The organism is Terrimonas ginsenosidimutans (genome assembly GCF_022012415.1).
Lineage (GTDB): Bacteria > Bacteroidota > Bacteroidia > Chitinophagales > Chitinophagaceae > Terrimonas_A > Terrimonas_A ginsenosidimutans.
In genome coordinates this window covers 173,014-276,269 of record NZ_JAKLTR010000010.1, presented here as the reverse complement: position 1 = coordinate 276,269, position 103,256 = coordinate 173,014, and the positions used below count along the sequence as shown (strand labels likewise).

General features: G+C 46.0%; 66 protein-coding genes (1 of these 66 running past the window's edge). 43 read left to right on the top strand and 23 right to left on the bottom strand.

The features are described 5' to 3' along the window. Window positions 1–472: 472 nt before the first annotated feature. The 5 genes from LZZ85_RS16590 to LZZ85_RS16570 all read left to right on the top strand — a co-directional run bounded on the left by LZZ85_RS16590 (window position 473) and on the right by LZZ85_RS16570 (window position 13,450). Window positions 473–5,893 carry a hypothetical protein gene (locus LZZ85_RS16590; protein WP_237874414.1) on the top strand — a complete coding sequence of 1,807 codons (5,421 nt, stop codon included), beginning with the start codon at window positions 473–475 and terminating at the stop codon, window positions 5,891–5,893. A 182-nt stretch (window positions 5,894–6,075) separates the two neighbouring features. Continuing rightward, window positions 6,076–10,332, top strand: a complete 4,257-nt coding sequence (locus LZZ85_RS16585; protein WP_237874412.1) for a hypothetical protein — start codon at window positions 6,076–6,078, stop codon at window positions 10,330–10,332. Window positions 10,333–10,515: 183 nt separating this feature from the next. Next, the gene (locus tag LZZ85_RS16580; protein ID WP_237874410.1) at window positions 10,516–11,706 is read left to right on the top strand and encodes a Gfo/Idh/MocA family protein; all 1,191 of its coding nucleotides are present in this window, start codon (window positions 10,516–10,518) and stop codon (window positions 11,704–11,706) included. Between the two features lies 1 nt (window position 11,707). Next, the gene (locus LZZ85_RS16575; protein ID WP_237874408.1) at window positions 11,708–13,069 is read left to right on the top strand and encodes a 3-keto-disaccharide hydrolase; all 1,362 of its coding nucleotides are present in this window, start codon (window positions 11,708–11,710) and stop codon (window positions 13,067–13,069) included. A gap of 3 nt (window positions 13,070–13,072) precedes the next feature. After that, complete coding sequence (locus tag LZZ85_RS16570; protein WP_237874406.1) at window positions 13,073–13,450, top strand: hypothetical protein; 378 nt, start codon at window positions 13,073–13,075, stop codon at window positions 13,448–13,450. Between the two features lie 138 nt (window positions 13,451–13,588). Here the strand turns inward: LZZ85_RS16570 and LZZ85_RS16565 are convergent, their stop codons facing one another. Continuing rightward, complete coding sequence (locus tag LZZ85_RS16565; protein ID WP_237874404.1) at window positions 13,589–14,908, bottom strand: Gfo/Idh/MocA family protein; 1,320 nt, start codon at window positions 14,906–14,908, stop codon at window positions 13,589–13,591. A 219-nt stretch (window positions 14,909–15,127) separates the two neighbouring features. Between LZZ85_RS16565 and LZZ85_RS16560 the strand changes: the two genes are divergently transcribed. Beyond that, window positions 15,128–16,351 (top strand): MFS transporter, encoded by a 1,224-nt coding sequence (locus LZZ85_RS16560; RefSeq protein WP_237874402.1) that lies wholly within the window; start codon window positions 15,128–15,130, stop codon window positions 16,349–16,351. A 100-nt stretch (window positions 16,352–16,451) separates the two neighbouring features. On the opposite strand, the gene LZZ85_RS16555 is transcribed toward LZZ85_RS16560, so the two are convergent. After that, window positions 16,452–18,176 (bottom strand): M14 family zinc carboxypeptidase, encoded by a 1,725-nt coding sequence (locus tag LZZ85_RS16555; protein WP_237874400.1) that lies wholly within the window; start codon window positions 18,174–18,176, stop codon window positions 16,452–16,454. Window positions 18,177–18,355: 179 nt separating this feature from the next. Then, on the bottom strand, window positions 18,356–18,610 hold the full coding sequence (gene rpsT / locus LZZ85_RS16550) for a 30S ribosomal protein S20 (RefSeq protein ID WP_237874398.1): 255 nt from the start codon (window positions 18,608–18,610) through the stop codon (window positions 18,356–18,358). 438 nt (window positions 18,611–19,048) lie between these two features. On the opposite strand from rpsT, the gene LZZ85_RS16545 reads away from it, so the two are divergent. Both LZZ85_RS16545 and odhB read left to right on the top strand, forming a co-directional pair. Next, window positions 19,049–21,799 carry a 2-oxoglutarate dehydrogenase E1 component gene (locus LZZ85_RS16545; protein WP_237874396.1) on the top strand — a complete coding sequence of 917 codons (2,751 nt, stop codon included), beginning with the start codon at window positions 19,049–19,051 and terminating at the stop codon, window positions 21,797–21,799. Window positions 21,800–21,928: 129 nt separating this feature from the next. Next, complete coding sequence (gene odhB, locus LZZ85_RS16540) at window positions 21,929–23,164, top strand: 2-oxoglutarate dehydrogenase complex dihydrolipoyllysine-residue succinyltransferase (RefSeq protein WP_237874394.1); 1,236 nt, start codon at window positions 21,929–21,931, stop codon at window positions 23,162–23,164. A gap of 113 nt (window positions 23,165–23,277) precedes the next feature. Here odhB and LZZ85_RS16535 read toward each other — a convergent pair whose 3' ends face one another. From LZZ85_RS16535 to LZZ85_RS16520, 4 genes are all read right to left on the bottom strand, one after another. Beyond that, on the bottom strand, window positions 23,278–23,907 hold the full coding sequence (locus tag LZZ85_RS16535) for a response regulator (protein ID WP_237874392.1): 630 nt from the start codon (window positions 23,905–23,907) through the stop codon (window positions 23,278–23,280). Window positions 23,908–24,028: 121 nt separating this feature from the next. Then, window positions 24,029–26,980 (bottom strand): sensor histidine kinase, encoded by a 2,952-nt coding sequence (locus LZZ85_RS16530; protein WP_237874390.1) that lies wholly within the window; start codon window positions 26,978–26,980, stop codon window positions 24,029–24,031. Window positions 26,981–27,092: 112 nt separating this feature from the next. After that, a complete protein-coding gene (locus tag LZZ85_RS16525) occupies window positions 27,093–27,719 on the bottom strand; it encodes a response regulator transcription factor (RefSeq protein WP_237874383.1) in 627 nt (208 codons plus the stop codon). 81 nt (window positions 27,720–27,800) lie between these two features. Beyond that, on the bottom strand, window positions 27,801–30,884 hold the full coding sequence (locus LZZ85_RS16520) for a sensor histidine kinase (protein WP_237874381.1): 3,084 nt from the start codon (window positions 30,882–30,884) through the stop codon (window positions 27,801–27,803). A gap of 112 nt (window positions 30,885–30,996) precedes the next feature. On the opposite strand from LZZ85_RS16520, the gene LZZ85_RS16515 reads away from it, so the two are divergent. Continuing rightward, window positions 30,997–32,154 (top strand): RsmB/NOP family class I SAM-dependent RNA methyltransferase, encoded by a 1,158-nt coding sequence (locus LZZ85_RS16515; RefSeq protein ID WP_237874378.1) that lies wholly within the window; start codon window positions 30,997–30,999, stop codon window positions 32,152–32,154. A 6-nt stretch (window positions 32,155–32,160) separates the two neighbouring features. On the opposite strand, the gene LZZ85_RS16510 is transcribed toward LZZ85_RS16515, so the two are convergent. Then, window positions 32,161–32,934, bottom strand: coding sequence for a hypothetical protein (locus LZZ85_RS16510; protein WP_237874376.1), 774 nt, complete (start codon window positions 32,932–32,934; stop codon window positions 32,161–32,163). Window positions 32,935–33,234: 300 nt separating this feature from the next. Beyond that, complete coding sequence (mnmA, locus tag LZZ85_RS16505) at window positions 33,235–34,341, bottom strand: tRNA 2-thiouridine(34) synthase MnmA (protein WP_237874374.1); 1,107 nt, start codon at window positions 34,339–34,341, stop codon at window positions 33,235–33,237. Window positions 34,342–34,635: 294 nt separating this feature from the next. Here mnmA and LZZ85_RS16500 point away from each other — a divergent pair, with 294 nt between their 5' ends. From LZZ85_RS16500 to LZZ85_RS16475, 6 genes are all read left to right on the top strand, one after another. Beyond that, window positions 34,636–37,206, top strand: coding sequence for a M14 metallopeptidase family protein (locus LZZ85_RS16500; RefSeq protein ID WP_237874365.1), 2,571 nt, complete (start codon window positions 34,636–34,638; stop codon window positions 37,204–37,206). Window positions 37,207–37,708: 502 nt separating this feature from the next. Beyond that, window positions 37,709–38,137: a single-stranded DNA-binding protein gene (locus LZZ85_RS16495; RefSeq protein ID WP_237874363.1), complete on the top strand. Its 429-nt coding sequence runs from the start codon at window positions 37,709–37,711 to the stop codon at window positions 38,135–38,137. A gap of 266 nt (window positions 38,138–38,403) precedes the next feature. Next, on the top strand, window positions 38,404–39,483 hold the full coding sequence (locus LZZ85_RS16490) for an Ldh family oxidoreductase (protein ID WP_237874361.1): 1,080 nt from the start codon (window positions 38,404–38,406) through the stop codon (window positions 39,481–39,483). Between the two features lie 412 nt (window positions 39,484–39,895). Further along, a complete protein-coding gene (locus LZZ85_RS16485) occupies window positions 39,896–40,726 on the top strand; it encodes a hypothetical protein (RefSeq protein WP_237874359.1) in 831 nt (276 codons plus the stop codon). Window positions 40,727–41,123: 397 nt separating this feature from the next. Further along, window positions 41,124–42,446, top strand: a complete 1,323-nt coding sequence (locus LZZ85_RS16480) for an aspartate kinase (protein WP_237874356.1) — start codon at window positions 41,124–41,126, stop codon at window positions 42,444–42,446. A 57-nt stretch (window positions 42,447–42,503) separates the two neighbouring features. Next, window positions 42,504–43,826, top strand: a complete 1,323-nt coding sequence (locus LZZ85_RS16475; protein ID WP_237874354.1) for a carboxypeptidase-like regulatory domain-containing protein — start codon at window positions 42,504–42,506, stop codon at window positions 43,824–43,826. A 470-nt stretch (window positions 43,827–44,296) separates the two neighbouring features. Here LZZ85_RS16475 and LZZ85_RS16470 read toward each other — a convergent pair whose 3' ends face one another. The 6 genes from LZZ85_RS16470 to LZZ85_RS16445 all read right to left on the bottom strand — a co-directional run bounded on the left by LZZ85_RS16470 (window position 44,297) and on the right by LZZ85_RS16445 (window position 49,340). After that, window positions 44,297–45,088 (bottom strand): glycoside hydrolase family 16 protein, encoded by a 792-nt coding sequence (locus LZZ85_RS16470; RefSeq protein ID WP_237874353.1) that lies wholly within the window; start codon window positions 45,086–45,088, stop codon window positions 44,297–44,299. Between the two features lie 185 nt (window positions 45,089–45,273). Beyond that, a complete protein-coding gene (locus tag LZZ85_RS16465; protein WP_237874351.1) occupies window positions 45,274–46,692 on the bottom strand; it encodes a Glu/Leu/Phe/Val family dehydrogenase in 1,419 nt (472 codons plus the stop codon). 154 nt (window positions 46,693–46,846) lie between these two features. Further along, window positions 46,847–47,062: a CcmD family protein gene (locus tag LZZ85_RS16460; protein ID WP_237874349.1), complete on the bottom strand. Its 216-nt coding sequence runs from the start codon at window positions 47,060–47,062 to the stop codon at window positions 46,847–46,849. Next, entirely contained in the window at window positions 47,059–47,772 is a 714-nt protein-coding gene (locus LZZ85_RS16455; RefSeq protein WP_237874347.1) for a cytochrome c biogenesis protein, read from the bottom strand. The genes LZZ85_RS16460 and LZZ85_RS16455 overlap by 4 nt, the downstream gene beginning before the upstream one ends. A gap of 184 nt (window positions 47,773–47,956) precedes the next feature. Continuing rightward, window positions 47,957–48,613, bottom strand: a complete 657-nt coding sequence (locus LZZ85_RS16450; protein ID WP_237874345.1) for a heme exporter protein CcmB — start codon at window positions 48,611–48,613, stop codon at window positions 47,957–47,959. Between the two features lie 163 nt (window positions 48,614–48,776). Next, complete coding sequence (locus tag LZZ85_RS16445) at window positions 48,777–49,340, bottom strand: thymidine kinase (RefSeq protein ID WP_237874336.1); 564 nt, start codon at window positions 49,338–49,340, stop codon at window positions 48,777–48,779. 168 nt (window positions 49,341–49,508) lie between these two features. Here LZZ85_RS16445 and LZZ85_RS16440 point away from each other — a divergent pair, with 168 nt between their 5' ends. Further along, entirely contained in the window at window positions 49,509–50,315 is an 807-nt protein-coding gene (locus LZZ85_RS16440; RefSeq protein WP_237874334.1) for a DUF8457 domain-containing protein, read from the top strand. Here LZZ85_RS16440 and LZZ85_RS16435 read toward each other — a convergent pair. After that, window positions 50,288–51,544, bottom strand: a complete 1,257-nt coding sequence (locus LZZ85_RS16435) for a 3-deoxy-D-manno-octulosonic acid transferase (RefSeq protein WP_237874332.1) — start codon at window positions 51,542–51,544, stop codon at window positions 50,288–50,290. The two genes, LZZ85_RS16440 and LZZ85_RS16435, sit on opposite strands and share 28 nt — an antisense overlap. A 299-nt stretch (window positions 51,545–51,843) precedes the next feature. Here LZZ85_RS16435 and LZZ85_RS16430 point away from each other — a divergent pair, with 299 nt between their 5' ends. The 9 genes from LZZ85_RS16430 to LZZ85_RS16390 all read left to right on the top strand — a co-directional run bounded on the left by LZZ85_RS16430 (window position 51,844) and on the right by LZZ85_RS16390 (window position 64,722). Further along, window positions 51,844–52,992, top strand: a complete 1,149-nt coding sequence (locus tag LZZ85_RS16430; protein ID WP_237874329.1) for a DegT/DnrJ/EryC1/StrS family aminotransferase — start codon at window positions 51,844–51,846, stop codon at window positions 52,990–52,992. Between the two features lie 29 nt (window positions 52,993–53,021). Further along, complete coding sequence (locus LZZ85_RS16425) at window positions 53,022–54,365, top strand: UDP-glucose dehydrogenase family protein (protein ID WP_237874328.1); 1,344 nt, start codon at window positions 53,022–53,024, stop codon at window positions 54,363–54,365. Window positions 54,366–54,378: 13 nt separating this feature from the next. Continuing rightward, on the top strand, window positions 54,379–55,359 hold the full coding sequence (locus tag LZZ85_RS16420; RefSeq protein WP_237874326.1) for a UDP-glucuronic acid decarboxylase family protein: 981 nt from the start codon (window positions 54,379–54,381) through the stop codon (window positions 55,357–55,359). A gap of 132 nt (window positions 55,360–55,491) precedes the next feature. Next, complete coding sequence (locus LZZ85_RS16415) at window positions 55,492–56,781, top strand: nucleotide sugar dehydrogenase (RefSeq protein WP_237874319.1); 1,290 nt, start codon at window positions 55,492–55,494, stop codon at window positions 56,779–56,781. A 3-nt stretch (window positions 56,782–56,784) separates the two neighbouring features. After that, window positions 56,785–57,339 carry a dTDP-4-dehydrorhamnose 3,5-epimerase gene (gene rfbC / locus LZZ85_RS16410; protein ID WP_237874311.1) on the top strand — a complete coding sequence of 185 codons (555 nt, stop codon included), beginning with the start codon at window positions 56,785–56,787 and terminating at the stop codon, window positions 57,337–57,339. 5 nt (window positions 57,340–57,344) lie between these two features. Beyond that, on the top strand, window positions 57,345–58,208 hold the full coding sequence (gene rfbD / locus LZZ85_RS16405; protein ID WP_237874309.1) for a dTDP-4-dehydrorhamnose reductase: 864 nt from the start codon (window positions 57,345–57,347) through the stop codon (window positions 58,206–58,208). Window positions 58,209–58,306: 98 nt separating this feature from the next. Beyond that, window positions 58,307–61,933: a DUF4450 domain-containing protein gene (locus tag LZZ85_RS16400; RefSeq protein WP_237874302.1), complete on the top strand. Its 3,627-nt coding sequence runs from the start codon at window positions 58,307–58,309 to the stop codon at window positions 61,931–61,933. 102 nt (window positions 61,934–62,035) lie between these two features. After that, window positions 62,036–63,946 carry a rhamnogalacturonan lyase gene (locus tag LZZ85_RS16395; protein ID WP_237874300.1) on the top strand — a complete coding sequence of 637 codons (1,911 nt, stop codon included), beginning with the start codon at window positions 62,036–62,038 and terminating at the stop codon, window positions 63,944–63,946. Next, window positions 63,943–64,722, top strand: a complete 780-nt coding sequence (locus tag LZZ85_RS16390; RefSeq protein ID WP_237874298.1) for a rhamnogalacturonan acetylesterase — start codon at window positions 63,943–63,945, stop codon at window positions 64,720–64,722. Before LZZ85_RS16395 ends, LZZ85_RS16390 begins: the two co-directional genes overlap by 4 nt. A 44-nt stretch (window positions 64,723–64,766) precedes the next feature. Here the strand turns inward: LZZ85_RS16390 and LZZ85_RS16385 are convergent, their stop codons facing one another. Further along, complete coding sequence (locus LZZ85_RS16385; protein ID WP_237874296.1) at window positions 64,767–65,639, bottom strand: AraC family transcriptional regulator; 873 nt, start codon at window positions 65,637–65,639, stop codon at window positions 64,767–64,769. Between the two features lie 94 nt (window positions 65,640–65,733). On the opposite strand from LZZ85_RS16385, the gene LZZ85_RS16380 reads away from it, so the two are divergent. From LZZ85_RS16380 to uxuA, 18 genes are all read left to right on the top strand, one after another. Then, complete coding sequence (locus LZZ85_RS16380; RefSeq protein WP_237874294.1) at window positions 65,734–66,492, top strand: phytanoyl-CoA dioxygenase family protein; 759 nt, start codon at window positions 65,734–65,736, stop codon at window positions 66,490–66,492. A gap of 113 nt (window positions 66,493–66,605) precedes the next feature. Further along, on the top strand, window positions 66,606–67,679 hold the full coding sequence (locus tag LZZ85_RS16375) for a LacI family DNA-binding transcriptional regulator (protein ID WP_237874286.1): 1,074 nt from the start codon (window positions 66,606–66,608) through the stop codon (window positions 67,677–67,679). A 58-nt stretch (window positions 67,680–67,737) separates the two neighbouring features. Beyond that, a complete protein-coding gene (locus LZZ85_RS16370; protein ID WP_237874284.1) occupies window positions 67,738–69,648 on the top strand; it encodes an ulvan lysase-like protein in 1,911 nt (636 codons plus the stop codon). A 92-nt stretch (window positions 69,649–69,740) separates the two neighbouring features. Then, window positions 69,741–70,673 carry a sugar phosphate isomerase/epimerase family protein gene (locus tag LZZ85_RS16365; RefSeq protein ID WP_237874282.1) on the top strand — a complete coding sequence of 311 codons (933 nt, stop codon included), beginning with the start codon at window positions 69,741–69,743 and terminating at the stop codon, window positions 70,671–70,673. Between the two features lie 7 nt (window positions 70,674–70,680). Continuing rightward, window positions 70,681–72,210, top strand: coding sequence for a glycoside hydrolase family 28 protein (locus tag LZZ85_RS16360; protein WP_237874280.1), 1,530 nt, complete (start codon window positions 70,681–70,683; stop codon window positions 72,208–72,210). Between the two features lie 9 nt (window positions 72,211–72,219). After that, a complete protein-coding gene (locus tag LZZ85_RS16355) occupies window positions 72,220–73,932 on the top strand; it encodes a glycoside hydrolase family 88/105 protein (RefSeq protein ID WP_237874272.1) in 1,713 nt (570 codons plus the stop codon). A 13-nt stretch (window positions 73,933–73,945) separates the two neighbouring features. After that, window positions 73,946–76,813, top strand: a complete 2,868-nt coding sequence (locus LZZ85_RS16350) for a CARDB domain-containing protein (protein ID WP_237874270.1) — start codon at window positions 73,946–73,948, stop codon at window positions 76,811–76,813. 300 nt (window positions 76,814–77,113) lie between these two features. Then, the gene (locus LZZ85_RS16345; RefSeq protein WP_237874268.1) at window positions 77,114–79,663 is read left to right on the top strand and encodes a glycoside hydrolase family 20 zincin-like fold domain-containing protein; all 2,550 of its coding nucleotides are present in this window, start codon (window positions 77,114–77,116) and stop codon (window positions 79,661–79,663) included. Next, entirely contained in the window at window positions 79,650–80,903 is a 1,254-nt protein-coding gene (locus LZZ85_RS16340; protein ID WP_237874255.1) for a glycoside hydrolase family 88 protein, read from the top strand. The genes LZZ85_RS16345 and LZZ85_RS16340 overlap by 14 nt, the downstream gene beginning before the upstream one ends. A gap of 59 nt (window positions 80,904–80,962) precedes the next feature. Next, the gene (locus tag LZZ85_RS16335; protein ID WP_237874248.1) at window positions 80,963–83,800 is read left to right on the top strand and encodes a TonB-dependent receptor; all 2,838 of its coding nucleotides are present in this window, start codon (window positions 80,963–80,965) and stop codon (window positions 83,798–83,800) included. A 193-nt stretch (window positions 83,801–83,993) separates the two neighbouring features. After that, window positions 83,994–84,788, top strand: coding sequence for a glucosamine-6-phosphate deaminase (locus LZZ85_RS16330; RefSeq protein ID WP_237874227.1), 795 nt, complete (start codon window positions 83,994–83,996; stop codon window positions 84,786–84,788). Window positions 84,789–84,802: 14 nt separating this feature from the next. Next, window positions 84,803–85,702 (top strand): phytanoyl-CoA dioxygenase family protein, encoded by a 900-nt coding sequence (locus LZZ85_RS16325; protein ID WP_237874225.1) that lies wholly within the window; start codon window positions 84,803–84,805, stop codon window positions 85,700–85,702. Window positions 85,703–85,787: 85 nt separating this feature from the next. Further along, window positions 85,788–86,603: a sugar phosphate isomerase/epimerase family protein gene (locus tag LZZ85_RS16320; RefSeq protein WP_237874223.1), complete on the top strand. Its 816-nt coding sequence runs from the start codon at window positions 85,788–85,790 to the stop codon at window positions 86,601–86,603. A 169-nt stretch (window positions 86,604–86,772) separates the two neighbouring features. After that, on the top strand, window positions 86,773–87,582 hold the full coding sequence (gene murQ / locus LZZ85_RS16315; protein ID WP_237874214.1) for an N-acetylmuramic acid 6-phosphate etherase: 810 nt from the start codon (window positions 86,773–86,775) through the stop codon (window positions 87,580–87,582). A gap of 8 nt (window positions 87,583–87,590) precedes the next feature. Beyond that, window positions 87,591–88,850, top strand: a complete 1,260-nt coding sequence (locus LZZ85_RS16310; RefSeq protein ID WP_237874202.1) for a sugar MFS transporter — start codon at window positions 87,591–87,593, stop codon at window positions 88,848–88,850. Window positions 88,851–88,855: 5 nt separating this feature from the next. After that, on the top strand, window positions 88,856–90,163 hold the full coding sequence (locus LZZ85_RS16305) for an MFS transporter (RefSeq protein WP_237874201.1): 1,308 nt from the start codon (window positions 88,856–88,858) through the stop codon (window positions 90,161–90,163). Between the two features lie 92 nt (window positions 90,164–90,255). Beyond that, on the top strand, window positions 90,256–92,649 hold the full coding sequence (locus tag LZZ85_RS16300; RefSeq protein WP_237874199.1) for a glycoside hydrolase family 3 N-terminal domain-containing protein: 2,394 nt from the start codon (window positions 90,256–90,258) through the stop codon (window positions 92,647–92,649). 195 nt (window positions 92,650–92,844) lie between these two features. Then, window positions 92,845–94,020: a mannonate dehydratase gene (gene uxuA, locus LZZ85_RS16295; protein ID WP_237874189.1), complete on the top strand. Its 1,176-nt coding sequence runs from the start codon at window positions 92,845–92,847 to the stop codon at window positions 94,018–94,020. Window positions 94,021–94,573: 553 nt separating this feature from the next. Here uxuA and LZZ85_RS16290 read toward each other — a convergent pair. The 6 genes from LZZ85_RS16290 to LZZ85_RS16265 all read right to left on the bottom strand — a co-directional run. Further along, a complete protein-coding gene (locus LZZ85_RS16290; RefSeq protein WP_237874175.1) occupies window positions 94,574–95,320 on the bottom strand; it encodes a LytR/AlgR family response regulator transcription factor in 747 nt (248 codons plus the stop codon). Window positions 95,321–95,466: 146 nt separating this feature from the next. Beyond that, window positions 95,467–96,798: a T9SS type A sorting domain-containing protein gene (locus LZZ85_RS16285; protein ID WP_237874155.1), complete on the bottom strand. Its 1,332-nt coding sequence runs from the start codon at window positions 96,796–96,798 to the stop codon at window positions 95,467–95,469. Window positions 96,799–96,807: 9 nt separating this feature from the next. Further along, on the bottom strand, window positions 96,808–97,809 hold the full coding sequence (locus tag LZZ85_RS16280) for a hypothetical protein (protein ID WP_237874153.1): 1,002 nt from the start codon (window positions 97,807–97,809) through the stop codon (window positions 96,808–96,810). 250 nt (window positions 97,810–98,059) lie between these two features. Further along, the gene (locus LZZ85_RS16275; protein ID WP_237874151.1) at window positions 98,060–99,478 is read right to left on the bottom strand and encodes an efflux transporter outer membrane subunit; all 1,419 of its coding nucleotides are present in this window, start codon (window positions 99,476–99,478) and stop codon (window positions 98,060–98,062) included. Between the two features lie 241 nt (window positions 99,479–99,719). Continuing rightward, the gene (locus LZZ85_RS16270) at window positions 99,720–102,881 is read right to left on the bottom strand and encodes an efflux RND transporter permease subunit (RefSeq protein WP_237874149.1); all 3,162 of its coding nucleotides are present in this window, start codon (window positions 102,879–102,881) and stop codon (window positions 99,720–99,722) included. Window positions 102,882–103,022: 141 nt separating this feature from the next. Further along, window positions 103,023–103,256: the 3' portion of an efflux RND transporter periplasmic adaptor subunit gene (locus LZZ85_RS16265; protein WP_237874148.1), read on the bottom strand. 969 nt of this gene lie beyond the right edge of the window; 234 of the gene's 1,203 nt are visible here — the last part of the coding sequence; its start codon lies off the right edge, out of view; its stop codon occupies window positions 103,023–103,025.

Genomic DNA, 103,256 nt, shown 5'->3' with positions numbered 1-103,256 from the left:
AGGTGGCTCTGGAGGATCGCAAAGTGCGCAAAGGCTCCGCAAAGGGCGCAAAGAATGCCCGATGAGCTTTGCGCACTTCGCGGAGCCTTTGCGGCCCTGGCGATACTACTGCGACCCGGAACAACTATACTGTACCATCCCCCAATAACATTTCCCGCCCGCTCAAAAACTTTGAACCCTGTTTTCTATCACGCGCTAATATGCCTTCTTTCATAAGTAACAGGATTCAATACCACATTTGTGTGATGCACTAACCTCCCATTTGTCCAATTGGACGACCTTAATGAAATACTCATAGTCTGGTGCAGTGGCTAATACCCCTTTTGTAGAATACAGCACCCACGCACCCATTCACTCAATTCCATCACACATCAGCTAATTTGCTTTTTCCAACCTTGCTGCATGCAAGTACCTTCCTAGTACAAGCCACCTGTCTCTCTGTTATTCACCTTATCACTATTAAACCTTCGACATGAAGCAGGATAACTTGCATGCCATACTGGCCTCTATCATCGGCCATCTCCACACAGACTTCTCCAAAAACGAAAATCAGTTAACGCAGCTTACCGACCTTCTTGGATCCACATTAATGGAGGAGGAAATAGCAGCGCCAACCAACCAGGAATTCTCCTTTGAATCTGCGGATACGTTTTTCAGTCAGAATCGGGCAGGAAAGCAATTGGAGAAGATAGACGAAACTGTAAAACGGATTCTTTCCACTAAAGCCGAAGCACGTGACCTTCGCGTATTCGTACGCGATACGCCGGTAAGAACAACACAATTGCCCGGTAGTAAGCCTGCCTGGGCTGCCGGCGCGAAAGTAGTGGAGACTGTAGGCCCCATCCTTAACCCCGATGGACGGAGGATCTGGCTCGATTTTTACCGCATCGAAAAACTGATCGCGCTGTATATCCAGGGACAAACATTACCCGCATTGCTTTTCAATGCATCCTTCTCTTCCCGTGTTATCAAACCCGCAAACCCGGAGCTTACCAAACAGTACACCATCGTTCCCGGAAGTATCTGGATACAGGCGAAACTCCTTACAAACAGCGCTCCTGCAGACAGATACTGTGGCTTGCGTGTCAAGTCGGGAACGATCACGTTAGACGCCGTTCCGACGCTGACCAACGGAAAACTTACGATCGCTGCAACCAATAACATTCAATGTAAGATCGATCTAGAGCCTGCGGCTGCACAGTCATACAGCCCGGCAAGCGATCATGGTGCGGATGCCCGTAAATCATCCCTGAGCCTTCCGGCACACTGGCATTTCACGGCAAATGGAACAACACGCGCCATTACCGCTATCGATCCTATCGAATGGAATGTATACGGTCAGGAAGCTGTCAGCAGCTGGGATGGAAAACAGACTATTGCATATAATTCCGAGTTGAATCGTGTATTAATTCCACTCAAAACAACTATTGCATCGTTTGAAGTAAAAGAGTGTCTCTCGCCTTTTCAGCAATTGTCCGGCGTGGCGCCATTAACGAAATCATGGTGGGGATTACCGGCGGCGCAAATGGATATTGCCAATCCTCTTGAAGCGGAGGGTGGTGGTGCAATGATCTTTCAGACAGCAAAAGGACTTAGTTGTATTCACCAGGGGCAGGAAGGAAATGAATCGGCCCTGCTGGCTCCGATGTTCATCCTTGAACAGGGGCGGATCGGTTTTACTGACCAGTTAAGCAACACTTCCGGTGCTTCACAGGAGTTGAATATGTGGAAGGATGAGCTGAACCCACACGGCACAAGTATCAAACTTACTTACCTGGCCAGCGCAAACCTGATGTATAACAGTCTTGCGCAAGGCGACGAGATATATGTAGCGAGGGTTGATGCAGATATACGGACTGATCGCCCGGTCAAAGTAAATGGCGAACCTGTCGAAGTAAGAACGAAGAACAGTATGCTGATGCTTGCTGCAAATGCAACGAGAAATGTGATCGGCCTGTTCGATGATAATATTATCTGGGATCATACATTACCTGGAACCAAAACGCCGGTGATCAAACCCATTGGGCTCGCGCTGGAAAATGCATTGTTCACCGTATCTCCCGTTAATGGCTGTATGCTTGTTGGCGAATGTGATAAGGAATGGAAGAAGATCATTAAAAGCCAGCTATTGCTAACATTTGGAATGTTCAGCTACCTGCCAACATTACCTGATCCATATGCAGCCAATCTCGGTCTGCTTCGGGCGCAATTCGAAAGGCTAAAACCTGCAAGAGGGGTGACTGCCGAAAGAAGAATGTGGCTGTGGCTGATCTGCCAGGTTAGTGCAGCTCCGGTCGACCGTAACAAAGACGATGTCAAAGTTGCCTTCCATTTCGGTAACATGCCGGGAGATACAAGTCTGCAGGTCACCACTGATGCAACGGCTGCGGCAGGCAGCGATGCCACTGCAGCAACAGGTGCCACCGCAGCAACAGGCGCGCCTGTTTTAAAGGATGCCGGCGTGATCAAGACCTCACTTGCGTCCCGTATGCTTCACCCGGATGCTGTGATCGCAATGAAAAAGGCCGCATTCAAAAGCGGTGAAATGGATGAGAGCGCCATGACGACAAGAATGATGGTCGTCAACAAGATCCCTGATTATGGAAAAGCATGGGATGATAAAGTAGGGCAACTGGAGAATGATGCATTCGCTCTTCTCGATGTAAGCAGCAATGCAAACCAGATGGGTGTCAGCTTCCAGTATTTTCCTTTAGGAAGGATGGTGATGGAGAGAACTGCAACAGTAGCGGTGGCAGCGGCCGCATCAAATACGGCGTTCCCTTTTATTGTGAAGGATATGGCGGTGCATGCGCCGGGATCTTCTGTGAGGGCATTTACAGTTCCGCAGATCGCCTGGGAACCGGTATTCAATCTTACCCCACCTGTGAAGCCGATGGACCCGCAGGTATTCTTTAACTACTATCCGAATGATGGCGGCCCTACAAGGATCTTCAATACAAACGTGCAGCCGGTTCCGCTTGCGCCCATCCCGGTGGTGGAGCATTTGCTGGAATCATTCAAGGATCCCAAAACGCAAACTTTATCCTTCTTCACACTTCCGTTCGGATTGAAAGCAATTGCGATCATGACAAAGGGTGGAAAGGAAACCATCAAACCCGAATTTGAAAAGAATGCGCCAACCTTCAAGAACAATATGGCCGGTGGCATTCAGATCAAAGCCAGGGCGGGAAACTTTGGTAAAGAGTTCCCCAGCGAACCAAGTCAGAACGATAGCCCGATGTTTGGAGGGTATACGCTGCAGCTGAACAACATTCTTGATATGAACGGAACACCTAATGGAACTTCCACTTTAGGTGATAGCGTATCTACCATCTTTAATAAAAACTTTTGGGCAGACCCGTTTGCATTCAACATACAAAAAGGGGTACCTGTGACTCGGATCGATTGGAGCGGTTACGGTTCAAACCTGTTCAGCAACTGGCTTAGTCCGAATGCAGTGATCGCGCAGACAAGCCAGGCGAAATTTGATGTGGTGAATGGACGTACGGGGCATGAAGTGATCCAGGTTCGCAGTATACTTTATCCATGGGGCATTCGCGTGGTGCGAACGATCACCCTGTTCCGGACGAGCAGCAACTATGTGTATCGCGTTGATAGCGGATGGCAACCGGAAAGCGAAGGACTGTTTGATTTCCGTTATAAATACCTGAAGATAGATGGAACAGAATCGCCCGTGCAAAAGCCTTACACCATTCACCCGGGCGTTGTGCGCGGACTGTATAATATCCAAAACATCCGGGAAGATGATAGTGTGGCCGATTTCAAGGCATATAACAACATTGCAAAGAATACAAATATTGTAGTGGATGGACAGGAGATCCATTATACCGGTAATGCATTTCAGCAGGAAGTACTTTGCAGGCCGGTTTGGTTTGATGCGGATGTAGAAATAGAGAATGTTGTGCAGGGGCATCACGCATTGCTTGACCGGGAAAATATAAAAACAGGAAGGGTCGCTTGCAAGAAGATCCTTGGATATGTTCAGCTGGCCCCTTCAGGTGTGCCGATCACTCCGCACCAGTTCATCAATTTGTTGAACGATCAGGGTGGAGCAATTGGTGGTGATATCAATTGCCAGGTATCTCTTCATGCCACCAATCAGCAGATGCGGATCAATCGTTTTGATATCAATGCCTCCGTTGATAAGAATGGACAACCTGCATTTGTTGCGGCGATACGCGGTAATGTATTGTTACCTCAGGATGGATCATGGAGTATGGTGCAGCATGAAGTGGGTTCAGGTGAAGTAACTCCGCTGGACGAAAGTGTTACACTGCCTGTGATCCGCGAAGGGGAATGGGTTGCGGAGAAAGTAGTGAAAGCAGCAGATGCGGTAAAGGCGTTGGTTAGGATCGCCAATCCGCTGGATATTGTCCGCAATACCGTGGCGGAAACGATCAACTTCGGTCTTCTGCAGAATACAGGAACGCAGAAAGCATTGTTCCTTACACCCGCATTTGCCAATAACGTGCACACACTGATGAGCAAAACGCCTCCTCTTTTCGCGGATGCATACAGGTTGATGACAGGCAATGGGATCTTCCCGAACATCGGTGATGCGATCAGCAGTTTTGGTAAAACGGTTCCATTGCTGAAAGGTGTTGATAAGCTGGGTAATGCGGTCGACATGTTCAAAACAAATGATCTGTTGGATGGCGGCAGGAAAGTACTCGAGTTGTTGGAGGTCAAAGCAACGAAAACCTTGGATACGGTCGTGAGCCAGGGTATGAAATTACTGCAGACCGGAGCGGGTGAACTTGTTGATAAAGCACTGAAGTTTGATGTACCTGATTTTAATATACCGCTGGTTGATATTGATGTACTGAAGATATACATAGAATATAAAGCGAAGACAGCGCAATCAGGTTCATCTCCGGCAAACTCCAAGCTGAGTTTTGATATCGATTCTGCGATGGATGTAGTGGATGATGCGACCAAAACATGGAAGAGCCGTTTGAACGACCTGGCCATGGTTGTTGATCTGGGCAGCATGACTGGCCTGATGAAGATCAAAGGCAATTTTGATGCGAAGAAAGGCAAGGAGACCGGGTATGAAGGTCAGCCAAATGGTTCGGACGATGGAGGTATGCCTTACCCTGAGATCGAATTTCATAAAGACCTCGAACCGGTGATCAAGATCCTCGAAATACTGGCCAGCATTTCTACCGGCGACTATAAGGATGTAATGCAGAAAGGTCTTAAGATCGCCATGAGTAATGCCGGTGAGATCTGGGAGTATAAGTTTGAGGCCACTAAAGAGATCCCGCTTGTTCGTTTCCCGCCAACAAAAACACTGTATGACTCTCCAACAACACCGCTGAAGCTGGAAGCTTCCATGGCATTGGGCGTTTACTTCAATGCAGCGTTGAAAGTAACCACGGATCTTAATCAATTGCTTCCTACTGCGGGTGCATTTATCCAGTTCCATGGCGCACTCAGTGTGATGTGTGTTTCACTTGCAGCTGCGACCATCTATGCAAAAGGCGCCGTTGATCTTCGTATCGGGGCTAACACGCAGGTCGGCCCAACGCTTGATATGAAATTCGGCTTTGGAGCTGAGATCGTTGTTGGATTGCCAGTGATAGGTGGCGTCAACCTGCAGTATATGATCAGTGTGGAAATGCATATTGATTCAGGCACCATCAGGATCGCTGCGGCCATGATGTTCCGCGGACATGCCGAAATACTCGGAGGGCTGGTCGGGATCACGATCACGATCGAAGCCAAGGGAACGATCGAAAGAAGCAATATGCTGCCCGGTACGCCAACTTATTGTGAAGCCAAACTGACCTTCGCGCTTGATATCACCGTTGCATGGGTCATTGACCTGAGCTTTGAAGAATCGTGGAGTGAGAAGAGGAGGATTGCATAGTCCGCGACAGGACTTGAGTAAGAGTATCGCGAAGTTAGCAAAGGACCGCAGAGGACGCAAAGGATGCTTTAGTGAGCTTAGCGATTCTTAGCGCTCTTTGCGATACTTCTACGCAAATCATTCCCGGTATAGTCTCCACCTTTCGAAACCATTAAACTCTTAAACCTTTAAACTTTTCTCTCATGGAAGCAAACCGCCGGTACACAACAATGGTTTTTCCGCAATATTTTGATGGCAATGCTATTAAGGTTCATATCGCTTTAATACCAAGAAATCGTGATCCGTTCAATCCATTGGATACTTATGCCGGTGCGCCGGCAAATAACCTGACGGGTTTTGCGGATCTTGTTCCGCAGTTCAAAGCATATGTGGTGAACTCGCTTGAGGACTTTCCGGTAGCCAATACCAATGCACCGCTGCGCAAGCCAAAGGAAGCAACATTACAGGGGCTTACCTCTGCTCCGAATAAGAAAGCGTTGCTGACGGCGTTGCGGGATCAATCCGGGTTGAAGATCACCAAAACGCATGTGCAGGATAAAGCCGGTGATTCATTGCCGATGGAGAGGTCAGTAAAGAAATATTTACCGGAGTCTTATCGCACCTCATTCAATTTCACCAGCCCGAAACATCCGAATGCAAAAACGGATGACAGCTATCATTGCGCGATGCGTAACCCGCCTCCCGCTACGCCTTTTACGCCATCTTCCGATGATATCAGCTGGGGTAAGGTATATGCTTATATTCTTCGTCAGCCATTGCTGGCAAGGGCAACCGGCCTGGTGTATGAAGCCACAATACCTGTTACAGATCCTGCCTGGTTTGTCAAAGGGGGATACATTTTTGTAAGCGTTGAAAATGCGGATTATGCGCCGGTTCAAGCGCATTCTCTTTTGCATGCAAACGGACCGCTGATCAAACAATATGCAGCAAGAATACCTAAGCTGAAGCAGGGGCAGGCAAGAACATTATTCGCTCCCGTACTCTTCCCGGTATTGGCAAAAGCAGATCCCAATGATCCGGTGGAGCCGATCCCCTATGGGAACTGGGATAAGATCTTTGCTGAAAGCAATGAATACAATGACGGATTCGCCAAGATCGTTCACGCAAATCAACCTATCAGTAAGAATATACTGGCGGAGCAGTTTGATGGAACACATCCGGTACATGATGCAGGCATCCGGCTTGGATGGGATGATGAACAATTGCTGGTCTGGTTCATCCGTCAGCTTCGTGGGGATGAAACCAATTTCAATGCGCCGCTGCCCGATGGAAAAGACCGTATCGATGCACTGTTTGGCGTAGCGGGATACCGGGTGGATGTAAAAGAAGCAGATGTACCCAATGCTGATTGGGAGAGTTTGAATACAGTCATTACCAATGCTGAATATAAGATAGGAACGGCTTCAGTTGGAAATGCCATTGGCCAGTCGCTGGAACTTCCATTCCAGGTATTCCCGTCAAGAGTGGATAGTGACACGAACGAAAGTTTCTGGTTGCCGATGTATTATGGTAACTGGATAGGTAAGAGTATCGTGATGAAAGATACCGATGCTATTGAGATCAACTATCTTCACCAGAGCAAGGACAATGCGGTAAGTCCTGTGCAACTGTTCAACCCGGGGCCATCAAAGATCCCGCTGCATTATGGCAAGATGTACGATTTCCGCGTGCGTCTTTGTGATATCAGCAATGGCGGACCAACGGTAGGGCACGATCCTTTGTATCAAAGTGCTTCTCCTAACGCCTCGGTACATTTTAAGCGGTATATCGCTCCGGCAAATCTGCGCATTATCAATATTGAATCTGCTTTTGAGAGCAATGCCAATACGACAAAGCATATCGAATTCTTTAATGAGAAAATAGAGAATGGCAAAGAAGTGTATGACGCCAATCCGAGGTTGGTGATCAAACGGCCTACGCTTGGTTATCCTGCGGTTGTTTTTACCAATAAATATCAACTGGCTGGCCAGGATCCTGTTCAGTTGCTGAAAACTCTTCCTGTAAAGAAATTGCCTGATGGCGAACTGGAAGCACAGCAGCTGGAGCCGGCACTTGATGATCCTGATGTAAGAAGAGTGGAAGTAGTGGTTGAAGTGGAAACGCTTCGCCTGGACAACCTGATGAGTGCTTCAGGCCGCGAGAACTATGCGTTGCTTTACAGTACGACCCGGGAGTTCCCTGCCGCATTTGATGAAGAACTGGATCTCCAGGTTCGTTTCCGCGATTTTCCTGTATTGAACCTTAGCAACAGTGGTGATCCGCTGAATAGTAACAGCAATCCTTTCAATGACCCGGATCTCAACAAAACAGAAATAGATGCAATGAGTGAGATCATTCTGCCAACGGCAAGAAAGATCCGGATCACTTTACGCGCTGTTTGCGAAGGAGATGATCAGTACTACAAATTCATTAATGAAGGAAATCATGATCTGGATACTCGTTATGGTAAAACGACACAGTTCTTCTTCTATAAAGAATCAGGCGCAGAGAATGAACTGCTGCAACCGAAAGCAAATGTGCCAATGGTACAGGCGTTGTACCTGCAACCTGATCCTGCATTCATCCGCAGGAACCTGATCCCTGCAACATTATTCAGAAGAGAATCATCAATACCAAATCAGCCCGACATTGTACAGCGATTAGCCAAGCAGCTTGGAATGGAAAGCAAAGGCCTGACGATCGTAGGAAAGAAAGGAGAACGCGTTGTGTTCGGATGCAGCAGCCGTATCAGGCACAGCCTTGCGCCGGATAATTCTTCTATCACCTTCTCGTCCAAAGCTGAGCTCGACGGACATTGGCTCGGGTGTATCGTGTACAAAATGAATCGTGACTGGAGTTGGGATGCGATGCAGATCACCAGCTTCCGGATCGGCAGAGATAAAAAGTTCAGGAAAGATGACGAAATTGAACACCAGGATATTGTAGGGGAGATAGAGATCAATCACTCCGTATCGTTTGAAGCATTACAACCGGATGAGTTTGGATTGATCAACCGGGATCATACAACGATCGTATTCATTGATGCAATAGAACCGAAGACAGCATTAAAACGGGCGAACGGATTACCACGTTTCCCGGATGAGATGCAGGTGAATTATACTATCACGCCGCGGTTCAAAGCTGATCACGGAGAAGGAACAACGATTGAACAGCCTGCTCAGCTTGATCTGCCAACCACCATTCGGCCTTCCCAGGTGCCTAAGCTCGCCAGTGCGGGTATCGCCTTTTCTCCTTATCAACGCAATGCCCGGTACAGTGCAACGGAAGCCAGGAAGAAATTCCTCTGGCTTGAATTTGAAGAGCCGGTTGAAGATCCCAATGATACGATCTTCGCAAGAGTGCTGGCTTATGCACCGGACCAGTTATTAAGCAATAACAACCCGGAACTGTTCATTGCGCCGCAGGAACCTGCATTGCCGATAGATCCGGAATATATGCGGGTGATCACCCCGTTGCAAAGTGATGAGAAGGCCGGTTTGAATGCGATGCAGCCATTGATCAAAGCAACAGACAGTAACAGGCATTATATCTTGCCGCTGCCTCCGGGTCTTCACGCGGAGAGTGATGAGATGTTTGGGTTCTTCACGTACGAATTCCGGATCGGCCACAATCACTGGACTGACAGGAATGAAAATCTCTGGAGCACCGCACAGGGAAGATTTGGAAGAGCACTGCGCGTAACGGGAATACAACATCCTGCGCCAACCTTGTTGTGTACACTTAACCGGGATAATAAACGTCTTTACGTGAATGCTCCCTATGCAAAAGCCGTAGCAAATGGAAGAAATGTTACTTCCGCTCCGCCAAGAACGCAACTATGGGCATTGTTGTATGCGCAGGTGAAACAGGCTGACGGGAAGGAATTCAGGAATATTCTATTGGGGGAAAAGCCGCTCGACTGGCGAAGACGTGTTTTTGAAACTGCTGAAGTGACAGAGTTGAACACCACGCTGTTCCGTGAGATGAGAAGAGACCGGTCACAGTTCCTGTTCAAGAAAGAGATCGTTGAAATAGGAAAGGTGAAGGTCGATAAAGCGATCATCAAAGCGATCAGAAAAGATATGCCGGTTGTCGGCACTTGCGTTTGGGAGAATAAGGAAATTGAAGAGATGCTGGATCTGTACGGGTTGCCGGAAGAATCTCCGTTAAGCGTAGTGGTGGTGGAATTGTTTGGCAATATCAGAAGTTTCAGAGAGCATATCACCAATTTGCAGGATGCCGGCGTTAGAGACAATGTGATCGCAACGGCGAGAAGCAGCTCTGTAAAAGATGAAAAGGAGCAGGAAGTATTTGCCAGAATGGTGCATACAACCGGTGAGAACAGGGAAGATGTAGCCGCCACGGTGCAGATACGGCCGTTGAGCAGCGGGCTGGGGCATTACAGGATCTTGCGGACCTCACCGCTGACGGAAGTGCCGTTCGTGTGCTGCCCATGCTGATAAATTCAGTTTTTGTAAGAGTATCGCAAAGGGCGCAAAAGAGATCGCAGAGAACGCAAAGACCATCTTTGCGCCCTCTGCGTGTCCCTTGCGTCCTTTGCGATACTCCCTCACCTTTCGAAAATTTGGTTAGCCTAAAAGACCACGAAACCGTACATTTGAGAAACTCCGTTTTGCTCAAATATGAAAAGAAGGGATTTTCTCCTGAATACCAGTTTGTTAACCGGCGGTTTGCTGCTCAACGCCAGTTGGAAAAGAGCTTCCGGACCGATCCGTGTAGGCATCATTGGCTGTGGAGATCGTGGTAAAGGCATCGCATCTGTTCTTGGTGAATTCAAAGATCAATTCACTATTGCTGCGCTCTGCGACGTCCTTGATTTTCGCCTGGATGCCGCAAAAAAAGTAGCTGCGGCTTCTGCTGCTGCTATCTATAAAGACTACCGTAAACTTCTTGACGATAAATCCATCCAGGCTGTAGTCATCGCTACTTCCCTGGATATGCATTATCCAGTTGCCAAAGATGCGCTGCTGGCCGGCAAGCATATTTATCTCGAGAAGGCAATGACATTCTCCATTGAGGAAGCCCTGGACCTTGTAAAGCTCAGTCAGAAACTTTCTTCACAAACATTGATGGTCGGTCATCAGTACCGCTATACGCCACTTTATTTCAAGGTGAAGCAGATGATCGGGAGCGGTTATCTTGGAGCCGTTACACAGATCGATTGCCGCTGGGACAGGAACTGGAACTGGAGAAGACCTGTGCCGGCAGGATATTCCGACGAGCAGATCAACTGGCGGATGTATAAACGCAGATCCGGTGGGCTGACAGCGGAATTGCTTTCCCATCAGATGGATTTTATCAACTGGGCTTTTGACACGCACCCTGATGAGATACTTGGAACCGGGGGAATTGATTTTTATAAAGATGGAAGAGAAACATATGATAATGTGCAGGCCATTCTCCGTTATAGCAGGAAGGGAATGATCGGCAACTTCGGTGCAACCTGTGGGAACGCAAAAGAAGGATACATCTTCAAGATCAAAGGCACGCGCGGAATGGTCTCTCTATTGCCGCATGAAGGCATCTTCTATCCCGAAGCCGAAACACGAAAACAGTTGCAGACAGTAGATGGCGTTACGGGAGCTTCTCCCATAGAGTGGAATAACGACGGCGGAACATCTATCATGAAGGAAAAGATGAAAGACGGAACATGGTATGCGCTGAAGGAATTTCATGAATGCATTACACAGGGGAAGATCCCTGTGTCAAATGTGAAGACCGGAGCCACTACCGCCATTTGCGTACACCTGGCAAACAAAGCCATGTATTCTCATACTATTCAAAATTGGAAAACAGCTTATAACCTGGTTTAAGATGAAGAAAAGCACTATCACAGCGTTCGCATTGTTAAGTCTCGCGGTTTCTGTAAATGCTCAAAAAGGCTGGACAAACCTTTTTGATGGTAAGTCTCTCAACGGCTGGAAAAAGGTTGCCGGAGACGCGGAATACAAAATTGAAGAGAATGCAATTGTCGGTATCACCGTTCCCAATACGCCCAATACTTTCCTGATCACGGATAAAGAGTATGGCGATTTTGTACTGGAGCTTGAAGTAAAGATCATGGATACAACATCGAACTCAGGCATACAGTTCCGCAGTCAGTATGATGCCGCGGGAAATAAAGGAAAAGGCAAAGTCTTCGGTTATCAATATGAGTTGGATCCTTCTTCCCGTAAGTGGACGGCTGGTGTGTATGATGAAAGCAGGAGGGACTGGTTGTATCCGCTGATGCTGAATCCTTCCGCGCAGGATCTTTTGAAGACCGGCGTTTACAATAAGGTAAGAGTTGAATGTATCGGCAATAAAATCAAGACATGGATCAACGATAAGCCGGCAGCTTATGTGGTGGATAGTGTGGATGCGAAAGGGATCATCGCATTACAGGTGCATAGTATAGGTAAACCGGAAATGGCCGGAAAGAAAATATTCTGGAAAAATATCCGGATAAAGACCAGCGACCTGAAACCCGCTTCATTTCCTTCAAACATTTATACAGTGAATACAATTCCGAATACACTAACTGAAGAAGAAAAGAAAGCCGGGTGGAAGCTGCTGTTTGATGGTGTAAGTAACAAAGGATGGAAAGGAGCTTACAAACCCGGGTTCCCGCAGAATGGCTGGGAGATCAGGGATGGTGAATTGCGTGTACTGGCGTCAACCGGTGCGGAATCAACCAATGGCGGTGATATTGTAACGGAAGAACAATTCAGCGCATTTGATCTCTCTTTTGATTTTAAATTAACGGCCGGTGCGAATAGCGGCGTCAAATATTTTGTTACGCTTTCAGAGAACAACCAGGGTTCTGCCATCGGACTGGAGTATCAGTTACTGGACGACACACTTCATCCGGATGCGAAGCTTGGCCGCGATGGCAACCGTACGCTTGCTTCCCTGTATGACCTGATCAAAGCGGATAAGCAAAAACGATTTATCAAACAACCGGGAGAATGGAATTCAGGAAGGGTTATCGTTCATCCGGACAATAGGGTAGAACATTACCTGAACGGAATAAAAGTGCTGGAGTATCAGAGAGGATCACAGGCTTACCGCGACCTGGTTGCGTTAAGTAAATACAAAGTGTGGCCGGCTTTTGGAGAGGCAAAGCAAGGCTATATCCTGTTGCAGGATCACGGAAATGCGGTAAGCTTCCGCAGCATTAAAATCAGAAAGCTATAGCAGATGCAGAAAGAGATATGGATATACGTATGCGGCGTGCACAGCCTGCTGTTTGCGGTATTCCATATGGGGTTCTGGAGATTGTTCAAATGGAGAACGGAGCTGCGCAAGTTGAGTGAGGTGAACCGGGGTATTATGCAGGTATTGAATCTTCGGCTGGTATTTGTGTTTTTGCTGTTTGCTTTTCTGTGTTTCTTTTACCCGAGAGACCTTTATACAACCGGGCTTGGGAGGGCTTTACTGGCGGGCATTTCTTTGTTCTGGCTGGGCAGACTGGTGGAGCAGTTTATTTTCTTTCCTAAAGGAAATGCATATGCGCATTTGCTTACCGTCTTGTTTTTCCTGGGGTTTATGCTTTTTCTTTTACCGGTGGTTGCGTAGTAAGTAAGTATCGCAGAGTTCGCTAAGGGATCGCAAAGAACGCAAAGACCTTAAAGCCCTTTGCAATCCCTTGGCGCCCTTTGCAATCCCCTTGCGCACTCTGCGATCCCTTAGCGCACTCTGCGATACTTTTTACACTTATACGATCGGTGCCCAGCCTTTTTGATACTCCCGTTTCCACATAGCACTCGCTTCTTTATCGTTCAGGATATGCCCATCCTGCGGGTTGCACTTCAGTGTTCTTCCTGTGCGTTGTGCAATGTTTGCAAGGTGGCAAAGCAGGTTGCTCTTATGCCCCTCATCAATAGGGGAAGTGAGTTTTGCTTCGCCCCGGATACTGTTTACGAAATTATTAAAGTGATAGAAATCGAGATTGCCGCTTGCGCTTACTGCGTTGGTAGCATCATTCTTTGTATCGCTTTTTACTTCTTTAACAAGTTTATTATTATAGTCGAAGATCTTATAATCGTCATTCCCTCCGTTGACCAAAGTTCCTTTATCGCCATAGATAGCGAAACCTCTTCCGGCGCCTTCTACAGGAAATATGTTACAGCTGCGGCTTTCCCAGGTGATTGATTTCTGGTCACCGAATTCAAATGTGGCAACCTGTGTATCCGGGGTTTCCCAATCATCTTTGAATGCATATCGTCCACCGGCGGAGGTTACTTTTGTTGGATAATCAACACCAAGGAACCAGCGGCAGCAATCTATTTCGTGTGTTCCATTGTTGCAGGTTTCGGATGTTCCCCAATGCCAGAACCAGTGCCAGTTATAGTGAACGAGATTGTCTTTGTAATCACGGCGCGGTGCGGGACCCTGCCAGAGATCGAAGTCGAGCGTTGAAGGAACCGGCACTTTCTTACCAATCCCGATAGATTTCCGGTTATTCGCGTACCATCCTTTTCCAAAATAGGCATTGCCAATGATTCCTTCCTGTCTTACCAGTCGTACGGCTTCAGTGAGGTTTGGAAATGAACGGCGCTGGTTACCCATTTCGATCAGTTGCTTTGGATATTTTTTCATTGCCTGGATGAGCAGTTCTCCTTCATAGGCATTATGGCTGCATGGTTTTTCCACGTATACGTGTTTACCATGTGTAACGCCAAGGATGGCAGCGGGAGCATGCCAGTGATCGGGAGCTGCCACTACGAGCGCATCAAAGTCTTTCTGCTCTACCAGTTTCCTGATATCCTTTACTATGGCCGGTTTTTTTGATTTTCCGGCAAAAGGCTTCAATCCATTGGCGATAGCCTTTTCTTCCACATCACAGAGATAGGCGATCTCTACGTTTGGAAGCGAAGCGAAACATTCAGCCAGATAGGAGCCGCGGCTGTTAACGCCCATTACGGCCAGTACAACTTTGTTTGATGGAGCATTTTTTCCAAATACAGGAAAATTCAGGATGGTTACTCCTGCAGTGGCAAGTGAAGTGTTGCGGATGAAATCCCTGCGGCGCATAGATCGTTAGGTTTTGTTTTAAAGACAAGAGGTGAACGAGGGGGGAGGGGAGGTTTCACATAGGGTTCAAAGGTTCCTTAATATTTGGTATTGCCACTGGTGACAATAGTTTCAGATTTAAGTCGCCCGCACTTCTGGAACCCATGGAACCTTTGAAACCTCCAAAACTTTTCAACTTCCCACACCCCCTCCCCCTAAAGATAGGTATATTGCGCATTCATGACCCGTAAAGAACTGATCATACTTTTGTTGTTGGCAGGCCTCAATTTTACCCATTTCCTGGATTTTATGGTGATGATGCCGCTGAATAACTATCTCACTCCGTATTTTAATATTTCACCGAGGCAATTCAGCTTTATGGTGAGTGCGTATTCGATCAGTGCGGCGGTATCTGGTTTTGCGACGGCGTTTATCGTGGATAGTTATGACAGGAAGAAGATCCTGCTTTATTCTTATGCAGGCTTTATCGCCGGGACTATTGCCTGCGGACTGGCCACCTCTTATCCGTTGTTGCTGGCCGCGAGGATCGTGGCGGGATTGTTTGGCGGCATTATCGGAGCGCAGGTGCTGGCGATCATCGCGGATATTTTCCCCTATGAAAGAAGAGGTAAGGCAATGGCGTCTGTTTCTATTTCATTTGCAATTGCATCGATATTAGGTGTTCCGTTTTCTTTGTACTTGGCCAACCTGTTTCATGAGGACTGGCATGTACCATTTCTTTTTGTTGCCGGAATAGGACTGGTGCTGATCCCATTCGTGATCCGTTTTGTGCCGGCAATGAGAGGCCATCTTGATAGCGGGCTTACACGGACGCCCCCATTGGTTTTACTGGGAAAGGTGATCCGGACCAACCGGCAGATCTCAGCACTCATCTTTTCTTGCCTGTTGATGATCGGGCATTTCCTGATCATCCCTTTTATCACTCCGTATATGGAGTTCAATAAAGGCTATTCGAAAAATGTGATCCCCACCATTTATCTCGTGGGAGGAGGTGCATCCCTGATCGCTGCGTTGTTATTAGGGCGACTGTCTGATAAGAAGGGGAAGCTGCCTATTTATTCATGGTCGGTGTTCCTTTCTCTGTTCATGGTGTTGTTGCTTACAAAAATGCCGGTGATGCCCTTTTCACTGGTGCTGACGGTCTTCGCCTTCTGGTTTGTATTTGCTACAGGAAGAGCATTAACTGCACAGGCAATGATCAGTGAAGTGGTTCCTCCTGAACAGCGGGGAAGCTTTATGAGTTTTAATGGATGCGTACAGCAGATCGGTACCGGGCTGGCATCTTTACTCGCTGGTTTTATTGTATACGATGATCCATCCGGAAAGATCTACCGGTATGAGTGGCTTGGGTATATCAGCATTTTCGTGCTGGTGATCACGATCGTGATGGCGAGGTTGATCTTTCGCAAAATGGATGAGGGTAAAGTAAAAAGTCAAAATTAAAAAGTAAAAAACAGTTTCGTTTATCAGGGATCAACACCTGTATAAGGGGAATATTTTTTACTTTTTAATTTTGACTTTTTACTTCCTCTCACCATTCAGTCTATCTCAATCGGTATACCGGATATCTCAGGTAAGCGGGTTCAAACCAGGGAGAGCGTTGAAAGATAAAGTCAAGTTGTGCACGGCTGCTTTTTGACAGGGTGGAATCAGTAGCTTTCTGCTGTTCCAGTTGTTGTTTTAATGAGGGGTTTTTCTTCAGATAGTCGGCGGCAATTTCTTCAAATGCATAGGCGGAGTATCCTTCTTTCTGGCCGAGTATCCCATCAAAATAGTTCCAGGTGAAATAAGAGTCTTCAGCCTGCGGCTCCAGTACTTCCATAATAAAGCGGTTTCCTTCCTGGTTAAGAGGAATGAGCCAGTCGCCTTTTCTGAAGTTTACTTTTTCTGTAAATGAAGTTGTTTTTACTTCGGAGTTCACATGGTGCATTTCATAAGGCCGTGGTGAGGTTTTGTAGGATGCGATCTTGTACACGTCCACTTCAATGGAGGTATCCTGTTTTAACTGTTGCATATTGATCTTGTTCAGTTGCAGCAGATCAATCACTTTCCACCAGCCTTGCGGAATTATATAGGCTGAAGGCTTATTGATGGATTCCTTTGGTGTGTAATGATGCATGATCCTGATCGTTTTTTCAAACGGTGCATTGCGGTCATAATATAACCTTGGCAGACCAGAGATCTCGCTGGGTTTACGGCCGGCTGTATAGCCTTTGAACAGGTAGTCTTTGGTGATATTGCGATCGAGCGACCAGCTTACGGGCAATGTGGTCATCGTCTTGGTACGCTGCTTCGCTTCATCGCGGAGTTTTTTTATGGTAGCGCTGTGTTCGGAAATAAAGCTGATAAATGATTGCATCAATGCGTGGGAAGCTTTCACACGTTGATCATACGGTTTAAGCATATGGCTTTCCGGCATGAATGAAAATGTATTCCAAAGAGCGGCATAGCCGGTGCCATAGCGCGGACTGTCCCAGAAGGCTGACCATCCATTTTCAGGAGTATCTCCGAATGCGTTCACATAGGGGATGAGATCGATCCCTTTTGCTTTCATTTTTGAGAAGATGCCTGGTTCGAATTCGTTGAACATGAAATTACCCATTGCACCGCCAAGTTTGTCGTGTTGTGACGCCAGCAAGGTCATCACGTGCTGATAATCGGCGCCATTGCTTACATGGTTATCGACAAATACATCGGGGTCAAGAAGGCGGAAGATAGAGGCGAATGCTCTCGCATCTCTCGAGTCGCATTTGATAAAGTCGCGGTTAAGATCCAGGTTCTGGGAGTTTCCGCGAAAGCCGAATTCTTCAGGACCATCCTGGTCGACACGATAATTGGCACTGCGATTCAATGCGCCGCCGATATTGTAGATAGGAATGATAGCCAGGACTACATTATCGGGCAATTTATAATTGTTGGTCACGATGTCTTTTGCGAGCAGCATACAGGCATCGATGCCGTCGGGTTCGCCGGGATGAATTCCGTTATTAATGAGAAAAATGCGTTTGTTGCTTTTGCGGATATTGACCAGGTTATGATCACCGCTATTGGAAATGAAGATCAGGTGAAGAGGTAAACCGGCGTCGGTGACTCCCATAGGAACCATTTTCACTTTTGGTGAAGCGGCATCCAGTTTCTGCCACCAATCGATGGCTTCGTGATAGGTTGGGGTTTGTGTGCCATTTGATCTTTCAAATCGCGTGATGAGAGGTTGAGCGAAACAAACAGAAGTGCTGATCAGCGCAATAGCCAGGAGAAGTCTTCGCATGTGTGAGTTTTAGGTTGCGATAAAAGTAAGGAAAACTCACTTTAGATCGATTGGCGCAGAATAGTATCGCAGAGTGCGTAAAGAATACGAGGGGGAATTTTCGATCGACTACCAACAACTAAAAAAGCACCTCCCGGTCTGGAAGGTGCTTTCAATAATATTGAAAAGTTGTGCGCTAATTACTTAGCTACAGCAGCGATTTTCTTAGCCAGTTTGCTCTTCAGGTTGGCTGCTTTTTTCTTGTGGATAACACCACGTTTAGCCAATTTGTCGATCATGCTGGAAACATTAGGCAATTGAGCTGCCGCCTCGCCTTCTTTCGCTGCTTTCAGATCACGGATGGCATTACGGGTAGTTTTGCCATAATATTTGTTTCTCTCGCGGCGTTTTGTTGCCTGGCGCACATCTTTTTTCGTTGCCTTATGATTAGCCATTTCGTATCAATTTTAAGGACGGCAAAGGTAGGGCTGATATGCTTAACCACCAAATTAAAAACGGGGAAAGTGGCGAAAATATTGGATTCCCGGGATCCGGGCGATGGCCGAATGACCGATCGCCGTGGGCCGGATATTATTTTGAAACTTTGAAACGTCTAATAATAAGGCAATTATCTTTTTTTATCCAACTGACACCGGCTCAAACTAAACCATTGTCGATCAGAAACAGCCCATTCGGCTATCGGCCATTCGCCCATTCGGCCAACGGCCATCCGCTACCCGGCCAACGAAAAAGAGCGAAGACTACTTCAATTCCAGAGAAAATACCCAGCTTTTTGATTTTTAACGCGTTTCTTACCTAAAAACACCTACTTAATTCAGAGTTTTTAGGCGATATTTGTGTCCCAAAATTGCCGTCTAAAATATCCACATTTCATGAAAGATTTTTCCTATATCACGAATTCTCATCCTGAATACATCGAAAATCTGTACCGCGACTTTTCAAAAGATCCAGGCAGTGTTGATCCTGACCTGAAAAAGTTCTTTGAAGGGTTTGACTTTGCGATGGGGCAGGGGAATGGACAGTCGAATGGCTCTGCGGTTTCTACAGTTTCTGCGACAGCAGGTACTGGGAGCGACTGGAAAAAGGAGCTCGGTGCGTATCGTATGATCCTTGGTTACCGGAACAAAGGTCACCTGATCGCGAAAACCAATCCTATCCGCGAGAGAAAAGATCGTAACGCTAACCTGACGCTTGAATTCTTCGGATTGAGTGAAGAGGATATGGATAAAACTTTCCAGGTCGGCGAACGAATTGGTTTGGGGGCTACTACCCTCAAAAACATCCTCGCTCATCTGAAAAAGACTTATGCCGAACACCTTGGCATCGAGTTCAAATATATCAGCAACCAGGAAAAAGTAAACTGGCTGGCGAATGAAATGGAAAAGAACTTCGCTAATCCATTATCACTCGATAAAAAGAAACGCATCCTGGAGAAATTGAACCAGGGTGTGATGTTTGAAAAATTCCTTCACACAAAATATGTAGGGCAAAAGAGATTCTCGCTGGAAGGTGGTGAAACTACCATCGCGGCACTCGATGCCATTATTAACACCGCAGCCGACCATGATGTGCAGGAAGTGGTGATTGGAATGGCTCACCGTGGACGTCTCAACATCCTCGCTAACATCATGGGTAAAACCTATGAGCAGATCTTCAGCGAATTTGAAGGCACTGCAAAAGTTGACCAGACAATGGGTAGCGGTGACGTTAAATATCACATGGGTTTTGGGAGCGAACTGAAGACTCCTGCAGGCAAAGGCATTTATCTGAAACTGATGCCGAACCCTTCTCACCTTGAAGCAGTTGATCCTGTTGTGGTGGGCTTTGCACGTGCAAAAGCGGATGTGCTTTATGGTTCTGATTTTGACAAGATCCTTCCGATCCTGATCCATGGTGATGCGTCGATCGCTGGTCAGGGTATCGTATATGAAGTAACGCAAATGAGCAATCTCGAAGGTTATTATACCGGAGGTACGATGCACTTTGTGATCAATAACCAGATCGGGTTTACTACCAACTTCGATGATGCGCGTAGTTCCGACTATTGTACGTCTCTCGCGGCAGCGATCCAGGCTCCTGTATTCCACGTGAACGGCGATGATCCGGAAGCGGTGGTCAAATGCGTGGAGATCGCAACACGTTATCGCCAGGAGTTCAATTCTGACGTATTCATTGATATGGTGTGCTATCGCCGCCATGGTCATAATGAAGGTGATGACCCGAAATTTACACAACCGCAGTTATACGGACTGATCGATAAGCATCCAAATCCGCGGGAAGTGTACATCAAATATTTGCTGGAGAATGGTGAAGCTGATGCGCAGGAACTGGCAAAAGAAATGGAGAAGAAATTCTGGGCAGACCTGCAGGAACGCCTGGATGAAGTGAAGCAAAACCCGCTTCCATACAATCTTCAGAATCCTGATAAATGGTGGAACAGCCTTCGCAAATCAACCGATGAAGATTTCGACCAGTCTCCCTCTACCGCTATCTCAGAGGAGGATTTCAAAAAACTGTTCGATGGCCTGATGCAATGGCCGGCTGAGTTCAAGCCGCTCCGCAAGATCGAAAAGATCCTGCAGGATAAGATCAAGCTATTTGATGCGGAAAAGAAAACAGACTGGGCTACGGCTGAGTTGATGGCTTACGGCAGCCTTGTCCTCGAAGGTAAGGATGTACGGATGAGCGGACAGGATGTAAAACGCGGTACCTTCTCTCATCGCCATGCTGTGTTGATGGATGAAGTGTCGGACAAGCCTTATAACCGTGTGAACGGCATTCCCGATGTTACCGGGAAATTCAAAATATACAACTCGTTATTGAGTGAATATGGTGTGCTTGGCTTTGAGTATGGATATGCACTGGCTAACCCGAATGCACTTGTACTGTGGGAAGCACAGTTTGGTGATTTCGTAAATGGCGCGCAGACGATGATCGATCAGTTCATTTCTTCCGGAGAACAGAAATGGAACCGGATGAATGGGGTAACGATGTTATTACCACACGGCTATGAAGGTCAGGGACCTGAGCATAGCAGTGCACGCCTGGAAAGATTCCTTCAATCATGCGCCGAGTTGAATATGGTGGTGACCAATATTACCACCTCGGCAAACTTCTTCCATGCGCTGCGTCGTCAGCTGGCATGGCCATTCAGAAAGCCGCTGATCAACTTTGCCCCGAAAGCCAATCTTCGTCACCCGGGAACTTATTCTCCGGTGGAAGAGTTCACCAGCGGAGGTTTCCGTGAAGTGATCGATGACACATTTGCTGATACCGGTAAAGTGAAGAAAGTATTGTTCTGCTCAGGTAAAGTATATTATGATCTTGCAGAACGCCAGCAGAAAGAAGACCGCAAAGACATTGCGATCATTCGCCTGGAGCAGCTCTATCCATTACCGTTTAAGCAACTGGAGGCCCTTAATGCGAAATACAGTAAGGCGACATGGTTCTGGGTTCAGGAAGAGCCATTGAATATGGGAGCTGCGGCGTTCCTGAAGATGAACCTTACAACGATCAACTATGGTGTGATCAGCAGACAGCCATCAGCTGCAACCGCAACAGGGTATGCAAAAGTGCATAAGCAGGAGCAGGAGGAGATCGTGGAAACAGCGTTTACGATCTAAGTAAAAAGTCAAAATTAAAAAGTAAAAAATAGAGTTTAAAAGTCAAAAGCTTAAAAAAGGATAACGTGGCAACACGCCAGCTGTTTTTTTTAATTTTTACTTTTGAATTTTTAATTAATAAGCGATTTTATGATTGAAATTAAAGTACCGACAGTTGGAGAATCAATCAGTGAGGTGACCTTGCTGAAATGGAATAAGAAAGATGGTGACTATGTGGAGAGAGACGAAGTGATCGCTGAATTAGAAAGTGAAAAAGCCACTTTTGAAGTAAACGCTGAGAAAGCTGGTGTTTTGAAAACTTCTGCGCAGGAAGGCGATACCATCAAGATCGGTGATGTGATGGCGACTATTGATGAAACAGCTGCCAAGCCAGAGGGTAAAGCGCCTGCTGCTGATAAAGCGCCGGAGCCAAAGAAAGAAGCGGCACCTGCTGAAAAGCCAGCGTCTTCTGCGCCTGTTACTTCTACTCCAAATGATATCAAAGCTACACCGGTCGCTTCTGCAATCATTGCTGATAAAAAAGTAGATCCTAAATCTGTTACACCAAGCGGTTATCAAGGTAAGATCACCAAAGATGATGTACTTGCCGCGCTGTCTAACCCCGGGAAGAAAGCATTTGCGGGCGCTGAACTTTTCAGCCGTAATGTTCGTGCCGAGAAAATGAGCAATCTCCGCAAAACCATCAGCCGCCGCCTGGTTGAAGCGAAGAATACAACAGCGATGCTGACCACTTTCAATGAAGTGGACATGACTGCGATCATGGAGATCCGTTCTAAATACAAAGACAAGTTCAAAGAAGCGCATGGTGTTGGCCTGGGCTTTATGAGCTTCTTTGCAAAAGCATGTTCTATTGCGCTTTCAGAATGGCCTACCGTCAATGCCTATATCGATGGCGATCAGTTATTATTCCATGACTATGCAGATATCAGCATAGCGGTGAGTACACCGAGAGGTCTCACTGTTCCGGTGATCCGCAATGTGGAAAGCCTGAGCATGGCGGATATCGAGAAGAAAGTGATCGAACTGGCGGGTAAGGCTCGCGACAGCAAGCTGACCACCGAAGACCTGACCGGTGGTACATTCACTATTACAAACGGTGGCGTATTCGGCTCTTTGATGAGCACACCGATCATTAATATTCCTCAAAGCGCGATCCTTGGTATGCACAAGATCCAGGAACGCCCGATGGCGATCAACGGACAGGTAGTCGTTAGGCCAATGATGTACCTGGCATTGAGCTATGACCACCGCATTATCGATGGCCGTGAGTCTGTAAGCTTCCTTGTTCGTGTGAAAGAATTACTGGAAAACCCTCAGCAGTTGCTGATAGGAAAAGATCCGGTGAAGAGTTTGCTGGAACTTTAGTGAGAAGTAAAAAGTCAAAATTAAAAAGTAAAAAAATTACCCTGACAGGAAAAAGATTTCCATTGTCAGGGTAATTTTTTTACTTTTTAATTTTGACTTTTTACTTCTCTCCCTCAGACTATCCTTTCGCTTAACGCTTTTGCGATGGCTTCTTTGCCACAGTTGACATGAAGTTTGGGATAGATATTCTTCAGGTGTGAGCGGACTGTTTCGAATGAAATGTTCAGTTCACCGGCAATTACTTTCGCGCTGAATCCTTTACTTAAGAGTTGCAATACTTCAAGTTCTCTTGTAGAAAGCTGGTATTTGTTTTCTGTTTTTGATTGTTGAAAGCTGTTCAATACTCTTCTGGCGATTGACGGGCTCATTGGCGCACCTCCATCAACCACTTCTCTGATAGCTTCGAATAGTTTATCGGGGGGAGTTTTCTTCAGAAGATATCCATTTGCTCCTGCGCAAAGGCATTGAAAAAGCTTTTCATCGTCTTCGAAAACAGTATACATGATCACGGCTGTTTCGGGTCTGGCTTCCTTTACCATTCCCACGCCTTTGATACCGTTTTCGCCGGGCATGTCTATATCCATTAGCGCTACATCAGGTTGAAGGGCAAGTGTGACGGATGTAGCTTCGCGGCAATTGGGATAGTCGCCAACCACATCATACTCTGGCATACTCCTTAATAAGTAAGTAAGGGAATTGCGGAGTCGCTCATTGTCTTCGAAGATAATTATTCTAATGGCCATGGTAGCGAAATTAAAGGTAGAAATGCTGTGTTCAAATCCCTCAATTGAGGTATTACTGTGCCAGCCGGGTTTTAGCAAGGTTGGACGCTGTTGCTGAATCGGTTTTTCTCAACCGGCGCTGTTACGCTTTTACAGGCATACTTACTACAATGATCGTACCCATCCCGGGAGCGGACTTTACCTGGATGTAGCCATTCCACCGGTTTACGCGTGCGCGCAGGTTCTTCAACCCATTGCGGTGTGTGTCAGCATTTACATCAAAGCCTTTACCATCATCTCTGACGGACATAATGAGGTTGCCTTTTTCTATCTGAACATTGATCCAGACATTTTTGGCTTCTGCGTGTTTGAAAATGTTATTCAGGGTCTCTTTGAATACCAGGTAAAAATCACGGCGTTGCTCCATGCTTAATTTTCGCTGTGCAAGGTCTGAATCAAGATCGAATTCATACCGGACATTTCCAGCATCAAAAAGTTCCGCAGCATAACGGCGCATCCGGGCGGCTGTCTCATCCAGTCCATCATTACTGGTATTGACACTCCATATGATATCATCAAGGGCCTGGGAAGAGCTGTTTACTTCTTCTGTGATCCTGTCGAGAAATTCACGGGCCTGTGCCGGTTCATCCAGGTTCCTTCTTCCCAAAGAGGAAAGGATATTGATATTGGTCAGGGTTGACCCTATATCATCATGCAGGTCACTCGCAATGCGGTTACGCACCTGTTGCAAACGGATCACCTGGCGAAGCCTGTAGCGGTACAGTGCATACAACAGCCCTGCGAGCGACAACACACAAAGCGTGAGGAACCACCAGCTCCGATACCATGGAGAAAGGATCCGGAAAGACACAGCTGCAATATTGCTGGTGATGCTTCCTCCGGCGTAAAGTGCTTTTACCTGGAAGACGAACTGCCCGGGCGGAAGATCTTTCAGGGCAAGCGTTGTATTGGTAAAAGGCTGGCTCCATGCAGTATCTCCTTTACGAAGCAAACGGTACACATACTTTACCATCGATTCGCTTTTCAGGTAAGGGCTGGAAAATTCAAACGAAATATCATTCTGATGAGGCATCAGTACGAATGATCTGCCACTCATGAGATCATGCAGGTCAATGATGCTGTCGTTCAGTTGCATCCGTGTGATCATCGTCTGCGAGCTATTCACCGAAAGAAGATTTGCATCAGCAGGGAGCATCAGCAAGCCATTCAATCCTCCTGCCCAGATATTCCCAAACCCGTCTTCTGCGAGAGAATACACTTCATTGTAGTATCCTAGTTGCGCCGCAAGATTATTGATGACATAATTGTCTTTGATCCGCTGAATAATATCAACGCTGGCAATGTTCCCGGCAAAGATCTTACCCTCCTTACTTTCCAGTATAGAAGTATACAGATCAGAGGAAAGGCCTTTCTGCCTTGTAATATGCTGCAATACTTTTAAACGGTTGTTTTCCATAATGACCAGGAAAATACCTTTATCACGTGTTGCCAGCCACATGGTTCCGTTTTTGCCGGCAGACATGGCGGATACGTTCCTGGAAATTGATGTATCCGTGCAAACAAGTGATAGACCCTTATCTACCCTGTATGCCCTTAAGCCGGCATTCAGCTCTGAAGTCCAAAGTAATTTATCTGTATGATCATAATACATCTGTTCCACCAAATAACTGATGCCATTCAGTACACTGCCGTTTTCAACATTGGATAAAAAGATACCACCGGTATTCAACGGAAAAAGAAAGGTCTGCTCATCTATTGCTACAGCGCCGCGTTTGAAAGTAAGATCCGCGGGTAATTTCAGCGCTGTTTTTTTTGACTGATAACGTCCATTGATCTTTTGGGTCTGTACCAGTGAGCGGGTTGAGTATGCATAAAGGTATTTATCTGTGGAGAATACGCTTGTTGCTTCGGGTAATGTATCTACGAGTGTGATCTTCGGATTTGCATGTTCGTTTGCCTGAAAGATATTGCTGGTGCTGATACCAAGCACATCGCCATTGAATGACCAAACTTTGTTGATAGTACTGGACTGTAATCCATCATTCGAAATATATTTCACGATCCGCGGGTCAGGGATCTTTACCAGGCCATTTTCGGTGCCCAGCCAGAGATTATGTTCGGCATCTTCAAAAAAGCAGTTGACCCTGTCAAAGCTGAACCCATTGGGAAAATGAAATTGCGTTACATTGAATAAGGTGTCTATCCTGAACAGTCCGCCAAAAGCTGTACCGGCCCAGAGATTGGAGTAGGGATCAGCATACAGGCTGATAACGATCTTGCTATCGATCCCGGATCGGGCCAGGGGGGCGGGCATTGTTTCGAATTCAAGAATGCCATCCAGCAGTTTTTGCCTCGACGCTTTTTTCAGACCGGCAGGGGTTGCCATCCAGAGATTTCCACGGTGATCCTCCTGAACATCATAGACAATATTACTTATGGGAAATTTCTTTCTGATATGGTATTTTGAATCGAACAGTATAAATGGCGATCCCGGTCCGTTTGATGCAATGAGGAGATCGTCGTCGATGTTTTCAATATCATAATAGAAGTTCGCATTACTTCCCCCTGACACAGGGGTTTTTACAAAATGATCGTGTTTGAAACGATAAATTCCATTATTACTGGACACCAGTAATGCATTGTCTGTTGTGCGGTGAAAGCTAAAGAATCTGGCGACCGGTGTTTGAGGAAGAACCGGCATTGCCCGCAGTACATTTTTATCCAGGACAAGTATTCCATGTGTACTGGAAAGTATCGCTACGCGGCCGTCTTCAAGTTCGGCGAAATCATTTACTCCGCCTATATACTTCTCTCCAAAGCGTGTATAGTTCCTGAATTTATTCCCATCATAAATACAAAAACCAAACTTCGTTCCGACAAACAGCAGTTTGTTACGTGTCTGATAAACTACCCTGATATACCCGGAAACATTTTCGCTCCCGGCATCGTACAGGTTTTCATTTAAACGATACGTGGTATGGAGCAGGCGTTGAGAATACGTATCTGCAGGCAGGAAATGAAGTATTAGCTGCAGGAAGACGGCCAGTAAAATATTTCGCCTTTTCTGTAACACTGGTCAGATCTGGTTAGTGTGTGATCGGAAAAGGTCAATTTACTGAAATGAGCCCAAAGATTAAAATAAAATGAGCACCGGAGGGTGGCGGGATAGCCCATAGACGGCGGTTTCAAACGATGCGCTCGCTGAGCGCTTTGGCTATAGCTTCTTTACCGCAATTGACGTGAAGTTTCTGGTAAATGTTCTTAAGATGAGACCGGATGGTGTCAAATGCAAGTTGCATTTCTGATGCGATGAGTTTGATACTATACCCTTTGATCAGCCATTGCAATACTTCGATCTCGCGGGGCGATAGTTTATATTTGGTACTGTCAGGTTTAACCTGGAATGTTCCTAATACTTTTTTTGCAATGGTTGGTGACATTGGCGCACCGCCTTCCACCACATCATGTATTGCTTCAAATAGCTTTGAGGGGGGCGTTTTTTTCAGCAGGTATCCATTTGCACCTGCGCAAAGACATTTGAAGAGTTTTTCTTCTTCTTCAAAAACAGTATACATGATCACCGCTGTTTCAGGGCGGGCTTCTTTGATCAGTGATACTCCATCAATACCGGTCTTGCCCGGCATATCAATATCCATCAGGACCACATCCGGCTCATACGTTCTTGCGATGGAAGCTGCGTCGTTGCAATTGTTGAAATCGCCGGCAACGTTATAGCCATTCATCTTAAGTAGATAGGCCAGCGATTCGCGTAAGCGGTCGTTATCTTCAAAAAGGATGATCTTGGGCGACATAATCTGCATTTTGGTTAATGATGGCTTGCTGTAATAAAATTAAACGTTTTAAAGAGCGCATTAATCACTCATTTGTGTGGTTTACACTAATGGCATTGAGATATTGGTGATGGTCCCTTTTCCCGGTTGCGTGTTGATGGTGAAACTGCCGCTCCATTTTTCTGTTCTTGCCTGCATGTTCTTTAATCCATTTCTGCTGGTCTCTATTGTTTTGTCAAAACCGCAGCCATTATCCGAGATATACATATTAAGCCTGTTCTTTTCTATCCAGATCCTGATATCCACTTTCGATGCGCGGGCATGTTTATATGTATTATTGATCAGCTCTTTAAATAACAGAAAGAAATCCCTTCGCTGTTCCATGTTCAATTTCCGGTGGGCAAATCTGTCATCAAATTCAAGAGAGAAGTGATCGATATTTGTTTCGAATACCTCAGCCACGTAGCGACGCATCCTGGCCACCATTTGCTCCATGGTATCGTTATTGGAATTAATGCTCCATACGATATCATCGAGCGCCTGACCGGAGGTGGTTACTTCTTCGGAGATCCTGTTGAGGAAAAGGGATGTTTCCGATTTTGGATCAATACCTGTTTTACTTAATTCAGACAAGATATTAATATGCGTCAATGCCGAGCCAATATCATCATGAAGATCCGATGCGATGCGGTTGCGCACTTTCTGTAAGCGGATCAGTTGGCTGATCCTGTTCCGGTAAAGGCCATATAAAGAAGCTGCAATGCAAAGCCCACAGAGGCTGATGAACCACACCGTTTGCCAGAATGGAGGTTTGATGATGATCTCCAGTGAAGTGATCTGTGATGGTTCCGTTGAAAGATCCCGGCTTGCTTTTACCCTGAACCGATACTTCCCCGCGGGGAGATGGGTGTATGCTGCATAATTGCGTGTGCCGGCGTCGATCCAGTCTTTATCAAATCCAACCAGTTGATAGGAGTAATGCAAGCGGCCCGCAGACAACACATCGGGTGCGGCAAATGTGAAGGAAAGGGAGTTTTGTTTGTAGGGGAGTTTCAGTGTTTTCTTATAGATGATCAATGTATCAGTGTGCAGTGTTTCTCCTTCTGCCTGCACATCGGTGATGATCACGTTGGCGGGTCTACCACCGGTAGAGAGTCCGGCAGGATGAAAGCGGGTGAGTCCTGCGATCCCTCCGAAGAAAAGTGTTCCGTCAGGAGAACGGTGATGTGCACCTGTATTGAATTCGTTGCTTTGCAACCCATCTTCCATGGAAAAGAAATACATATCTGATCTACGGACTTCTTCAGGCGGATCTGCAAGGCGAAGCCGGCAAAGGCCTTTGTTGGTGCTTAACCAGATCCCGCCGTCCTGATCGGGTAGTATCCCGTAGATCGTATTGTTGCGAAGCCCCTGGCTTTCCGTAATGGCGGTCACCTTTCCATCCGTAAGCCTGAATGCGAGAAGACCATTTCCAAATGTCCCGATCCATAATGTCTTTGGGGTAAGGTACATTGAGCGGACGAGGACCGATCCGTCAAATATGCTGTCGATCGGGGAAGGCAGTGCGATCAGCTTTCGCCGGGCGATGTCCAATTGCTGAATGCCTGATCGTTCAAACGCAATAAAGAGTTTATGATCCGGGGTGATCGCCAGCGCCCTTACATTGTTTTCGGCGAGGGATGGCGAAGAATGTTCGTCTAAATGAAGTAATAGCCCTTTGGTTTTACTGACCAGTGAGATCCCATTATTTCGCGTAGCAACCCAGATATTTCCTGAAGGGTCCAGTATCATATTCCAGATAGTTTGGCCCGGTAAAAAGCGCCTGATCACTTTTTTACTGCGCGCATCGATCAGGTCCAACCCGTTCTCCTGCGTTCCGACCCAGATATCACCATCCTGATCAGTGAGCAATGATCCTATTTTCCTGTAATTGCCGACGGGTGTTGTTTGTTTTCCTAAAAAGGTCAAGCCACTTACCGAAGTGCCGACCCAGATATTATTCTCACGATCTGTTGTGATAGCTCTTACCTGTTCGATGGAAATATGATCGGGCAGGTTGTTCCGCGAGAATGTTTCAAAGTTGTCAAGCCGTTTATCGTAATAACTTACGCCGCCTCCATCTGTTCCGATCCACAGTCCGCCATGCTGATCTTCCGCCATGCAGAGTACGTCCAGATACCCGATAGAGAAAGGATTTTTCCTGTCAGGCAGCAGATGATGTATGATCTGATGGCGCTGATCCAGAACGTACAGACCATCAGTGAATGTTCCGATCCAAAGCAAGCCGTTCTGATCAGCATGTATCGTTTCCACCACCAGGTCATTCTTCAGCAAATGATTGCCTGTTTGAGTGAATTGCCTGAAGCTGGTATCGTCAGGTTCTTTATAAAAAACGCTTTTGCCGAAAGAGCCGATCCAGATACGGCCTTCCGCATCTTCTGTAATAGAGCTTGGTGAAATATGCTGCTCACTGTCGGATAAAAAGTTCTCCCGGATCTTTAATTCAGGAGACAACAATACTGCACCGCTGCCGGTCAACACCCAGTAACACTTCTTGCTGTCTTTGAATACTTTTTTAATGCCATTGCTGGTCAATCCCGGATGGGTTCCTGTTGAAAGTTTATGCAGCTGATCTTTGGTGTGATCGTAGATCCACAATCCGTCGCGGATGGTTCCGATGACTAAGAATGATGAGTCCTGCAGTATGCAGCTCACGGGAGGGATCGTTTCATTTTTGATCTTGGAAAAAGGGGAGATGGATTGTGTGAGCAGGTCCATTTTCTGCAGGCGTCCTCCCCGTGTTATCAGCCACAGTGAGTGTGCATCACCTTTAGCGATCTTACCGAGCTGATTGTTTGCCGGAGTTGTAATATCATCGAAGTTTAGTGGAAACTTGATGAAGGAATGTCCATCGTACCGGTTCAACCCATCCTGCGTTGCCAGCCAGGTAAAGCCGGTTTTATCGATCATAATATCCACAACGCTGCTTTGAGATAAGCCCTGGTCAATGCTGATATTACGGAAGGAAAAGGGTTTGACCTGCGCAAGAACTGCAAAGGATAAAACGCACAGGATCGTTGTGAGCAAGGATAGGCGCATGGTAGTTGTAAGATAGGGAATTTTCGTGTGGGCCGGAGAGCCCGGACCATGGACCACCGACAGCAGATGGTGAATGAGGCCAGGCATTTTACGATCTGTGATGCATATGCTTTGTCTGGGCTTTATTCAGCATCTGCAGCGGTGATGGCCTGCTGCCTATAGTTCGTCGTCCATTCTCCTTGCGTATCTTGCACATCACATGAAGCATTATTCACATTTAAATACGGCAGCATTGATATTGACGCAATACAAAGGAGCGCAGCCGTTTGGATTGTTTATAAAGGATTTTTTCAAGGCGGATAAAAAATACGGGTCGAAGGACAGGAAGAGGATCTCTTCATTGTGTTACAGTTATTTCAGGCTGGGGAAGATCGGGGAGGAGCTTCAGCTGCAGGAGCGGATCCTGCTGGGATTATTTCTTAGTGCCGGAGAGCCCGATCGATTGCTGGGCCTGGAAAAGCCTGAGTGGAATGCAAATGTCTCATTGAGCATTGGGGAGAAACTGGCGCTGACAGGGCATGTTTTTGAGCCGGGGCAATTGTTTCCCGGGATCACGGAGGTTTCGCCACTGGTGGACCGGCATCCGTTCGTGTTATCCCATTTTATACAACCTGATCTTTTTCTGCGATTAAGGCCGGGAAGAGAGGAGCGGGTGAAAGCGGGGCTCGCAGACGCGGGTATTTCGTTTGAAGTGATCAGTAACGACTGTCTTGCGCTTCCCAATGCGTCGAAGCTGGACGATGTAGTGAGTATCAATCACGATGCGGTGATACAGGATAACAGCTCTCAGCGCGTGATAGAATTACTCGATAGTGTACCAGGGTTTGTTCCGAAAAGTGTTTGGGACTGTTGTGCTGCAAGCGGAGGTAAGTCGTTGCTTATCTATGACCGCTATCCTGGAGTACAGCTGACTGTTTCTGATGTGAGAGAGAATATTCTGGCAAATCTGAATAAACGTTTTCGCGAAGCGGGGATCACACAGTACAAAGGTTTTGTAGCCGATCTTAGCAAGCCTGTTAAGCCAAATGGATCATTTGATCTGCTTGTGACGGATGTTCCGTGTACAGGAAGCGGTACCTGGGGGCGAACGCCGGAGCAGCTTGTATTTTTCAGCGAGGGGAAAATAGAAGAGTATGCAAGCCGTCAGCGGCAGATCATTCTCAATACCTGGAAGCATCTTAAACCCGGCGGATACTTTTTGTATATCACCTGTTCGGTTTACAAAAAAGAGAATGAGGATGCCGTTGCTTTCGCAACACAGAATACGGCGCTTAAGCTGGTCCGTTCATCATTGTTCCAGGGATATGAGCGTCGTGCTGACACGCTCTTTGCTGCATTATTCCATTATGAAAAATAGTATTGATCAGTTGTGATCGACCATCCACATGGTGATGCCGAAGCCAGTATAAGACGGCGTTGCGGTGGTATTGGTCTCGTATTCCCAGAGGATCAGCTGACGGTATACAAGGCCGATGTTCTTTGCGTATTTTTCAACAAATCTTACTTTATTGGCATAGTCGCGCGGGTACAAAACGGGGTCGCCTTTGAACTCATCGATCTGTTCAACGGTCCATACATTCTCATAGGTCTGGCCGCCGATCACCGTCGAAGGTTCGAACAGGTCATAAGTATAATCCCAGGTTCCCATTGAATTGTCGATGCTCAGGTTGTACCCAAAAGCTTCGAATGGATTATTGGGGAGATAGGCATTTCCTTTCCAGGTGAATCCTTCGCGCATTGGTTCGCGGAGTTTGATAAAGCGGAGGTTATTTTCAACCACTTCAACCTGGTTTGTCAGCGGTGTGATAAAATAGGAACCGGAGGCAGTCCACGGACCCGTGCCGGCGGCGTTATTGATCAACCGGTAGATCCTGTAGGAAGGGCGTCCCTGGTTATCTGTAATGGCAGCGTCCACGACGTGCTTTACCTGGTAGCTATGTGTTTCGAGGGAGGTATTGAACGCGGGATTCGGAACCAGAGAGTCTACCCTGTAAGTGATGTATTTCCCAACCTGGAGTGGCAGATATTCGGCCACCGGCTCTGTGGCGATCCATTCCTCTTTTTCTTCCGAGCAGGAGATCAGGCCCAGTGTCAGAACAGAAAATATCAGGAAAAAGCGGGTAGAAAATGTTCTCATAAGAATGCAGGGATATGATTAAGGCCTATCACACAGTTAGTTAGCTGCGAACACTTTAACGTTTGAATGGAGAAAATATTGCTTTGTCTGGCTTAGGGCCCCGCAGATTCCGCAGTTGATATTCTACAGAAAGGAGCTGATCTGTGCTTAATGGAAGGAATGGCCGTTACCTCTATGGGATCTCCACGCCAATTCGCTGAAAGATCTATCCAGGCAGTAGCTGCCATCGCGAAGGTTCCCGAGGCTGTCTGAAAGCCAAATCAACCCGGCGGATGATAACCTGGTAATCGCTTCACACATCTATACAATGGCAAAACCTCTCTGGATGATCCCGCCACCGATCACGTCATCGCCTTCGTAGAACACAGCGCTTTGCCCGGGAGCGATCCCTTTTGCGTTCTCATAAAAACGGACTTTCATGCCGCCGTTCTCCGGGTAGATATTTGAAAGGCTGCCTTTGTCTTTATAGCGGATCTTGGTAATAGCTTCCATGCCGGGGGTAACTGTGTCGTACTTCATCATGTTCAGCTTTCCGACGACCATTTCATTTTGCTCCAGGTCTGCTTCATCACCCAGTGTAACGGTATTGGTATCCGGATTGATGCTGGTCACGAATACGGGTTTCCCCAGTGCAATGTCCAGGCCTTTGCGTTGCCCGATCGTGTAGAATGGATAGCCTTTATGCTTGCCAAGGATGCGGCCGGTCTTGTCCACGAAATTTCCTCCGATAACACGTTCTTCCAGGCCTTCCACTTTTCTTTTCAGGAACCCGCGATAATCATTATCCGGTACAAAACAGATCTCATAACTCTCGCTTTTTTTGGCCAGTTCGGGATAACCGTAACTAAGCGCCATTTCGCGGATCTCTGTTTTGCGGTAAGGAGCAAGAGGCAGCAGTGTGCGGCTCAGCAGGTCCTGCTGTAAACCCCACAATACATAGCTCTGATCCTTGGTATCATCAATGGCTTTGCTGATGAAATGACGGCCATTTTCATGCTGTTTGATCTTTGCATAGTGACCTGTAGCGATGAATTCGCAGTCAAGCGCATCCGCGCGTTTCATCAAAGCCCGCCATTTGATATGCGTATTGCAGAGCACACAGGGATTTGGGGTCCGCCCTGCAAGGTATTCATCCACAAAATTCTCCACCACAAACCCGCCGAATTCTTCGCGGATATCCAATATATAGTGGGCAAAACCGTGCTCAACGGCGGCTTGCCGCGCATCATTAAAACTGTCTACATTACAACAGCCTGTTTCCTTCTTACTTCCTCCACTGGCTGCATAATCCCAGGTCTTCATGGTGATCCCCACCACTTCATACCCTTCATCATTCAGCATGAGTGCAGCTACGGTACTATCGATACCGCCACTCATGGCTACCAGCACTTTTCCTTTACGGCTCATAATACAAAAATTGCAAGAGGCAAAGGTATGAAGAAAATCGTTGACCGTTGTCCGTTAACCGTTGCCTGATGTGAAACGTTTATTTCCTGATATTGATTATTAGTGAATTACGATTGAGCTTGGATGCATCAATCTTAGCCCTGCCGAAAGAACACCCCGAAAGCTATTTAGTTCAATTGTTTGTGTACCAACAGTGAACGGACAACGGTGAACGGACAACGGTCAACGATCAACGATCCCGCGCTTTTTTCAAATTCTTGCTTATCTTCCCTTTTTATACTTAACTAACTGTATATGAAGAAACTTGCTCTGATTATTGCCTTAATGGGGCTGGGCGCATGTGTTATGGCTCAGGACCTGAAGTATTATTTGCCGGACAGTGTGTCTTACAACCCGGCGATTCCCAAACCCAAAGACATTGTTTATCACGAAGTGGGTGAGTATCACATCACGCATGACCGCCTGGTGAATTATATGAAGGCGGTAGCTACGGCAGCGCCGGACAGGATCAAGCTGGAGCTGATGGGACTTACTTATGAGAAAAGACCACAGGTATTGCTCGTCATTACCTCTCCCAAAAACCACCAGCGGCTGGAAGAGATCCGTCAGCAACATGTGCAGCTGACAGATCCTGCGCGGTCAGGTTCACTGAATATTGAGAATATGCCGATAGTTGTCTGGATCGGTCATTCCATCCACGGAAACGAACAAAGCGGAACCAATGCCTCGCTTGTTACCGCTTACTATCTTGCGGCTGCACAAGGCCGGCAGATAGATGAACTGCTTGAAAATACAGTTATTCTTTTTGACCCCTCCTTCAACCCGGATGGAATGCAACGCTTCTCCGGATGGGTGAACCAGCATCGCAGCAAAAACCTTGTCAGCGATCCGAATGACCGCGAGTTTAATGAAGTATGGCCGGGCGGACGGTTTAATCATTACTGGTTTGATCTGAACCGCGACTGGCTGCCGGCCATTCATGTGGAAAGTCAGAACAGGCTGGAGTGGTTTCATAAATGGAAACCGAACATTCTTACCGATCACCATGAGCAGGGAAGCAATGCAACATTCTTTTTCCAGCCGGGTGTTCCATCGAGGGTAAACCCGATCACGCCGGATAAGAACCAGGAGCTGACAGGCAAACTGGGTAAATATCACGCAGCATTCCTCGATCGTATCGGTTCATTGTATTTCACGAAAGAGAACTATGACGATTTCTATTATGGAAAGGGATCAACCTATCCTGATGTGAACGGAGCAATAGGCATCCTGTTTGAACAGGCTTCTTCGAGAGGGCATCTGCAGCAGACATCGAATGGATTGCTGAGCTTCCCATTCACGATCCGCAATCAGTTTGTAACGGCGCTGTCAACACTCGAAGGCGCAAAAGCGTTACGCAAAGAATTCCTGCAGTGGCAAAGAGATTTTTACAGATCAGCTATGACAGAATCTGCAGGCGTAGCGGTGAAGGGGTATGTGTTCGGAGACGAACAGGATAAAGCAAAGACCTTTCATTTTGCGGAGATGCTTCGCCGTCATCAGATAGAAGTATTGTCGGTGAAGAATAAGTTTTCGGCGGAAGGCAGTGAGTTCAAGCCGGGCAGCTCGTATGTAGTGCCGACCAATCAGCCTCAGTACAGGCTGATCCGTGCGATCTTTGAGAAAACATTTACGTACAAAGACAGCCTGTTCTATGATATCACGTCCTGGACCATGCCGCTGGCCTTTGGTCTTCCTTCTGCAGAGCTGAGTGCAGCGCAGTATGGACCGGCTGCGGGCGATAAGATCACCGATCTGCCGAAGCAGGTTGGGGAATTAACCGGCAAAAGCGAATATGCATACCTGTTCACCTGGGATGAATTATATGCTCCACGCGCATTGTATGAATTGCAGCAGGCGGGTGTGACGGTAAAAGTTGCCACAAATAAATTCGAGATCCCCGTGAGCGGTTCCAATGTATCGTTTGATTATGGAACGATCATGATCCCTGTAAAGCAGCAAAGGCTGGGAAGCGCGCAGCTGGCAGAGGTATTGAAGGGAGTGGCTGACCGCAACTATATCAGGATATGGGCCGTCAACAGTGGTAATGTGAACAGCGGCAGTGACCTGGGCAGCAGCAAATTTGCGCCGGTTGCTGAGCCGCGTGTGGCGATGCTTGCCGGGGCTGGTGTAAATGCAACAGATGCGGGTGAAGTATGGCATTTGCTTGACCAGCGGATGAACATTCCGGCAACACACCTTGAGCCGTCGGCGTTCAATCGCGTTGAAGTAGATAAGTACAACACGTTGATCATGGTGGGCGGTTCGTATAATGAATTGAACAAGGAGAAACTGAAAAGCTGGGTGCAGGCCGGTGGTGTACTGATACTGACAGAAGAGGCTGTTCAATGGGCGGCACAGAATGGCATCAGCAATGTTTCATTCAAAAAAACAAAGGCACCGGTGGATAGTTCTCAGAAAGCAGTGTATGTAGACCGCGAACAGGTGGATGGCGCACAGCGTATGAGCGGAGCCATCTTTGGTGCGGAAGCTGATCTTACACACCCGCTGGCGTATGGGTACAACCAGAAAACGGTAAGCCTGTTCAAAGCGAATCGGGTGTTTATGGAGAAAAGCAAGAATCCTTATGCAACACCTTTCTTCTATGGAGCCAAGCCAATGCAAAGTGGTTGGGTTAGCAGGGAGAATCTCGATGCCGTAAAGAACTCAGCCGCGGTAGTGGTGAATACAGTCGGCGGAGGAAGAGTGATCAGTATTGCCGATAACCCGAATTTCCGTGCATTTTGGCTGGGCGGCAGTAAGCTGTTCATGAATGCGATCTTCTTTGGAAGAGTGATTGATGCGGCGAGTGGGAGAGGGGAGTAGGAAGCGTTGATCGTTGATCGTTGACCGTTGATCGTTGACCGTTGACCGTTGACCGTTGACCGTTGACCGTTGACCGTTGACCGATGTCCGTTGACCGATGTCCGATGGCCGTTGGCCGATGGCCGATGGCCGAGCTCCGCGGTATGATACAGGCTAATAGAAAAGAGGCTTTCTGATTCAGAAAGCCTCTTTTCTATTATGGTTTATATCGGCCATCGGCCATCGATCATCGGCCATCGGTTAACGGTCAACGGTCAACGGACAACGGACAACGGTCAACCGACAACGGTCAGACTGCCATCAGAAAAAAACGCCGGAATAATGTTTTTTGCTCATGGGATAGCCTCGTAAAGGTTGGATATTGCATTCAGTAGCGGCAACTGTTAAAAGTTATTCACAAAGCCTGTTTTGCATCGGGCAAACCAAGTTAGTGTGGCACTGCGGGTGGAGAATAATGCTAACTTGCCGCTACATATTATTACGAAAATTAAAACAGAGCACTATGATTAAAATGCAAGTTATTGGTAACCTCGGCAAGGATTGCGTGGTTAACACCGTGAATGGGAAGAACGTGATCAACTTTACAGTAGCACATACCGAAAAATATAAAGATAGTCAAGGCGTTAACCAGGAGAGAACAATCTGGGTGGATTGTGCGTACTGGACAGATCGTACAGCGCTTGCGCCTTATCTGACAAAGGGCAAGCAGGTTTTTGCGGAAGGCCAACCGGAGGTAAGATCATTTACCCGCCAGGATGGTACGGCAGGCGCTTCGCTCTCCATGCGTGTTCGTGATATCCAACTGCTTGGAGGAAGAAGCGAAAATACTGTTGGTGGCGGCAGTTCTTATGGTAACGGAGCCTCTGCCGGAAATACTGCGGCGGCAAGCGTTTCGAGCGAAGCGGATCAGATTGATGATCTGCCGTTTTGAGATCGTTGTCCGTTGACCGTTGTCCGTTGTCCGGAATTCGAGTGAGGTGGAATAAAATTGGATCTTCGGGTACAAATTAAAAGCGTGGGGCTATCGTTGATAAACGATAGCCCCACGCTTTTAATTTGTGTCGGTCAACGGTCAACGGTCAACGGTCAACGGTCAACGGTCAACGGTCAACGGTCAACGGTCAACGGTCAACGGTCAACGGTCAACGGTCAACGGTCAACGGTCAACGGTCAACGATTTCTTCGTTTCTTTGCGGCATGTCAACACAAGTATTTTCTTATCAGCAGCTGGCTGATTTTACGGTTAGGGTTTTTAAGGCGATCGGTTGTTCTGAGGAGCATGCGCAAACAGCTATGAGATCGTTGTTATCTGCTGATATACGCGGGATCGATTCACACGGTGTGGCTCGTTTGAGTGGTTATGTGCGGCTGTGGGAGGTGAAACGCGTTAATGCAACGCCGGATATCAGGATCGTTCATGAAACGCCTTCTACGGCAGTGATCGATGGTGATAGTGGGCTGGGTCTGGTGATCGCGCCTTATGCGATGCAGGTTGCTATTGACAAGGCTAAACAGGTGGGGACGGGCTGGGTCAGTGTCCGCAACAGCAATCATTTCGGGATTGCGGGCAGTCATGCGATGATGGCGCTGGAACACGATATGATTGGTTGGGCAATGACGAATGCAAGTCCGCTGGTGGCACCCACTTTCTCCATTGATAAAATGCTTGGCACGAACCCGATCTGCGTTGCAGCGCCTGCGGGTAAACAACCTGCGTTTGTCGCCGATCTTGCCACTACCACAGCGGCAAATGGAAAGCTGGAGATCCTGCAAAGAAAAAGTCAGCCCACACCAACTGGCTGGGTGCAGGACAAGGAAGGAAATTCGTCCAATGATCCGCATATTCTGAAACAGGGTGGTGCATTGTTGCCATTAGGTGGCGACCGCGAGCACGGCAGTCATAAGGGTTATGCCCTGGGTGCAATAGTTGACCTGTTTTCTGCTTTATTAAGCGGCGCAAATTATGCTCCCTGGGTTCCTCCGTTTCCGGCTTATGTTCCGATGCCGGCTCAGCAACCCGGAAAGGGAATAGGCCATTTTCTTGGAGCGATGCGGATCGATGCATTCCGTCCGGCGGAAGAATTCAAGCAGAGTATGGATCATTGGATAGAAGGCTTCAGAGCGGCTCAACCCATGCCCGGTGAAGAAAAGGTGCTGGTGCCCGGAGATCCGGAAAGAGAAATGGAAGCAGCAAGAAGCAAGAATGGAATTCCTTTACTGGAAACCGTGGTGAAGGATCTGGAGGAAACAGGAAAGAAATTTGGCGTCAGCTTATAGAAAGTATTCAATCATTTTATGAAAACCACTGTGCAATGTTTCTGACAACCCTGTTAATGTTTCCAGATACGGTTCTCAGTACGTACTCAACCTGCGAAAGCAACATGGTCAGCAAGGCTGTAACGTAAGAACTGTGAACAGAGCAGGAGGACGTTGTTCCTCATCTTTTCAATTGGATAACAGGAAAACCCATTCTTCCATAATCACCGGGATCCCGTCGGAATCACAAACCCGGATACGGTCCAGGACAGGCAACTGCCGGGGGCATTGAAAACAGGTCTTTACCTGTCCTGAAGAACTCCCGCATCTATACATCTTTGAACCTCATCAAGCTATTTTTATGAGATTTTTATTTCCAGTATTAGTGCTATCATCGTTTGTTTTATTTTCCTGTCAACCGTCGGTGGACGACATGTTACCGCCGCCTGAAACGAATGACAGTATCTACATCAGCCAGGTTATTGAGCTTGATACAATGTTTACAACCGGTCTGGACACTTCACAGCATACGATCTATAAATACGATGCGTCGGGACGGTTGTCTTATGTCTGGTTTGGAGAATATTTCCTTGGAGTACCCGGGGCTGATCTTACAGATGACTATTATTATTTCTATAACGGCAGTGACTCTCTTCCTTACAAAATCGTAAACTTAGCTGGATCCAGAGGCTATTCTGCGGGGTTTACCATCTTCCGTTATGACACCACTTATTTATTCTACAACAGCGCAGGAATAGTGATCAAAGATTCCGTTTGTTCAGCTAATGAAGATCAGGTATATCAAAGTACGACCGTTTCAACCTTTACCAGGATCGATGACGGGCACTACCGCATTGACAGAAAGAAGATATCAGCCAGCGGTGTATCTACCAACTATACGAACAGTCATTTCGTGAGATTAAACGGCAACCTGCTCAGCTCAAAAGATACAACATTCGATTTTGGCTCGGGCATCAATGTTGTTTCAATCGAATCGTTATCCTATGATAGTAAACCCAACCCTTTGTTGAGAACAGTACTGCGTTATCCAACATCCACGTCGTATGGAAATGTTCTGGGCGAATCGGCTGTGAACAATTTTACCCGCTGGCAAGCCAGGTATGAATTTACTCCTTCATTTGGGTATGATTATCTGGAGATCTATGAGTATAAGTACAGGGCTGATGGCTATCCCATCCTTCGTCTTACAAAGGATCAGGTAGAGCCAAGCCTGATCCGGAGGTATATCTATACGAAGCGCTGAGTGTGACAGGGGATAGTGAACTATATACGGCAAACCGCCTGTCAATCCCCGTTATATTGTTGAACCGGTCAGCAATGCATGTTCGCTATTCTTTCTTGCGATCCCTGCGACATTAGCGGTAAACCTGAACTGACCAGACAGGATGGTAAAGAGATCGGATTTTTTAACTCGATTCAGTTGTGCAGTACCGGATGAAAACACCTTAATGAATATGGGCCATAGCAACTAAATAAGATAGTTATCTGCTATATAACCACCGGGTATAGGGTTTTTTTCGATAAAAGCTTGAAAAAAGCACGAAAATTTCGTTTTTCGTTATCCCTTCCATTTATCTCTTGGCTATCTTTGCCAGCACCTCTTTAAATCCTTAAAACAAAACCGCAAGGGAAGTTTAATCATGAAAGTAATGAAGTTTGGCGGCACCAGTGTTGGTAAGCCTGAACGTATGCATCACATCGCTTCGCTCGTAACGAAGGAAGAAGAGCCTACAATCGTAGTGCTTTCTGCCCTTTCAGGCACAACGAATGCCCTGGTAGAAATTGGCGAGAACATTGCTAAAGGTGACCGTTCTGCAGCTAAACAGACTATTGATAAGCTGGAAGCACATTATCAACAATTCATTGCTGAACTGGTGAAGAAGCCTGCTGCGATCGAAAAAACAAGGCAGATCGTTGCAGAGCATTTCGAATTTCTGAATATCATCCTGCGTATTTCTTTCAGCGAAGCGCTGAATAAGGATATACTGGCGCAGGGAGAATTGCTGTCTACCAAACTCTTTGCCGCATATCTGGAAGAACAGGAGATCGGACATGCACTGCTGCCGGCCTTAGAGTTCATGACGATCGACAGCTATGATGAGCCTCAAATAGGCAGCATCAAAATAAAGCTGACCCAGCAATTGCAGCAACATAAGGATAAGAAATTGTTCATTACGCAGGGCTATATCTGCCGCAATGCGCGTGGTGAAGTGGACAACCTGAAGCGTGGTGGCAGTGATTATTCTGCTTCGCTGATAGGGGCTGCCATCAATGCCAGTGTGTGTGAGATCTGGACCGATATCGATGGTATGCATAACAATGACCCGCGTGTGGTAAAGAAAACGGTACCTATCGAACAGTTGAGTTTTGATGAAGCGGCAGAGTTGGCCTATTTCGGTGCAAAGATCCTTCACCCGGCTTCTATCTGGCCGGCCCAAACATATAAAATTCCTGTCAAGCTGCTGAATACAATGGCGCCTGAAGCAAAAGGTACATTGATCGCTGAGCAGGCCGCGGGTGTGGGTGTTAAGGCTGTAGCCGCGAAAGACAATATCATTGCGATCCGTATCAAGAGCAGCCGGATGTTGCTGGCTTATGGCTTTCTGAGAAAGATCTTCGAGGTATTTGAGAAATACCGTACCCCGATCGACATGATCACTACTTCTGAAGTGGCTGTTTCTCTCACGATCGATAGTCCGACTTTCCTGAAAGAGATCCTGAAAGAGCTTGAGCCGTTCGGCACTACAGAAGTTGATCACAACCAGACGATCATTTCTGTTGTAGGAAACGAGATCGCTCAAACAACAGATATTGTTAAAAAACTGTTCGGTTCAATTATGAATATCCCTGTGCGGATGGTTTCTTACGGCGGCAGCCCGCATAATATCTCCCTGCTGATCGATGCGAAATATAAAATGCAGATCCTTCAGCAATTGAATAAGGGAATGTTTGGCCTGGAATAGTAAGATCTTTCTTGAACTATATTTTTAGTTATTCCGTTTTATAGCTAATTTGCCGATATGTACAAGATACCGGCATTTTTTTGCTTGCTCCTGTTCATGGCAGGAAGTGTTGCAGCTCAACGGACGATCTCCGGCAAGGTTGTGAATGCGTCATCGCAGGAACCATTACCGGGCAGCAGTGTGTTTATCAGTAATACATCGTTTGGTACCGTTACCACAAAGGACGGATCTTTTGAGTTGTCTGATATTCCTCCTGGTAAATACGACCTGATCATTTCCTCTGTTGGGTATGAAACCGTAGTGTACAGTTTTACCACCGACAAATTGCCAACGCGTATAAAGGTGGAATTGCAGCCGAAGGTGAGGGAGCTTGCCAATGTAACGGTAGAACCTTCTGTGGAGGAGGGGTGGGATCGTTGGGGGGAGGTATTCATGACGAATTTTGTTGGTCAGACACCAAATGCGAAGCAATGCAGGATCCGGAATGAGAAATCCATTCGTTTTCGTTACTATAAAAAAAGCAATCGTCTTGTGGCCTATTCGGACGAGCCGATCATCCTGGAAAATAAGGCGCTTGGTTACATTATTAAATATCAGCTGGAAGACTTTGAGGTCAATTACAAAACCAAGGTCACTTATTTCGCAGGCTATCCTTTATTCGAAGAGATAGAAAAAAGCAGGAAAGGTTTGCAGCGCCGCTGGCAGCGCAGCCGCGATAAAGCTTATTATGGTTCGATGATGCATTTTATGCGATCAGTTTACAGCAACACGCTGGCAGACGAAGGATTTGAAGTGAGGAGAATGGTGCGAACGCCAAATCTTGAAAAAGAAAGGGTACGTAAATTATACCGCCCTGCTTCGATGTCCGGTCCGTCAGGAACAAAGAAGAAAATAAATATGATCAGCATTGGCAAAGCGGGCATTACAGCGGTTCCGCAAGGTACGGCTGTTGACACGTTCAGATTTGTTGCAGATTCGAATGATTATTACAGGTCTGTGCTTTCGCAGGAAGACCATATCGATACTTATGGCCGTCATTTATTGACAGCAGACAGTATTGTTATTGAACAGCAGGGTGAGTATAAAGCAGTTTTCTTTGAAGATTATCTCTATATCACGTATAAGCATGAGCTGGAGGACCCGGGCTATCTTCTTTTTCACCAGGAACAGCGGAAACCCTTTTATCAGCGTTCGCATATCTGGCTCCAGAATCGAAATGCGATCGCTATAGATGCAAACGGAAGTTATTTTCCGCCGCAGGAGGTCTTTAGCATGTCCTACTGGGGCTGGGGTGAAAAGATCGCCAACCTGCTTCCGCTGGATTATAAACCGTATGAAGAGCAGGATAAGCGGCCTTTGTTAAAGGCAGTAAAGCCGTAGTGATGCCTGAGGGGAGGGAAGGCCAACCGGGCCAGCTGGCTGTTGTTAACGGGCTATTTGTGTGCTTTTCTCTTTTGTCTTGATTGATAGCTGGATAGTATTTTGATAATATAGAGAATATGAAGCGACACTATAGAGAGACTGAATATGAGTCACGTAAACATCACGTGAACATCTCGTAAACGTCAGGTATACATCAGGGCAACATCAGGCCAGCATCAGGAGAAATTCAGGAGAACATCAGGCAAATACCCCGCGAAGTATCCGCGAAACTGAGGCCGGGTTTTACAGGCGAACGAGATTATTTTCAGCACGGGTGAATCTCTTTCTGACTGAAATAAGCCAATTGTAATGTACAACAATCATGCTAATAGCCAGCGCAATTTTACCATGGGTATATAAACGGATATAAGGTGATGATAAACGATCTGCATGATTCTTTTACAGGGCCGTATAGTCTTCACCTGTGATCATTCTGACTGCTCCTTATACACCCGCACATAGTCCACCTCCATTTTCTGCGGCCAGATATTGTCTGCAACACCGCGTGATCCGCCCCAGTTGCCGCCGACAGCAATATTAAGAATGAGGAACATCTTGTTGTCAAACGGCCAGGCGTCATATCCTGTATGATCGTTATTGAATGTAAAAAATGTTCTGCCATCCACGCCGATCTTCAGAACATCTTTATCCCATTCCACGGTATACACATGAAACTTTTCAGAGAGGTCTTTCAGGTAAACAGAATCTGATTTTTGTGTATGGATAACGTGGTTGTATTTTTTACAATGGATCGTACCATATACCATTCCGTGATTGTAACCAACATGTTCCATTATGTCGATCTCACCATCATCGGGCCAGCGGAGTTTTGGCACGGATCCCAGCATCCAGATAGCGGGCCAGGTGCCCAACCCTTTCGGCAGTTTTGCTCTTACTTCAACTTTGCCATACTGCCAGTCGCCTTTATTTTTCGTAATAAGTCTTGCTGAAGTATAATTCTTTTCTTTCCAGTCTTCTTTTCTTGCTTCAATGGTCAACACGCCTCTTGCTACTCTTGCGTTCTCTGAACGTCCGGCAGTATAATATTGCAATTCATTGTTTCCCCAGCCATTGCCCCCCACTTCAGCAGTCCATTTAGTACTATCCGGCAAACCTGTATAACTAAACTCGTCTGACCAGACCAGTTTCCATTTTTTATTCTGTGCAAAAGCAGAAAAAGTGAAGGCAACAAAAAGGCAGGCAATCAAACTACTTCTCATGGCTAAAAGTTAAAAGCGGAAAAGGGAAAGATGTTTTAAACCCGGATAAAGCTAAATAAAAAAGAGGAAGGATATTAACTCTTTCCCTTCTTTAACCTTTTTCCCTCTTCACCTAAAAAAAGGGAAAGAGGGATCATTGTAAAACAATGACCCCTCTTTCCCTTTTGACCTTTTTTTCCTCTTAGTTATGGGAAGATACCGAGTTCTGCATAGCTGGTCGCTACTTTGTTGATGGCAACAACGTAGGCCGCGGTACGCATATTCGGAATTTCAGGATTATTTTTCCATTCGTTCATGATCTCGTGAGTGGCGGTGATCATTGTTTCTTCGAGACCGCTGTAAACGAGATCAACTTCATCGGCGCCGTGTACGATATATTCTCTTTCTTTCGGCAGCATTTTTTTGCCGGAAAGATTTTCCATCTGGCTTACGATGTGGGCGTTCATATTTTCATTGAAACGTTTTTCCATCCGTCCGTAGCGAACGTGGCTGAGGTTCTTCAGCCATTCGAAGTAGGAAACGGTTACACCGCCTGCGTTCAGGTACATATCCGGAACAACGATGATGCCTTTTTTTGTAAACACTTCATCAGCTTCAGGAGTGAGTGGTCCGTTTGCGGCTTCTCCGATGATCTTTGCTTTAACGCGTGGAGCATTGTCGCCGTTGATCACGTTCTCGAGTGCGGCAGGGATCAGGATATCGCATTCCAGTTCCAGTGCGTCCGTATTTTTCGCCAGGTTTTTAGCACCGGGAAAGTCGAGGATGGATCCGGTTTTTTTGCGGTGGTTGAATACTTCATCCACGTCAAGTCCTTTCTCATTGTAGATAGCGCCTTCATATTCTGCGAGGGCAGTGATGGTTGCGCCGGCATTCTGGAAGAATTTTGCGGAGTGATAGCCTACGTTGCCGAGGCCTTGCACCACGATGCGTTTTCCTTCAACACCAACGGGCATCTTTAATCTCTCCATGATGTCTGGCATGTTGCATACTTCGCGCAGGCCGAAGAATACGCCGAGGCCGGTCGCTTCGCGGCGTCCGCGAACACCACCCTGAGAGACGGGTTTACCGGTTACACAACCGGCCGCATCGATCTCGCCCGGGTGCATGGTGGTGTAGGTATCGAGGATCCAGGCCATTTCGCGTTCGCCAGTTCCGTAATCGGGAGCCGGAACATCTGTGCCTGGTCCGATGAATTTTTTCTTGATCAGTTCGGATGTATAACGACGTGTGATCTTTTCCAGCTCAAATGGGGTGTATTCGCGTGGGTTGATCTTGATACCGCCTTTACCGCCACCGAAAGGAACGTTTACGATAGCGCATTTGTAGGTCATCAATGCAGCCAGGGCCATCACTTCATCCTGGTTTACTTCCGCAGCGAAGCGGATACCACCTTTACAAGGTGTTTTATGATGAGAGTGCTGAACGCGGTAAGCTTCGATCACTTCAATGGTGCCGTCATCCCTTTTCACAGGGAATCTCATGCTATAGATAGCGTTGCACGCTTTGATCTGTTCCAGAATACCCGGATCCCATTTGGTGAACCCTGCTGCTTTGTCGAAACTTTTCTCAACAGCGTTAAAAAAACTGTAATGCTTTTCTGACATAATTCAAATTTTAATTTTCGAATAGCAATCGAAGGGCAGACACTTTTATTTTGTGCTGCGTATTTTATAAGTAAAAAGTCAAAATTAAAAATTAAAAAACTGTGGGACAGTGAATGGTTCTGTATAGGTTTTTTTAATTTATAATTTTGACTTTTTAATTTTTTTCCAGTTTGCTGATCTTTCTGTCAAGCCTGATCAGGTACAGGAACAATCCGACCAGTATTGTGGTCATTACTGCTATCACTACGTAGATCCGGCCATTGCCGCGCATGGTTTGTTCAAACGCTGACACTTCATTGGTTTGTGCCTGAACTGCGGTGGTGAAACTGAGTACTATAAACAGTAAAAGCAGTGATTTTATTTTTCTCATGCGTTCATTCTTTTTTCTTTTACTAAACTCAGACGTATTTTAAGCGTAGTGATCCAAACGCCTAGCAATGCCCATCCGACGAATGCGGGAAATTCCACCATGCGCATTTCAGGGATCACATCGTTAAAATTCATAGCGGGGTTTCCTTCCTGCCCCGGATGAAGGCTTGGCAGCAAGCGCGGAACGATCCAGATAGAAGGGAATAACATCGCGTAAGCAAATATGTTGTAAACGCTGCTGATCCGTGCGCGTTTGTCCATATCGGAAATGGAATCCCGCAATACGAGATAAGCGAAATATATCAGCAGGGCAACGGCAGCACCGATCAGTTTGGGTTCACGTGCGAGAGCGCCGAATGACTGGAATAAAGGGTTATTGGGGTCTGCCCAGGTATAGCTCATCCAGATGGCGCCGGTTGCATAGCCAAGCAGACCGAATATGATCCCCATTACGGAATACTGGCGTGCATAGATATCGTATTTGAGATTGAAGGTGCGGAGATAGCGGATCGAGTTCACCACTGAAACCGTGAACAGGGTCATCATGGCCATCCACATTCCTACGTGAAAGAACAGGTTGCGGCTGGTTTCTTCGAGGGCCGGCAGGTTCGGGATCTTAACGGTAAGGCCTTTGATAAAAGTGAACAGCAGTAAAACGATACAAAGTATTTTCCACCACCACTGCGCGAATGTGTTTTTTTTACGGTTCATTGGTTTGTCTTTCAATTAGAAAGGGAGGCCTAAAAGTGCACAAAATTAAGGCGGCCCCTGTTAATCCGGGATAAAATTTCCGTATTGCGCCAATCTCCCGGTAAAAATTCAAAAGTAAAAAGTAAAAATTCAAAAAAACAGCCTGTCTTTTTGAATTTTTACTTTTCACTTTTGAATTTTATCGCTAGTCTTTCCAAAGAAAAGGGAAAAGAATTACAGAAAGGATGATCACCATAAGGTCCAGGGCGACAAGCAGGAGGACATTATCGGCGTGTATGGTCAATATCGGGTTAAAGGCTGCGTTGGAGATCTTCATCAGTAATAACAGCTGCGGAATGATCAGCGGGAAGCCCAGCACGGCCATAATGGCGGCATTTTGCTGTGCGCGGGCGGCAATAGCAGCGAGAAAGGTGAAGATCAGGCTCAGGCTCCATCCTCCAAGGAGTACCAGGCCTATAAAAGCGCCCACCTTTACCATGGGATTGCCAAAGAACATGGTAAAAAGCAGGAGACTGAGCAGGCTCATCAGCAGCATCAGGCCTGAATTAAAGATCAGCTTGGCCAGCACAAAATTGCCGGGAGATGAAATCGAGTAAAAGTAGAGCATCCGGCCTCTGCTTTCCTGCATGAAGCTTTTTGCCACCGCATTTATACAGATAAAGAGTTGGATAACCCAAAAAAGGCCATTCCAGACATGACTTTCCGGTTCATCAATTGCCATAAACAACACGAAAACCGTTGCTCCGATATAGAGCAGGATGCCATAAAAACTATACTGCTGGCGGATCTCCAGCAGCAGGTCTTTTTTTAAAAGCGTATATATCTGGCGAAGGGAATTCATCTGAGGGGGCAAAAGTAATCAAGTAAAAAGTCAAAATTAAAAAGTAAAAATAAAACATCCGGTTCAGAGGCTATGGTGGGACAGCGCCAAGGGCACGCAACCTCCCGGTTTTGAAGGAAGGTTCAGTCGTAACGCATCTTTTTTACTTTTTAATTTTGACTTTTTACTTATTGTAGCAGATCCTGCATCTCGGTTCATACACGTCAGTAGCGCCGAGCATTACCTGGTCATCATTCGGGATCTTTCTGTAAGAATAATTTGCAATATGGCCGCAAACGACGCAGATCGCGTGGAGTTTGGTCACATAATCTGCTTTTGCCAGGATAAAAGGCATTTGGCCGAATGGTTTGCCGGTGTAGTCCATGTCAAGCCCGGCAACGATCACCCGGATGCCGCGATAGGCTAATTCATCACATACATTGGGCAGCTCGTTATCAAAGAACTGTGCTTCATCGATCCCGATCACGTCTACATCCTGCGCAAGCAGCAGGATCTTCTGCGAGTTATCGATTGGTGTAGACAGAATGGCATTTGTATCGTGTGAAACAATATTGATCTCATCATACCTGATATCAACGGCAGGTTTGAAGATCTCCACTTTCAGATTGGCGATCTTCACTCTTTTCAGTCTTCTGATCAGCTCTTCCGTTTTGCCACTGAACATTGATCCGCAGATCACTTCTATCCATCCGCGGCGTTCTCCGCGCAGGCTGGGTTCGATAAACATTGTTAAGATTTTAAATTCCGGAACGCGTAATCACTTAATTGGCAAAGTGTTTGTAATTTTAGTGACGCGAGTAAAAAGGTCAAAAGTAAAAATTCAAAAATAAAAATACGAAACCGGAGTTTTGATTTTTGAACACAATTGATGATGTGAGCACTCAAATGAAGCGCAATGGAACGAATACAGGCATTGATATCGAAACTAAATGAACAGGCGGAACAGGGGGCAGATACTACTGATATGCTTGCTACTGTTACGCGTTTACATAATGAATTGCTTAGCCAGCAATCGGCCAGGCGACTGGGCACGTCCAAGGTGGCCGTGGTGATGCCGGCAGGCGTATCGGTCCAGCAGGCTCCGGCGGCGGCGGCAGAGGTCAGGCAGGTTCAACCAGCTGTTGAAGTGTATCAGGAACCGGTGGTTGCGCAGGTGGTTGATGCAGGCCAGTATGAAAGATATGCGCCACGCCCGAATGAAAAAACTGTGCAGGCGCAGCCGGTAACTGTTAAAGAAGAGCCGGTGGCCAGGCAGGTTGAGAAATTTGTGGTAGTGGAAGAAAAAAGGACCATTGCCTTCGCACAGCAGGCTTCTTCCTATCAGCAAACGGTCCAGCATGAGATCGTGAGTGACCCTTTAAATGAAATACCTACACTTTCCCACCAGGTAAATAAGTCTGACGAATCGATCAATGATAAGCTGAAGCAGGTAAAAACCGAGCTTGCGGAAATGTTCAAAGACATTCCTGTTAAAGATCTTCGCAAAGCGATCGGTATCAATGACCGGTTTGTGTTCATCAACGACCTTTTCCGTGGTGATGAAGCGATGTATGAGCGCAGCATCAAAACCATCAATGGTTTCAATATTTTTCCTGAAGCAGACTATTGGATCAGCCGGGAACTGAAAGTTAAACTGGGCTGGGACAATGATCATCCCCTCGTATTGCAGTTTGATCAGCTGGTCAAAAGGCGTTTTTCCTGAATATAATGCATGATCCTTGCTGTAGCACCCTTATGCTGGAATACATATCCGCGGGCTGCTGAGCAGGTTTTTTCGTAATACTCTTCGTCTGCAACAAGTTGTTGCAGAATGGAGATATAGCTGTCTGCATTGGCAATGCTGAATGCGGCGCCGGTTTCTACCAGGCCGATCGCTTCATTGAATTTTCTGTAAACAGTTCCAAACACGACCGGTTTCCCGTATACAGCTGCTTCAAGGGTATTATGTAACCCCGCGCCGAATGCTCCGCCGATATAGGTGGTGTGGGCATAGCGATAGATCCTCGAAAGAAGACCGATATTGTTTATGATGAGCACATTGCTTTCGGTTGGCTGGCGCTCGCCGGAAAGCAGTTGTGAGTAGAGCAGACAGCCGGGAAACAATCCCCGGATCTGTGAAATGTGCTCTTCATCCACCTGGTGAGGAGCGATAATGAGTTTGAAAGTGCCTTTCATCGTGTTAAAGGCCGTTTGTAAGATCGCTTCATCAGGAGGCCAGCTGCTACCAGCGATGATCGTCTTGCTATGGGCGGTGAATTGTTCAATGAGCGGAATTGGTTCTGCTTTCTCTGCGATGTCTATCACCCGGTCAAACCTGGTATCCCCGGCAAGCGTGAATCTGTCTGCCGGAAGCAGTGCAGACAGTAGGCGCAGGGACTCTTCTGTTTGAATAAAGAGGTGTGTAAAGCTATTCAGCATTTTACGATGAAGGCCTCCGTACCATTTAAAGAAGGCAGCGTTCTCCCTGAAGATAGCGGAGACCATCAGGAGGGGAATGTTTCTTTGCTGAACGGTGTTTAGATAATAATACCAGTACTCGTATTTAACAAAAACAACCAGCGAAGGGTTGACGATCTCCAGGAAGCGTTTTGCATTCGAACGTCCATCCATTGGCAGATAGAATATCCAGTCTGCGCCTTTATAATTTTTCATGGTCTCATACCCGGAAGGAGAGAAGAAAGTTACCAGCAGTTTGTAGGAGGGATATTGCTGTCTGATCTTTTCAAGTACAGGACGGCCCTGTTCAAATTCTCCGAGCGAGGCGCAATGCATCCAGACAATATGGGATTGACCTTGTAGGGCCGTATTCAATCGTTCAAAAATGTCTTTTCGGCCTTCTATCCAGAGCCCGGCCTTTTTATTGAAAAATGCTGCGATGCGTACGCCTATACTGAAGAGAAAAAGGAAAATATTGTAGAAGATCAGCTTCAATCGGTCGGTTTTTTATCGTTTTGAGTATGGTCTTATCCATTTTCCAAAGACTTTCCCTTCTGAAATCAAAATACCCAAAAAGGGCGCTTCAGCGGAAATTGCGTGATCTAAGTTGTTATCGGTCAACGGACAACCATCAACGGACAACCATTCGCTCATCCAATTCCGGCAAATGTAAAGTCAAACTGTGAAACATCCCGTATTTTACTATTTTTGCGGCACTTTGTGACGAGGTGCGGAGCTGAGTGGTTGCGAACTGGCAAAGTGAACTTGTTATTGTACCCTCCAAAGACTTATTTATGCGGCCTATCCAAATGGTTGATACCCAGACTCAGTATCAAAAAATCAAAACAGAAGTAGACAAGGCGGTTTTGCAGGTAATGGAAAGTTCAGCTTTCATCAATGGGAAGCCGGTGCAGGATTTTTGCAGTAATCTGTCTGCCTATATGGGCGTGAAGCACACGATCCCCTGTGCGAATGGCACTGATGCATTGCAAATCGCCATGATGGCACTGGATCTTCAGCCGGGTGATGAGGTGATCACTCCTTCGTTCACGTATATCGCCACTACGGAAGTGATCGCGCTATTAAGATTGAAACCTGTTTTTGTTGAAGTGGATCCTAAAACCTTCTGCATGGATCCGGCTGCGCTTGAAAAGGCGATCACGCCTAAAACGAAAGCCATCGTGCCGGTTCATTTGTATGGTCATGTGGCGCCGATGGAAGAGATCATGAAGATCGCTGAAAAGCATAAGTTATGGGTGATTGAAGACAATGCGCAGGCGATCGGTAGTAATTATACGTTCAGTGACGGAAAAACGCAAAAGGCCGGATCGATCGGTCATATCGGCTGCACTTCCTTCTATCCTTCAAAAAATTTGGGCGCTTTCGGGGATGGCGGTGCAATATTTACTAACGATGACGCGTTGGCAGATCGGATGAAAATGGTTGCAAATCACGGCCAAAGCCGGAGGTACTATCACGATGTGGTAGGATGCAACAGTCGCCTGGATACCATCCAGGCTGCCATCCTGGATATCAAGCTGAAACACCTGGACGAATATATCGGCGCCAGGCGATCAGCTGCAGATTTCTATGACAATGCATTGTCGGGCCATTCAGTGGTAACCACCCCATTCAGGGCATCCTACTCCCGGCATGTGTTTCACCAGTATACGATATTGCTTGATAATGGAAAGCCTGATGTGGCGGCATTCAGAGACGGGCTTAACACGTTCCTGGCGGGGCATAAAATCCCATCCATGATCTATTATCCTGTACCGGGACATAAGCAGAAGATGTTCGAGCAATTCAATGTTGCTTCGCAGTTGCTGCCTGTCACAGACTGGCTGACGGAGCGGGTGATCTCATTGCCAATGCACACAGAGCTGGATGAAGAGCAGCTAACATTTATCAGCAGTAAAGTGCTGGAGTATTTGAATAATTAACAACCTTAACCAATAATCAACACGCATTCATGAAAATCGCTGTAGTAGGAACCGGATACGTTGGTCTAGTAACCGGAACCTGTTTTGCTGAAACCGGCAATACCGTAACCTGCGTAGACATTGACAGTACAAAAGTCAACAAACTAACAAACGGGGAGATCACCATCTATGAACCGGGTCTTGAGAAACTTTTTTTGAGAAACCTCAAGGAAGATCGTCTTCATTTTACCACTGATCTGGCGGCCGGAATTAAAGACGCTTCGATCATTTTCCTTGCTCTTCCTACGCCTCCCGGGGAAGATGGGTCCGCTGACCTGAAATATATACTCGGTGTAGCAAGCCAGTTGGGTACTTTGCTGAAGACAGATGATTACAAGGTGATCATTGACAAGAGTACCGTTCCGGTTGGTACGGCAGAAAAAGTAAATGCTGCGATACTGGAGAGTGCAAAGAAAGCAGGTGTTAACCTGACAGGAGCTTTTGATGTTGTGTCAAACCCGGAATTCCTCAGAGAAGGAGTTGCCGTTGATGACTTCATGAAACCTGACCGGGTTGTGATCGGAACAAGTTCCGAAAAAGCTAAAAAGCTGATGGGTGATCTGTATGCTCCATTTGTACGTCAGGGTAATCCAGTGATCTTTATGGATGAGCGTTCTGCGGAGTTAACTAAATATGCAGCAAACTCATTCCTGGCAACGAAGATCTCTTTCATGAATGAAGTTGCCCGCCTTTGCGAATTACTGGGTGCTGATGTGGACATGGTCCGCCGCGGTGTTGGCAGTGATGATCGTATTGGCAAGCGCTTCCTGTTCCCCGGTATCGGATATGGCGGAAGCTGTTTTCCTAAAGATGTTCAGGCGCTCGTAAAATCTTCCAACGAAGTGAAATACGATTTCAAGATCCTGAATGCAGTAATGGAAGTGAACGAAACGCAGAAACTTCACCTGTTCCCAAAGATCAAGAATTACTTCAAAGGAGACCTCAAAGGCAAGCACTTTGCGCTGTGGGGACTCGCTTTCAAACCTAATACAGATGATATCCGTGAAGCACCGGCATTGTACATGATCGATGCGCTGACTGCTGAAGGAGCCACTGTAACAGCGTTTGATCCTGAAGCAATGAACAATGTGAAGAAAACCATTGGCGACAAGATCACTTATGCAGAGAACCAGTATGCAGCTTTGCAGGGTGCAGATGCGTTGATCATCGCGACGGAATGGAATGAGTTCAGAACTCCTGACTTCCTGAAGATCGTATCAACATTAAAGAACAAAACAATTTTCGACGGCCGTAATCTCTTTGAAGTGTCTGCGATCCGTGAACTCGGATTTCACTATGAGAGCATAGGCAGAGCTCCTTCGATCATTAAATAACTAATTGCGATATATGTCAAAAAGAGTACTCGTTACCGGTGCGGCAGGATTTCTTGGGTCACACCTTTGCGACCGTTTTATCAAAGAAGGACATTCTGTGATTGCGATGGATAACCTGATCACGGGAGACCTGCGCAATATTGAACATCTGTTCAAACTGCCTCAGTTTGAGTTTTATCATCATGATGTAACCAAGTTCATTCATATACCAGGTCAGCTGGATTATATCATGCACTTCGCGTCACCAGCAAGCCCGATCGACTATCTTAAAATACCGATCCAGACATTGAAAGTTGGGGCGATGGGGACACACAACTGCCTGGGTCTGGCGAAAGCAAAAGGGGCGCGTATCCTGGTAGCTTCTACAAGTGAGGTCTATGGCGATCCATTGGTGCATCCGCAAACAGAGGAGTACTGGGGTAATGTAAATCCCGTGGGTCCGCGTGGCGTGTATGATGAAGCTAAGCGGTACATGGAATCTATCACTATGGCCTATAACAGCTTCCATGGAGTAGAAACAAGGATCGTCAGGATCTTTAATACTTATGGGCCGAGAATGCGATTGAATGACGGTCGTGCACTACCTGCGTTCATCGGTCAGGCTCTCCGCGGAGAAGACATGACCGTATTTGGTGATGGGTCGCAAACACGCAGCTTCTGCTATGTTGATGATCTTGTTGAAGGAATTTACCGTCTTCTGCTGAGCGATTATAAATTGCCGGTGAACATTGGTAACCCGAACGAGATTTCTCTGAAAGATTTTGCAGAAGAGATCCTTGCGCTGACTGGTGATAAAGTGAAGATCGCTTACAAACCATTGCCTGTTGATGATCCCAAGCAAAGAAAGCCGGATATCTCCAAGGCAAAAAGTATACTTAACTGGGAGCCGAAAGTGAGCAGAAGTGAAGGTTTGAAGATCACGTATGATTATTTCAAATCTTTACCGGAAGAGGAATGGAAAAAGCAACCTAAAGAGTTTGTGAGCAACAAATAAACGGTCACTGAAATTAGGATAACTGAAGTTAAAACCGCAGAGAAAGAACGCAGCAGACAGGATCTTGCGTAATACTTTCTCTGCGGTTTATATTATACCGCACAAAACGAATTAGCCAGCCAACCGATTATTATGCTTCAGGAATTAATAGATAAAAAGAAAAAACTTGCAGTGATAGGGCTGGGATATGTAGGTCTGCCCATTGCTCTGGAACTTGCGCGGAAGGTTTCCGTCATTGGATTCGATATCAACTCCAACCGGGTTGCGCTTATGAAGCAGGGGATAGACCCCAGCAATGAGTTGGAAAAAGAGGCGTTCGATGGCTGCGATATTACTTTCACAGATTCCCTGGAAGTATTGAAAGAAGCTTCATTTTACATTGCCGCCGTCCCTACTCCGGTTGATGAGCATAAAGTGCCTGATCTGACGCCCGTACTTCGTGCGTCTGAGACAATTGGCAAAGTGATCAGTAAGGGCGATTACGTTGTATTCGAATCAACGGTATATCCGGGATGTACAGAAGAAGATTGTCTTCCGGTGATTGAGAAGCTGTCCGGGTTGAAAAACATAAAAGATTTTAAACTAGGTTACTCACCGGAGAGGATCAATCCCGGCGATAAAAATCATACACTTTCTTCCATTGTAAAAGTTGTTTCTGGTTGTGATCAGGAGTCTCTTGATGTGATTGCGGGAGTCTATGAATTGGTGGTGAAAGCCGGAATTCATAAAGCTTCATCCATCAAAGTAGCGGAAGCTGCCAAGATCATTGAGAATACTCAGCGGGATCTGAACATTGCATTGATGAATGAGCTTTCGATCATCTTCAATAAAATGGGGATCAACACTTTTGAAGTACTGGAAGCAGCAGGTACAAAGTGGAACTTTCTGAAATTCCAGCCGGGCCTTGTCGGGGGGCATTGCATCGGAGTTGATCCATACTATCTCACCCATAAAGCCAATGAACTTGGATATAAGTCACAAGTGATACTGGCAGGCCGCACCATCAATGATGATATGGCTAATTATGTTGCTAAAAATGTTGTTCAGCATCTCATCAAAACCGTCGGTAATGTAAAAGATGCAAAAGTGCTGGTAAAAGGTGCTACATTCAAAGAGAACGTGAGTGATATCCGTAACTCGAAAGTAGCAGATGTGGTGAAAGCATTAAAAGCATTTTATGTGAATGTGGATGTAGAAGACCCTTATGCTGATTCAGATGAATTGTATCATGAATACGGTTTCAGACTGGCGGAAAAAACAGGATCATCTTATGATGCGGTCATCGTAACCGTCCCTCATGCGTCGTATCTCTCACTTGGGGAAGACTATTTTTCCGGCATCACGAAAGAAGATGCAATGATCGCTGACCTGAAAGGTATTTTCAGAAATAAAATTACTAACAGAACTTATTGGAGCTTATAATCTATGCCGTTTATTGAAACAGGAATTTCCGGGTTGCTGGTCTTCGAACCGAAGGTGTTTGAAGATAGCCGGGGTTACTTCTTTGAAGCCTACAATGCAGACACGTTTTCTGCCCAGGGTATTGAATACAGATTTGTCCAGGATAATCAGTCGTCATCCAGCTATGGTGTGATCCGCGGTCTGCATTTTCAATTGTTGCCCCATGCGCAAACCAAACTTGTGCGGGTGCTGAGTGGCACGATACTGGACGTTGCTGTTGATATCAGAACAGGCTCTCCCACTTATGGGAAAGTGTTTTCAATAGAGCTTTCAGGTGAAAACAAAAAACAGTTGCTTATACCGCAGGGATTTGCTCATGGATTTTCTGTATTAAGCGAAAGGGCTGAAGTGTTTTATAAATGTGATTCGCTTTATAACAAGGAAAGTGACGGAGGCGTATTTTATGGCGATCCGGCATTGAACATCGACTGGAAGATACCTTCAGATAAGGCTATCGTTTCTGAAAAAGATCAAAAGCAGCCTAATCTCGCTGATTGCAAGCATAACTTCACATTTTAGCCAACATGGTAGTAAAGCAAAAGATTCTCGTAACGGGTGCTAATGGTCAGCTTGGTAAAGAGCTTCAGACGCTCAGCGATGAGTTTGCTGTGTTTGATTTTATCTTTCTCACGAGAGAAGATCTGGCTATTGATGATGCTGCTTCAGTAAATACAATTTTTGATAAGCATGCTCCGCAATATTGTATCAATTGCGCCGCTTATACTGCTGTTGATAAGGCCGAAACAGACCGTGATAATGCTTTTGCTGTGAATGGTACGGGTCCTGGAAATCTTGCTGCGGCGAGTAGAAAGTATAACACGCGGTTCGTACATATTTCGACTGATTACGTTTTTGATGGTCAGGCCACAGTCCCCTATCCGGCAGATGCTCCGACGGATCCGCAAGGTGTATATGGTGCATCAAAATTAGCCGGAGAAGAGAGCGCTGTCGAAAATAATGATCAGTCCGTGATCATCCGGACTTCCTGGGTGTATTCGGAGTTTGGTAAGAATTTCGTTAAGACGATGTTGCGGTTGATGAGCGAGAAGCCTGAGATCAGTGTGGTCAGTGATCAGGTAGGGTCGCCAACGTATGCGGCTGATCTGGCAAAAGCCATTCTGCAGATCATATCTTCAGGAAACTGGTATCCGGGAATCTATCATTACAGCAATGCCGGAGTGATCAGCTGGTTTCAATTCGCGGAGGCGATAAAAGAGATTTCCGGAAGTAATTGCGTGGTGAAACCGATACCAAGCAGTGCGTATCCGACTCCCGCGAAAAGGCCATCGTATTCTGCAATGGATCTTTCAAAGATCAATACAAAGTATGCAATCGAACCTCCCGGCTGGAAAGAAAGCCTGAAGGTCTGCATAGGCAGGTTGTCCTAATAATGTTTTGGAAGAATAGTTGAACGCCCATTTATGGGCGTTTTTTAGTTTTGCGAGCACCGCTTGGCGCTCGTGTCTCTTTTAGTATCTTTCAGTACATGAAAATTACACGATTGATTGCTGCGTTGATCTGTCTTGCGCCAGTGTTGTCTTATACACAAGAAGCCACATCGGTATGGCATGGTATCCAGCGAAAAATACATTATGTGCCTGATCATGGGGATTTTCTTTGCGTTGATCCGCAGCGAAGGTTTAATCGTGCATTGTATGGAAGCAATACGGCCTTTCGTGTGGAAGCGGGCGATCTCCCCGAGTTTGCTTTGTATCTGCCGGGAATGGGTGGTAATCTCAAATTCGGGCTGATCAGCGGGGACAGGAGTAAATGGCTGATCAATGCCAATAAAATAGAAACGAGGTATCGCCCGGGATCAATGATCTATTCAATCAGTGATCCATTGCTAGGGAAAGGAAAGATCGGATTAACCGTACTTCCTTTATTTGACAGGGAGGCTGTTATTGTGAAACTGGAAACAACTGGTATTCCGGACGGTGTGACATTACTTACCGCGTTTGGTGGCGTGACCGGGCGCAAGTTTTCCCGGGATGGAGATATCGGTGCAGACCCTGAGTCTTCTTTTGACCTGAAACCTGCATACTGTAACAATATATTCGCCATTCAGTCAAACAAGTTCTCTGCAACGTATGGTGTCAGGATGAATGATTCAGTAGGCCAGAAAGCCGCTCCGAAGTCTGTTCACGGATTATTTCCAACCCATGCGGTTTTTGCATTGAACGATCCCGGCAGGCAGGTCTCTCCATCTTCCCTTCAGCCATCTGTACGCATCGACAGTTCCTTTCTTTCTTCAACTATCGTATTGAAGAGCGATAGCGTTTACTATTTCTTTCTACAGCATCTGGATGCGATCACTGATAGTTATTCTCAACTACCAGGATTATTTGTAAAAGCTGAGTCGGAAAGGCGCAGGATGTCAGAGCGGGTTCGCATCGACACTCCTGACCCCTTCATCAATACACTCGGTGGCGCGCTGAGTATGGCCGCTGATGCGATCTGGGAATCTCCGTCCTACATGCATGGCGCGGTAGCCTGGCGCATGCGGCTGAACGGCTGGCGTGGTGCTTATGTAGCCGATGCGCTGGGATGGCATGATCGCGCCAAACTGCATTTTAACAGCTATGCACTTTCCCAGGTAACGAAGCCTTTATCTGGCCCGGTGGTAATGGATACAGCGCTGCATCTTGCGAGGGGATTGGAAAAGATGGGGACGTCTATGTTCAGCAATGGATACATCAGCAGAAACCCTAACGGTGATCTTCGGCCGCATCACTATGATATGAATCTTGTATTCACAGATCAATTACTGAATCATCTTCAATGGACGGGAGATACAGCATACGCGCGTAAAATGTGGCCTTTGCTGGAACGTCATCTTGCGTGGGAAAAAAGAAACTTCGATGCAGATGGAGATGGGCTGTATGATGCATATGCTGCCATCTGGGCGAGTGATGCACTTCAATACAGTGGTGGGGGCGTTACTCATAGTTCGGCATACAATTATAAAGCGAACAGGATGGCGGCAGAAATTGCCAGGATCCTGAAAATAGATGGTGCCATATATGAAGCAGAGGCCCAAAAGATATTGCAGGTAATGCACTCAAAATTATGGGTTGCCGACCGGAAGGTATTTGCGGAATACAAGGATCTGCTTGGTGGGCAATTACTGCATCCCTCACCGGGTTTATGGACGATCTATCATACGATAGATTCAAAAGTCGGGGATCCAATGATCCAGCGCCAACTGCTTCATTACATTGATCAGCATATTCCGCATATCCCGGTCCGGGCAAATGGATTAAACGACACGACCCTGTTTACGCTTGCTACAAGTAACTGGCAACCGTACACATGGTCGCTAAATAACGTTGCATTGGCAGAACTGATGCATACATCTCTTGCTTACTGGCAGGGAGGGAACAGTGAAAAAGCATTTGCATTGTGGAAGTCTTCCCTGGTTGAAAGCATGTACCTGGGTGCCAGTCCCGGAAATTTTCAACAGCTTTCTTTTTATGATGCGATGAGGGGAGAGTTATACCGTGACTTTGCAGATCCGGTCGCAATGACGGCAAGAAGCCTTGTGGAAGGATTGTTTGGCGTGAATCCTGACGCGCTACATGATACGCTCGTTGTTTCACCCGGATTGCCTGAAGATTGGAAAAATGCGCTTATTGAAACTCCGGATATTTCGTTCAGTATAAACCGCACAGTGGGAAAGGATGAATATTATATCCGGCCGGATTTTCCCCGAAAGATGAATTTGTCCCTGCGGTTGAGTACGGGAAGAAAACTGGTTGCCAAAGTTGAAGTGAATGGCAGGCAGGTGAAATGGTCCTATGATGCAAAAGCGATCGGGTCACCGGTCGTGATAATCAACCTTCCGCAAAATGTGGAGTACAAGATAAATGTTACCTGGAAAAAAAATCGTGTACCAGTGATCAATACTGATCAGCCGTTCTACCTGGAAGGAGATACGATAAAATTGTATGCTGGCAACAGATCCGCTGACATCGGCGGACAAGGGCCCGGATCTGAAAATCTGACAATAATCAACAGGAATAGTTTAAAGATCAAGGCAGCGGCTGATGGACAAAATGAAATTTTCATTAAAATGAAGCGTGAAGATGCGGAGTACTTTGAACCGGTGAAATTCTTTGTAGCGAAACCGCTATCCATCAGCGCCGGGAGGCGTGACTCCGTAATTGAAGTGAGATTATGGCGCTATGGAAAGGGAGTCGTGAACGGGCAGCTTTTTATAAATGGACAACCCGGAGATCCTGTTCAGCTTGATCCGCACCAATCGGAAGTTTCATTCCGTTATCCATTATCGAAATTTAAAAGCGGATCTAATCTGATCAGATTTACCAGTGATAAAGTTTCGGTTGAAACTATAATCCAGTGTTGGGAGAATAAAGCGACAAATGTTTCATTTGAAAAAATAGACATAGCCGCTGTGCACAATGACCGGGTGACCAACATTTTCAGGCATCAGTATCTATCTCCGCGTCCTGCTGTGACGACCCTTCAGTTGCCGGTACAGGGAATAGGCAATTGGGCTTATCCGATGATACAACCGGAGATCAGTGATTCAGGTTTGAGGAAATTGTCCGCTGTGTCCGGTGAGATCTTATTACCCCAGGGAATTCCTTTTTCCTACCAGGCTGACACGAACCGACATAATATCTCGTTTGTGTCTACCTGGGATAATTTTCCGGATTCAGCCACTATACCATTAAAGGGAAAAGCTAAACAGGCTTATTTGCTGATGGCTGGAACTACCAACCCCATGCAAAGCCAGATGTTAAATGGAACAGTTCAAGTCAGGTACACTGATGGCACCACCTCCACGCTGTTCTTAAAAAATCCGGAGAACTGGTGGCCGATCGAACAGGATCTTTTTAATGATGATTTTGCGTTCAGGACTAATGCTCCCGTTCCGCTCAGGGTTCACCTGAAAACAGGGGTGATCACGGATTCATTTGCGAACTACACTTCGATCAAAGGATTTACAAACAGGGCTGTAGATGGTGGAGCCGCAACCGTTCTTGACCTTCCGTTGGATGACAGCAGGGAGTTGAAAAGTATTACCATCAAAGCTGTTGCAAAAGATGTGCTCATCGGTTTGATCGCACTGACCTTGCAACGTCACTAAGTATAACCGGAAGAAAAACGGTTATGTTCAGAGAGTCAGGATGCCACAGGACAGGCAGGCTTTCAGGGCGTTGTATTTTGTCCATTAATTTTCTTGCTTGTTATGAATGTATTCAATAAATGCCTCTTCACTTTATTGATCCTGTTCACTTCTTTTTATTCGTTTTCCCAAAGGCGAATGGAGTTCCTCGACAGGGGAGTGGTGGCTGTACGAAATATGAATGGCCAGGTCTTCGTTAGCTGGAGACTTTCAGGAACTGAATCTTCCACACTGAGCTTTGATGTTTATCGTGCTAAAGCAAATGGAGATCCGCAAAAACTTAACAAAGACAGGATCAAGGCTGTTACAGGTTTTAGTTATGATGAACCCGATACGATCAGCCAGCTCGCTTTCTTTGTAAAAGTATTTGACAGGGGGAGGGAAATTGAGACCAGCCGGAGTTTTGTGTTGCAGCCTGGCAATAAACCTTATTTTTCTATTCCGTTAAAAACTCCTGCCGGATATGCGCCGAATGATGCGAGCGTTGGAGACCTGGATGGAGACGGACAATATGAGATCATATTACACCAGGCAGGCAAAGGCAAGGATAACAGCCAGTCTGGTTTTACTGACCCTCCGGTATTGCAGGCTTACCGGATGGATGGAACTTTATTGTGGGCCATCAATCTTGGCAAAAATATCCGTGAAGGAGCGCACTATACACAATTCATGGTATATGATCTCGATGGTGATGGACGTGCTGAAGTAGCAATGAAGACAGGTGACGGAACGATTGATGGCAAGGGAAACGTTATCGGAGATTCTACAAAAGACTGGCGAAATAATAACGGGTATATTCTTTCAGGTCCGGAATATCTTACCGTGTTTGATGGGTTGACCGGGGAGGCTTTACATACCATCGCATATATTCCCCCAAGATCTGATTCGTCATTAACACCAACGACAGAACAATTGAAAGAGGTTTGGGGGGATGGTTACGGGAATCGCATGGATCGCTTTCTTGCGGCCATCGCCTACCTGGATGGGAAAACACCCAGCCTGGTCATGACCCGGGGGTACTATACAAGATCGATCCTGGCTGCCTTTAATTTCCGGAATAAAAAGCTGCAGCATCTGTGGACATTCGACAGCGATAATCCTGCAACAAACAGAGCGTTCCGTGGCCAGGGAAATCATAATCTTACCATTGCGGATGTGGATGAAGATGGAAAAGATGAAATTGTATTCGGAGCAATGACGATCGATGATAATGGGAAAGGCCTTTATACAACAGGCCTCGGTCATGGTGATGCGCTGCATGTGTCCGACCTTGATCCTTCGAGGCCGGGGTTGGAGGTCTTCGACATACAGGAACGATTTGATGATGCGGGCGCAAATTTTCGTGACGCACGTTCAGGAGAGGTGATCTGGAAGAAGGCATCTGTAAAAGCAGGAGAGGATGGCGAAGGTCCGGGCCGGGGACTCGCCCTTGACATAGATCCCCGATATCCCGGTTATGAATGCTGGGTTGCTGGCGCGGGCATCACCGGTCTTTTTGATTGCAAGGGTAATAAGATCGGAGAGAAGACGCCCGCCTGCAATATGGGGATCTTCTGGGATGGAGATGTGTTAAGTGAAATCCTGAACGGCACCCACGTCGAGAAATGGAATTACCAGGAAGAAAAAATAACGAAGCTTCTCGATGCGGCTGATTTTAATTGTGTGAGCAATAATGGTACAAAGGCAAACCCGGTACTTTCGGCCGATATAATTGGCGACTGGCGCGAAGAAGTGATCTATCGTTCCTCAGACAATAAAGAATTACGGATCTTTTCAACGAGCATTCCAACAGATAAAAAGTTCTATACACTGATGCATGATCCGCAATACCGTCTCAGCATCGCCTGGCAGAATGTTGCATATAATCAACCGCCGCATACAGGTTTCTTTTTTGGAGAAGGGATGAAGAGTCCACCGGTGCCATTTATTTCAATAATAAAGCCTGTAATTTCAAAAGATAAAAAAGTGAAATGATGAATAGATTATTTGCCTGTTTAGCAGCAGCATTGCTGATCTGCTGTTCCTTTGCAATGCTGACAAATGACAAGCCTGTCTTTTATATCATAGGAGATTCCACCGTAAGAAATGGTGATGGCAGTGGAAAAAATCAACAATGGGGCTGGGGGAGTTTTATTGCCGGGTATTTTGATACGACAAAGCTTTCTGTAAGTAACCAGGCTATCGGTGGCCGAAGCAGCAGGACTTTTATTACCGAAGGCCGGTGGGAACGGATCACTGCTGTATTGAAGAAGGGCGATTATGTGATCATGCAGTTCGGACATAACGATGCAGGTCCGCTGGATGATACAGCCCGTGCCCGTGGTACTATCCAGGGAATTGGCGAAGAGTCAAAAGATATTTATAATCCGATCACCAGGAAAGATGAGACAGTGCATACATATGGGTGGTATATGCGCAAATACATTCATGAAGCAAAAGCGAAAGGGGCAATTCCTATAGTGTGTTCTCCTGTTCCGCGTGATAACTGGAAAGAAGGTAAAGTAAGCCGCTCAACAGACGGCTATGCAAAGTGGGCGAAGGAAGTTGCGAAAGAAGAACAGTGTTTATTCATTGATCTGAATGATATCATTGCAACTGAGTATGAATTGCTGGGAGCCGAAAAAGTGAAAGCTTTTTTTCCGGCAGATCATACACATACTGACAAAGCCGGTGCTGAGCTGAACGCTTCGATCGTGATCAGGGAACTAAAGAAAATTCCTTCGCTGCCGCTGCTCAACTTTATTAAATAGGAGTATGGAGAAGTAAGAACGGTTTTTAAGTCACAGGCTTCCTGCTAGTGAATGTTTGCATCTTTCCTGTATTCACCCGGGCTCATTCCCATGTATTTTTTGAAAACAGTGGAGAAGTACTGTTGGTTTTGAAAGCCTGTTTCAAATGCGATGTCTGCTATGGATCTATCAGGCTTGCTTAGCCATTCGCAGGCTGTACGGATCTTATATTTTAGTACATAGTCAAGCGGTGTAGTCCCGGTTTCTTCTTTGAACCAGGCTTTGAACCTTGAAAGGGAGAGACCAACAAGTTTAGCCACTTCATCCAGTACGACGGGTTCGTCTATCTTTTCTTTAATGAAGGAGTCTATTTTTTCCATTCGCCCTGTTTGTCTTGATAATACAGGTGTGCGCGCTGCGGAAATGACTTCAAGCAGGAATGAAGCAATGGAATGACGAAGTTCGATTTGCCGCAATGCGGTTTTAGCGGATTTATGTACGCGGAAGATCTCTTCGAGTAAAAGCCGGAGATGATTGTTGCCCCGAAAATGTCTGGGTAAGTTTAGCAGCCTTTTATGCCATTCCGACGCCAGGGTAAGATCATATTGCAGGAACGATTGTTTTGTTTTTCCGGTTGGAATGCGGATCATCATCCAGTATAGCTCACCTTTCTCTTCGGGATATTTTCCTGTGCTATGTACTTCTCCGGGGAAGGTTACAAAAAGATCGCCTCCTTTAATCTTGTAAAGAGTACCGTTCACTTCATAGATCTGTTCACCTTTACTGCAGTAACATATCTCAAGCGTTTGTCTGTGTGAGTGTGGTGGCAGTTCTTCGTGAGCCTGTTTGTAATTGTATTTACCAAGTAGCATAATATCATTCCAGCCTGATCTGCGGAAGTCGATGATATCTCTTTCGACGGGTTGTTTTTTTTTCATTGAGTTCTCGTTGTATAAGATAGTACTGGTGTATAATATTGAAAGATTTCCTGAAGATACAATACTAGTTTTGAAAAGAATCAAAATCACTCGTATGAACATCACCGAAGAGCAGGTCGACTTTTTCAATCGTAATGGCTATGTGGTAGTGGATAATATTTTGTCAGCTGAAGATATCAGTTATTATCGCTCGGTATATGAGGAGTTCCTGGAGAATAAGATCGATGCGGGGAGGTTCCGTTCTGATCTTGGCGGTTTTGTGGAAGGAGATAAGCCGGTGCCAAAGGAGAGGATCACGCAGATCATGTTGCCTTCGAGGCTGATGCCTTCATTGCTTGAAAAAGCCTTGCATAGGGAAACGAGGCAGATTGCTAAACAGTTGCTTGGCAATGATATGGAGCTGGATTTTGATATGCTGATCGATAAGGCTCCTCATTCAGTAACGCCTACGCCCTGGCACCAGGATTGCGCTTACTGGATCAGTATGCCAGATGTGCGGGCTGCCAGTTGCTGGGTTGCGCTGGATGATGCCATTAAAGACAACGGCTGTATGTGGTACGTACCCGGTTCTCACCTTCTTCCTGTCAGGGCGCACCGTCCGGCGGGAAAAGGTGGTGGCGCACTGGAGTGTGATGCGCAGGAATCTGAAGGTGTTGCGATAGAAATAAAGGCCGGATCCTGCGTCTGGCATCATGGAGGGACGCTTCATTATAGCAGGGGAAACAGTACTGATCTGAGGCGCCGGGCTTTCATCAACAATTTCCGCCCTGAGGAAATGATCCGGTTTGAAAGAGACCGAGGATTTGATCATACGGGAGACAGAGATGTAAGGAATACCGATGCGAAGAACTAATGGTAAATATTTATTTCCGGCCAACCCAAGCCATACTATATAAAGGTTTACAGGCTGAATCTATGAAGTGCCTGAATAATTCAATAGATTTGTTTACTAGCATTTAAACCTTTATGAAGAAAAGTACTGATAAATCGGCTGCGGGCGTTAAAGAAATAGCCCGGCTGGCCAAAGTATCCATAGCGACGGTAGACAGGGTGATACATAACAGGGAAGGCGTTTCTGAGAAAACAAAAAATAAGATACAGGCCATTATTCAGAAGCTGAACTATCAGCCGAACGTATTGGCAAGACGATTGGCATTGGCCTCACGGGGAACCATACGGCTTGCTGTGTTGCTTCCTAATATTTCTGGCGAAACAGAATTCTGGCAGGCCCCACTTGATGGGATCAATCAGGCCGAAGCCGAAATAAAACAATACGGAATCGAAATAGAACGATATTTTTTTGATCAGAATGATGAAAGTTCGTTTGACAAACAGGTGAAGAAGATCATTCGTCAAAAGCCAGACGGGATTTTGTTTACACCCATCTTTCCTGAAGAGTCATTGGTGCTCACGGAGGATTGTAAAAAGAAAGGAATTCCGTATGTGATGATCAACTCTGATATTCCAGGTTATGACTCTTTATGTTACATCGGTGCAGAGATCTTTCATAGCGGATATCTTGCTGCCCAACTGGTTAATTACTGCGTTGCAAAAACACAGAAAGTACTGGTGGTAAAGATTGCCCGCGAGATCGATAATAACTACGCTATTCTCAGGAAGGAGGATGGGTTCAGAGCATATTTCTCTGATAACAAAATTCAGAATAAGATCCTGACACTGGACTCGAAGCAGACCGACTATGCAGCAGTAGCAAAAAAACTTGATCAACTGATAAAAAAAGAAAATGATATAGGAGCAATATTTGTGACCAACTCAAGGGTATCAGTTGTGGCAAAATATCTCCGTAAGGCCGGGTTAGAAAATGTTCTTTTATTGGGGTATGATTTCACAAAAGACAATGTGGAATTTCTTAAAGACGGATCAATTGATTTTCTGATCTGCGAAAAACCACAAGAGCAGGGATATCGTGGAGTAATGACGTTATTTCAGCACCTTGTTTATTCCAATACTATAGAGAAAAATTACCTTATGCCTATTGATATCATCACAAAAGAAAATTACCAGTTTTACCGCAATTGAGATTGTTCCGGAGAAATGTTGGGATTGCGGTTGAAACAGAAAACTAATTTAAAGGTTCATGATTCAACGGCAATACCTGCAGCCATTCTGTAAAATGGCAAAACGATCTGCTTTCTTTCTCCTGTTTTGTGCAACCAGCATGAGTGCTGTTGTAGCACAAACCATTCCCATTAAAAAAGAATATGCGCAAACGCTGCTCAAGCTGTCTGATGCCCTGTTGAAAAGGCAAATGACAGACAGTGCGGATCGTAACTTTGGCGGTATAGCATGCGCGCATTGTAATGTATGGCACACCCGTGCCGCGGAAACTGTTTATCCGTTTACAACTGCATATATCATTACCAAAGAAGAACGTTACAAACAGGCTGCGCTGAACGCGGCCCATTGGCTGTTCCGCCAGCAGGAATCAAACGGTAGCTGGAAAGAAACCCCGGAAGAATGGACCGGTACAACCACTGATCAGCTATTGATGTTACTGTTGTCTTACGAAAAACTTTCGCACCAGTTTTCTTCCGCCGAAAAGCAAAAATGGGTAAACGTGATGCAGCGTGCAGCAGCCTACCTGGATAGCGTTATGCGCCCGGAGTTTGCCAGTATCAACTATGTTGCCACCACTACGGCAACACTGGCAAAAGCCGGTATCATTTTGTCCAAACCAGCTTTCACCCTCAAAGCCCATCAACTGGCACGAAGAACGATCAGTAAGATAGACGAGGACGGTTTTCTGAATGGGGAAGGAGGGAAAAGCCATGGCAACAAGATGGGTGTTGATCTTGCATACAATATGGAAATGTCTCTGTGGGGATTGGCGCTGTATGCAAAGCTTACTAAAGATGAATTGGTATATGGGAAAGTCAAATTTGCGCTGAAAAATCATTTATACTTTATCTATCCGGATGGTTCGCTTGACGCATCATGGGGCATCCGGTCAAATAAATGGACCGGGTACGGCAGTGCAACTTCGGATGGGTGCCAGGTATTGTTCAGTTTACTTGCAGACGAAGATCCGAGATATGCCACTGCCGCTTATCTTAACCTCCAGTTCCTCCGGAAGAATTTTACAGGTGATCTTCTTGGATATGGACCGCAGTATGCTGAGGTTTATAACAAACCACCCTGTATCTATCCGAGTTTTGCGAAAGCGAAAAACCTGGCAATGGCGTATATGTTTGAAACAAGGGAAGTTCGTTCGCTGCATCCAATACCATCCCAGCAGGAAAGATGGTTAAAGCATTTTCCCACACTTGACGTAGTGGAAGTAAGAACAAAGAATTTCATGGCAACGATAACAGCTTACCGGTATAAAGATCAGTTGGCCGGTTCGAAAGGGAAGTATATGTTTCGCCCTGACGGAGGAACGATCAGTCATTTATGGGCAAAGGGACATGGATTTCTTCAGGCTTCAAGTCCGACGATCTACACCAGGCCGGAACCCATGAGTTTTCCGGAAGCACCCGGAGTCAGACCTCTTACATCACGAATCGAGTATGAGGATACGGCGGGTTACTTTACAAACCTCTTTGAATTTGATGCGCGACTACGTATAGACTCCGTTAGTGGCAGGCAATACAGTATTGATGCGGCAGGAGAACTAAAGGATAAGAATTGGCTCACCGGTGGAGTGGGGTATCGGATGAATTATGTATTTACTGATACATCCATTCAAAAAACTGTTCAACTCATCTATCACGACGCATGGCCCGTGATAAAGATCATCGAACCATTTGTATTGGATGGGGGGATGAAAATAGAAACAATGGATGAAAGAACGGTGATGTTATCTGCTGGTCCGAAAAAATGGAAGTTCAGCCTGATATCGGGAAATGCGCGACTGACAGCATGTGACCAGCCTCAAAATTACTGGGCGCCATATCCCGCATTCAAGGCATGTGCCTTAGTGCTGGAAGTGCCCGCAGGTGTTGTAGATCAGGCATCTGAGCTCGTGTACCGTCTCTCGGTGATTCAATAAAGAAATGTGAAAATTTATATCGGACAGAAAAAACGTGTACGTACCCGTAAAATCCCTTATTTTCGACTTTATCATTGTTTAACGAAAGCTGTATGAGCATGCAATTGTTCCCCCCGCAGATCACCTGCGCGTATTTATATCCCATCACACTCTATGGATATCCTCCGGATATCACGCATACAGTTGCGCATATCAGGGAAATGGCGGCCATGGGTTTTCGTTCGATCGAACTTGAAGGCATCGGGCCAGCTAATATCGATTATCTTTTCAATAATCAACAGCAGATAAAGGATACGTTAGCGGAGAGCGGTTGTGAATTGCCGGTGCTATGTCTTGTTCTTCCTCAACTTGGGTCAATTGATCCCGCAAAAAGAGCAGAGAGTCTTTCTTATTTCAAAAAAGGTTGTGAGGTTGCAAATGCTCTTGGCGCAGCAGGTGTACTGGATAATGGGCCTTTGCTTCCCTTTGAATATCCTGAAAATGCTCCGATACAGCGGCATTATAACGAAGAGCTGCTGAATCATCTTCATTTACCGAAAGGGTTCAAATGGGAGAAATATGAGCGGGATCTATTTGAGACATTCGGGGAGGCCTGTGATATTGCTGCGCATTATCAGCTTGTTTATCATATGCATCCATGCGAGGGCAGCCTGATCACCACAGCTGATTCATTTCTGAACTTTGCCAATGGTGTGAGCAGGGAGAACCTGTATTTTAACATGGATACTGCCAACCAATTTTACTTCCGCGACAATCTTCCTCTTTCCGTATTGCGTGCTGCTGAAAAGATCAGCTATATTCATATATCGGATAACGGAGGAAACAGAGTGGAGCATTTAGCTGCCGGTGACGGAGAGATTGCCTGGAATAGTTTTTTTGAAGCACTGCAGGCGGTGGGATTTCGTGGAAATTTCGGACTGGATATCGGAGGTGCTGAGACCGGTATCCCCGACCTAAAAAAAGCTTACCTGGATTCTGCAGTTTGGCTGCAGGATAAACTGAAAAAATATTCTTTAAACAAGTAACAGACGAATGATGACGCGTTCCCTCACATCTTTATTTTTAACGGTTGCTGTTGTACTGATCACAAGCAGTGTCAATGCTCAGTTGTATGACGTAACTTCTTACGGAGCTATTGGCGATGGTTCAACAGACAATACCGTGGCTATTCAAAAAGCAATTGATGAATGTGCGAAGACAGGCGGAAAAGTATATTTCCCGGGAGGGAAATTCCTTACAGCGACGGTTGTATTAAAATCAAATGTGACGCTGCACGTTTCTTCCAATGCTACCGTATTGGGTCATACCGACACAAAACGATATCCCTACCAGGAATCAGGTATACATTTTTATGGGGAAGAATGGGCAAGGCAGGCCCTGATCTTTTGCAAAGGTCAGCAGAATGTTGGTATTGAAGGCAGCGGGACGATTGATGGGCAGGGTGGAAGCTTTGTTGTAAATACGATCAAGAAGCCAGATCGCTACCGCGACAGGCCTTATCTACTGTGGTTTGCCGGTTGCAAGAACGTTTCCGTAAAAGGGATCAGCCTTCGAAATTCCGCCTTCTGGATGCAGCATTATCTCGGATGTGAATTTGTGATGATCGATGGGATCAAGATCTGGAATCATTCTAACAAGAATAATGATATGATGGATATTGATGGTTGCAGAAATGTAACTATCTCTAATGTTATTGGTGATTCCGATGATGATGGGATCACTATCAAAAGTACGTCACCACTTATTTCTGAAAATATCACCATTACCAATTGCGTGATCAGCAGTCATTGCAATGGTATAAAATTCGGAACTGAATCTACAGGAGGTTTTCGTAATGTCACGGTGAGCAATTGTGTAATCAAACCGTCCGGACAAACCAGTACTATTTACGGTAAGCCAGCAGGGATGGGTGGTCTGGCTCTCGAAATAGTGGATGGCGGTATTATGGAGAATATCACTATCGATAATGTGGTGATCGATGGACCAACCGTTCCCATCTTTATTCGTCTGGGTAATCGTGCCAGAAAGTACATGACAAGTGCGGCTGCACCTGGCAAAGGAAGGGTTCGCAATATCAACCTTTCGAATATCATCGCAACAAGTGCCGATGAGATCGGCTGTTCTATCACAGGGATAGCCAGTGCGCCACTTGAAGGGATTTCGCTGAGAAATATTCGCCTGGAAACAAAGGGAGGTGACTCATTGGTTGATATATTCAAACCTGTTATAGAAAAGGAGGAGGAATATCCGGAAGGAACAATGTTTGGCAAATTGCCTTCTTATGGATTCTTTGTAAGGCACGTAAAGGATATCAAGATGTCCGATATCACCATCCGTACAACTGGTAAGGAAAGCCGTCCGGGTATTGTGGTAAATAATACACAACAGTTTTCGTTTAATGCATTGGATATACAAACGAACAACGATACCAAAACTCCGATCTATATCAGCGAAAGCAAGGATGGAAGTATAACGAATAGTCTTCAGTATTATCCGGTCCAGCAGTTCTTCATCAAAGACAAAGGATCGGTAAATATTATTGTTGATAAGCCCAGGAAATAAAATAATACGATGCGATTGCCACACCATACGAGACGCCTGTTTTTCTTTTTGTCCTTTCTTTCCTTCAGTGTGACCGCACTGGGTCAGCAAAGGGATGCACTGAGCTTGTCGCGCAGAATTGCCGATAAGGTTATTACCGACACCCGTTTTGAGTGGAAATGGGTGGCGCAGAAGGATGAATTGGGAATGCAGGTGCTGGATCTCCGTTTTCTATCTCTGGCGCCAAACAGTAATGCCCTGGCATTGCGTAGTGTTGAAGTGAAAGCAGATACAACGGTCCGGTTTGGTCTGTCTGGTTCGGGCAGGATAAAGGTTTGGGTCAACAGGCAATTATGTTTCGATAAGCACCAGGCACAAACGGCTAATCCCAAAGAAATTGCATACAATAGATTTACATTCGATCACTACTTCAGCGTTCCTTTCAAAAAAGGGCAAAACGAAATGCTGATCGAGTATACAAGGGGATCGTCTGCACCTGTTCTGTTTTTGCGCGCAGTTACGGCTGCAGGTGACCAGGAACTTTCTGTCAACTTCACTACTTCTTCATCAGCACCATGGATGTATGCCGGTCCGGTCAGGGCAACTGACGCCGCGCCATTCCCATTAATGCCTTACTACGAAAACGGTAGCCGATTTGTGAATTGGCAGTCTGCCCCGCAACGTATGTTGCCTGAACTGGTAACAGACAGCAGCGCGGCTTATCAGCGTGATCCGTATTCCGACTGGCAGTATTCGCATGGATCAATGGTATGGAGTATTCTTGCTTTGAAACAGGAAACTGGTTCGGATCAGTATCTTTCTTTTGCGAAAAAGTATTCCAGCTTTATTCTTGATCATTTAAATTATCTGCAATGGCAGTATGATTCACTGAATGCATGGAGAGGAAGTTATCATCGCATCTTCCGGAAAAGCATGCTGGATGATGCCGGTGCTCCCGCTCTTTCTTTTGCCGGATTGTATTTGCTTGAAAAGGATAGTGTGACCGGCAGGTTTCTTGAGCCTTTTACTGACTATATCTATCACGGACAGGTCCGTTTATCTGACAGTACATTTTGCCGGCCGGAGCCGGAAGAATTTACAGTATGGGCTGATGACCTCTTTATGAGCGTACCTTATTTGCTGCGTATTGCAAAAGTGACAAATGATAAGCGATACACAGAAGATGCCGTACGGCAGGCGTTACAATTCCGGAAATATCTTCTCAACGCACAGACTGGTTTGTATAAACATGGATGGTTCAGTAAAACCAATCAGCCGTCCGTTGCATATTGGGGAAGAGCCAACGGATGGGTGGCATGGGCTACGGCGGAGTTGCTAGAATGGTTACCTCCTGATCATCCTTCGTATAAAAAAGTACTGGATGCTTTTCGTCAGCATATGACCAGTCTTGTAAAATATCAATCAGATGATGGCTTCTGGCATCAGCTACTTACCAGGCCTGATTCGTATAGGGAAACTTCCTGTACGGCGATGTTCGCATTAGCTATGGCGAGAGGCGTTCGTAAAGGCTGGTTAAATAAGTCGTTCAAAAAAAACGCATTGAAAGCCTGGGAAGCTGTGGCGTCGAAAATTGATGACAGCGGAGTCGTTCATGGCATTTGCCGGGGAACAGAGATCGGCATGGATGAGCAATTCTATCTTGACAGAAAAACGATTGATAACGATCCGAGAGGGCTGGGTGCGGTAATCACTGCCGGAATCGAGATCGCTAAACTCCCATAAATCAAACGCACTGTTGAAGCAGATCATTTCAATATTTGTAGTATTTGTATTATTGTCCGCCTGCCGTCAAAAACATGCGGGACGGAATTTCCTTTTTGACATGGGCCCGGAGAATGTTGCTGTGGCGGATGGTTACACCCGGGTTGGCCCTCGTTCACTGTATGACACGTCAAAAGGCTTTGGATGGATTGGTCAGCCTTCTGAAGCGTTCGACACGGCTAATGCCAAACTGCATAGCCAGGTTTTGCGGTCAGGCATATCTGCAAAGGATAGCCTTGTATTCAAAGCCGATATTCCCGCGGGCGAATATTTTGTTATAGTAACGGTGGGGAATAAGGATAGCATTGCCATGAAGATGACTGTATCGGTAAACGGGCAGATGATAGGCGATACCTTACAGGCTCAATGGTACCGCCTTGCTTACAGAACATTGAGACGTAAGATTGATATTGAAAGTGCCCAGACTGAAATTACCGTTAAAGGAATCGGGACTGGCGTTGGAATATATGGTATAGAATTCAGGCCAATTGCATCTCCGGTAAAGATAAATTTTGAGTCCGTGCTCGAGCAGGATACGGCTGCCGTTATGCGATTCCGTGATCAGTTGCAGCATGACCATGAAAAGGGCAGTTCCGATATTGACGTGGTCAACCAGCTTGATATTGCCAATAAATATCTTCTTGCATGTTCTTATTTCAATGGTGGTGGATGGTCCTGGGCTTCCAGGCAAACAGGTTTCAGTCTGATATACAGAATGTATGCCGCAGCAGACCTGTTGGAGCAGGTTACCGCAGATCCCGGTGATCCGTTGTATGAAAAGGCGATGTATTTACTTGCAAGGATCTATTACTGGCTTGATAAGGAGGATAATAATTCAGGGCATGAACTGGAGGCACTTCGTTTATTCGGGAAGCTTGCAGAAAAGCATCCGGATGATCAGATCATTCGTATGTATCTCGGGGAAAAGATCCTCAATGAAAATATATCATCTGCCACGGATCTCCATGCGCCTTTGTGGGCAAGATATCAGCATGAATCAATGCAGCAGATGCTTGATGTGATCCACTGGTGGGTGACCAAAAAGCAGGCGGACAATGGCGAGATCGGTGGAAAGTGGGGTGATGATGTGGAGATACTTCGCTGGTGGCTACCTGCAGTATTGGGCGCTGATGACAGCCTTGCCCGCCTGGGATATATGCGCCTGGCAGATGGTGTCTGGAACAGTGGCATTCTGGAAAGAGGTTTTGCAAAAAGGATCGATGATGTAGAGCATGCCGCAGAGCTATTCCGTGATACTCATCCCGGAATGTTTCTTGTAAATTATGGAGATCCCGAATATGTAGAAAGAAGCCTGATCAGCATGCAGAATTTCAGAGATGTATGGACAGGGATTACGGCAAACGGGCATCGTCATTTCAAATCATATTACTTATCGGGTTCTGCAGTGCTTCCTCAATATCCGTTTGGTGTTGATGTGGCACTCAATGCCAGAGCTGTATTGCCCGGTTTGTGGGCTGCATGGTACACGAATAATTCCGAACTGATAAAGTTGTTTAATGAATGGTGCAGGTCCTGGATAGAGGATGCAGCCCGTGCTTCGAATGGAAAACCAGCGGGTGTATTGCCGTCTGCGGTAGGATTCAATGGAGACCGGATAGGAGGGGACAGTAAAGAATGGTACGAGCCCGGGCTTACGTATGAATATTATGATTGGGATCACCTGGGACACGTGAATGAACTGCAGTATCATTTACTGGGCATGTATCGAATAACCGGAGATAAGGTGTTTTTGCAAACGGTCAATTTCTACAGGAAGCTAATGAGTGAGAAGCGGAATGATACCATCAACACTTTCAATCCGGGATCACTCGACTGGGTAAGAATGCAATTATTGAAAGGCGGAAAGGATCGTGACAGTGTACAGCACCCGATGGGAAAGTTGCTGGGTATGGCAAAGCAACTGACGAATACCTCTGATTATGATTCCCTGCTTAGTGAATACGGCCATCCATTTAACCGATATACTTTATCAAAAGATACTGCAATCGTCATTAAGGGGTTGGAGAGAATACTGGGAACACTTCGCTATAATTTCCCGCTGTTGACCAGCGAAGTAAAATTTACCGACCGTGTTTATATACCAGGCGTTAATCTGCTGATGGGAATGTATACCGGTCACTTTGGTGCGGGTTATGAATTTCCGGCATTGCTGGCTTCATGGAAAAACACAGGCAATGATGTGGCTGTATTTGTACAAACCGGCGACAGGCAAAACCTGAAAGTGTCTTTGTATAATTTCGGGAAAGAAAAGACGATCGGGCTACGTACCTGGCAATTGCACACAGGGTTATACAAGGTAATACTCGGTACAGATACAAATAGTGACGGCGTCATGGATGAGGAAATATACACCAAAGAAGTTCGGTTAACTGACTCCGTAAATGATATAGAGCTGTTGACCCCATCTGGAAAGAACTTGTTGTTGATAGTAGAGCCTGTAGAGATCATCGCCGCCGCAGTTTCGCCCAGGCCGGATCTTGCGATCCATTCACGAGATGTAAGAATAGCAAAATTGAAAGATGGATTTGAAGTAAGCGCAATTGTGCATAATATCGGCAATGCGGCTGCAAGGGAAATAAATGTAATAATGACTATTGATGGCAAAGCGGTAGACAGCCTTACGGTCAGGCAATTGGATGCACCGAATGATCTGGATCCTCGGATGGTAAAACTGGTTTTTACTCCCCGCCAAATCAAGAAGGGGCAGCAATTCCAGCTGGAGGTGAAAAGTAAGCAAGCAGAGCTTACCATGTTGAATAACAATATCAAGAGTGTTATTGTGGACACCGGTGCCATTGGGGAACTAAGTATTTCTTTGTAATTTTTTTAAGAATTTCCGGGTACGTTACCGGAAAATAACCCTATATTAGTGTTGTCTAACGATTGGCCGCCTATGCCGTAGCTTTAGGGGCCGCAGAAAACCTACGATAAGCAAAACATAGAGTGGTCAAAGGGTGATAAATCTGGTGGAGAGTTTTCGGGATTTTTGGCAGTAGCAGCCAATGTTTATATGATCCCTGCGTTAAAAGAAAAATCTCTTCCGAAGCGTGTGCAGAGAGGGTGTCGTGTCTGGCTTAAAGTAGGAAGAATTCTGAATAGTTTTAAAAGGCTTTGAATATAAATGAAGACTATCAGTAAAAACTTCTTGCTGTTGATCTTTGCACTGTTTACCTGTGCATACGGCTGGTCTAATGACCTGCCTGTACTGCCCTATCCTCAGACAGCAAAGGTTTCTTCCGAGGCGATCAGCTTCCCATCGCAGCTTCGTATCCAATTCCAGGGGATAGACAAAGCTTCTGCCGACCGCTTGCTAACAGTCTGGAATGATTTTTCCAGGACGAATAACAATAAGCTTGCTTCTTCTTCTCTATCCGTTTCACTGATCAACAATAAGATAAAATCAGTTCTTGCTGCAGAAGGAATTACTGACCTTGACAAGATCGGCAAAGAAGGATACGTCATTATCATCAATCATAAGCGCAGACTGATCGTTGCCAATACTGAAACAGGCCTGTTCTACGGTTTGCAAACAGTAAAGCAACTTACCCGTGCGGGTTGGAATAAGGCTGTTACCATTACAGACTGGCCGTCTTTTGAGCACCGCGTTATTTATGATGATATCAGCCGGGGGCCAATTCCTACAATGGATTACTTCAAACAGCAGATCGAAAGAATGGCAGAGCTTAAGCTCAACTATCTTTCTTTTTATATAGAGCACGTGGTTCAACCCGTTTCTTATCCCGACTTTGCACCTGCAAATGGTAAACTGACGATTGCACAGATCAGGGAATTGTCAGCCTATGCTGCGAAATTTCATATGCAACTGATAGGAAGCTTCCAGTCATTCGGGCATTTTGAGAAGATACTTGCTCTTCCGAAATACAAATCGATGGGAGAGACTTCTACACTGATCTCTCCGCGTGATCCCGAAGCACGAAAATTTCTGGCTTCGGTAATCGGCGAGCTTTGCGATGCCTTCAGCGCACCTTATTTCAATGTTAATTGTGACGAGACCTTTGATCTTGGAAAGGGACGTTCAAAAGAATATGTAGATAGTGTTGGCCCTGCGAAATTCTATGCAGACCACCTGAAGTTCCTTTACGATGTGGTAAAGGCAAAGGGCAAGCGTATGATGATGTGGGGTGACGTTGCATTACAACACGAGGAGGTACTGGATATGCTGCCCAAAGATGTAATATATCTTACCTGGGAGTATGGCGATAAAAAGAGTTTCGATCCATGGATCCTGCCGTTTAAAAAGCGCGGACTAGAATTCATGGTTTGTCCCGGAATATTGAATTCCTATCGCATGTTTCCTGATATGGCGATGGCTAAAGCCAACATAAACGGGTTCCTGGAAGAAGGAAAGAAAAATGGCAGCACCGGTGCTTTTACAACCATTTGGGATGACGGCGGTACCTATCTTTTTGCCGGAGATTGGTATGGTGTGTATGTAGCAGCGGATAAAAGCTGGAACGTATCCGATAAGTTCGAGTCCACTCTTGATAAAAGATTTTCGATCACTGCTCACCAGTCTGACGATGACAATTATGTGAAGGCGCTATTCAAGCTAATGGAGCTTCGCGGTGTGGAGATGACATATAACCTGAATGATCAGCTCTGGCACCAGAAGATCCTGCCGGATAGTGGCAAGCAGTTGATCATAAATAATGCCTCGGTTCCGCAGGCGGCAGCTATTTTACAAGAGGCGGTAAATTTTATCAATGCAGCAAATGCGAAGATTAATTTGTCAGATATAGATGCGTTGAAATATGCAATTGGTCAGTATCAGCTGATCGTTGACACGCGTAAAGTGGTTGAGGCAGTGGTTAAACAATATGCTCAAGCTGCAAGCCTTGCACCGCAGGAGCCACGCCAGGCTCAGACCTTATTAAACGCTTCAGTAAAAGCAGTCAGTGAATTGGGAGAACGTTATTTGAGACATGCTGAGTGGTTCAGGAAATCCTGGCTCCGCGAAAACCAGGAGTACTGGCTGGATAAAGCATTTGAACCGTATGCGAAAAAGATCCGGGATCTGGAAGTACTGAAATTATCGCTGCAGTTTGCTGCTGTTTCCGCATCGGAGCGTAGCATTCCCGCACCTTCTTCTTTGAGATTGAATGTGGCTGTCAGTGATCGCTTTTACTTTAAGAACTGGATGCTTGGCGGCCCTTTCCCGCTTGATGATAAAAAAGAGTTTCCGGCATTTATTTATTCTTCCAATAAAGAGTATGACAAACCGCCTTCTCCCGGCGATTTCACCCATTATTTGGGTAAAACTTACCGGTGGCAAAAATTTTCTTCAACAGATGGTGGTATTATCGATCTGGATGATAACTATAAAAACCCGCTTGCTGTTTCCGGATATGCTTACTGTCTTGTAAATTCTCCAAAGAATTCATCTGTGAAAGGGTTTCTTATGGCGAATGATGAAGTAGAGGTATTTTGTAACGGGGAAAAAGTGTTTTCAGGAATGGGCGGCTCGGCACAGCAGGAAGCAGTGGTGACATTGCCCTTAAAAGAAGGAGTGAATCATGTATTGTTGAAGCTGAAAAAGCGTGACAACAGGCCCTGGTCATTTACCTTTAGGATGCAGGAAGATCTTTCAATTACGAATCATAAACATAAGTATACACTGAATGCAAAAGACAAAGTATATGAAGCGGATTAGGCAAACAGCGATCGGTCTGGCAATAGTGAGCACGTCTATGTTCAGTTCAGACGTTTTTGCACAGCCCAAAAAAGAGGAGATCGTAAAAGCCATCAACGAAACAGCAAAGTATGTGTCTGAAGTGATCCTTGATAAAGAAGGCAAGTCCAGATGCGATTATAACGTAACCGAAGGAAAATGGTATGAATATGAAGTGCCATGGCATACAGGACAAGCCGTAAATTCTTTGGTAGCTGCGTACAAAGCAACGAACAACAAATCCTATCTGGATGCGGCAAAGCGTGGCGGAAATTTCTGGATCAGCATGGAGATAAAAGATAATCCCAAGCTGAAGGGAATGGTAGATGCCCGTCATGGCGATGTGCTTGGTGATGAGTTCATCGTATTTGCTACGGTGTCCGATGGAACCCCGGGTATTTATGAATTGTCAAAAGTGACCAAAGATCCCAGGTATGCAAAAGTTGCTACCAACGCAGCTGACTGGATGTTGAAGAATATGTACTATCCTGAAAAGGGTGTTTGTTATGATAATATCCAGGTGAGCACAGGTGAAGTGCTGAAAGAATATAGCCCGTTCTGGAAACAAAAGGATCAGAAGGACCAGGAGCTTTTCGATGTATCCCGTCCTAATACGGAAGGCTCTCTTTTTAAAGATGCATTCGAGTTTTCCGGGGATAAAAAATTCAAGGATGCGTTTATTCTGCTTTGTAACAGCCTGCTTGAGAAGCAAGGGCCGGACGGTGTATGGATGCGCTTTATGCCAAACTCGGAAGCCAATAAGACATTTCATCCAAGATTCTCCCTTTGGTATGCGGAGTCGTTGATCGAAGCATTCAAATTAACAGGTGACCGCAAGTACCTGGAGGGTGCGGCAAAAACAGCACGGGCTTTTGCGAAAGCACAACAGAAAGACGGAACTATCTTTTATGATAATTATACAGATGGTCAGAGACCAGATAAGGGGTCTGCTACCGGGTCGGCAGTGGCGCTCGCAGGGATTGTCTGGATTGAACTGTCTAAAGAAGGTTTCAAAGAGTTCGATACCCATATTGAAAAGTCAGCCACCTGGATCTTGAAAAACCGCTATGCGGTGGATCATCCGGATCCGAACCTTCGGGGTGCGGTACTGGAAACACGTACACGTTTTCAGAAGGGAAAAGTTTGGTTTACCAACAGGGACATTGGTACCAGCTTCGCTCTTCGCTTCCTGGTTGATTATAAGAATTTCAAATTCAAATAGTACTATAAACGATTGCTTAAACAATGAAAACTCTTTTTTTACCAAAAAATATCTGCAAAATGAAACAAAGTATCCACCGACTGCTCATGTCAGTATCGCTGCTGCTGGCATCCCTGCTTTCCTTTTCAGATATTTCAGCTCAAACGGGCGGAGATATCAAAGGACAGGTTACAGACACTGATGGAGGCGCTCTCCCCGGCGCGTCTGTCATGATTAAAGGAACTACCCGCGGAACCACGACCAACCTCGCTGGTAATTTCGAATTTCTTGGCATGAAGCCAGGAAAGTACACGCTCGTGATCAATTACATGGGCTTTAAATCCGTTGAGCAGGATCTGGAGGTTCAGCCGGGCCGCCCGGTCAATGCCGCCATTAAAATGTCTTCCAACACAGTTGCCCTGACTGGTGTAACGGTTTCAAGTGTCCGGGAAGGACAGCAGAAAGCGCTGAACCAACAGCGTAATGCAGATAATATCAAACAAGTGATCTCTGCTGATCTGATGGGACGTTATCCCGATCTTAACGTGGCAGAATCAATGCAGCGTCTTCCAGGTGTGACCATTGGAAGAAACAGCAGTGGTGAAGGTGCTACCGTACAGCTTCGCGGTACTCCCGGTAACTTTACGAACATTAACGTGAATGGCGAGCAGATCATGGGCTCTTCTGAAGAAGGTGCACGTAATGCGCAGCTGGATGTGATCCCCAGTAACGTTCTCGCTTCTATGGAAGTGATCAAAACACTCACCCCGGATCTTGACGGTGATGCGATCGCTGGTCAGATCAATATGAAATCACCAACAGCAACTTCACTGAAAACAAAACTGACAGTGGATGCGGGTCTTGGTTACAACGACCTCCGTGGCAAATCAAACGGTATCGGTAACATCTCTCTGGGAAAACGTTTCTTCGCCACTGCGAAAAATCCAAACGGTCTTCTCGGTCTGATGGCTACGGGCAGCTATTACAAAACAACGAACGGGTATGATGAGATCCGTTCACAGGTTTGGGAGCCTAAAGATTATGGACGTGGTACAGTATGGTTCCCTACTGACGTGCGCTATCTATACGTAGAAAACCAGCGTACACGCCAGGGTTTGTCTGCCACTGCTGATCTTAATTTCAGCGCTGTTACCAACCTCGTGGTAAATTTTATGTACAGCGATCACGATAATGAACTTACCCGCTACCGTAAACGTACGCGCATGGAAACAGGCCGTACTACACAGAATGCGGAAGGAGTTTACGTTACACCGGGCGGTCGTTCATACAACGAATTGCGCACCGCGAACGAAGATAACAAGAACGTGAACATCAATGCACAGTTTGAAACACGCATTGGCCGTGTGAAGCTTGATGCGGGCGCATTCTTCACTACATCACAATACGAAACAGTTGCTGGTACATATAATTTCTGGACAGCAACACGTGTGCCGCTGCAGATCACAGATATCCATACCGATAACCTGCTGGCTACCGGTACAGACTGGAAGAATAATGCGTCTCTCTTTACTTTCAACACTATTGAAAGAGACAACTGGAATACAAAAGGAAGAAATGGTGTTGGTAAGATCAATGCTACCTATGATTATAAGCTGGGTAACAACTCTGCAACATTTAAAGTGGGTGGAAAGATCAAAAGAATGCACAACGAAAGATGGAGGCCTGAAGCGACTACCCGTGTAAGTACATATGTAGGTGCTGCAGCTGCCGGCCGGTTGACAAATTTCTCCGGAGATCCGGAAGTTTCCGCCGACCTGCTGAATGGTGCAACTAATTTCGGCCTGGGTCTGGATCGTGATAAGACTATTTCTTATTTTGATCAGTACAAAGATGATCCGGCTTATTTCAGAACGGAAACTGCAACGACCCGTGCTACCATCGACGCATACTATTATGATGCGGTTGAAACGGTAACTTCTGGTTACATGATGAACCGTATTCAATTTAATCGCTGGATGCTGATCGCAGGTTTAAGAGTTGAAAATACAGATGTCGACTATCGCGGAAACATCATTGTTCAGGACGCAGCGGGTGTATGGCAATCTACCACTGCGGCGCGTCAGGAAACAAGCTACACGAAATTCCTGCCTAACCTTCAGGCTAAATATGACATCAATAAATCAACATTGATCCGTGGTGCAGTTACTTTCGGATATTCAAGACCGAATTTTGTTGATCTTGTTCCTGGTAGAAATATCAGCATCCTGAGTGAGATCATCACAGACGGTAATCCAGAGCTGAAACCGGCGTTCTCTACGAACTTCGATCTGATGGCGGAGAAATATCTTTCCAATCTTGGTATCTTATCTGCAGGTCTGTTCTATAAGAAAATCGACAAATTCCAATATGCGAGTGAAACTCGTATCACTGGCAATGAGTTTCCCGGAGCTGCTGGTTATCCCAACTGGAGATATCGTCAGGTGCTGAATGGTGATGCCGCAAATGTGTTTGGTGTTGAATTGAATGCACAGGCGAACCTTACTTTCCTGCCTGGTTTCCTGAAAGGATTTTCTGTACTGGCTAACTACACCTATTCTCATTCAAGTGCTGATGCTCAGTTCCGTAAAGACCTTCGTCTTCCCGGACAGGCCACTCACACTGCAAACGCGTCTCTGTCTTATTCAATCGCTGGTTTGACTGTGCAGGGTAACCTGAACTACAATGGTTCATTTACTGAAACACTTGGTGCGGATGCTGCGCAGGACATCATCACGGATGCCCGTACGCAAATTGATGCGAATGCTTCTTATCGGATCAACAAGAGATTTACGATCTACGCAGAGGCTCAGAACCTGACCAACGCTCCGAAGAGAGTTTATTTCGGTGAAGAGAATCAAATGTATCAAAAGCAATATTATTCATTCTGGGGAAGGGCGGGGATTAAGTTCAGGCTCTAACCGGAGAGTGAGAGGTTTAAGCGGTTTGGGAGATTTGGTAAGTTTTCAGAGAAAGCGTTTACATGTATTATACATTAACATGTCAAATCTCTCAAACTTCCCAAACCTCTCAAACCATCTTCTCCCTTTATCATACCCTTTGCAAAATGGAAACGCTTATTCATGAAAACGTTCAGAACTAAAATATAATCAAATGACAGATTTTGTAGCCGATCAGTTGAAGGTTCGGATTTATGAAAACAGGATCGCTTTGGGCGAGGATGCAGCTAAGTTGGCGGCGGAAACTATCCGCTTATTATTGAAGCAGAAGCCGGTTGTAAACATCATTTTTGCGGCAGCTGCTTCACAAAATGAATTTCTGGAAGCACTGATCAAAGAAGATATTGAATGGCAGCGTGTGCAGGCATTTCATATGGATGAGTACATCGGTCTCCCTAAAAATGACCCGCAATTGTTCGGTGTTTTTCTTAGGAAAAGAATATTTGATAAGGTTCCGTTTGGTAATATATTTTACCTGAATGGGCAGGCAACAGATACAGCGGCGGAATGTGAACGTTATTCTTCATTGCTTCGCGAACATCCGGTAGATATCACCTGTATGGGGATCGGTGAGAACACACATCTTGCGTTCAATGATCCGCACGTTGCGGAATTCAATGATCCGAAACTTGTAAAGGTGGTAGATCTTGATGAAGCATGCAAACAGCAACAGGTGAATGAAGGTTGCTTTATTGATGTAAGCCAGGTGCCGGTAGATGCATTTACATTAACGATTCCCGCATTGCTTAAAGCCGGAAAGATTTTTTGCATGGTTCCGGGAACAACAAAGGCACAGGCGGTATATCATACATTGATGGATGCGGTCAGTGAACAGTATCCTTCAACCATACTCCGAAAACATGGCGGAGCATTGCTTTTCCTGGAAAAAGAAAGCGCGGCCAAAGTTCTTGCTGAAACAACAGCACTGACAGCCGTTACCTATTCATAAATAAACGGGTGATCATGCAGACAATGCAGATAAGTGATCTTTCAAAATATCATCAGTTACTATCTGATCTTTTTCAGTGGCCGTCTTCCGCTGCAGAGTGGGATCGGTACAGGCTTACAAAAGAACAGGTAAGCCATTACCGTGAATACGGATATGTTAGTAATATCCGTTTGCTGGATGAATGGCAGATCGAAAAGCTGAATGATGAACTATCACAGATCGCTGATCCTGCACATCCGGGAAATAACTTGTTTTACCAGTTTGCTTCCAATGAATCAACTGATGTAAATACCGTTCTTTTTCATGCTCTTGGGGCATGGAGGATCACCGAAGGTTTTCATGATATCCTTTGGAATCCCGCTTTCGTGATGGCTGCGAGCCAGTTACTTGGCGATAAGGCTGTACGGTTCTGGCATGATCAACTTTTCTGTAAGCCGGCACTGCATGGGGGTGTAGTGGCCTGGCATCAGGATTATTCATACTGGACACGTACAGCCCCACTGCAGCATCTGACGTGCTGGGTTGGTTTGGACGACGCCACAACTGAGAATGGCTGTCTCTATTATGTTCCTTACAGCCAGCATTGGGGCTTACTGGACAAACCTGAGCTTGCCGGAGATATGGAAGGCCTGATGGATTATCTCACAGAAGAACAAAAAAAACAATTCAAGCCGGTCCCCATTGAGTTAAAAAAGGGTTACGCCAGCTTTCATCATCCGTTGATGGTCCATGGGTCATATGCGAATAAGTCAGAAAAGTCGAGACGTGCATTCGTATTGAATGTATTTGCAGACGGCACTGTTTCAAATTCCAACGATGAACTTCTCCCTACAACACCAGGTATTCCCAAAGGACAGAAAATGGAGGGACAGTTTTATCCGTTGTTATTTGACCCGAGAGAAAGTAAAAAGTAGATTTTTTTAGTTTTCTCCCGAATGATTATAATTACGCAGGGTCGTATTTTTTAATTTTGACTTTTGAATTTTTAATTAACTCCTCATGCACATCTATTCTTTTTGTCCAAGATGGGGCCAATCCCACATTACCTGGGATGATTTTGCCAGCATGGTAAAGAGCAGCGGGTATGATGGAGTTGAAACGGATATTCCCGCGGATGAAAAAGAGAGGGATATTATATTAAATGCGCTTTCCAGGCACGGATTGCAATTGATCGCTCAGCACTGGGAGACAGTGGAGCCCGATTTTAGCCGGCATCTGTCGGCATATAAAGAGCGCTTAGAGATCATGGCATTGGCAAATCCCGTTCTGATCAATTCACAAACCGGTAAAGATCATTACACTTTTGAACAAAATGCATTGCTGATCGAAGCGGCCCGCGAGCTGGCTATGGCAACGGGTATCCCGGTTTATCATGAAACACACCGGGGGAAATTCAGTTTTGCTGCCCATATCACAAAGGAGTATCTTCAACGCATTCCGGATCTTATGCTGACAATGGATCTTTCACACTGGATAGCAGTGGCTGAAACACTGTTACATGATCAACAAGATGCCGTTGCGATCGCAGCCAGCCGTTCCGGACATTTTCATGCGCGCGTCGGACATACGCAGGGTGCACAGGTGAATGATCCACGTGCACCTGAATGGGAGGAGTCTCTCAATGTTCACATCGATTGCTGGGATAAAATATACAAGGCAAATAAGGAAGCCGGGAAGCCATTCCTGACATTCACAGCAGAGTTTGGTCCAGCGCCTTATATGCCTCTGTTGCCGTTCACACGGCAGCCTGTTGCGAACCAATGGGAGATCAATGAATACATGAGCGGGATGTTGAAAAGCAGGTATAAGGTTTAAGTGTTTAAAAGTTTATCAGTTTAATAGTTATTGCTGCTTAACTGTGTAATCCTTTATCTTATCAGATTCCGGTACTTGATTATTGAGATGCTCTCTGTCCAATAGAATGCTATTCAGGGACAACGTTTAACTATTAAACTATTAAACTACTAAACTCCTCCCGCTGCCCATGTCTGAATCAAGAATAACAGAGTCTCCATCGATTTACCGGCACATTGAAAAAATGAGTACCGCGGAGATTATTGATCATATTAATGAAGAAGATCAGAAAGTGGCGATTGCGGTAAAAGCGGTGTTACCGTCGGTAGAAAAGCTGGTAGATGCTTCCTGGCCAAAGCTGGCTTCCGGCGGGCGTCTTTTTTATATGGGAGCAGGTACAAGTGGAAGGTTGGGCGTGCTGGATGCGAGTGAGTGTCCCCCAACTTATGGTGTTGATGCAGATATCGTGAATGGTTTAATGGCTGGTGGCGATGCGGCACTCCGTTTTGGCATCGAAGATGCCGAAGATAGTTTCGAGAAAGGATGGGAAGATCTTCAGACGTATGCTGTTTCTGATAAGGATTTCGTGATTGGCATTGCCGCAAGCGGTACCACTCCTTATGTAGTGGGGGCGCTGCGGGAGTGCAGGAAGAATGGAATTTTAACGGGATGTATTGTTTGTAACCCGGGATCGCCGGTGGCCTCTCATGCGGATTATCCGGTCGAAGTGATCGTAGGCCCTGAATTCATTACAGGTAGCACTCGCATGAAAAGCGGTACAGCGCAAAAGATGTTGCTGAATATGATCTCCACAACGATCATGATCCGGCTGGGCCGTGTGCAGGACAATCGAATGGTGCACATGCAGATCAGCAATGACAAACTTGTTGATCGGGGTACAAAAATGCTGATGGAAAAAACCGGCATCACTGACTATGAAGAAGCAAAGGCGCTGCTGCTGAAATATGGCAGCGTTCATGCAGCGATCGATAAAAAATAAAAAACATCATGTCTGTATCTGAAAATAGTGAGTTGCATTCCAGGAAGCAGTATACAAAGTATATATTGATCATTGGTGCATTCTTTTTCATTTTTGGTTTTGTAAGCTGGATCAATGCGACGCTGATCCCCTATCTGAAGATCGCATGTGAGTTGGAAGACTGGCAGGCATATCTTGTACCTTCTGCCTTTTACATCGCGTACACAGTAATGGCTTTTCCAACAGGATATTTATTGCAGCGGACAGGGATGGTGAAGGGAATCAGTGCAGGCCTTTATGTAATGGCATTTGGGTGCCTGTTGTTTGTCCCCGCAGCAATGACAAGATCTTATCTTCTTTTCCTTGTCGGTTTATTTATTACGGGAACAGGTCTTACTGTTTTGCAAAGTGCGGTCAACCCGTATATCACATTACTTGGGCCACGTGAATCTGCCGCACGCCGTATCAGCATAATGGGGATCTGTAATAAAACTGCCGGGATCATTGCTCCCTTGATCATGGGAAGTATCATTCTTAAAAACTCCGATAAACTGATCGCTGATCTGGCGACCATGGGTGTGAATGAAAGATCACTTCGTCTTAATCAATTAGCTCAGGACGTGATCGTTCCTTACTGTATTCTCGCATCGATCTGGATCGTGGTGGCCATACTGATCCGCTTCGCTCATCTACCGGAAATAAAGTCTGAGCCTCTTGCTGAAGGAGCAAAACCGGCAGCATCCAGGAAAAACTGGCAGTTCTTTCTTGGGTTTACTGCGATCTTTTTCGCCGTGGGAGTGGAAGTACTGGCTGGTGATACCATTTCAAATTATGGACAATATCATGGCCTCGGTCTTGATTTTGCCAAGAACCTGTCGTCATACACACTTGGCTGCATGATGGTCGGTTATCTTGTCGGGATCGCTGTGATCCCGCGTGTCATATCCCAGCAAAAAGCCTTTTACATATCTTCCTTACTCGGGTTGGTCATCAGTTTTCTGATCATCTTTATCCCTGGTAAACTTTCTATTGCCTTCGTGGCGGCTCTTGGTTTTGCCAACGCAATGCTATGGGCGGCGATCTGGCCACAGGCATTGAAAGGGCTTTCTGGAAAGCAATTGTCAACCGGTGCTGCTGTACTGATCATGGGTATTGCCGGAGGTGCATTACTTCCTCCCGTATTCGGCTGGCTGACAAAGGAGATCGGCCATCAGCAAGCATACTGGATCCTTATCCCCTGTTATATATTCCTGATCTATTATAGCATTCTTGGAAAAAAAGATAAATAGCCAACATGTCAACAACCACTCAGAATTCAGCCAGTCAACAAAAGATCGGTAACTACCGTTGGGTTGTATGTAGTCTTCTGTTTTTTGCAACAACGATCAACTATCTCGACAGACAGGTAATGGGATACCTGAAGCCGACACTCGAGGTGGAATTTGGCTGGACAGAAAAGGATTACAGTTATATCGTTATGGCTTTCACGGCGGCCTATGCATTTGGCTTGCTGGTGTTCGGACGTATCATTGATAAGATCGGTAGTAAGCTGGGTTATACAGTGTCCATTACGATATGGAGTATTGCTGCCATGCTGCATGGATTGGTCAAATCAACATTGGGTTTTGGTATTGTAAGAACCTTGTTAGGATTGGGAGAGTCCGGCAATTTCCCTTCTGCTGTTAAGACTGTTGTATCATGGTTTCCGAAGAAAGAAAGAGCGCTTGCTACGGGCTTTTTTGATTCAGGTTCAAATATTGGAGCTGTTCTTGCGCCAGTGCTTATTCCATGGATCCTTGGATTCTACGGATGGCAGGCAGCTTTTATTCTTACGGGTGCGGTTGGTTTCCTATGGCTGATCGCCTGGCGGATTTTTTATGAAGTGCCTGAGAAACAAAGAAGACTGCAGCAGCCAGAGCTTGAGTATATCCGAAGCGATGATAAAGACCAGGAAGAAAACGCTGAACCTGTTAAGTGGGGGAAGCTGTTTGGTATGAAGCAAACATGGGCATTCATCGTTGGCAAATTCTTTACTGACCCGATCTGGTATTTCTTTATGTACTGGCTGCCTTCTTATTTCGCCAGTTCATTTCAGCTTGATCTGAAGAAGCCTTCGCCACCATTGATCATCATATACACAGCGGCCACGGTCGGTGCAATTGGCGGAGGATATCTTTCTTCCAAACTGATCAAGAAAGGGTGGCTTGTTTATAAGGCAAGAAAATTTGCGTTGCTGATGTCTGCACTGGCTGTGGTGCCGATCGTTGCAACAAGATATACAGATAATATATGGGTTGTTGTAGGACTGCTATGTCTGGCTATCGCCGGTAATGCTGCATGGAGCGCAAACATTTTTACGATCGTTTCTGACATGATGCCGTCCAAAGCTGTGAGCTCAGTAATTGGTATCGGAGGAATGGCCGGGGCAGTTGGAGGTGTATTGTTTGAATGGGGAGTAGGTGCCGTTCTGGATGTATACAAAAGCAACAACAATCTTTCTGCCGGTTACAATATATTATTCATATTCTGCGGTCTTTCATTCCTGTTAGCCTGGTTGATCATCCATTGGCTGACGCCAAAAATGGAAAGGGCCAAAATATAGAACAGATCTGTTATTTATTTGATCATGCCCTTCTTAATGACGAGACGATACATTAAGAACCGGATACTATTGCCCAATAAAAAATCTCACTCATGAAACGATTTCTGACAACGGTGGCCTGCTGTGCGTCGTTGAGCCTGTTCGCGCAAACATCATCTATCTATAAAAAAGGATGGATCGATTTTAATAAAAATGGACGTAAGGATGTTTTCGAAGATCCGGCGCAACCTGTAGATAAACGTGTGGAAGATTTGCTTTCGCAAATGACGCTTAATGAAAAGACATGTCAGCTCGCCACCTTGTATGGTTACGGCCGTGTACTGAAAGATGAACTTCCGACTGCCGGTTGGAAAGACAGTATCTGGAAAGATGGTATCGCTAATATTGACGAGCACCTGAACAGCCTTCCTTTCAAGCCGGAAGCGCAATCCCAATATTCATTTCCTTTCAGTAAGCATGCGGATGCGATCAATACTGTACAAAAGTGGTTTATAGAGCAAACACGTCTCGGTATTCCAGTTGATTTCACCAATGAAGGGATACATGGTCTGACGCATGACAGGGCGACCTCCCTTCCGGCGCCCATCTCGATCGGCGCTACCTGGAATAAGCAGTTGGTAAGACAGGCCGGCGAGATCGTTGGCCGTGAAGGCAAGGCGTTAGGATATACGAACATTTATGCGCCGATCCTCGATCCGGCACGTGATCAGCGTTGGGGAAGAACGGTAGAATGCTATGGAGAGGATCCATTCCTGATCGCAGAGTTGGGAAAGCAAATGACACTCGGGATCCAAAGTCAGGGAGTAGCCGCAACGATCAAGCACTTCGCGGTATACAGCGTGCCTAAAGGAGGACGCGATGGTGAAGCCCGGACCGATCCGCATGTTGCTCCCCGGGAAATGCATCTGCTTTACCTGTATCCGTTCAAACGGGTGATCATGGAAGCAAAGCCGCTTGGTGTAATGAGTAGCTATAATGACTGGGATGGAGTTCCTGTAACAGGAAGTCATTACTTTCTGACACAATTGTTACGCGAACAATATGGATTTAATGGCTATGTAACATCTGACAGTCGCGCTGTTGAATATATCTGGGAGAAACATCATGTTGCGCAAGACTTTAAAGAAGCAACACGCCAGGCGGTGGAAGCTGGTTTGAATGTATGGACGAACTTTGACCCGCCCAATGCGTATATCAACAATGTACGTGAATTGGTGAAAGAGGGAAAGATGTCCATCAATGTTGTTGATGCAAGAGTGAGAGATGTCCTTCGTGTGAAATTTATTGTAGGACTGTTCGATCAGCCCTATGTAGATGTGAAGCAGGCCGATAAGCTTGTGCATACTCCGTCTGATGAAGCGTTCTCAAAAGAGATCAACCGTCAGTCCATGGTGTTGCTGAAAAATACAAATAACCTGCTTCCTTTAAGTAAAACCGCTTATAAGAACATTCTTGTTGCAGGCCCGATGGCGGACGCTACAAAATATGCGATCAGTCGATATGGTCCTTCCAATAATCCTGTGACATCGGTGTTCCAGGGGATCAAAAACATGCTCGGTTCAAACGTAAACGTTACGTATGAGATGGGTTGCCATATAACCGGTGATAACTGGCCTGAATCCGAGATCATTTATACTCCTTTAACCAACGAAGAGCGTGCGGGGATCGATAAAGCTGTTACCGCAGCGCGCCAATCTGATATTATTATTGCTGTATTGGGTGAAGATGAGAAGACGGTAGGTGAGGGATTGTCACGGACCTCACTGGATCTTCCCGGAAGGCAGCAGCAACTTCTTGAAGCGTTGTACGCGACAGGAAAACCTGTGGTGCTGGTAATGACAACCGGCCAACCGTTAACGATCAACTGGGCTAACAAGTTCCTTCCTGCTATATTGAATGCAGGTTTCCCCGGGCCTTCCGCAGGTGAAGCAGTTGCGGAGACCTTGTTTGGGGATTATAATCCTGGAGGGAAGCTGACCATGACCTACCCGAAATCCACCGGGCAGATCGAGTTCAATTTCCCGTTCAAACCGGGCTCTCACGCAGATCAGCCTCCCAGGGGGAGGAATGGTGCGGGATTCACCAGTGCGAATGGTTCTCTTTACCCATTTGGATTTGGGCTTAGCTACACCAGCTTTACGTATAGCAACCTCGTTGTAACACCAGCAAAACTGAAATCACAGGCGAATGTGGAGATCAGTGTAGACATTACCAACAGCGGCAGCCGCAAAGGAGATGAAGTGGTACAGCTTTACATAAAAGATGTGCAGGGCAGTGTGATCCCGTATGAAATGCAGCTGCGTGGCTTTGAAAGGATCTCTCTGCAGCCCGGCGAAAAGAAAACCGTAAAATTCCTGATCCAGCCTCAGGACCTGGAACTGCTTGATAAAAATATGAACTGGACTGTAGAACCCGGTGTTTTTGAAGTGTGGGTGGGGAGTTCGTCGGAGGACATCAGGTTGAAGAAGGAATTCGTTGTGGAATAGTTCTAAAGTAAAAAGTCAAAAGTAAAAATTAAAAACTACTGGCCTAAGCTGGCGTTTCCGGTCAAAGGATAGCGGTTTTTGACTTTTAACTTCTTTCATTACGAATACGTTTTCGTAACTGTAGCTTCCCTTTGCCCGTTTAGTTTATATTTTTGCTGAAAAGGCATTAAATAATCAGAAATAAATCAAGACACGATGTATAAAATGACGCAAACCATGCGCTGGTTTGGACCAAATGATCCGGTGAGTTTGTCAGATATCCGTCAGGCAGGATGTTCCGGTGTGGTAACTGCACTGCATCATATTCCGAATGGCAAAGTTTGGGAGATCGATGAGATCAGGAAAAGAGTAGAAGAGGTGAATGCTGCCGGCTTGGAATGGAAGGTGATCGAGAGTATTCCTGTACATGAAAACATCAAAACCCAATCGGGAGATTTTCAACAGTACATCGATAATTACAAACAAAGTATCCGTAATGTGGCAGCCTGCGGGATTGAGGTGATCACTTACAATTTCATGCCGGTGCTTGACTGGACGCGTACGGATCTTGCCTATACCGTCGAGGATGGGAGTAAAGCGCTTCGGTTTGAAAAGGCGGCCTTCATTGCTTTTGATGCTTACCTGCTCAAGCGAAAAGCAGCTTTGACAGAATACAGTGCTGAGCAATTAGCTACGGCTATGCAACGCCTGGAGGCCATGGGTGAAGATGAGAAAAATACACTTGTAAGAAATATTATTGCGGGCTTGCCGGGAAGCGAAGAGAGCTTTACGATCGAACAATTTGCCGGTGTACTGGATACTTATAAAGGGATAGATGCAGACAGGCTGCGGTCCAATCTGATCTACTTCCTTCAGCAGATCGTACCTGTGGCTGACGAGTGCGGTGTTGTTCTCGCGATCCACCCAGATGATCCACCGTACCCGATCCTGGGACTGCCGCGGGTAGTAAGTACCGCAGATGATATTACCGCGTTAATTAATGCCGTTCCTTCCACCGCAAATGGCCTGTGCTTCTGCACGGGAAGTTTTGGCGTTCGCGCAGATAACAAACTTCCGGATATGGTCCGTCAGTTTGGTGACCGCATCCATTTCATTCACCTCCGAAGCACGCGCCGTAATGAGGCGGGTGATTTCTACGAAGACAATCATCTCGAAGGTGATGCCGGTATGTATGATGTAGTGAAAGCATTGCTCGAAGTGATGCAGCAACGTAGTTCTTCCCTTCCTATGCGACCTGATCACGGCCATCAGATGCTGGATGATCTGAAGAAGAAAACCAACCCGGGTTACTCCGCTATCGGCCGCCTGCGTGGTTTGGCTGAATTACGCGGACTTGAGATGGGGATTGCCCATACTGTTTACCCGAATTAGTGAACGCCAGCTTCGCGAAATCTTGCATTGAAGCAGCCTTCGCAATAAGATAGGATTTGATTCAAAAGCCGCCGGTATCCCCGGTGGCTTTTTATTTAGTGAAACTGGCTCGGCAACGTGTTTGCACCACTTCAACTCCAAAAAAACTCAATTCATATACTTTGCAAAAAATCGTCGCGCCGAACAGTTTATCATTGTGATATGAAATAATTAAGCAGGAGCTCCCGATCATTCAACTGCGATCAGAGCAACTCTCTTAAGCGTTTAGTTTTGGTGAAAGGAGGAGGTTTCCACTTCCTCCACTTAATTGAACACAGTTTTAATCAACATAAAGGATCTCATACAGTGTGTGTGGTAATACTGTATCCCGGGGGGAATTTCTATTCTCCCCTTTTTCTATTGACGCTAATGTTCACGAATGACCACAAATGTTCGCGAATGGGTCTGTCAATGAAAAGACTATATTTTGAGTATTGTAGTTTCAGGTATAGGAGCGAGTGCTGATTGAAAGCTGCATTCGCGAACATTCGTGGCCATTGGCGATGCATTCGCGTCAGTACATCATTTTCTTAATATTCTCCACATACCCCTTGCTCACCTTTAACGTCATCTCATTCTTTAGCACGAGATAGGTGTCGTTATTCTGCTTGTAAACTTCTTTGATGTGATGGATGTTGACAATGAATGACCGGTGGATACGCGTGAATACGGCAGGGTTAAGCCGGAGCTCAAGGGTGCTGATACCAAAATTACTGAGATAATTTTTTGAGGAAGTATGAACGCGTGTGTAGTCTTTTTCCGCTTCGAGATAGATGATATCGTGAATGCTCAGGCTGATCATTCTGCTTCCGCTCTCGAGCAGGATGCGCTCGTAATAGCTGTTGGCATTAGTTGCGGGAAATATACTTTCGGTAAGAGAAGTTGCCTGAGTGGCGAGTGTGCTATTTCGCATCAGAACTTTTGCGAGTGCCTGATCAAAACGCTCTTTGGTGTAAGGCTTCAATAAATAATCCACAGCATTGGAGTCAAATGCTTTTAGTGCATATTGATCAAATGCTGTGGTGAAGACAACCTGTGGAATATGTACAACCTGCCGTATGACCTGGAAGCCGCTGAGCCCGGGCATCTGAACGTCAAGAAACACGAGATCAGGCTCAAGACGGTCTATAGAATTAACGGCTACTAACCCATCACTGCATTCTCCGACGATCTCCAGTTGGTCGTAATCTTCGAGATACTGACGGATGAGTATGCGGGCAGCTTCTTCGTCATCTATAATTAATACTTTTTTTACCGTCATAGCAGCATTCGGTTATCTGATAAAAATAGCCGCTAAACGGGGTTTCACCCATACCCGATGGATGAATGGTAGGATCAGTGTCCTTAAATGACGAAAATCCGGGTGAGTTGCCTCAAACCCGGATTAAAATGTCGGAAATGGCTACGCTATTGTTTCATAATGCGCTGCGTTGTTACGCCTGTATCGTCATATAACTTCAACAGGTAGATGCCTTTTTGAACTGATGAGATATCGAGACTGTAAACCTGCTGACCGGCATTCAATTGTTTAGTGAATACCTGCTTGCCGCTCATATCAAACATCTCGGCCCTGGTCACATTTCTTCCGCTTCCGGAAATTACATAAACCTGATCTGTTGCAGGATTTGGTGCAACGAGCAATTCTTTTCTATCCGGATGATACAATAGATGCAGTGCTTTTGAATAAGTAAAGGTTCCGTTCTTATCAATCTGTTTGATCCGATAGTAATTCATACCTCTTGCGGGTGATGAATGAATGAACTGGTATTTTTTTGTTGTACTGCTGTTACCCGCAGCCTTTACTTCTCCGGCAGTGACGAACTGTCTTCCATCAGTGCTGTGTTCAACAATGAACTTGTCGGCATCTTCTTCATTGGCGGTAGCCCAGTCGATATAGGCTTTGTCGGTTTTCATTTCGCCTTTTACATACAGCCAGGTAACCGGGAGTGTACTACTGTATATGAACGGAACAAATGCAGTAAGACTCCACGGATTCTGGCGGCTTCTGATGTGGAAAGTATGAGGCCCTTGTGATACGCCGCTCAATGGGATATCTACGGAAAAGTTGGTGATATCTGTTCCCGCTGTGAACGTGATCTTGTTGCCGTTGCCAAAGCCCGGATCAGTATCTATGTAGTATTCCATTTCGCCGATCGGTGGGGCTTGTGCCGGGGCGGACGGATAAGGAACGGCAGCTGTGTTGTCAAACTGACCAAAATTGACGAGACTCCATTTACCATTTTCATCCTTCGCGCGGATAAAGATCTTGTGAACACCGGGTGAAAGTCCCGATACATTTACCACCAACGGTTTTGTTACCTGATCATTAGAAGGCGGAAGGGGCAATGGAGTAGCATTGCCATATCCCGGGTCATTGTCAAAATAATATTCCACTGCCGTGATATTGAAAGTTGATGAAGCGGCTGGATATGGCGGCAGCACATAGTTGTCAAAAAATGTCCAGTTATGCAAGGACCATTTATTATCAGTATCCAGTGTTCTTACATATAAGCGATGAAAACCTGGAGCCACTCCGGTAAGATCTGCCTGGAATTGTAATGACGATAAATTGGTGGAAGCGGAAAGGGGGATCGGATGGCCATTCCCGAATCCCGGATCTTTATCAACAAAGTACTCAAGTGTTTTAAGGTTTGGTACCGGTTGCTGAGCTGGATACGCGGGCTGCGCTGCTGCCCGGAGTGATAGCAGCACAACCACAATAGATAGTACTCTTTTCATGAAGGGAGATTAATTGTTAGATCTTGTGCTGATTGTTACGGTCATGGTGGTCGCTGAGGATGGTACTGAAGCTGGCACGGTCAATTGGTAGATTGAAGGAATCGCTGGAATCCCGCTGAGCCTGTAGGGGTCTGCTGTTCCGTATGCGCCAGCGTCCGGCGTTACACCATTGATAGGTTCTCCTGCCGCTAATGCAGGTGAGGTTGCGCTCAGCTTGTAAGCTCCGTCGGTGGAGCCACCTGTTACAAAAATAGTAGCAAGGGGTATGTTGTTCCGGTTATTGTTTCCTGCCGGCAATTGATTACCTGTATTGATATTATATTTTACAGTGCAGTTATTGAATGATAAACCCCATATTGAAAAAATATTATTACTTACATAAGCACCGCTGATCGAGGCGTTTGTATTTAAGATCACATTGTTCCGGAACAAGCCGTTTATATTCTCTGTTGAACTGAGATCACAATATTGAGAGAAGATATTATTGGTACATTCGAGATTCTCGAATACGGTGTTTCCGAAGGATACACCGCCAAAATTTCGTGTGATCTTAATATTCGAAACTTTCGATCCTGCACGGGAGCTATAGCCGCTGATCGTCGCATCATTCCTGGTGAACGTGACATCATCAGTATGATAATACAGGTACAAATTTCCGCTCATGCCGGTGACGAAACTACCGGACGCCGTTGAGTCAATATATATTGTTACTGTTGCCGGATACCCGTTGTATTGAAGACCGGGATTGCTGTTATTACCAGATAAAAAATAGCCAGGTCCTATAATTACGAGTCTTTTTTTTATATCAGCGCCGCTATAGGCTGTGGCAGAACCTTCGACGTACAGAGTATCTCCGGGCTGTACGGCAGCACTTGCGCCGGCTGACTGGATTTGCGTGAAATCCGCATTTGCCCCGGTGTTATTGCTCACTTTCCAGATCTTTGCTTCCGCACTGCTTAAAGCCGCAATCGCAGTTACAGTTAATAATAACTTGTGTAAATTCTTTTTCATACTTACGTTTAATTGTTAATGGAATCCCGTTTTGGGGAACGAAAGTATGCCGGCGTATTTAGGGGAATCGCGGTATTCCGATCAATTCAAAATAGATGAGATGAACTACACAATAATATTTCGTCGGATAATAGGTCACTTCGTCGCATAGGAGATGAATTGTCACTTGCGGGACCATCCGCATTTCAGCAATAAAAAATGGCTGTTCAGTTACCTGAAACAGCCATTCGCAACAAAGAAAGACAACCGTTTATTTCCATCCGCCACCTAAAGCGCGGTAGAGCTCTACCATTGCGTTCAGACGGCTTCGTTGTATCATAGCGAGATTGAGTTCTGCCTGTAAAGCATTTCCCTGTGCCGTGATCACTTCAAGATAGCTGGCCATATCACTTTTAAACAGCCATTGCGCGTTCACTACTGCTTTCTTCAGGGTATCAGTTTGTGAGGAAGCAATAGCCTGTTGTTGTTTCAGTTTATCTGTTTGCACCAATGCATTCGAAACTTCCGTACTTGCCTGCAACACTGACTGTCTGAATCTGATAACAGCCTGCTCACGCTCCAGCTTTGATACTTCAAACTGTGTTTTCAACGCACCTTTACGAAATACCGGTTGCAGTATGGAACCTGCCGCAAGCCCAAACAGCGAACCCGGGATATTGAACCAGTTACTTGATCTGAAAGACTCCAGCCCACCACCTGCTGTCAGGGTCAGGGCAGGATACATATCTGCCTGTGCTACGCCAACGCGTGCATTGGCTATTACCAGCGCAAGCTCGTCTGCACGTACATCGGGGCGACGGCTAACCATGCTCACCGGTAATCCAGTTGAGAGCTTATCCTGTAACGTAATGTCTCCGAGAGAGGTACGGCGACCAAGTTTCCCGGGTAATTGACCTGTCAACAACTGAAGCATATTCTCCTGCAATGCGATCTCCTGTTCCAATTGCGGGATCAACAATGATGTTGCCTGCTTTTGTGATTCGGCCTGCTGTACAGCGAGTATGCTGATGTTCCCTGCATCTTTCAGGAATTTTGTAGCGATCAGGAAACTGTCATTCAACGCGAGGTTCTTTTGTGCGATCTGCAATTGCTTATCCAGCATCAGCAGATTGTAAAAGCCCTGCGCGATCTGAGATACCAGTTGGGTCTGTACTGCTTTCAACGCTTCGCCTGTTTGCAGGTATTGGGTTAAAGCGATCTCTTTGCGTCCTTTGATCTTTCCCCAGATGTCGGCTTCCCATGAAAGGGTAACCGCTGCACTATAGCTTTCGATATGACTTTTCTGTAAAAATCCCTGCGCACTCAATCCGTTCAGGCTATTATCAGAAGGGCGGTTGTACTGCCCGGTGATTCCCAGGTTCACATCAGGAAGATAAAGAAGCTTCGCCTGTTTTGCCTGTAGTTGCGCTGCTTCCAGTCTTTTAACAGCGATCAGGAGATCATGATTATATTGAATGCCTTTACCGATCAGCGACTTTAATGTTGTATCGGTAAAGAAATCAGTCCAGGGAATATCGGCAATGCTGCTGGTATCTGCGAAACTGGTGGTTGTATCAAACTGCGCAGGCAGTACCAGTTCAGGTTGCTTATAACTCTTTCCTACGCGGCAGCTTAAAAGCAGCACAGCCAGTGCTGTCGTAACGTAGAAATGTTTTAAGAAGTTGTTCATTCTTTGTAGGTTTTTGTTTCGATTAGAAAAACCAGCCGTGTGAGCTTCCCGCTGATCATTTTCTGCAATCACACGGCTGTCGTTCTTCCTTGTTTTTGTTTTTCTTAATCCGCGAAGGCGATTCCCTTCTGCGTATTTTCTGTTCCGCGTTTGTTCCAGATCTTTCTGAAAAAAGCAAGAACGTAAGTTTTAAGCGTCGTCATAATTTTCGTCACTGTTTCATTTGTTATTAAATCCATTCTTATGTTAATGCCGGGCTTGCTTCTGTAACAGGTTTCTTCTTGTTTATTCTTTCGTGTAATCCCTGGAAGATGATAAAGAGAACAGGTATTACGAAGAGGCCGAATATAACGCCAGTCAGCATTCCTCCTAAGGCACCCGTGCCAATTGACCGGTTGCCGAGTGCTGAACCACCACTTGCCCAGGTGAGGGGTAACAGGCCCACGATAAAGGCGAATGATGTCATCAGGATCGGCCTCAGACGAAGTTTCGCTGCTTCGATCGCCGAGTCCGTGAGAGACATGCCGGCTCTTCTCCGTTGCACTGCATACTCAATGATCAGGATCGCATTTTTCGCTAACAGACCCACGAGCATGATCAAACCAACCTGCACATATATATTATTGTCAATTCCTGTTAAGTTGATAAAGGCAAACACTCCGAATATACCCGTAGGCACAGACAGTATCACTGCAAGTGGCAGAATGTAACTTTCATACTGGGCGGCCAGCAGGAAATATACAAATACCAGGCTGAGCAGGAAGATCAAACTTGTTTCTGTGCTTGAGCCCGTTTCTTCACGGGTCATGCCCGTCCATTCGTAAGAGTATCCGCGTGGCAGGTAGCTGGCAGCTACTTCCTGTATCGCTTTGATGGCGTCACCGGAGCTGTAACCCGGTTTCGGCATACCGTTGATCGTAACTGCATTGAACAGGTTGTTGCGGTTTACGACTTCGGGGCCGTACACACGCTTTAACGTCACAATCTCGTTTGCCGGAACCATTTCCCCTCTGCTGTTCTTCACGAATACACTATTCATGGAAGATTCTTCTGTACGATTAGCAATATCCGCCTGTACGATCACTCGATAGAATTTACCAAAACGGTTGAAGTCTGAAGCGAAACTGCTACCGTAGTACACTTGCAATGTCTGCATTAAGTCGCTCACAGAAACACCCAGCTGTTTGGCCTTTTCTTCGTTGACGTCAAGCATATACTGTGGGTTACCAGTGTTGAACGTGGTGAATGCATACGCAATCTCAGGGCGTTTCATCAATTCACCGATAAAGCCGTACGAAACATTGGCCATTTTATCCAGCGGACCACCGGTCCTGTCCTGCACTATAAATTCAAATCCACTGGTGTTACCAAAGCCCTGCACTGTTGGGAAGATGAACAGGAATGCTGTTCCTTCTGAGACTGCAGCAAACTTTTGATTGATCTCACCCATTACACCTTCAATCGTATTGTTTGCACCGCGTTTTTCTTTTGATTTCATACGAATGAAGCCAACGCCGAAAGAAGAACTGTTTGCATTCGCTACGATATTCAAACCGGCTACGTTACCACGTCTTTCCACTGCTTCAACGGTTGCAAGGATGCTATCCAGCTTGTCCATTACTTTCCCGGTACGATCGAGCGAAGCACCAGGAGGAAGATTTAGTGAGTACATGATAAAGCCCTGGTCTTCCGTAGGGATAAATCCTGTTGGTGTTTTGCGTACCATGAAAACTGTTGCCAGTGTCACCAGTGCAAGACCGCTCAACGCCACCCATTTCTTGCGGAAAAGGAACTGAATGCTCTTTGTATATTTATTGGTGGTGGCATTAAAGCCGGCATTAAATGCGCGGAAGAATCTTTTTCCAAACCCTTCTTTCTTCGCCTGGCCAGTATGATGTTCATCGGCATGTGTATTACGCAGGAACAGTGCAGAAAGAGCAGGACTGAGCGTAAGGGCGTTCAGTGCGGAGATCAGGATCGCAACACCAAGTGTAAAAGCGAACTGTTTATAGAACACACCCGCCGGGCCCTGCATGAATGCAACCGGAACGAATACCGCCGTCATCACCAGTGTGATAGAAATGATCGCACCGGAGATCTCATTCATTGATTCAATAGTTGCCTGCTTGGCTTTAAGTTTTGTTCTTTCCATTTTCGAGTGCACCGCTTCCACCACCACGATGGCGTCATCCACCACGATACCAATTGCGAGTACCAGTGCAAAAAGTGTAAGCAGGTTGATCGTGAATCCAAAGACCTGCATGAAGAAGAACGTACCGAGGATCGCAACAGGTACAGCGATCGCAGGGATCAGCGTTGATCTGAAATCCTGCAGGAAGATAAACACCACGATAAACACCAGTATGAATGCTTCGATCAGGGTATGCAATACCTGGCTGATAGATGCATCCAGGAATTCTTTCGCATTATACATATTGAAGTATTCCACACCGGTAGGGAAGGAGAGTGCCGATTTTTTCAATACGGCGTCTACTTCTGTGAGGATATCGTTTGCGTTTGAACCCGCTGTCTGGAAGATCGCGATGCCGATACCCGGGTGACCGGCGATCTTGGTATTCGCGCTATAAGAGAATGATCCAAACTCAACACGCGCTACATCTTTCAGGCGAACCACACCACCATCTGATGCAGTTTGCAGGATAATGTTCTCATACTCTTCATTCTTTGAAAGCTTGCCTTTATATTTCAACACATATTCAAATGATGCAGTACTGCTCTGACCAAAACGGCCAGGCGCTGCTTCAATATTTTGTTCCTGGATAGATTTCAATACATCCTGGACAGATAAATTATAAGCATTAAGACGGTCAGGTTTTAACCAGACACGCATTGAGTAATCTCTTGCACCAAATACCTGTGCCTGTCCAACACCGTTCACACGCTGGATCTCGGGAATAATGTTGATCTTGGCATAGTTCTGCAGAAATGTTTCATCATATGCCGTGTCTACACTGTAGATAAGCGGCACCATGATCATACTGTTCTGTTGTTTTTGAGTTGAGATACCTGCCTGCACTACTTCCTGTGGAACCTGACTGGTTGCTTTTGATACCCTGTTCTGCACGTTCACCGCAGCCAGGTCAGGGTTTGTGCCAAGTTTAAAATATACGTTGATCGCAAGAGTACCATCGTTACTCGATGTAGAAGTCATGTAAGTCATGTCTTCCACACCATTGATCGCTTCCTCGATCGGTGTTGCAACTGCTCTCGCCACTACTTCAGCATTAGCACCCGGATAGGTTGCGGTTACCTGAACCGTTGGTGGAGCAATGTCCGGAAATAAAGTAACCGGAAGTGTGAACAATGATAGAATACCTAACAGCGCTAGTAGTATCGACACAACTGTCGACAGAACGGGCCGTTCTATAAATTTTTTAAACATCAGTAGGAGTTAACGAATGAAAAATGAAAATGAGAGAGAAGTAAAAAGTAAAAATTCAAAATTAAAAAGTTGAGTTCCTGCCTTGGCGTGAGTATCCTTTCTATTGGTATTTAATTTTGAATTTTTACTTTTTAATTTGTCTTACAAAGGCCTTGATTTTATGATGCTGTCTAATGAAATAAGTTGTGGTTGAATAAATGCGCCGTCCCTTAATCTGTCAAATCCGGAGAACACGATCCGTTGGTTTGGTTTGAGGCCATTCTCGACAAGATAGTAGTTACCTGATTTACCGGAGATCTGAAGCGGAACACTTACAACTTTGTTGCTGTCGCTTACCGCGAATACAAATACTTTATCCTGCAGTTCGAAAGTGCT

Excerpts from the sequence above, each read along its gene's own strand:
- LZZ85_RS16420 (WP_237874326.1), top strand. The coding sequence starts at position 54,379 with ATGTCAAAAAGAGTACTCGTTACCGGTGCGGCAGGATTTCTTGGGTCA.
- LZZ85_RS16285 (WP_237874155.1), bottom strand. The coding sequence starts at position 96,798 with ATGAAAAGAGTACTATCTATTGTGGTTGTGCTGCTATCACTCCGGGCA.
- LZZ85_RS16370 (WP_237874284.1), top strand. The coding sequence starts at position 67,738 with ATGATTCAACGGCAATACCTGCAGCCATTCTGTAAAATGGCAAAACGA.
- LZZ85_RS16450 (WP_237874345.1), bottom strand. The coding sequence starts at position 48,613 with ATGAATTCCCTTCGCCAGATATATACGCTTTTAAAAAAAGACCTGCTG.
- LZZ85_RS16395 (WP_237874300.1), top strand. The coding sequence starts at position 62,036 with ATGAATGTATTCAATAAATGCCTCTTCACTTTATTGATCCTGTTCACT.
- LZZ85_RS16275 (WP_237874151.1), bottom strand. The coding sequence starts at position 99,478 with ATGAACAACTTCTTAAAACATTTCTACGTTACGACAGCACTGGCTGTG.
- LZZ85_RS16460 (WP_237874349.1), bottom strand. The coding sequence starts at position 47,062 with ATGAGAAAAATAAAATCACTGCTTTTACTGTTTATAGTACTCAGTTTC.
- LZZ85_RS16500 (WP_237874365.1), top strand. The coding sequence starts at position 34,636 with ATGAAGAAACTTGCTCTGATTATTGCCTTAATGGGGCTGGGCGCATGT.
- LZZ85_RS16475 (WP_237874354.1), top strand. The coding sequence starts at position 42,504 with ATGTACAAGATACCGGCATTTTTTTGCTTGCTCCTGTTCATGGCAGGA.
- LZZ85_RS16515 (WP_237874378.1), top strand. The coding sequence starts at position 30,997 with ATGAAGCATTATTCACATTTAAATACGGCAGCATTGATATTGACGCAA.
- LZZ85_RS16415 (WP_237874319.1), top strand. The coding sequence starts at position 55,492 with ATGCTTCAGGAATTAATAGATAAAAAGAAAAAACTTGCAGTGATAGGG.
- uxuA (WP_237874189.1), top strand. The coding sequence starts at position 92,845 with ATGTATAAAATGACGCAAACCATGCGCTGGTTTGGACCAAATGATCCG.
- LZZ85_RS16330 (WP_237874227.1), top strand. The coding sequence starts at position 83,994 with ATGACAGATTTTGTAGCCGATCAGTTGAAGGTTCGGATTTATGAAAAC.
- LZZ85_RS16535 (WP_237874392.1), bottom strand. The coding sequence starts at position 23,907 with ATGGCCATTAGAATAATTATCTTCGAAGACAATGAGCGACTCCGCAAT.
- LZZ85_RS16375 (WP_237874286.1), top strand. The coding sequence starts at position 66,606 with ATGAAGAAAAGTACTGATAAATCGGCTGCGGGCGTTAAAGAAATAGCC.
- LZZ85_RS16565 (WP_237874404.1), bottom strand. The coding sequence starts at position 14,908 with ATGCGCCGCAGGGATTTCATCCGCAACACTTCACTTGCCACTGCAGGA.
- LZZ85_RS16495 (WP_237874363.1), top strand. The coding sequence starts at position 37,709 with ATGATTAAAATGCAAGTTATTGGTAACCTCGGCAAGGATTGCGTGGTT.
- LZZ85_RS16455 (WP_237874347.1), bottom strand. The coding sequence starts at position 47,772 with ATGAACCGTAAAAAAAACACATTCGCGCAGTGGTGGTGGAAAATACTT.
- LZZ85_RS16300 (WP_237874199.1), top strand. The coding sequence starts at position 90,256 with ATGAAACGATTTCTGACAACGGTGGCCTGCTGTGCGTCGTTGAGCCTG.
- LZZ85_RS16280 (WP_237874153.1), bottom strand. The coding sequence starts at position 97,809 with ATGAAAAAGAATTTACACAAGTTATTATTAACTGTAACTGCGATTGCG.
- LZZ85_RS16560 (WP_237874402.1), top strand. The coding sequence starts at position 15,128 with ATGACCCGTAAAGAACTGATCATACTTTTGTTGTTGGCAGGCCTCAAT.
- LZZ85_RS16305 (WP_237874201.1), top strand. The coding sequence starts at position 88,856 with ATGTCAACAACCACTCAGAATTCAGCCAGTCAACAAAAGATCGGTAAC.
- LZZ85_RS16335 (WP_237874248.1), top strand. The coding sequence starts at position 80,963 with ATGAAACAAAGTATCCACCGACTGCTCATGTCAGTATCGCTGCTGCTG.
- LZZ85_RS16430 (WP_237874329.1), top strand. The coding sequence starts at position 51,844 with ATGCGGCCTATCCAAATGGTTGATACCCAGACTCAGTATCAAAAAATC.
- LZZ85_RS16510 (WP_237874376.1), bottom strand. The coding sequence starts at position 32,934 with ATGAGAACATTTTCTACCCGCTTTTTCCTGATATTTTCTGTTCTGACA.
- LZZ85_RS16270 (WP_237874149.1), bottom strand. The coding sequence starts at position 102,881 with ATGTTTAAAAAATTTATAGAACGGCCCGTTCTGTCGACAGTTGTGTCG.
- LZZ85_RS16440 (WP_237874334.1), top strand. The coding sequence starts at position 49,509 with ATGGAACGAATACAGGCATTGATATCGAAACTAAATGAACAGGCGGAA.
- LZZ85_RS16380 (WP_237874294.1), top strand. The coding sequence starts at position 65,734 with ATGAACATCACCGAAGAGCAGGTCGACTTTTTCAATCGTAATGGCTAT.
- LZZ85_RS16365 (WP_237874282.1), top strand. The coding sequence starts at position 69,741 with ATGAGCATGCAATTGTTCCCCCCGCAGATCACCTGCGCGTATTTATAT.
- LZZ85_RS16445 (WP_237874336.1), bottom strand. The coding sequence starts at position 49,340 with ATGTTTATCGAACCCAGCCTGCGCGGAGAACGCCGCGGATGGATAGAA.
- LZZ85_RS16575 (WP_237874408.1), top strand. The coding sequence starts at position 11,708 with ATGAAGAAAAGCACTATCACAGCGTTCGCATTGTTAAGTCTCGCGGTT.
- LZZ85_RS16425 (WP_237874328.1), top strand. The coding sequence starts at position 53,022 with ATGAAAATCGCTGTAGTAGGAACCGGATACGTTGGTCTAGTAACCGGA.
- rpsT (WP_237874398.1), bottom strand. The coding sequence starts at position 18,610 with ATGGCTAATCATAAGGCAACGAAAAAAGATGTGCGCCAGGCAACAAAA.
- LZZ85_RS16485 (WP_237874359.1), top strand. The coding sequence starts at position 39,896 with ATGTTACCGCCGCCTGAAACGAATGACAGTATCTACATCAGCCAGGTT.
- LZZ85_RS16340 (WP_237874255.1), top strand. The coding sequence starts at position 79,650 with ATGAAGCGGATTAGGCAAACAGCGATCGGTCTGGCAATAGTGAGCACG.
- LZZ85_RS16525 (WP_237874383.1), bottom strand. The coding sequence starts at position 27,719 with ATGTCGCCCAAGATCATCCTTTTTGAAGATAACGACCGCTTACGCGAA.
- LZZ85_RS16480 (WP_237874356.1), top strand. The coding sequence starts at position 41,124 with ATGAAAGTAATGAAGTTTGGCGGCACCAGTGTTGGTAAGCCTGAACGT.
- LZZ85_RS16310 (WP_237874202.1), top strand. The coding sequence starts at position 87,591 with ATGTCTGTATCTGAAAATAGTGAGTTGCATTCCAGGAAGCAGTATACA.
- LZZ85_RS16520 (WP_237874381.1), bottom strand. The coding sequence starts at position 30,884 with ATGCCTGGCCTCATTCACCATCTGCTGTCGGTGGTCCATGGTCCGGGC.
- LZZ85_RS16360 (WP_237874280.1), top strand. The coding sequence starts at position 70,681 with ATGATGACGCGTTCCCTCACATCTTTATTTTTAACGGTTGCTGTTGTA.
- LZZ85_RS16390 (WP_237874298.1), top strand. The coding sequence starts at position 63,943 with ATGATGAATAGATTATTTGCCTGTTTAGCAGCAGCATTGCTGATCTGC.
- LZZ85_RS16320 (WP_237874223.1), top strand. The coding sequence starts at position 85,788 with ATGCACATCTATTCTTTTTGTCCAAGATGGGGCCAATCCCACATTACC.
- mnmA (WP_237874374.1), bottom strand. The coding sequence starts at position 34,341 with ATGAGCCGTAAAGGAAAAGTGCTGGTAGCCATGAGTGGCGGTATCGAT.
- LZZ85_RS16545 (WP_237874396.1), top strand. The coding sequence starts at position 19,049 with ATGAAAGATTTTTCCTATATCACGAATTCTCATCCTGAATACATCGAA.
- LZZ85_RS16555 (WP_237874400.1), bottom strand. The coding sequence starts at position 18,176 with ATGCGAAGACTTCTCCTGGCTATTGCGCTGATCAGCACTTCTGTTTGT.
- LZZ85_RS16290 (WP_237874175.1), bottom strand. The coding sequence starts at position 95,320 with ATGACGGTAAAAAAAGTATTAATTATAGATGACGAAGAAGCTGCCCGC.
- LZZ85_RS16570 (WP_237874406.1), top strand. The coding sequence starts at position 13,073 with ATGCAGAAAGAGATATGGATATACGTATGCGGCGTGCACAGCCTGCTG.
- LZZ85_RS16490 (WP_237874361.1), top strand. The coding sequence starts at position 38,404 with ATGTCAACACAAGTATTTTCTTATCAGCAGCTGGCTGATTTTACGGTT.
- LZZ85_RS16325 (WP_237874225.1), top strand. The coding sequence starts at position 84,803 with ATGCAGACAATGCAGATAAGTGATCTTTCAAAATATCATCAGTTACTA.
- LZZ85_RS16585 (WP_237874412.1), top strand. The coding sequence starts at position 6,076 with ATGGAAGCAAACCGCCGGTACACAACAATGGTTTTTCCGCAATATTTT.
- LZZ85_RS16345 (WP_237874268.1), top strand. The coding sequence starts at position 77,114 with ATGAAGACTATCAGTAAAAACTTCTTGCTGTTGATCTTTGCACTGTTT.
- rfbD (WP_237874309.1), top strand. The coding sequence starts at position 57,345 with ATGGTAGTAAAGCAAAAGATTCTCGTAACGGGTGCTAATGGTCAGCTT.
- LZZ85_RS16355 (WP_237874272.1), top strand. The coding sequence starts at position 72,220 with ATGCGATTGCCACACCATACGAGACGCCTGTTTTTCTTTTTGTCCTTT.
- LZZ85_RS16470 (WP_237874353.1), bottom strand. The coding sequence starts at position 45,088 with ATGAGAAGTAGTTTGATTGCCTGCCTTTTTGTTGCCTTCACTTTTTCT.
- LZZ85_RS16465 (WP_237874351.1), bottom strand. The coding sequence starts at position 46,692 with ATGTCAGAAAAGCATTACAGTTTTTTTAACGCTGTTGAGAAAAGTTTC.
- LZZ85_RS16590 (WP_237874414.1), top strand. The coding sequence starts at position 473 with ATGAAGCAGGATAACTTGCATGCCATACTGGCCTCTATCATCGGCCAT.
- odhB (WP_237874394.1), top strand. The coding sequence starts at position 21,929 with ATGATTGAAATTAAAGTACCGACAGTTGGAGAATCAATCAGTGAGGTG.
- rfbC (WP_237874311.1), top strand. The coding sequence starts at position 56,785 with ATGCCGTTTATTGAAACAGGAATTTCCGGGTTGCTGGTCTTCGAACCG.
- LZZ85_RS16400 (WP_237874302.1), top strand. The coding sequence starts at position 58,307 with ATGAAAATTACACGATTGATTGCTGCGTTGATCTGTCTTGCGCCAGTG.
- LZZ85_RS16580 (WP_237874410.1), top strand. The coding sequence starts at position 10,516 with ATGAAAAGAAGGGATTTTCTCCTGAATACCAGTTTGTTAACCGGCGGT.
- murQ (WP_237874214.1), top strand. The coding sequence starts at position 86,773 with ATGTCTGAATCAAGAATAACAGAGTCTCCATCGATTTACCGGCACATT.
- LZZ85_RS16385 (WP_237874296.1), bottom strand. The coding sequence starts at position 65,639 with ATGAAAAAAAAACAACCCGTCGAAAGAGATATCATCGACTTCCGCAGA.